This window comes from Streptomyces sp. DT190, assembly GCF_049846985.1.
GTDB lineage: Bacteria > Actinomycetota > Actinomycetes > Streptomycetales > Streptomycetaceae > Streptomyces.
This window is the reverse complement of record NZ_JBNCNM010000025.1, coordinates 1-115,343: the sequence shown is the minus strand read 5'-3', so window position 1 is coordinate 115,343 and position 115,343 is coordinate 1. Positions and strand designations below refer to the sequence as shown.

Below are 115,343 nucleotides of genomic sequence, written 5' to 3'. Positions count from 1 at the left end.
AGCGCCGCGAGGAGAGCCATGCCCAGCGCGATCGTCAACGGGGTCCGGATCCACTACGACGACACCGGCAGCGGCGAACCCGTGGTCCTGGTCATGGGCCAGGGCGCCCGCGGCCGCGCCTGGCACCTCCACCAGGTGCCGGCGCTGGTCGACGCCGGGTACCGCGTGGTCACCTTCGACAACCGGGGCGTCCCGCCGAGCGAGGAGTGCCCCGGCGGCTTCACCGTCGACGACCTCGTGGCCGACACCGCGGGCCTGATCGAGCACCTCGGCCTCGCACCCTGCCGCCTGGCCGGGGTGTCCCTGGGCGCCTATGTCGTCCAGGAACTGATGCTGCGCCGGCCCCGGCTGGTACGGCAGGGCGTGCTGATGGCCACCCGGGGCCGCACGGACACCCTGCGCGCCGCCATGGCCGCGGCCGAACGCGCCCTGCACGACGGTGCGGTGGCACTGCCCCCGGCCTACGCGGCGTGGGTGCGGGCCCTGACGAACCTCTCACCCGCCACCCTCGACGACGAACAGCGGGTGCGCGACTGGCTGGAGCTGTTCGAGCTGTCTCCCGAGCCGTCGGGTCCGGGCGTGCGCGCCCAGCTCGACCTGGAGGTGCCCGAGGGGCGGCTGCGGGCCTACCGGGGGATCGACGTGCCCTGCCTGGTGATCGGCTTCGCGGACGACGTCCTGCTGCCGCCGCACCTGGGACGCGAGGTCGCCGAGGCCGTACCGGGCGCGCTCTACCAGGAGATCAAGGGCTGCGGCCACTACGGCTACCTGGAGCGCCCGGACGAAGTGAACCGTGTGCTGCTGGACTTCTTTCGCAACTGTTCCGCGTAGCCGTTCTTCCGGACACGGCGATGTTGAATTAGGTTAGCCTCACCTAAGTGCTACTCCTCAGGGGGTCATGGTGCAGCGCACCTTGCTCAACGGCAAGATCCACCGAGCCACCGTCACCCAGGCCGATCTGCACTACGTGGGATCCCTGACGATCGATCAGGACCTCATGGACGCGGCCGACATCACCGAGGGCGAGCAGGTCCACGTGGTCGACATCGACAACGGCGCCCGGCTCACCACCTACGCCATCACCGGCGAACGCGGCACCGGCGTCATCGGCGTCAACGGGGCCGCCGCCCACCTCGTCCACCCCGGACACCTCGTGATCATCATGTCGTTCGCCGCGCTCGACGAGACCGAACGGGGCGCCCACCGGCCCCGCGTCGTCCACGTCGACAAGGGCAACCGGATCCTCGCCCTCGGCGCGGACCCGGCCGAGCCGGTGCCCGGGGCGCCGGACCAGTACTCGGGAGCCTTCACCCAGCAGGAGGGGAACTGAGCCATGGCCAACCCGTTCGACGACGACAGCGGCGTCTTCCGCGTCCTGGTGAACGACGAGGGCCAGTACTCGCTGTGGCCGGACTTCGCGCCCGTACCGGCCGGCTGGCAGAGCGTGCACGGCCCGGGCACCCGGGCCGCCTGCCTGGAGCACATCGAGCGGCACTGGACGGACATGCGTCCGCGCAGCCTGGCCGAGGCCATGCGCGGAGCCGGCCACTGATGGCGCCCCGCCCGGTCGTGGAGGACGTGCTCCCGCTGTCGCCGACACAGGAGGGCATGGTCTTCCACGCCCTGTACGACGAGCACGCCCCGGACGTCTACACCGGCCAACTCGTCATCCGGCTCGAAGGGCCCCTGGAACCGTGCCGGTTGCGCGCGGCCGCGGACGCCCTGCTGGCCCGGCACGCCAACCTCCGGGCCGCCTTCCGCACCCAGCGCTCGGGACGGCGGGTGCAGGTCGTCGCCGGCGGCATCCGCGCGCCCTGGCGTGAGACGGACCTGTCCGGCCTGCCCCCGGCCGAGCGGGAGAGGGCGTTCGAGGACCTGCTCGCCCGGGACCGCGAGATCCGCTTCGACCTGGCGCGCCCGCCGCTGCTGCGCGTGCGGCTGCTGGCGTTCGGGGACCGGGACCACCGGCTGCTGATCTCCTCCCACCACCTGCTCTGGGACGGCTGGTCCGCGCCCGTACTGGTCCGCGAGCTGTTCCGCCTCTACACCTGCGGCGGCGACCCGGCCGCCCTGCCCCCGGTCCGCCCCTACCGCGACTACCTCGCGTGGCTGTCCCGCCAGGACCGCGGGGCCGCCGAACAGGCCTGGCGCCACGCCTTGCGGGACCTCGGCGAACCGTGCCTGCTCGCCCCCGGCGCGCGGGACCTGCCCGCCGCCCCGCCCGGGCGGCACGTCGTGCGGCTGTCCGAGCGGGACACCACGGCCCTCACCGCGACCGCCCGGGCCCGCGGCGTCACCGTCAGCACCGTCCTGCAGGGGTTGTGGGCGGTGCTGCTCGCCCGGTACACCGGCCGGCTGGACGTGGTCCTCGGCGCCACGGTGTCCGGCCGGGACGCCGACGTGCCCGGCATCGAGTCGATGGTCGGCCTGTTCATCAACACCCTGCCCGTCCGGGTGCGGTTACGTCCCGCCGAGCCGCTCGCCGGCCTGCTCCGGCGGATCCAGACCGAGCGGTCGGCGCTGCTGGGCCACGAGCACCTCGGCCTCGCCGGCATCCAGCGGGCCGCCGGACACGACCTGCTCTTCGACACGCTGCTGGTCTTCGAGAGCTACCCGATCGACGACGGGGGCATCGCCGACGCCCTGGGCCCCGACGGCCCCCGCATGACCGGGGTGACCGTCCACGACGCCACGCACTACCCGCTGACCCTCACCGCGCTGCCCGGCGACCGGCTCACCCTGACCTTCGGCTACGGGCCCGCGGCGCTGGACGAGGCGACCGTGACCGCCCTGGCGACCCAACTGCACGGACTCGTACGGCAGTTCACGGAGGAACCCGATCAGCTCGTGGGGCGGCTGGGCACCGGCCCGGACGACGGGACGCGCGCCGCCGCGCAGGAACCGCCCGCCGCCGACGGCCGCACCACCGTCCGCGACCTCTTCGAGGCGCAGGCCGCCCGCACCCCGCTCGCCCCCGCCGTGCACCACGGGGACACCACCCTCACCTTCGCCCGGCTGGACGCGGCCGCCGACGCGCTGGCCGCGGCGCTCCTCGCCCGCGGCGCCGGACCCGAGACCGTCGTGGCCGTCGCCCTGCCACGCGGACGGGAACTCGTCACCGCGCTCCTCGCCGTCCTCAAGGCGGGGGCGGCCTGCATGCCCCTCGACCCGTCCTACCCGCCCGAGCGCATCGCCCTCATGCTCGGGGACGCCCGGCCGCGACTCGTGGTCAGCGACCGGGAGACGGCCCGCGCGCTCGCCCTCGACCCCGAGACGGTCTGCGACCCCGGCGAGACGGCCACGGCCGCAGCCCGCCCGCCGCTGTCCCCCGACCACCCCGCGTACGTCGTCTTCACCTCCGGCTCCACCGGCCGCCCCAAGGGCGTGCTCGGCACGCAGCGGGCCCTGGCCAACCGGCTCGCCTTGGGCAGGCAGCTGACGGACGGTCCGGGCGGCGCCCGCCTGGCCAAGAGCCCGATCAGCTTCATCGACGGCCTGACCGAACTGCTCGGCGCGCTGATCGCGGGCGAGGCCGTGGCCCTCGCCGACGACGCGGCGGCGGGCGACCCGGCCGCCCTGGCCGCGCTGGCCGACCGCCACGGGGTCACCCAGCTCACCGCTGTACCCAGCCTCCACACCACCCTGGTGGAGTCCGCCCCACCGGGCGGCTTCGGCTCGGTGCGCACCTGGATCTCCAGCGGCGAACCCCTCCCCACCGACCTGGCCCGCCGCATCACCGAACGCTGGCCCGACTCCCGCCTCGTCAACCTCTACGGCTGCTCGGAAGCGGCCGGCGACAGCCTCGCCCACGTGTACCTCCCGGAGGACACGCACCTGAGGGCCCGACCGCTGGGCGGGGCGACGGGGCCGGGCGGGGCGGAGGGCGGTGCCGGCCCGGCGGGTGGGGCGGGCACCGGTACTGTCCCGCCGGGCGGGCCGGCCGGAGCTTCCGTTCCGCCGGGCGAGGGGGGCGCGGACGGCGTCCCGCAAGATTCACGCGACGCCGCTCCGCAAGATCCGCGCGCCACCAACGCCGCTCCGCTCGGCGGCCCCGCCGCCGGTGCGGTCCCGCGGGGCGGGTCGGCCGCCGGTACCGCCCCTTCGGGTGGGCCGGGTGCCGACAGCATGGCGGCGGGCCGGTCGGCCGCCGGTGTCGTCCCGCGGGGCGGGTCGGCCGCCCCGTCGGGAGGGCCGGGCACCGGCGCCACCCCGCCGGGCGGGTCAGCAGCCGGCACGGTGCCGCCCGGTCGGCAGGCCCCCGGTGCCGTTCCGCTCGGTCGGCAGGCCTCCGGTGCCGTTCCGCTCGGTCGGCAGGCCTCCGGTGCCGTCCTGCCCGGGCGGCAGGCCTCCGGTGCCGTCCTGCCCGGGCGGCAGGCCTCCGGTACCGTTCCGCCCGGTCGGCAGGCCTCCGGTACCGTTCCGCCCGGTCGGCAGGCCTCCGGTACCGTTCCGCTCGGGCGGCCCGTCGCCGGTACCCGGGTGTACGTGCTGGATCCGTTCCTGCGGCCGGCCCCGGTCGGGGCGGCCGGGGAGTTGTACCTTGCCGGGGCCGGGCTCGCCCGGGGGTATCTGAACCAGCCCGGGCGTACCGCCGAACGGTTCGTCGCCGACCCCTTCGGGCCGCCCGGCGGCCGCCTCTACCGCACCGGTGACCTCGCCCGGCTCCTGCCCGACGGCACGGTCGAGTTCCTGGGCCGGGCCGACCAGCAGGTCAAGATCCGGGGTTTCCGGGTCGAGCCCGGGGAGATCGAGGCGGCGGCACGGGCCCTGCCGGGTGTGCGCCGGGCCGCGGTCGTGGCCCGGCAGGACGGCACGGCGCCCCGGCGGCTCGTGGCGTACGTCGAACCCGGGCTGGACGCCGCCACCGGACCGGACCCGGCCGCCCTGCGGCACGCGCTCGCCGAGCGGCTGCCCGCCCCTCTCGTCCCGGCCGCCGTGGTGGTCCTCCCGGCGCTGCCGCTGACCCCCAGCGGCAAACTCGACCGCCGTGCGCTGCCCGCCCCCGACTTCACCGGGTCGAGCACCTTCGCCCCGCCGCGCACCGAGCCGGAGAAGGTGCTCTGCGGCCTGTTCGCCGAGGTCCTCGACGTCGAACGGGTCGGCGTCCACGACGACTTCTTCGCCCTCGGCGGCGACAGCATCGTCTCGGTCCGGCTGGCCGACCGGGCCCGCAGGGCGGGGCTCGGGCTCTCGCCCCGGGACGTGTTCACGCACCGCACCCCGGCCGGTCTCGCCCGCTCCCTGCCGGACGGGCCCGCACCGCAGGGGGAGTTCACCGCGACCGCCGCGTCGCTGGTGTCGCTCAGCCCGTCGCAGCTCGACAACGTCAAGGCGAGGTGGAGGAGCCGATGAGCACAGAGCCCACCGGGGCCGCGGACGACGGATCCCCGGTCGACGACGGCTCACTGGTCGAGGACGTCCTGCCGCTGTCCCCGCTGCAACAGGGCCTGCTCTTCCACGCCTTGTTCGACGAGGCCGCCCAGGACGTCTACACCATGCAGTCCCTCGTGGAGATCGAGGGCCCGCTGCGCCCCGGCCCGCTGCGCGAGGCCGCCGAGGAGCTCGTCGCCCGGCACGCCGTGCTGCGCAGCGCCTTCCTGCACGAGGACGACATGGAAGAGCCGGTGCAGGTCGTCCTGAAGGAGGTCCCCGTCGACTGGCGGGAGGCCCACGCCGCCGACGAGGCCGAGGTGGAGAGACTCGTCGCCGCCGACGCCACCGCCCGCTTCGACCCGACCGACCCCCCGCTGCTGCGCCTGACGCTGATCGACCGCGGCGGGGACCGCCGGCTGCTCGTCCTCACCAACCACCATCTGCTCCTGGACGGCTGGTCCGTCCCGCTGCTCGTCCGCGAACTCCTCCAGTTGTACGCCCACCGGCTCGCCCCCGGCCGATGCGCCCCGCTGCCCGCCGTACGGCCGTACCGGGACTTCCTCGCCTGGCTGGCGAGCCGGGACCGGGAGGCGTCCGGCCGGGCCTGGCGCCGGGCCCTGGCCGGGGCGGCACCGACCCTGCTGGCCCCCGAAGCCGCCGGCCTCGTCCCCGTCCCGCCCGAACTGCACACCCTGCGGCTGTCCGAGGAACTCACCGCCGGCCTGCAGCGCACCGCCCGCGCCCGGGGCGTCACCGTCAACACCGTCGTCCAGGGGCTGTGGGCCCTGCTGCTGGCGCGCCTGACCGGCAGGGACGACGTGGTGTTCGGCGCGACCGTGGCGGGGCGGCCCGCCGAACTCGCCGGCGCCGAGTCGATGATCGGCCTGTTCATCAACACCGTGCCGGTGCGGGTGACCGTACCGCCGGGGGAGCCGGCCGCCGCCTACCTGCGCCGGTTGCAGGACGAGCAGTCCCGGCTGATGGACCACCAGTACCTCGGGCTCACCGAGATCCAGCGCCTCGCCGGGGCCGGTGACCTCTTCGACTCGCTGCTGGTCTTCGAGAACTACCCGATCGACCAGCAGGCGGTGGCCCGCGCGGAGGCGGAGGCCGGCCTGCGGATCCTCGACGTCAAGGGCTCCGGCGCCACCCACTACCCGCTGACCCTGGCCGTGCTCACCGAGCAACGCCTCGGCGTCGTCTTCGAGTTCCGGCCGGACTCCTACGACCGCCCGGCCGTGGAACGGCTCGCCGGGCGCTTCGGACAGCTGGTCCGCGCGGTCGTGGCGGCGCCCGACACGCCCCTGGCGGCACTGGACGTCCTCGCGCCCGAGGAGCGGGCCGCGCTGCTGGACCGCGGCAGGGCCGACCGGCTGCCCGTCCCGCACGCCACGCTCCCGGATATCTTCCAGGACCGGGCCGCCCGCACACCGGACGCCGTGGCCGTCGCCGGTGCCGGGCGGCGGCTCACCTTCGCCGAGGTCAACACCGAGGCCAACCGGCTGGCCCGGCTGCTGGCCGCCTCCGGTGCGGGGCCCGAGCGGATCGTCGCCCTGGCCCTGCCACCCACCCCCGACACGATCACCGCGCTGCTCGCCGTCCAGAAGGCGGGCGCCGCCTACCTGCCCCTCGACCCCGCCTGGCCCGAGGAGCGGATCGCCGGCATGCTCGCCGACGCCCGGCCCGTCGCGGTGATCGCCACCACCGGCACCGCCCCCGGCCCGGACACCCTCGGCGACGTCCCCGCCCTCCTGCTCGACGACCCCGGCACCCGGCGGCGCGTCGCCGACGCGGACGGCACCGACCTCACGGACGCCGACCGCGCCGGAGCGCTGCTGCCCGAGCATCCCGCGTACGTCATCTACACCTCCGGCTCCACCGGCCGCCCCAAGGCCGTCGTCGTACCGCAGCGGGCCATCGTCAACCTCTCCGCCGCGCACCACGCGGCGCTGCACGCACCGGCCTTCGCGGCGGCCGGCGGCCGACCGCTGCGCGTGGGCCACGCCTGGCCGACGGCGTTCGACGCCTCCTGGCAGCCCATGCTGTGGATGTTCGCCGGGCACGAACTGCACCTGGTGCCCGAGGACGTCCGCCGCGATCCCGACGCGCTGCGCGCCTTCCTCGCCGAGCACCGCATCGAGTTCATCGAGCTGTCCCCCTCCCTGCTCGCCGAGGTGGTCGCACGCGGCGGCGACTGGCGGGCGGACCTGAAGATGCTGGGCGTCGGCGGCGAGGCCGTACCGCCCGATCTGTGGCGCATCCTGCGGGAGACCGGCGGTCTGGCCGCGCACAACCTGTACGGGCCCACCGAGTGCACCGTCGACTCCGCCGACTGCGACCTCGCGCTCAGCGACCGGCCCGCCATCGGCCGGCCGGTGAGCGGCGCCACCCTGTACATCCTCGACGGGCACCTCAACCCCGTGCCCCCGGGCGTCGCCGGCGAGCTGTACATCGCCGGCGAAGGGCTGGCCCGCGGCTACCTGGGCCGCCCGGGCACCACCGCCGAGCGCTTCGTCGCCGACCCGTTCTCCGCCCGCCCCGGCGCCCGCATGTACCGCACCGGGGACATCGCCCGGTGGACCGGACAGGGCCTGGTGGAGTGCCTCGGCCGCGTCGACGACCAGGTCAAGATCAGGGGCTACCGCATCGAACCCGGCGAGATCGAGGCGGTCCTGCTCGACCACCCACTCGTCGAGCGCGCCGCGGTCGTCGTCCGCGAGGACACCCCGGGCGTACGCCGCCTCGTCGCCTACGTCGTCACCGCCCCGGCCGCCCCGCCCGCCGACGAGACGGCGCACCTGCTGCGCGGCGCGGCCGCCGCCGTCCTGCCCGACTACATGGTGCCGTCGGCGTTCGTCCCGGTCGACGCCTTCCCCCTCACCCTCAACGGCAAGCTCGACACCGCCGCGCTCCCGGCGCCCTCCCGCACCGCCGGACCCGCCGCGCAGCCGCCGCGCACCGCAGCCGAGAAACAGCTCGCCGACCTCTTCGCGCGGGTCCTCGGCCTCGACTCGGTGGGCGTGCACGACAGCTTCTTCGCGCTCGGCGGCGACAGCATCGTCTCCATGCGCCTGGTCGGCCGGGCCCGCGCCGCCGGGCTGGCGCTCTCGCCGCGCGACGTGTTCGAGCACCCGACCGTCGCGGGGCTCGCGGCGGCCGCCCGCACCGACCGGCGCCCGGCGGCCGACCCCGACGCGGGCATCGGCGACATCCCCCTCACCCCGGCGCTCGCCGCCCTCGTCGAACAGGGCGCCCCCGTCGCGGCGTTCGGCCAGGCCCGCTTCCTGCGCACCCCGCCCGGCATGGACCTCGACGGCCTGCACCGCACGGTCCAGACCGTCCTGGACCGGCACGACCTGCTGCGCGCCGTCCTCGCACCGGACGAGCGGGGCCGCTGGCGCCTGCGCACCACACCGCCGGGCACCGTCCGCGCCCCGGACCGCGTGGACCGCACCGACGCCGCCCGGCTGGACCACGCCACCATCGGCTCGCTCGTGCCCGGCGCCCTCAAGGAACTGGCCGCCCGGCTCGACCCCGCCGCCGGGGCGGTCGCACGGTTCCTGTGGTTCGACACCGGGCCGGAACGTGAGGGACGCCTGCTGGCCGTCCTGCACCACCTGGCGACCGACGCAGCCTCCTGGGGCGTCCTCACCGCCGATCTCGCGGCGGCCTGGCACCGCACCGAGCCGGCCCCGCCGGGCACCTCCTTCCGGGAGTGGGCCCGGGCCCTGCGGGCCGAGGCCGTCTCGGCCCACCGCACGGCCGAACTCGCCCACTGGACCGCGGTGTCGGGCCGATCCGAACCGGACCTGGGCGCCGGTCCGCTCGACCCGGCCCGGGACACCCTGGCCACCGTGCGCCGCCACCGCACGTCCCTCGGCCCGGACCTCACCGCACGCCTCCTCGCCCACCCCGTGCGGGACGTCCTGCTGACCGCGCTGGCCCTCGCCGTCCCGGCCTGGCGGCGCGAACTGGGCCGTCCCGCCCCGGACGAGTCCGTCCTGGTCGCCCTGGAGGGACACGGCCGGGAGGAGCACCTCCTGCCGGGCGCCGACCTGTCCGGCACGCTCGGCTGGTTCACCACCGTCCACCCCGTCCGCCTCGACCCCGGTGACGCGCCCCCCGCCGAGCAGCTACGGCGCGTGCGCGAGCAGGTGGCCGCAGCGCCCGACCAGGGCATCGGCCACGGCCTGCTGCGCCACCTCAACCCGGACACCGCCCCCGTCCTGGCCGGGCTTCCCCAGCCGTCGATCCAGGTCAACTACCTGGGCCGGATGACCCTGGGCGAGCAGTCCGGGGACACCGCGTTCACCGGCGCTCCCGAGACGGGCGCCGTCGGCGGATGGGCCGACCCCGCGACACCGGTCCGCTACCCGCTGGTCCTCGACGCCGTGATCGGCGAGGGCACGAACGGTGACGTCTCGGACGGCGACGGCCCTGAGGGCCACGGCATGGTCGGCGACGGCCCGGACGGCCACGGAACGAACGGCGACGGCCCTGAGGGCCACGGCATGGTCGGCGACGGCCCGGACGGCCACGGAACGAACGGCAGCGGCCCGGACGGTGACGGCACGAACGCCGCCGGCACGAACGGCGACGGCCCGGACCGCGACGGCCCGGACGGTGACGGCACGATCGGCGACGGCCCGGACGGCCACGGAACGAACGGCAACGGCCCGGACGGTGACGGCACGAACGCCGACCGCCCGGAGGGCCACGGCCCGGTCCTCACCGCCTGGTGGCACTGGCCGGAACGGCTCCTCACCCCGGCGCAGGCCGAACGGCTCGGCGACCTGTGGACCGCTTCCCTCGAACGGCTGCTGAAAGGCGGAGACCAGTGACCGACACCCAGGCGGCCCCGTCGGGCGACCTCGCGGCCCGCAAGCGGGAACTCCTGCGCCGCCGGCTGGAGAACGCCGGCCTGGCCGACGCCCCCGCCCGGGCCGAGCGGATCCCGCCCCGGCCCCCGGGCGCCGGCCCGCTGCCCCTGTCGTACGCCCAGTCCCGTATGTGGCTGCTGCAGCAGCTCGACCCGGCCAGCCCCGCCTACAACGTCTGCCTGGCCATCCGGCTGCGCGGGCCCCTCGACACCCACGCGCTGCGCACCGCCCTGGGAGGCCTGCTCGCCCGGCACGAGGTGCTGCGCACCCGGTATCCGGCGGCCGAGGACGGCGCGCCCCACCAAGTCGTCGACCCGGAAGCGGAGCTGCGCTTCGAGGCGGTCGACCTGCACGCCCTGCCCGAGACGGAACGGGACCGGCGCGCCGCCGCGCTGGCCCGCACCGCCTCCGCCACCCCGTTCGACCTCGCCGCCGACCACCCCCTGCGCGCCCTGCTCGTCCGGCGCGACGACGAGGACCACACGCTGGTGCTGACGGTGCACCACATCGCATGGGACGGCGGCACCTTCAACGCCCTCTCCCGCGACCTGAGCGCCCTCTACCGGGCCGCACTCGGGGACGAGGGCGACCGGCTCGACGAACTGCCCGCCCAGTACGCCGACTTCGCGCTGTGGCAGCGCACCACCTTCACCGACGAGCGGCTGGCCGATCACCTCGACCACTGGCGCACCGCCCTGGTCCCACCGCCCCGCCCCCTGGACCTGCCCACCGACGCACCCCGCACCCGGCGCCCCACCGCGCACGGAGACCGCCGTTTCCACACGTTCGCACCCGAGGTCACCGACCGCCTCACGGCCTTCGCCCGCACGGCCGGCGCCACCCCGTTCATGGTGCTGCTCGCGGGCCTGGCCGCCCTGCTCCACCGCCTCACCGGAGCCACCGACGTCCCGGTCGGCTCCGCCGTGATGAACCGCGACCTGCCCGGACTCGACCAGCTGATCGGCAACTTCGGCAACACCCTGGCCCTGCGCGCCGACCTCGACGGCGACCCCGGGACCGCCGAACTCGTCGAACGCGTCCGCCGCCTGTGCACCGAGGCCTACGCCCACCAGGACATGCCCTTCGACCTGCTGGTGGAGCGGCTGCGGCCGCGGCGGCACCCGGGCCGGGCCGTGTGGTTCGACGTCATGCTGCTCTTCCTCACCCAGGGACTGCAGGGACCCCGGCTGCCCGGGGTGAGCGCCCAGTGGGAGACCGTCCACAACGACACCACCCAGTTCGACCTGTCCCTGGAGGCCTTCCTCACCGACGGGCGGCTGCGCATCGAGGCCACCTACCGCAGCTCCCTGTTCACCCCTCAGACCGTCGACCGGCTGCTGCACCGGCTGGAGACACTCCTGGCCGCCGGGCTCGCCGACCCCGAACTGCCCGTATCACGCCTGCCGTTGATGCCCGCCACGGAGGAGCACCAGGTCCTGGGCGAGTGGAACGACACCGCCCGGCCCGTCCCGCGCACCACCCTCGCCGCCCTGCTCGCCGAGCAGGCCGCCCGCACCCCCGGCGCGCCGGCGCTCACCCACGAGGACGGCACCCTCGGCTACGCCGAGCTCCACGCCCGCGCCAACCGCCTCGCCCGCCTGCTGATCAGCCACGGCGTCGGCCCCGAACACCGCGTCGCCGTGGCCCTCGACCGGGGACCCGACCTGGTCGTGGCACTCCTGGCGACGCTCCAGGCGGGCGCCGCCTACGTCCCGCTGGACACCGGCTATCCCGCCGAACGCCTCGCCGTGATGATCGAGGACGCCGACCCGGCGCTCCTGCTCACGTCGAGCGGAGCCGCCGACCGGATCCCCGCCTGCGCGGCTCCCGTGCTCCTGCTCGACGACCCCGCTCTGCCCGGCCGCCTGGCCGCGTACGGCCCCGCCCCCGTCACCGACGTCGAGCGGCTCGCGCCGCTGCGGCCCGGACACCCCGCGTACGTCATCTTCACCTCCGGCTCCACCGGCCGCCCCAAGGGCGTCGTCGTACCGCACGCCGCCATCGTCAACCGGCTGCTGTGGATGCAGGACGCCTACCGCCTGGACCCCGAGGACCGGGTGCTGCAGAAGACCCCGGCGGGCTTCGACGTCTCCGTCTGGGAGTTCTTCTGGCCGCTGACCACCGGGGCGACACTGGTCCTCGTCCGTCCCGGCGGCCACCGCGACCCGGCCCACCTGGCCGCGCTGATCCGCGAACAGCGGGTCACCACCGCCCACTTCGTCCCCTCGATGCTGCGGGTCTTCCTCGACGACCCCGCCGCCGCACGGACGCGGGGCGTGCTGCGCCGGATCGTGTGCAGCGGCGAGGTCCTGCCCACCGACCTCGCCGAACGCTGCACCCGCCTGCTGCCCGGCACCGCCGTGCACAACCTCTACGGCCCCACCGAGGCGGCCGTCGACGTCACCGCCTGGTCCTGCGCCGACGGCACGCGCTTCGCCGCCGGCTCCGTGCCCATCGGACGCCCGGTCTGGAACACCCGCACCCTCGTCCTGGACGCCGCCCTGCGCCCGGTGCCGCCCGGCGTCGCCGGCGAGCTGTACCTCGCCGGGACCCAGCTCGCGCGGGGCTACCTCGGACGGCCCGCCCTGACCGCCGGACGGTTCGTCGCCGACCCCTACGGACCGCCCGGCGGCCGCCTGTACCGCACCGGCGACGTGGTCCGCTGGACCGCCCACGGCGCCCTGGAGTTCCTCGGCCGGGCCGACGACCAGGTGAAGATCCGCGGCTTCCGGGTCGAACCGGGCGAGACGGAGGCCGCCCTGGCCGCCCTGCCCGGGGTGTCCCAGGCCGCCGTCACGGTGGCCCGGGACGCGCACGGCGAACCCCGCCTGGTCGCCTACGCCGTCCCCCGGCCCGGGCGGCGGCCCGAACCACTGGAGGTCCGGAGGGACCTCGCGGGAATCCTCCCGGACCACCAGGTGCCCTCCGCGGTCGTCGTACTGGACGCCCTGCCGCTGACCCCCAACGGCAAACTCGACCGGGCCGCCCTGCCCGCCCCCGACCTGGCGGCGCTCACCACCGCCACCGCACCGCGCACCGAGGCCGAGGCGGCGCTGTGCCGGCTCTTCGCGGAACTGCTCGGGCTGCCCTCGGTCGGTGTCCACGACGAGTTCTTCGCCCTCGGCGGCCACTCCCTGCTCGCCACCCGCCTCGTCGCCCGGGTCCGCGCCGAGCGGGGCACCGACCTGCCGTTGCGGGCCGTCTTCGACACCCCCACCGCGGCCGCCCTGGCACCCCTGCTGGACGCGCCCGCGCGGCGGCGGCCCGGCTTGCGTCCCGCCGCCCGGCGACCCGATCCGGTACCGCTGTCCTTCGCGCAGTCCCGGCTGTGGTTCCTGTACCGGCTGGAGGGACCGGCCCCCACCTACAACATCCCCACCGCCGTCCGGCTCGGCGGCCCGCTCGACCCCGCGGCCCTGCGGGCGGCGCTCCAGGACGTCGTGGACCGCCACGAGGCCCTGCGCACGGTCTTCCCCGACGACGACGGCGTGCCCCGGCAGGAGATCCGCGCCGACGCGGCCGTGCCCTTCGAGACGCTGACCGCGCCCGCCGGCGACGTCGACGCGCTGCTCGCCCGGGCCGCCGCGTACTCCTTCGCCCTCGACCGGGAGATCCCGGTGCGCGCCACGCTCGTGGCCGTCGCCCCCGACGACCACGTGCTGCTCCTGCTCGTCCACCACATCGCCACCGACGGCTGGTCGGCCGAGCCGCTGCTGCGCGACCTGGAGACCGCCTACGCCGCCCGCCTGGACGGCGCACCCCCCGCCTGGCCGCCGCTCGCGGTGCAGTACGCCGACCACACCCTGTGGCAGCGCGACCTGCTCGACGAGGAGTACACCGCCCGCGAGGTGGACTCCTGGGCGCGGCGCCTGGACGGGCTCCCCGAGGAACTCCAGCTGCCCGTCGACCGGCCGCGCCCCGCCGTGCCCGGCCACCGGGCCGGAGCCGTCGACTTCACCCTCGACGCCGCGACCCACCGGGCGCTGCGCGAGCTGTCCGCCGAGGCCGGCGGCACCGTCTTCATGGCCCTCCAGGCGGCCCTCGCCGTCCTGCTCGCCCGGCTCGGCGCCGGGGACGACATCCCGCTGGGCACCCCGGTGGCCGGCCGCGCCGACCCCGCCCTCGACGACCTGGTCGGCCTGTTCGTCAACACCCTCGTGCTGCGCACCGACGTCTCGGGCGACCCGGCGTTCCGCACGCTGCTCGCCCGGGTGCGCGAGGCCGACCTGGACGCCTACGCCCACCAGGACCTGCCCTTCGAGCGGCTGGTGGACGCGCTCGCGCCGACCCGCTCGACGAGCCGCCACCCGCTGTTCCAGGTGATGCTCGCCCACCAGCAGGCCCCGCCCGCCACCCGGGACTTCGCCGGACTCACCCTGACCGAGCGGCGCGTGCCCTTCCACACCGCCAAGACCGACCTGGCCTTCCACGTGTTCGAACGGGCGGACGCCGGCGGCATCGACGGCTCCCTGGTCTACAGCGAGGACCTGTACGACCCGGACACCGCGCGGGAGATGACCGAGCGGTTCGTGCGCCTGGCCGGCGAACTGGCCCGGGACCCGGACCGCCCGGTGGGCGCCGCCGACGTCCTCACCCCGCGCGAGAGGCACCTGCTGCTGGGGGAGTGGAACGACACCGCGCGCCCCATGCCGGTCACCACCCTCACCGCGCTCGTGGAGGAGCAGGCGGCGAAGACCCCGCACCTGGTGGCCGTCGAGTACGGCGTGCCCGGCGGCCCCGCCCTGACCTACGCCGAACTCGACGCCCTCGCCGGCGGCCTGGCGCGGCGGCTCGTCTCCCTCGGCGTGGGCCCCGAGTGCCGCGTCGGCATCCACCTGGAACGCTCCGTCGAGATGGTCGTCGCACTGCTGGCCGTGCTGAAGGCGGGCGGCGCCTTCGTCCCGCTGGAGCCGTCCTGGCCGGCCCGCCGTATCGCCGAGGTGTGCCGCAGCGCGGACCTGACCGCCGTCCTGGGCCGGCCCGGCGACGACGGCGTCCTCGGGCGCGAAACGCCCGGCCGGGACGCCCCGCCCGTCGTCGAGGTCACCCTCGACGGGCCCACGGCCGACCACCCGGGCGTCCCCGTCGACCCCGAGGGCCTCGCCTACGTCATCCACACCTCCGGCTCGACCGGCGTGCCCAAGGGCGCGATGATCCGGCACCGGGCCATCGCGCACCGGCTGCTGTGGCAGCGTGGCCTGCTGGGCTTCGGCACCGATGACGCGGCCCTGTTCAAGGCGCCGCTCGGCTTCGACATCTCCATCAACGAGATCTTCCTGCCCCTGGTCAACGGCGGCCGCGTGGTGATCGCCGAACCCGGCGGCGAACGGGACGTCGACTACCTCCTCGACACCGTCGAACGGCACCGGGTGACCTTCACCTACCTGGTCTCCTCGATGCTCGACCTGCTCCTGGAACTGGACGGCTTCGCCCGCCGCGCCGCCTGCCTGAAACACGTGTGGTGCGGCGGCGAGGTGCTCACACCGGAACTCTTCGCCCGCTTCCGGGCCGCCGGTGACGCGGTGATGTACCACGGTTACGGCCCGGCCGAGGCCACCATCGGCGTCAGCCACGTCGTGTACCGCACCGGCGCCGTCCGCAGCGCCGTCTCCATCGGCCGGCCCAACTCCAACACCCGCCTGTACGTCCTGGACGAACGGCTGCAGCCCGTCCCGGTGGGCGTGCCGGGCGAGTTGTACGCGGGCGGCGTCTACCTGGGCCGGGGCTACGTCAACGACCCGCGCCGCACCGCCGGCCACTTCGTCGCCGACCCGTTCGGCCCGCCCGGCGAACGCCTCTACCGCACCGGCGACCTGGTCCGCTGGCAGCGCGACGGCACCCTGGAGTTCCTCGGCCGGGCCGACCACCAGGTGAAGATCCGCGGCATGCGCGTCGAACTGGAGGAGATCGAGGCGATCCTCGAACAGCACCCGGACGTCCGGCGCGCCGTGGTGGTCGTCCGCGAGGACGCCCCCGGCGTCACACAGCTCGCCGGATACTGTCTGGCCGCCCCCGGAGCCCTGCCCGGACTGCGCGACTGGCTCGGGCAACGGCTGCCCGAGCACATGGTGCCGCGCACCCTCACCGTCCTGGACGCCTTCCCGCTGCTGCCTTCCGGCAAGGTGAACCGGGCCGGCCTGCCCGCGCCCGAGTCCGCCGCCGTCACCGGCACGTCCCGGGAACCCGCCAACGCACGCGAACGGCGGCTGTGCACCCTGTTCGCCACCGTCCTCGGTCTCGAACAGGTCGGCGTCGACGACGACTTCTTCCAGCTGGGCGGCGACAGCATCGTCTCCATCCGGCTGGTGACCCTCGCACGCAAGGAAGGCCTGCCCCTCAGCCCCCGCCAGGTCTTCCGGTCGCCCACCCCGGCCGGACTGGCCGCGGCCGTCGCCGACGCCGGAAGCGATCGCGCGACCGGGGCCGGCACCCCCGACGACGACCCGGTGGGCGAGGTCGGGCTCACCCCCGTGATGCGCTGGACGGCCGGCCCCGACGGCTCCTCGGGCGGTCTGGCGCAGGCCGTGCTCCTGGTGACGCCGGCCGGACTGACCGACGACGACGCCACCACCCTCCTCCAGGCCCTCCTGGACCGGCACGACATGCTCCGCGCCCGGCTGGCGGACGACGGCAGCCATCTGACGGTCCCCGCCGAGGGCACCCTGCGCGCGAGCGAGCTGCTGAGCCGGACCGAGGACACCGACCCCGAACGACAGGTGAGGCACGCGGCGGCCCGTCTCGACCCCCGTGCCGGACGGATGCTCCAGGCGGTGCTGCTCGGCACGGACCGGCTGCTCCTGGTCGCCCACCACCTCGTCGTCGACGGCGTGTCCTGGCGGATCATCACCGCCGAACTCGCCGACGCCTGGCGGGCCCTGCGCTCCGGCACGCCCCCGCGCTCGCACCGGACCGGCACGTCGTTCCGCCGCTGGAGCGCGCTGCTGGCCGAGCAGGCCCGCACCACGGAACGGGCCCGTGAACTGCCCTGGTGGACCGGGACGCTGCAGCGCGGGCGGCCCCTGGTGGAGCGGGAACTCGACCCCGTCCGCGACACGGCGGCGACCGTGCGCGAGGAGAGGCTGGTGCTCCCCGCCGACCTCACCGTCCCGCTGCTGACGACGGTGCCCACCGCCTACCGGGCCGCCGTCCCGGACGTGCTGCTGAGCGCCTTCGCGGTGGCGGCGGCGGCCTGGCGCGAGCAGCGCGGGGACCTCGCCGGCCGGTCGCTCCTCGTCGGGCTCGAAGGCCACGGGCGCGAGGAGGGACTCGCCGAGGGCGTCGACCTGTCGGCCACGGTGGGCTGGTTCACCACGTTCCACCCCGTCGCCCTCGACCCGGGCCCGCTCGACCTCGACGAGGCCCTCTCCGGCGGCACGGCCGCGGGCACCGCCCTGAAACGGATCAAGGAGCAGCTGCGCGCCGTACCGGACCACGGCCTCGGCTACGGCCTGCTGCGCCACCTCGACCCGGACGCCGCAGCCGCGCTGGCCCCACACCCGGAACCCCAGGTGGTCTTCAACTACCTCGGCCGGTTCACCGCGTCCGCCTCCGGCGCCGAACCGTGGCAACTCGCCCCCGAGGCACCGATGCTGGCCGTGCCGCCGGACGGCGAGCGGCCCGCCGCCTGCGGGCTGGAGATCAACGCCGTCGCCGTCGAGGAGGCCGGCGGTCTGCGGCTGCACGTCTCCGCGGCCGCACCCCGGGCGTTCCTCGTCCCGTCCGCGACCCGCGACCTGCTGACGCTGTGGGAGCGGGCCCTGCGCGGCCTCGTACGGCACGCCGAGGACACCCCCGCGGGCGGACTCACCCCGTCGGACCTGCCCTTGGTGGCCCTGACCCAGGAGGACATCGAGGACTTCGAGAGCGCCTTCGACCACGACCGTGACGACTTCGACGACTTCGACGACCACGACGCCTTCTGAGGGACAGCGGAGGAACCGGTGACGCAGCACCCCCCGACCACGGACGAGCTGCTCCGTTCGGTCACCGACACATTGGGCCCGGACACCCCGCCGGGCGACGACGACAGCCTCATAGCCTGGGGCCTGGACTCCATCACCCTGATGAGGATCGCCGGCTCCTGGCGCAAGCAGGGCGTCAAGGTCGGCTTCGCGGAACTCGCGAGGGAACCCACCCTGCGCGCCTGGCGGGCCCTGCTCGCCTCCCGGGCCCCGGCACCCGCCCCGGCCGATCCGGCCCGGCCGGCCGAACCGGCCGTCGAGGCCCCGGCCGCCGAACCCGCCGAGCCCTTCCCGCTCGCCGTGATGCAGCACGCCTACTGGATCGGCCGCGGTGACGACACCACTCTCGGCTCCGTCGCCGCCCACCTGTACGTCGAGTTCGACGGCTCCGGTGTCGACCCGGAACGGCTCGACACCGCCGTGCGGGCCCTGGTGCGGCGGCACGGCATGCTCCGGGCCCGGTTCGGCGACGACGGCCGCCAGCGGATCCTGCCCGAGCTCACCCGCCCGGCGACGGCCGTCAACGACCTGCGGAGCCTCGACCCCGAGTCGGCCGCGGCCAAGGCGGAGGAGATCCGGCAGTCGTCCTCGCACGCCCGGCTCGACGTCGCCGCCGCAGAGGTGTTCTCCGTGCAGCTCACCCTGTTGCCCGACGGCCGCAGCCGGCTGCACGTGGACGTCGACATGCTCGCCGCCGATGCCCTCAGCTACCGCGTCCTGCTCTCCGACCTCGCCCGGCTCTACCGCGACCCCGGCGCCGCGCTGCCTCCGATCCGCACCAGCTACCCGGCCTATCTGGCGGAGCGCGCCGAGGTGCGGCGGCTGAGCCGGGAGCAGGCGCAGCAGTGGTGGCGCAGGCGGGTGCCGGAACTGCCCAGCGCGCCCGACCTGCCGCTGGTGCCCGAGGCGGAGCGTGCCGACCCGACGCGCGTGACGCGGCGCCACCACTGGCTGCCGCCCGAGGAGAAGCGGCGCCTGGCCGCCCGCGCCCACCAGCACGGGCTGACCCCGGCCATGGCCGTCGCGACCGCCTTCTCGGAGGTGCTGGCCGCGCACAGCGGTCAGCCCCGCTTCCTGCTGAACGTCCCCATGTTCGACCGCCGCGGCTCGCACCCCGACACGGACCTGCTCGTGGGTGACTTCACCAGCTCGGTCCTGCTCGACGTCGACCTGTCCGAGCCGGCGTCGTTCACCGAGCACGCCCGCCGGCTCCAGGACCGGATGCACACCGACGCGGCCCACGCCGACTACTCGGGCGTGGAGGTGCTGCGCGACCTGACCCGGCAGCGGGGCGAACAGGTGCTGGCGCCCGTGGTGTTCACCAGCGCCCTCAACCTCGGGGAGCTGTTCGACGCGGAGGTGCGCGACTCCTTCGGGCAGCCGGTGTGGATCATCTCGCAGGGCCCGCAGGTGCTGCTGGACGCCCAGGTCACCGAGGTCGACGGCGGACTGCTCGTCAACTGGGACGTCCGCGAGGACGCCTTCCCCGCCGGACTGGTCGACGCGATGTTCGCCGCGTTCCACGGCCTCGTCACCCGGCTGGGCACCGAGGACGGGGTGTGGGACCGGCCGGTGCCCGCGCTGCTGACCGAGGAACAGTCGGCCGTCCGCAGGGCGGTGAACGCCACCGACGCCCCCCGCAGCCACCGCCTGCTGCACGAGGGCTTCTTCGCCCACGCGGCCGAGCGGCCGGGGGCCCCCGCCCTGCTGTGGGGGACGGAAGGCGCCCTGTCGTACGGGGAGCTGGCCGACCGGGCGCTGCGCTGCGCCGCCGCCCTCGCGGACCGGGGGGTACGGCCGGGCGACACCGTCGCGGTGAGCCTGCCCAAGGGGCCCGACCAGATCACCGCCGTCCTCGGCGTCCTGGCCGCCGGGGCCGCGTACGTACCGGTCGGGGTCGAGCAGCCGCCCGCCCGCCGCGACCGCATCCGCGCCACCGCGGGTTTCCGCCTCACGCTCACCGACGGGCCCGCGGGCGACCCCGCCGACGGGTCCCGGGCCGACACCGCCGCCGGGACCGCGGGCGGCCCGGCGGACGGCGGCCACCTGCCCGTGCGGGACGCGCTCCGCCACGACCCGCTGCCCGCACCCGTCCCGGTGGACGAGGAACAGGTCGCCTACGTGCTGTTCACCTCCGGCTCCACCGGCGAACCCAAGGGCGTCGAGGTGCCGCACCGGGCGGCCATGAACACCGTCGACGACCTCGACGCGCGTTTCGCCGTGGGCCCCTCGGACCGCTGCCTGGCCCTGTCCGCGCTCGACTTCGACCTCTCCGTCTACGACGTGTTCGGGCTGCTGAGCGCGGGCGGCGCGGTGGTGCTGATCGACGAGGCCGACCGGCGCGAGGCCCGGCCGTGGGCCGAGCTGGTGCGCCGGCACGGGGTGACGGTCCTCAACTGCGTTCCGCCCTTGCTGGACATGCTGCTGCTCGCCACCGGTCCCGGCGAACTGGCGGGCCTGCGCGCGGTGCTGCTCGGCGGGGACTGGGTGGGCACCGACCTGCCCGGGCGGCTCGCCGAGCGAGCACCCGGCTGCCGCTTCACCGGCCTCGGCGGCACCACCGAGACCGCCATCCACTCCACCGTCTGCGAGGTCGTCGAGGCACATGTGCCCGCGCACTGGCGGGCCGTGCCCTACGGCACCCCGCTGCGCAACGTCCGCTGCCGGGTCGTGGACCCGCGCGGCCGGGACTGCCCCGACTGGGTGCCGGGGGAGCTGTGGATCGGTGGGGACGGTGTGGCGCTCGGCTACCGGGGTGATCCGCGGCGCACGGCCGAGAAGTTCACCGAGGCCGACGGTGTGCGCTGGTACCGCACCGGGGACCTCGCCCGCTACTGGCCCGACGGCACCCTGGAGTTCCTCGGCCGGCGCGACCACCAGGTGAAGCTGCGCGGCTTCCGCGTCGAACTCGGCGAGGTGGAGGCGGCACTGGCCGGGCATCCGGCGGTGCGGCGTGCCGTCGCCGGCCTGACGAGCGGCCCCGGCCTCCAGCTGGCGGCCGCGGTGGCCGCCGCTCCCGGCACGACCGAGGAGGAACTGCGGCAGTGGGCGCGTACGGTGCTGCCGCCGCACATGGTCCCGGCCCGGGTCGCCGTCGCCGCGGAGCTGCCGCTCACCGCCAACGGCAAACTCGACCGCCGTGCCGTCCGGGCGCTGTGGGAGGTGCCGGGGGCGGGGGAGGAGCGGCACCGGGAGCCCGGCAGCGCGCTGGAGACGGTCGTCTCGCGCGTCTGGGCCGAGGTCCTGGGAGCCGAACGGGTCGGCGTGGACGAGGGGTTCTTCGCGCTCGGCGGTGACTCGGTGCTCGCCACCGTCATCGTGAGCCGGCTGCGGGAGGCCCTGGACACCTCGGAGGTGACGGTGCGGTCCCTGTTCGCGACCCTCACCCCGGGCGGTATGGCCAAGCGGCTGGCCGCCGAGGAGCAGACCCCGGGGCGGCTCGAACAGGTCGCCGCGCTGCACCTGGAGATCGAGGACATGTCGGCGGAGGAGGTCGACTCGGCCCTGCGCGACATCTGACGGACGGCGGAGCGGCGGGGCACCTGACGTGTCCCGCCGCTCCGCCGCCGCTTCGGAGACCTGCCCGGACTACTCGTCCAGCTTGGCGAACCCGGGCTCCAGGTTGTCCAGCGCCCACGGGATGCCCAGCACGGACGGGCTGCGGAGCTGGCTGATGGTCGCCACGTCGGTCACGACGTAGCGGTTCTTCTTGACCGCGGTCATGTTCTTCACCAGGGCGCTGGACTCGAAGGCCTTCTTCAGCTCCGGTGTGGTGAAGGCGATGACGACCAGGTCGGCGTCGAGCTTGTCGAGCTGCTCGAAGGACAGCTCGCCGGTGGGGCTGCCGCTGACGGTCTTGATGTTCTTCACCGACGGGGTGAGGCTCAGCCCGACCTCGCTCATCAGCTTCGCCGCGAAGTCGTCCTCCGAGGCGATGGTGTAGATCTTGGCCGGGGTGTTGCCGATGGACAGGCTGTAGGTCCTGCCCTCCAGCCCGGGGTGCTTCGCCTTCACGGCGGCGATGCTGTCCTCGGTGTCCTCGATGGCCTTGGCGGCCTGCTCCTGCCTGCCGACGGCCTTCGCCACGACCTGGACGTGTTCCTGCCAGGTCTGCTTGCCCCACGCGGTCTCGTAGCCGATGGTCGGGGCCACCGCGGAGAGCTTCTTGTAGTTCTTCTCCAGGGTGAAGTCGGAGGTGGCGAGGATCAGGTCGGGCCGGAGCGCCGCCACCTCCTCGAAGTCCACCCCGTTCATGGTGTTCAGGAGCTTGGTCTTCTTGGTGTCGACCCGGTCCTTCAGCCAGGGGTGGACCCCGTCGGCGGCGAAGGCGTCCTTGGAGACGGCGATCGGTGTGACCCCGAGGGCGTAGAGCGCGTCGACGTCGTCGGTGCCGCCGTCGCCGATCACCACGATCCGCCGGGGTTCCTCGGCGATCTTCGTACTGCCGAACCTGTGCTTGATGGTGACGGGGAAGGCGGACGAGGAGTCCGCCTCGGCGTCACCGGAGGAGGGGGCGGAGTCGTCCTTGACGGACCCGCAGGCTGCCAACCCGGCGGCCAGGGTGACGGTGAGAAGGGTGGTGAGGAACTTTCTCGGCATGTGCGTCCCTTGTCGCCGGGTACAGGCAGGAGTCGTGCGGCCGTCAGTAAAGCAAGGTAAGGCTTACCTCAGCAACGGCTTCCGGGCAATCTCCGCCCGGCCGTTGGGATGTGACGGAGCGTCGGTTACCCACGCGCCGTCAGATAGCCGCCCATCGTGCGGAAGTAGTCGGTCGCTGCGTACTCCGTGCCGTCCTCCGTGCGCAGCCGCCTGACGACGAGCCCCGGGCAGCGGCCGGTGTGCGCCTCGGGTCCGGCCACGATCACCACGCCGTCGCCCTCGCGGATGAAGATCCGCCCGGGCGTGCCTCCGTAGCGCCCCTCTGACACGGCGGCCGAGGTGATGCGCAGCCGCTGCCCGCGGTGGAAGGTGTACGCGTTCGGGTAGGGGTCCGACTGGGCGCGCACCAGCCGTTCCAGCCGCTCGGCCGGCCAGGTCCAGTCGATGCGGCTGTCCACGTCGGAGCGCTTGTGGAAGAAGCTCGCCCGGCTGCGGTCCTGGGGCACCCACTGCCCGGCGTCCCGGCCCGTGGCGATGAGGTCGAGCGACTCGCGCACGATCGGGGCGATGAGGTCCACGGTGCGGTGGAACAGGTCGGTGGCGGTGTCGGACGGCCCGACGGGCACCGCGCGCTGCACCAGGATGTCCCCGGCGTCCAGTTCGCCGTTCATGCGGTGCGCGGTGACGCCGACGCGCTCCTCGCCGTTGAGGAGCGCCCAGATGATCGGCGAGAAGCCGGCGTACGACGGCAGCAGCGAGTCGTGGATGTTGAGGGTGCCGTGCGGCGGGAGGTCGAAGACCTCCGGGGGCAGCCAGGTGCGCCAGTTGTTGGCGACGATGAGGTCCGGGCCGGCCGCGCGCAGCGCGTCGAGGAGTTCGGGGTCGTCAGGGCGGTTGCGCAGGAGGACGGGGACGTCGTGCTTCGCGGCGAGTTCGGCGACGGAGTCGTCCCAGATCTTCTCGTAGGCGTGGTCGCTCTTGGGGTGGGTGACGACGAGGGTGACCTCGTGGTCGGAGTCCAGCAGGGCCTGGAGCGTGCGGTGACCCCAGGTCTGATAGCCGAACATGGCGACGCGCATGCGGTTCTCCCTCTCCGGCGGCTCCATTGCAAGGTAAGGCTAACCTTATCTAACATGTGGCTGCCTGAGGGAGGCGATGCCCACGTGAACTCACCGCTCACGGGATCGGACACCACGGACACCACCTATGACGTCCTCGGAATCGGCTTCGGACCGTCGAATCTCGCCCTGGCCATAGCGATCGAGGAACACAACGCGGGGGTCCCGCCGGAGCGGCGGCTCAACGCCCTCTTCCTGGAACGCCAGCCGCGTTTCGGCTGGCACCGGGGCATGCTCATCGACGACGCCACCATGCAGGTGTCCTTCCTCAAGGACCTCGTCACCCTGCGCGATCCGGCCAGCGACTACAGCTTCCTGTGCTTCCTGCGCGAACGCGGCCGGCTCGTCGACTTCCTGAACCAGAAGACGCTCTTCCCGCTGCGGGTGGAGTTCCACGAGTACTTCGAGTGGGCCGCCGCACGCGTGCCGCACCTGGTCGCCTACGACCGCGAGGTGACCGCCGTCGACCCGGTGCGTGACGCGTCGGGCGCCGTGACCGGCTTCGACGTGGTCTGCGGCGGCGCCGGGGCGACCTACCGCGCCGCGAACCTCAGCGTCGCCGTCGGCCTGGAGCCGCACGTGCCGCCCGGGGTCGAGCTGTCCGAACGGGTCTGGCACAACAGCCAGTTACTGCCCCGGGTCGCCGAACTGCTCGACCGGCGCACGCCGGTGCGCCGCGCCGTCGTCCTGGGCGCGGGGCAGAGCGCCGCCGAGACGGTCGACTACCTGCACCGCTCCTTCCCCGGGGCCGAGGTCTGCGCGGTATTCGCCAAGTACGGCTACACCCCGGCCGACGACAGCCCGTTCGCCAACCGCATCTTCGACCCGGACGCGGTGGACGTGTACTTCGGCGCACCCTCCGAGGTGAAACAGTCCCTCTTCGACTACCACCGCTCCACCAACTACTCCGTCGTCGACATGGACCTGATCGAGGCCCTGTACGCGACCTCCTACCAGGAGAAGGTCGCCGGCCGGGAGCGCCTGCGCTTCCTCAACGTCTCCCGGATCCGCGACGTGCGCACCCGGGGCGACGGATCCCTGGACGTCGTGGTGGAGTTCCTGCCGACCGGCGAGCAGCGGGTGCTGGAGGCCGACGTGCTCGTGCACGCGACCGGTTACCGCCCGAGGGACCTCACCACGCTGCTCGGCGAGGCGGCCAAGGTCTGCCTGCGCGACGACGAGGACGCGATCCGCGTCCGCCGCGACCACCGTGCCGAGACCGCCCCGGATGTCACAGCCGGCATCTACCTCCAGGGCGGCACGGAACACACCCACGGCCTGACCTCGACGCTGCTGTCGACCACGGCCATCCGCGCGGGCGAGATCCACCGCTCCCTGCTCGACCGGTGCGGCGGGCGCGTGGACGGATCTGCTGCACTGGGGGCATGACCGTCGAGCCCCACCGGGTCCTGCGCGCGCTCGGCCGTTTCCACGCGGCGCGCCCGTGGGACCACAACGCCCGCTTCCACCCCTGGATCCTGCGCAACCTCCCCACCCGGGTGGGCAGCGCCCTGGACGTGGGATGCGGCAGCGGAGACCTCGCCCGGCTGCTGGCCGGCCGGGCCGGGCGCGTGCACGGGATCGACGCAGATCCGGTGATCACGGCCCGGGCCCGGGAGCTGACCCCCGCGGCGGCCCCGGTGACTACACGGTGGCCGACGCCCCGGCCGGGCTTCCCGACGGGCCCCATGACGCCATCACCTGTGTCGCCGTGCTGCACCATCTGCCGCTCACCGAGGCCCTGGAGGCCTTCCGTGACCGGCTGGCCCCCGGCGGCACCCTGCTGGTCGTCGGTCTGCACCGGCCGCGGACGCCCGTCGACCACCTGCTGGGCCTCGTGTCGGTGCCGCTCAACGTCGTCATGGCGCTGGTCGTGAACCGGGGCCGCCGGGCTCCGCGCCCCGTATCGCTGTCCGCTCCCACCCGGCCGGCGCGGGCGACGTTCCCCGAGATCGCCCGCGCGGCGCGCGCCGTCCTGCCCGGCGCGCGCCTGCGCCGCCGCCTGTTCTGGCGGTACACCCTGCTCTGGCGCCGCCCCTGACCGGCCGCGATCTCAGCCGGCGGCCCGGAACGTGCGCAGCCGCAGGGAGTTGCCGACCACGAAGACCGAGGAGAAGGCCATCGCCGCCCCGGCGATCATCGGGGTGAGCAGACCGGCGGCGGCCAGCGGCAGGGCCGCCACGTTGTAGGCGAAGGCCCAGAACAGGTTCGAGCGGATGGTGCCGAGGGTGCGGCGGGCGAGCCGGATGGCGTCCGCGGCGGCCCGCAGGTCGCCCCGGACCAGGGTCAGGTCCCCGGCCTCGATCGCGGCGTCCGAGCCGGTGCCCATCGCCAGACCGAGATCGGCCTGGGCCAGCGCCGCCGCGTCGTTGACCCCGTCGCCGACCATGGCGACCGAACGGCCCTGCGCTTGCAGCTTCCTGACGACGTCGACCTTGTCCTGCGGGAGCACCTCGGCGACGACCTCCTCGATGCCCACCTCACGGGCGACGGACTCGGCCACGGCCCTGTTGTCACCGGTCAGCAGCAGGGGCGTGAGCCCCAGCGCCCGCAGCCGCCGGACCGCCTCCGCGCTCGTGTCCTTCACCGCGTCGGCGACCTCCAGCACCGCCCGCGGCTCGCCGTCCCAGGCGACCACGATCGCGGTGCGCCCGGCCTCCTCGGCCGCCGCGCGGGCCCGGGCCAGCCCCTCGGGCAGCTCCATCGCCCAGTCGGCCAGCAGCCGTTCCCGCCCGACGAGCACCGCGTGGCCCTCGACGACGCCCTGGACGCCCAGTCCGGGGACGTTGGCGAAGTCCTCGGGCACCGGCAGCGTGCCCAGCCTCTGCAGTGCCCCGTCGGCGACGGCCCGGGCGATCGGGTGCTCGGACGCGTGCTCCAGCGCCCCCGCCAGCCGCAGCACGCCGGCCTCGTCCGTGCCGTCGGCGGTGTGCACGGCCAGCAGCGTCATCCGGCCGGTGGTGACGGTGCCGGTCTTGTCGAGGACGACGGTGTCGACGCGGCGGGTGGACTCCAGCACCTCCGGCCCTTTGATGAGGATGCCGAGCTGGGCGCCCCGCCCGGTGCCGACCATCAGCGCGGTCGGTGTCGCGAGGCCCAGGGCGCACGGGCAGGCGATGACGAGGACGGCGACCGCGGCCGTGAAGGCGGCCGTGAGCCCGGCGCCGTTGCCGAGCCAGAAACCCAGGGTGCCCAGCGCGAGGGCGATCACGACCGGCACGAACACGGCCGAGATGCGGTCCGCCAGACGCTGCGCGGCGGCCTTGCCGTTCTGCGCGTCCTCCACCAGCCGGGCCATCCGGGCCAGTTGGGTGTCGGCCCCGACGCGCGTGGCGCGTACGACGAGCCGCCCGCCGACATTGATCGTGGCACCGGTCACCGGGTCCCCGGCGCCCACCTCCACCGGCACGGACTCGCCGGTGAGCATCGAGGCGTCCACGGCCGAGGACCCCTCGACCACCGTCCCGTCGGTGGCGATCTTCTCCCCGGGCCGGACCAGGAACCGGTCCCCGGCCCGCAACTCACCGACCGGCACGGTCCGTTCGCGGCCGTCGTCGCCCAACACGGTGACGTCCTTCGCGCCGAGCTCCAGCAGCGCCCGCAGCGCCGCTCCCGCCCTGCGCTTGGCCCGGGCCTCGAAGTACCGCCCCGCCAGGATGAAGGCGGTCACGCCCGCCGCGGCCTCCAGGTAGATGTTCCCCGCGCCGTCGGTGCGCTCGATGGTCAGCTCGAAGGGGTGCGTCATCCCCGGTGTGCCCGCGGTGCCGAGGAACAGCGCCCACAGCGACCACAGGAACGCGGCCGAGGTGCCCACCGAGATCAGCGTGTCCATGGTGGCCGCGCCGTGCCGGGCGTTGACGAAGGCCGCCTTGTGGAAGGGCCACGCCGCGTACGTCACGACCGGGGCGGCCAGCGTGAGCGACAGCCACTGCCAGTACGAGAACTGCAGGGCCGGGATCATGGCCATGGCCACCACGGGCACCGCCAGGACCACGGCCGTGACCAGCCGCTCGCGCAGCGGCCGGAGGTCGTCGGGTGCCGCGGCCGGTTCGCCGGGCGTCTCGGCGGGCGCGGGCTCCTCGGCCGTGTAACCGGTCGCCTCGACCGTGGCGATCAGATCGCCGACCGACACGTCACCGGAGTAGCTGACCTTCGCCTTCTCGGTCGCGTAATTGACGGTGGCGGTGACCCCTTCCATGCGGTTGAGCTTCTTCTCGACGCGCGCCGCGCAGGAGGCGCAGGTCATGCCGCCGATGGCGAGTTCCACCTCGGCGGCGGTCCCGGTCGTGCCGGTGGTCATCGCTCAGACCCTTCCGGTGAGCTCGTAGCCGGCCTCGTCGACCGCCTCGGCGATCGCGGCGTCGTCGGGCTCGCCGGCGCCGGTGACGGTGACGTGCCCGGTGCCGAGATCGACCTCGACGCCGCTGACGCCGTCCAGCGCGCCGATGGCCCCGGTGAGCGTGGCCTTGCAGTGACCGCAGGACATTCCGGCGACGGCGTAGGTGGTGGCGGGCATCGTGCCTCCTCTGATTGATCCCGAAATACGGGGGGGTATGCCCCGCTGGGTTCCTGTATACCCCCATGGGGTATACGATGCAAGCGGCGAAGCGACTTGACTTGGTACCCCCCGGGGGTATGGTGAAGTGCAAGAAGGCCCCGCATCGGAGCGGGAGGCCCGGTATCTGAAGGAGCCGAACGCCATGAACACCGGACTGAAGATCACCACCTTCGCCGCCGCCCTGGCCGCCACGTTCGGCACGGCCTACGGCGTCGGCCAGGGCATCGGCCCCGTCGTCGCCGACGAGCCGCCGAAGCACGGGAGCGAGCACACCCGGCCCGGGCCCCGGCCGGCCCGGGCCGAGCAGCACGCGGGCCACGACACACCCCCGGCGGGCGGGCTGCAGATCTCCGAGGGCGGCTACACCCTCGACCTCGCCACGCCGCGCGTCACCGCGGGGCAGCGCACCGACCTGCGCTTCACCGTCCGGGACGCCGAGGGCCGCGCCGTCACCGCCTACCAGCGCGAGCACGACAAGGAACTCCACCTCGTCGTGGCCTCACGCGACCTGCTCACCTACCGCCACCTGCACCCCACCCGCGCCGCCGACGGCACCTGGAGCATCCCCGTCGACCTGCCCCGCGCCGGCGGCTACCGCGTCTTCGCCGACTTCACCCCGGCGCGGCAGGGAGCGAGGAACCTCACCCTCGGCGCGGACCTCGCCGCCTCCGGCCCCTACCGGCCCAAGGACCTGCCCGCCCCGGGCACCAAGGCCGAGACCAACGGTTACGAGGTCGAACTGGCCGGTGCCCTGCACCCCGGCAAGGCCGGCGAACTGAAGCTGAAGGTCTCCCGCGACGGCAAGCCCGTCACCGACCTCCAGCCCTACCTCGGTGCCTACGGCCACCTGGTCGCCCTGCGCTCCGGCGACCTCGCCTACCTGCACGTCCACCCCAACGGCGAACCCGGCGACGGCACCACCAGGCCCGGCCCGGAGATCTCCTTCACGGCCACGGCGCCCAGCGCCGGCTCCTACCGCCTGTTCCTCGACTTCCGGCACGAGGGCACGGTCCACACGGCCGCCTTCACCGTCCGGGCCGGTTCGGCGGCGGCCGGTACCGCCACCCCCGAGGGGCACACCGGCGACGGCCACGGGCACTGAACTCAGCCGAGGACCCGGTCCAGGTTGAAAGCCGCGCTGATCAGCGCGAGGTGGGTGAACGCCTGCGGGAAGTTGCCCTGCTGCTCCCCGGTGTGGCTGATCTCCTCGGCGTACAGGCCGAGATGGTTGGCGTACGTGAGCATCTTCTCGAAGGCGAGGCGGGCCTCGTCGATCCGGCCGGCGTGCACCATGGCCTCGACGTACCAGAAGGAGCAGATGGAGAACGTGCCCTCGTCGCCGCGCAGCCCGTCCGGGCTGGACTGCGGGTCGTAGCGGTAGACCAGCGAGTCGGACACCAGCTCCTCGGTCAGGACGTCCAGCGTCGACAGCCACTTCGGGTCGGTCGGGGCGATGAACTTCGTCAGCGGCATCATCAGCACGGCCGCGTCCAGCACCTCGCCGTCCTCGTGCTGCACGAAGGCCCGGCGGGTGCCGGACCAGCCCCGGCTCATGATCCGCCGGTAGATGGTGTCGCGGCACTCCCGCCAGCGGAGCAGGTCGGCGGGCAGCCCGCGCCGGTTCGCCATCCGGATGGCCCGCTCGATCGCCACCCAGCACATCAGCCGCGAGTACAGGAAGCTCTTGCGGCCGCCCCGGGTCTCCCAGATGCCCTCGTCGGGCTGGTCCCAGTGCGCGCACACCCAGTCCACCAGGGCGCACACGTCGTCCCACTGGCCGCTGGAGATGGGCTGGGCCCACTTGTCGTAGAGGTAGATCGAGTCGATCAGCGCGCCGTAGATGTCGAGCTGCAACTGGTCGGCCGCGGCGTTGCCGACCCGGACCGGCGCCGAGCCGTGGTGGCCCTCCAGGTGGTCGAGCTCGCGCTCGGGCAGGTCGGTGCGCCCGTCGATGCCGTACATGATCTGCAGCGGACCGGAGTGCGTGCCGTCCCCGGGGCTGATGTGCCGCGTCACGAACCGCATGAACGCCTCGGCCTCGCCGGTGAAGCCCAGCCGGAGCAGGGCGTAGACGCAGAAGGCCGCGTCCCGCACCCAGACGTAGCGGTAGTCCCAGTTGCGCTCGCCGCCGAGCCGCTCCGGCAGGCTCGTCGTGGGCGCGGCCACGATCGCCCCGGTCGGCGCGTACGTCAGCAGCTTCAGCGTCAGCGCCGAGCGGTGCACCATCTCCCGCCAGCGGCCCTTGTACCGGGACGCCGACAGCCAGCGCCGCCAGTACGCCACGGTCGCCGCGAACTGCTCCTCGGCCTCCGTGTGCGCACACCGGCGCGGCGTCACCGCGCCGCCGACCTTGTCCAGCGCGAACACCGCCGACTCGCCCTCGGAGAGCTTGAAGTCCCCGCGCACGTCCGGCCCTTCGGCCTCCAGCGGCACGGTCGCGGTCAGCGCGAGCGAGAGGTCCCGGGCCTCGAAGACCGCCACCTCGCCGTTCAGCGTCAGAGTGTGCGGCCGGGTGCCGTAGCCGAACCGCGGCGCCACGCGCGTACGGAACGGGATCGAGCCGCGCACGCACACCACCCGCCGGATCAGCCGGTGCCGCTCGGTCTCGGCCGACTCACCGCCGACCGGCATGAAGTCCTGTACCTCGCCGACGCCGTCCTCGGTGAAGAACCGGGTGATCAGCACGTTCGTGTCGGGGAAGTAGAACTGCTTGGTCCGGGCCGGCACGGCCGCCGCCAGCTCGAAACAGCCACCGCGCTCGGCGTCCAGGATCGCGGCGAAGACGCTCGGTGCGTCGAAGGAGGGGCAGCAGTACCAGTCGATCGTGCCGTCGGTCCCCACGAGGGCGACACTGCGCAGATCGCCGATCAGGCCGTGCTCCGCGATCGGCACGTACCGCCGCGCGCCCGGCCCGCCCCGGTCCTCCGCCGCTCCGCCCATGACAGCCTCCCTGCCCCGGCACGCACCTCTTCCCCAGCCTAGGCCGCCCGCCCGGACCCCGCCGTCGCACCGCGGGCCCGGGGGGCCGGTCACTCCCCGGGGGCGGGGCGGGCGGGCGACCTGCCGGGCCCGCTCACTGCGTGGGGACCCGCGGGCGGCCCATCGGGACCCGCGGTCACCCCGTGCGTACCTGCGGATGGCCCGCTGGGTCCGTGGTGGCGCAGCGAGGGACCCGCGGGCGGCCCGCGGGCGGCCCATCGGGACCTGCGGTCACCCCGTGCGTACCTGCGGATGGCCCGCTGGGTCCGTGGTCGCGCCGCGAGGGACCCGCGGGCGGCCCGCCGGGGCCCGCTCACGCCGTGAGGGCCTGCGGGCGTCCTTCCGGGGCCGCGGCGGTCACACCGCGAGCACCGACGAACGGCCCACGGGCCCCCGGTCACACCGTGAGCACCCGCACCCCGGCCTCCTCGAAGGCCCGCACCGTCTCCGGGGCGGCATCCGTGTCCGTGACCAGCGTGTCCACCGCCTCCACCGCGCAGATGCGGGCAAAGGCCCGCTGCCCCAGCTTGCTGGAGTCGGCCGCCACCACCACCCGCTCCGCCCGCTCGCACAGCAGCCGGTTGATCGCCGCCTCCGCCTCGTCGTGCGCCGCGGCGCCGTGCGTGACGTCGAGGGCGACGACGCCGAGCACCGCCACATCGACGGTGATCTGCCCGAGCACCCCGTCCGCGAGCGGCCCGACCAGCTCGTAGGACTGGGCGCGCGCGACCCCGCCGGTCAGCACGATCTTGAACTGCGGGCGCACGGCCAGCTCGTTGGCGATGTTCAGCGCGTTCGTCACCACGGTCAGCGCCGGCGAGCCGGACGCCAGGTCCCCGCGCACGGCCAGGGCCCGCGCCACCTCCGTGGTGGTCGTGCCCCCGGTCAGCCCGACCGCCTCCCCGGGCGCGACCAGGTCCGCGACGGCCCGGGCGATGCGCTGCTTCTCGGAGACGTGCCGGGCCGTCTTGTAGCGCAGCGGCAACTCGTACGACACGCCGTGCACGACCGCACCGCCCCGGGTGCGCACCAGCATCTGCTGCTCGGCCAGCCGGTCGAAGTCGCGGCGGATCGTCGCCGCCGACACCCCGAGCTCCCCGGCCGCCTCCTCGACGTCCAGCCGGCCGCGCTCCACGAGCAGTTCCAGCAGCGCCTTCCAGCGGGCGTCGCGCGACATCCGCACCTCCACGTCTCGATCTTCGGGCGACCTTAACGCAACCGATGCCGCCGCATGCTTGATGATGCTCGAAATCTCGCTATATCTTGCAACAACGATCAGCTACAGGATCAACCGCAGGATCAGCTGGACGACCGGCCACACCGATACCACCGGCTCGAGATCACCGTGGAGGCGCGGTATGACGCATGTCGAGGACGAGCTGACCAGCCAGCCCGAGTGCTGGGCCCGGGCCGCCTCCGAGGCGGCGGACCACGCGGGGGCGCTGCCGGAACCGGGCGAGCGCGTGGCGATCGTCGGCTGCGGCACCTCGTACTTCATGGCGCAGGCGGCCGCCGCCCTGCGCGAGGGCGCGGGCCAGGGCGAGACCGACGCGTTCGCCGCCTCGGAGTTCCCGCACGGCCGTGCCTACGACCGGGTCGTCGCCCTCACCCGCTCCGGCACCACGACCGAAGTCCTCGACCTGCTCGACCGGCTGCGGGGCCGCACCCGCACGACCGCCGTCACCGCCGACCCGGACACCCCCGTGCGGGCGGCCGCCGACGCACTCGCCGTCCTCGCCTACGCGGACGAACGATCCGTCGTCCAGACCCGGTTCGCCACCACCGCCCTCACCCTCCTGCGCGCCCACTTCGGCCTCCACCCCGGCACCGCCGTCGCCGACGCGCGGACCGCCCTGGCGCAGCCCCTGCCCGAAGGGCTCGTCGACTGCGGGCAGTTCACGTTCCTGGGACGCGGCTGGACCGTCGGCCTGGCGAACGAGGCCGGCCTGAAGATGCGCGAGGCCGCCCTGGCCTGGGCGGAGGCCTATCCGGCGATGGAGTACCGGCACGGCCCGATCAGCGTCAGCACCACGGGCACGGCGACCTGGATGTTCGGGGACGCACCGGACGGACTCGCCGCACAGGTGCGCGGCACCGGCGCGACGTGGATCGCCGCAGGACTCGACCCGCTCGCCGAACTCGTCCGCGCCCAGCGGCTCGCGGTCGCCGTCGCCGCGTCCCGCGGTCTGGACCCCGACCGCCCGCGCCACCTCACGCGCTCGGTGATCCTCGCGCCCTGACCCTGGAGACCCCGTGCCCCTCACCACCACCGGCGAGCTCGTCACCCGCGCCGCCGCGGCCCGCGCCGCCGTCGCCTCCTTCAACGTCATCACGCTGGAACACGTCGAGGCGGTCATCGCGGGTGCCGAGTCCGCGCACACCCCCGTCGTCCTGCAGATCAGCGAGAACGCGGTCAGGTTCCGCGGCGGCCGGCTGCTGCCGCTCGCCCGGGCCGCCGGCACGGCCGCCGAACACGCCGCCGTACCCGTCGCCCTGCACCTCGACCACGTGCAGAGCGACGCCCTGCTGTACCAGGCGGTGGACGCCGGCTTCAGCTCCGTCATGTACGACGCGGCCCGCCTGCCCTACGAGGCGAACCTCGCCGCGACCCGGGCCGCGGTCGACTGGGCGCACGCCCACGGCCTGTGGATCGAGGCCGAGTTGGGCCAGATCGGCGGCAAGAACGGCAGACCCCCGCTGGACGCCCACGCCCCGGGTGCCCGCACCGACCCCGAGGAGGCCCGGGCCTTCGTCGCCGACTCGGGCGTGGACGCCCTGGCCGTCGCGGTCGGCAGCGCCCACGCCATGACCACCCGCACGGCGGCCCTCGACCACGCCCTCCTCAAGCGCCTGTCGGCCGCCCTGGACGTCCCGCTGGTCCTGCACGGCTCCTCCGGCGTCCCGGACGGTGAACTCACGGCCGCGATCGCGGGCGGCATCACCAAGGTCAACATCGGCACGGCCCTCAACATCGCGCTGACCGGCGCGGTCCGCGACTTCCTCGCCGAACGCCCGGAGGCCGTCGACCCGCGCGGCTACCTGGCGGTCGCCCGGGACGCCATGACCCGGACCGTGGCACGGACCCTGCGCACCCTCGCCGCGCCTACCGCTTGACGGCCTTCAGCACCACGAACTTCGGGTCACTCGCCACGACCCGGCTGTTGCCGAACAGCTTCCGCAGCTTCACGTGGTAGCCCAGGTGCCGGTTGCCGATCACCCACAGCTCCCCGCCGGGCCGCAGCGCGCGCCGCGCCCCGCTGAACATCCGCCAGGCCGTGGCGTCGGTCGTCGCCTGGTGGGAGTGGAACGGCGGGTTGTTGAGGACCAGGTCGACACTGCCGGACGGCACCCCCGCCAGCCCGTCGCCGACCCGGAACTCGGCATGCCCCGGCACGCCGTTCGCCCGGTACGTCGCCTCCGCCGACGCCACGGCCTGGAACGACTCGTCCACGAACAGGACCTCGGCGCCCGGGTCGGCCAGCGCCACCGCCGTCCCCACCACCCCGTTGCCGCACCCCAGGTCCACCACCCGGCCGCCCCCGCCCTGCGGGAGGTGCCCCAGGAAGAACCGGGTGCCGACGTCGAGCCGGTCCGCGCAGAAGACGCCCGCGTGGTTGACCACCGTGCGCCCCGAGGCGGCGCCGATGCCGTCCGGCAGCGTGTAGACGTACGGCCACGGGCTGGCGGGCCGCTCGCGCGCCGGCTCCGGCGAGCAGAAGATCAGCCGGGCCTTCTTCTCGGCGAGGGAGGTGCGGGTCGGGCCGAGGATCCGCTCGAACAGCCGGAGCGTGGAGGTGTGGATCTCCTTCACCATCCCCGTGCCCACGACGACCGTCCCCGCGTGCACCGCGGGCGCCAGCCGCAGCAGCTGGTCCTCCAGCAGCGCCAGGCTCTTGGGCACCCGCACCAGCAGCACGTCGATCCGTTCCGGCGGCGCGTCCTGCGTGGTGAGCAGCCGTACCGCGCCCGGTTCGGCCCCGGCCCGCGCCAGGTTCGCGCGCGTCGCCTCCTGCGTCAGGTACGAGTCGGTGATCTGCACCGGCCGGTGCGCCGCGAGCGCCGTGACCAGCGCGCCCCAGCGGTCGCCGACCACCACGACCGTGCCCGACAGCTCGGCCTCCTCCCCGGCCAGATGCCGCAGCAGGTACTCGTCGGAGGCGTCCCAGGCGCGCAGCGTCTCGCGCGGGTCCTCGGGGAAACGGGTCAGCGCGAGCGCGCCCCACGGCGTCGTCATACGGTCGTTCATCGTGCGTCCAGGCTAGCCGAGCCGCAGCTCAGCCCCGGTCGGGCAGGATGGAGGGCATGGACGGCGAGCTGTTCCCCCGAGCCCGTGCCGAGGTCGCGCCCGGCGCGGTGCACCTGCCGGACTGGCTGGACACCGATGAGCAGCGCGCCCTGCTCGACGCCTGCCGCGCCTGGGCCCGGCCGCCCGCCGGACTGCGCACGGTCCGCACCCCCGGCGGCGGCACCATGACCGCCCGCCAGGTGTGCCTCGGCTGGCACTGGTACCCCTACGGCTACGCCCGCACGGTCACCGACGGGGACGGCGCGCCGGTCAAGCCCTTCCCGGACTGGCTGGGCGACCTGGGCCGCCGGGCGGTCCGCGACACCCTGAGTGGACCGGAGCCCGCCTACGACATCGCGTTGATCAACTTCTACGGCGTCGACGCCCGCATGGGCATGCACCGCGACAGCGACGAGCAGTCGGACGCGCCGGTGGTGTCGCTGAGCCTCGGCGACACCTGCGTCTTCCGCTTCGGCAACACCGAGACCCGCACCCGGCCCTGGACCGACGTCGAGCTGCGCAGCGGCGACCTGTTCGTCTTCGGCGGCCCGTCCCGGCTCGCCCACCACGGCGTGCCCCGGGTGCACGCCGGCACGGCACCGCCCGAGCTGGGCCTGACCGGACGGCTCAACATCACGCTCCGGGTCAGCGGCCTGTAGGCCGCCGCTCCGGCGGATCATGGGAGACTCGCCCTCATGAGCGGGAAGGCGGACCCCCGGCCGGGGGATGGGAGCACCTCGAGGACACGGCTGGACCGGGGGCGCTCGGCCCTCGGACCCGCGCTGGAACTCGTGCACACCGGACGCGCCCCGACCCGGGCCGTGCTCACCGCCGAACTCGGCGTGACCCGGGCGACGGCCGGCGCGGTCGCCGCCGAACTGGAGGCGCTCGGGCTGATCCGGGTCGACGCCCGGCCCGGCGCGGCGGCCGGTTCGCAGGGCCGGCCCTCGCACCGGCTGGCCGTCGCCGAGGACGGGCCCGTCGCCCTCGCCGCGCAGGTCCACGCCGACGGGTTCCGGGCGGCGCTGGTCGGACTGGGCGGCCGGATCGTCGCCACCGCGCCCGGCTGCGAGACCGTCGACGCCGACCCGGCGAAGGTGCTCGCCTCCGTCGTCACGGCGGGCGCCGAACTGCTGCGGGAGACCGGACGCCGGTGCGTCGGCGCGGGCCTCGCCGTACCGTCCGCCGTCGCCGAGCCCGAGGGCCTGGCCCTCAACCCCCTGCACCTGGCCTGGCCCGCGGGCGCGCCCGTGCGGGACATCTTCGCCGAGCAGGTGCGCGCGGCCGGCATCGACGGACCCGCCTTCGCCGCGAACGACGTCAACCTCGCCGCGCTCGCCGAGCACCGGCACGGCGCCGGACGCGGCTCCCGCGACCTGCTGTGCGTGGCCACCGGACACCGGGGCGTCGGCGGCGCGCTCGTCCTCGACGGCCGTCTGCACCGGGGCAGTTCGGGCCTCGCGCTGGAGGTCGGCCACCTCACCGTGCACCCCGAGGGGCGTCCCTGCCACTGCGGCAGCCGCGGCTGCCTCGACGTGGAGACCGACCCGCTGGCCTTCCTCACGGAGGCCGGACGCGAACCGGGCCCCGAGGTGTCCCTGCTGCAGCAGTCCATCGACCTGGTCCGCCACCACTACGACGACCCGGACGTGCGCACCGCCACCGAGGCCCTCATCGACCGGCTCGGCCTCGGACTGGCCGGCCTGGTCAACATCCTCAACCCGGACCGGATCATCCTCGGCGGCCTGCACCGCACGCTCCTGGACGCCGATCCGGGCCGCCTCCGCGCCGTCGTCGCCGACCGCAGCCTGTGGGGCCAGAGCGGCGGCGTCCCGATCCTGGCGTGCACCCTCGACCACAACAGCCTGGTCGGCGCGGCCGAGCTGGCCTGGCAGCCGGTCCTGGACGATCCGCTGGGAGCCCTGACGGACCGCCACTGACCCGGCGTCACCGAGAGCCCGCAGCCGGCAGTTCGGAGCCCGGGTCCCGAACCTGACCCCACTGGTATCACGCTTGACCCCGCCGCTTCCGGGAAGGCGAGCCGCCGAGCGGGCAGGCTGGTGGGCGGACAGCACGCCCCCACCGCACCACCGAGGAAGTTGACGCAATGACCGACAAGCTCACCGTGAGCGTCCTGGGCACCGGCATCATGGGCGCCGCGATGGCCCGCAACCTCGCCCGCGCCGGGCACAGCGTCCGCGCCTGGAACCGCACCCGGGCCAAGGCCGAACCGCTGGCCGCCGAGGGGGCCCACATCGCCGGCACGCCCGCCGAGGCGGTCCGGGGTGCCGACGTCGTCCTGACCATGCTCCACGACGGCCCCGCCGCCCTGGACACCGTCCGCGAGGCGGCCCCCGGCCTGCGTCCCGGTACCGCGTGGGTGCAGTCGACCACCGCCGGCATCGAGGACGTCGCCGCCCTGGCCGCCTTCGCACGCGAGCACGAGCTGGTCTTCTACGACGCCCCCGTCCTGGGCACGCGGCAGCCCGCCGAGGCCGGGAAGCTGACCGTGCTCGCCGCCGGGCCCGCCGCGGGCAGGGACACGGTGACGCCGGTCTTCGACGCGGTCGGCGCGCGCACCGTGTGGACCGGCGAGGACGGGGCCGCGGCCGCCGCCACCCGGCTGAAGCTGGTCGCCAACAGCTGGGTCCTCGCCGTGACGGCCGCCGCCGGGGAGGCGCTCGCCCTGGCGAAGGCCCTCGACGTCGAGCCGAGCGGCTTCTTCGACATCGTCTCGGGCGGCCCGCTCGACATGGGCTACCTGCGCGCCAAGTCCGACCTGGTCCTGGAGGACCGGCTCACCCCGCCCCAGTTCGCGGTGAGCACCGCCGCCAAGGACGCCCGCCTGATCGTCCGGGCCGGCGCGGACCACGGCGTCCGCCTGGACGTCGCCGAGGCGGCCGCCGCCCGCATGGAGCGCGCCGCCGCCCGGGGCCACGGCGACGAGGACATGGTCGCCGCCTACTTCGCCAGCTTCGACGACACGCCGTCCGCCTGAACACCCAGGAGGTTCCCCCATGTCCAAGCCGCCGCTGCCGCCCGAGGCCGACGCCCTGCTCAGCCGCCCGAACCCGTGCGTCATGGCCACGGTGCGCTCCGACGGGGCGCCGGTCTCCACGGCCACCTGGTACCTGTGGAAGAACGGCCGGGTGCTGGTCAACCTCGACGCGGGCCGCGTCCGCCTGAAGCACCTGCGCCGCGACCCGCGCGTGACCCTCACCGTCCTCGCCGGCGACGACTGGTACACCCACGTCACCCTCATCGGCCGCGTCAGCGAGATGTACGACGACGAGGGCCTGGCCGACATCGACACGCTCGCCCGGCACTACACCGGGGACCCCTACCCGGAACGGGCCCGTCCCCGGGTCAGCGCCTGGGTCGAGGTCGAGCGCTGGCACGGCTGGGGTGCGATGAAGGACAGCGACCAGGCCTCCACCTGAGGTCAGCGCCGCCACTCGGCCGCGAACGCCCGGCCCGCGTTCTCGGTGAGGATCCGCCGCACCGGTTCCTCGCCCACGGCGTGGACCAGGCGGGGCCGCACCCGGCGCAGCAGGTACGGCATCCCGGGGCCGCCGCCCACCGAGCGGGCGGCGGCCGTGGTGGTGTCCGCGCCCAGCAGCAGCCGGTCGCCGAACCCGGCCTCGGCCAGGGCCCGTACGGCCTCCGGCATCCGCCAGTCCGTGGCGTGGTGCGCGAGGGACGGGCCGTCGAACGCCAGATAGCAGCCGCTCCGCGCGGCCAGCCGGTGCGTCACCAGGTCGGGGGAGCGGTTCAGGTGCCCGAGCACCACCCGGTGCGGCGGCACCCCCAGATCCCCGCACAGCACGTCCAGAACGTCGAGGGCGGCGGTCCCCAGCTCCAGGTGCACGGCGATCGGCGCGCCGGTGGCGTGATGCGCCTCGGCGGCCGCCGCCAGGGTCCAGCGGGCGTGCGCGTCCAGGGCGTGGAAACCGCCGGCGACCTTCACCAGGCCCGCCCGCACCCCCGACGTCCCGATGCCGTCGGTGAGTTCGCCGACGAAGACGTCGGCGAGCCGGCCCCGCAGCCGGGCCAGGGCGTCCTCGTCGTAGTGCGCGGCCTGGTGCAGCCCCGTCGCCGCCACCACGTGCACGCCGGTCTCCCGGGACAGCGGCGGCAGGTCCGCGGCCCGCCGCCCGAGCCCGTACGGCGTCCACTGCACCACGGCCCCGCCGCCCTGCTCGCGGAACGCGGCCAGTTCGGCCCGGGCCGCCGCCACGCTGCGCAGTTCCTGGCCGGGCATCCGGGGACTGCCGAAGAACAGGTGGTCGTGGGCGTCGCACACCCCCAGCTCCCCGGGGGCGACATCGCCCAGCACCGTGCGGACCGCGCTCACCACCGGCGTCCCCGCCGTATCCGGTCCCGGCCCGGGGCCGACAGGTGCAGCACCTCGAAGACGTCTCCCTCGGCGCCGGCCGGCTCCCGGTCCCAGAGGGAGAACGTCACCAGTTCCCAGCGGCTCGTGTCGACGGCGGCCGCCGCGAGCAGGACCCCGTCCCGCGCCGCCAGCCGCCCCGCTCCGGCCGCCGCGTCCCGGGCCGCGTCCCCCAACGGCCCGCCGTCCGGCAGGGGGTGGAGCCCGCGCACTGCGAACCGCGCCGGGCCGCCGTCCCCTTCCTCGTAGGCGAGGCCGGTCCACTGCCGCGCGCACGGCCGTCCGAAGTCGTCCGCGATGCCCTGGAAGGCGCCTCCCCAGAGGAAGGCGTTCATGCCGTCGACGGTGTTCCAGAGGTAGAACGGCGCGTAGGCGTTGACCGGCGAGCCGCGCAGGCCGCGTTCGCGCACGAGGTAGGCCTTGAGGCCGAGCCCGTCCCAGTCGTCGAGCAGGTGACCCCGGCGGGCCACCCGGTCGCGGATGACGCTCATGTCGTAGTCGGCGGGCAGGGTGATCTCGTACTGCAGGGCGTGCATCGGAGGTCTCCTCAGGGGGTCCGGGGCGCCAGCAGGCAGAGCAGTCCCCGTACGCCCGCGTCGAACGCGGCGGGGGAGCCGGAGGCACGGGCGAGGACGTAACCGCCCTGCACGGTCGCGACGACCGCCGCGGCGATCTCTTCGCCGTCCAGCGCGGGGGCGAACTGCCCCTGCGCACGCCCCTCTTCGACGAGGGCGGCGATCCGCCGGCGGAGCCAGTCGAGCGTCTCGTCGACCGGGGCGCGCAGTTCGGCGCTGGCCATCACGTCCGGGTCCATGGTGAGCCGGCCCACCGGGCAGCCCCGCATGACGTCCCGCTCGCGCCGCAGGTAGGCCTCGATGCGCTCGTACGGCGTGCCCGGGCCGTCCAGGACGCCGGCGGCGGTGGCGCGCATCTCCTCGGCGGTCCGCCGGATCGCCGCGAGCGCGAGATCGGGCTTGCCCTTGAAGTGGTGGTACATGCTGCCCTGCCCGGCGCCGGAGCGCTCCAGGATCGCCTTGGGGCTGGTGCCCACGTAGCCGCGCTCCCACAGCAGTTCGCGCGTCGACTCGATCAGCCGCTCCGAGGTGCTCATGGCCGCACTGTACATACCAGTAGTTACAGAAGTCGAGGCCGGCCGGAGCGCGAAGGGCCGGCCCGTGTACTCCCGGGGAGGTACGCGCACTGCCGCCGCCCGCACGACGACCGCAGGACCCCTGGGGAGCGACGCTCGAAGCGACCCGGATTCCGGCACGCGGACCCGAGGAGAGGGACGACATGCAGACTTTGGCGCACTTCGGCGACGGCGGGCCCGGCCCGTGGATCCTGTTCTTCCCGGTCATCTGGGCGCTGGTGATCGGCGGCGGCGTCGCACTGCTGCGCCGCGCCGCGGGGCGTGGCCGCCTCGGCGGGCCGGCGCGCAGGTCACCCGTGGACGAGCTCTCGCCCATCGCGGTGCTCGGTCACCGCTTCGCCTCCGGCGAGATCGACGAGGACGAGTACTGGCGCCGCCTGTCCGTGCTCACCGAGGAGTTCGGCCGCACGGCGGGCAGGCCCTGACCGCGGCACCCACCCCGCGCACCCGTCGGCGGCACCACTTCCCGCGCCCCGGCGCGCGACCGCGGACGGCCAGTGCGCGACCGCGGACGGCCGGCGCGCGACCGCGGACGGCCGGCGCTCGGGCGTGCGACGCCGCGCGCCGCCGACGGGGAGGGCCGCCACGGGCGACCCCCGCGCCACGATCGGCCGCTGCCGGCGGGGCGTGGGTGGGCGGGGATCGCATCCCGGGTGTCCGCCCGGAACGCGACCCGCCCCCACGGGGACGGTGGTCACCGCCCGGTCAACCGGCAACGGCGGACCGGGCGGGAGCATGTTCGGGCCGGAGCACGTCGGCGGGCCCGACCTCGGCGAACCGGCGCGTGGGTTTCTCCAGGACCGCGCGCCGCCGGCGCGTCGGCGCCGCCACCGCCGGAGCGGACGTCGGCAGGGTGAACCACACGACCTTGCCCGACTCACCGTCCGGGCGGACGCCCCAGCTCTCGCTCATGGCGGCCACCATCGCCAGTCCGCGACCACAGGTCGCGAGCGGCTCCGCGTCGTCGACCACGGGCATCCGCGGATCGCCGTCGCGCACGGAGACGGTGAGCCGGTCGAGCAGCAGCTCTATCTCCACGGTGCATGTCTTGTCGGGCTGGGCGTGCCGGTGGACGTTGGACAACAACTCCGTCACGCCGAGCGAGGCCCGGTCGATCAGGGCGTCCAGATGCCAGTAGCGCAATTGCGCAGATACGATTCTGCGGACCTGGCCGATCCGCGACGGCAGGGCTTGGAGCTCCACCGTGCAGTGCCTGCTTGGGTAGCTGATCACGGCTGCGACTCCCCGACGTGAGGTCCGGAAGAACACGGAGTTCGGATCCAGCAAGGCGTCTTCGTGACACTGTCGCCCGCTGTCGTGGCCGGCGGGCTGGTTCGCAGCGTTATCGCCGGTAAACCCAGAGTGACGTGAGACCAGAGTGACGCAGGGGGTGGGGGAGCGCAACTCACGGACATCTCAGTCGCCGCGCCCCGCCGCCCGGCGCACGGCCTCGATGAAGCGCCGCGCGGCCGGCGGGCCCGGCTCGCCCGGGGCGGGATCGTGCTCGCCCAGGGTGAGCAGGTACCGCTCGCCGTTGAGGTCGGCCGTGGCCCGGCCCTCGGAGCCGAACCAGGGCTTGGACGCCCGTACCGCCTGCACCGGGGCACTGTCGATCTCGCTGCCGTAGCTCGTCAGCAGTTCGAGCCGGCCGCCGCTGATCCGGACCTGGCCGGCCCGGGTGAGCGAGCGCAGCCGCTTGCCGATCCGCACGCCCGTGGCCGTGAACTCCGGCTCCGCCATGTCACCCGCCCCCTTGTGCGCGTCGGTGTACCGGCCCGCTCCCCGCGGCGCCCGGTACGGGCTCGTCTCCTGCCCCGGTGTGCCCCTCCGGCGCCCGCTCCTCGCGGGGCGGCGCCCTGCGTCTCGCGGTGGCGCGCCGCGCCCGGCCGTCGTCCGGCCCAGGCGGTGCACCGCCCCTGACGGGGCGTCGATCCGGTGGTGCCTCTGTCTGGTACCCGTGGTCCCCTCCGGAGCCTCGGTCCGGCCCGTGCGCCGTGCCGTGCCGGCCCGCCGCTCCGGTGCTGCGTCGTGCCCTGCCGGGAACCTCGGCCCGATTCGGTCGTGGACCTCGGCCCCGCGATGCAGTCTGCCCCCACCCGGCGCCGAGCACCAGTACACGCGAGCCCCCCGGCCGGGGCGCCCGCAGCACACGCGCCTCCGTGCCCCCGGGACCGCGCGCCCCCTTGCACCGCCCCCTGCCCCAGGGGGCGCTTTGGGGGGCTCAAAGGTGCGTTTATGCAGGTGAGAAGCGTGCGCCGGGTGCTTATGATGCGGGGTGCCGGCCGTGCGATCCGTCGTCGGCGCGCAGCGTTAGGAGCCCCCTTGTGAGCACTCCCCAGCAGACCCGGACCGGCGTGACCCTCGACGTCGACCACAGCGACGCCGGCTACCGCGCGTGGCTGAAAGAGGCCGTCCGCAGGGTCCAGGCCGACGCCAACCGCTCGGCCGACACGCACCTGCTGCAGTTCCCGCTGCCGGAGCAGTGGGGCATCGACCTGTACCTGAAGGACGAGTCGACCCACCCCACCGGCAGCCTCAAGCACCGGCTCGCCCGCTCGCTGTTCCTGTACGGGCTGTGCAACGGCTGGATCCGGCCGGGCAGACCGGTGATCGAGGCCTCCAGCGGCTCGACGGCCGTCTCCGAGGCGTACTTCGCGAAGCTGGTCGGCGTGCCCTTCATCGCCGTCATGCCGCGCACGACGAGCGCCGAGAAGATCCGCCTCATCGAATTCCACTCCGGGCGCTGCCACTTCGTGGACGACCCCCGCACCATGTACGAGGAGTCCGCCCGCCTCGCGGCCGAGACCGGCGGCCACTACATGGACCAGTTCACGTACGCCGAACGCGCCACGGACTGGCGCGGCAACAACAACATCGCCGAATCCATCTTCCGCCAGCTGCGCAGGGAACGGTTCCCCGAGCCGGCGTGGATCGTCGCCACGGCGGGCACCGGCGGCACCTCCGCGACCCTCGCGCGCTACGTCCACTACATGCAGTACGACACCCGCGTCTGCGTGGCCGACCCCGAGAACTCCTGCTTCTTCGACGGCTGGACCACCGGCGATCCGGACGTCACCTGCGACTGCGGCTCCCGCATCGAGGGCATCGGCCGGCCCCGGATGGAACCGAGCTTCGTGCCCGGCGCGATCGACCGCATGATGAAGGTGCCCGACGCGGCCAGCGTCGCCGCCGTTCGGGCCCTGGAACGCGCCATCGGCCGCAAGGCGGGCGGCTCGACGGGCACGGGCCTGTGGAGCGCGCTGAAGATCGTCGCGGAGATGGTGTCCGAGGGCCGCCAGGGGAGTGTCGTGACCCTGCTGTGCGACCCCGGGGACCGGTACCTCGACAAGTACTACTCGGACACCTGGCTGGCCGCGCAGGGACTGGACATCGCGCCCTACGGCGCCGCGATCGACTCGCTCCTGGAGACGGGCGTCTGGCCCTGCTGAGCCGGCTCCGCGACCTCGGCGGTCCCGTCGCTCACGTGCCGAGCCGCCGCTCCGGCGCCGGCACGGCGTCCCGGAACGCGCGTCCCCGGCCCGCCCTGAACGCCCTCACGGCCGGCCGGTACGCCCCCCTCCCGGCGGTCGCGAAGGTCCACCGCACCCGGGTGCCGCCGCCGGCCGGCGTGCGCTGCCACTCCTCGACGATCGCCCGCGCCCCGGGCGCGTTGGCGACGTCGACGCGGTAGGCGTACACCTCGGGCTCCCGTGCGGCGAGGACCGTCTCACGGAACCGCACGCTGCCGGTGAGGGTGATGTCGCGCCCCGCGCCGGAGCCGGTGGCCCCGGCGGCCTTCACCCGGGGAAAACCAGTGGGCCCAGCCGGGCACGTCCACCAGCGTGCGGAAGACCGCCTCCGGCGGGGCCGTCACGGCACGGGTGAAGACGTGCCGCACGGGTGCGGTCCCGGCGAAGTCGAGACCGACCGGGCGCAGACGGTGAGCCGTGGGCGAAGCCTCCTCGTACGGCCGGACGGCGGCGACCGAGGACGTCACCCCAGCCGGCGCCCCGTCAGATGTCCGCGCCCTCGTCGGGCTCCGGCTCTCCGGCCACGACCAGCCGCCGCAGATGCTCCGCGACCACGCCGCGTGCCTCCTCCGGCAGGCCGGCGTCGGTCACCAGCGTGTCGATCCGCTCCAGCGAGGCGAACGAACTCAGGCCCACCTTGCCCCACTTGGTGTGGTCGGCGACGACCACGACCCGCCGCGCGGACTGCACGAGCCGCCTGTTCGTCTCGGCCTCCGCGAGGTTCGGCGTCGACAGCCCGGCCTCGACCGATATGCCGTGCACCCCGAGGAACAGCAGATCGAAGTGGAGCGTCTCGATCGCCTGGTCGGCCACCGGCCCCACCAGGGAGTCGGACGGCGTGCGCACCCCGCCGGTCAGCACGACCGTGGCGGCGCCCTGCCGCGGGCCCGAGGTGCGCTGGGCTGCGTGGAAGACGTCCGCGACCCGCACCGAGTTGGTCACCACCGTGAGGTCGGGCACGTCCAGCAGCTGGTGCGCCAGCGCGTACGTCGTCGTGCCACCGGACAGGGCGATCGCCGCGCCGGGGGCGACCAGCTTGGCCGCGGCCCGGGCGATGTCCTCCTTGGCGGTCAGCTCCAGCCCCGACTTGGCCTCGAAGCCGGGCTCGTGCGTACTCGCCTCGACCACCGGGACCGCGCCGCCGTGCACCTTCTCCAGCACACCCTGGCGGGCGAGCGCGTCGAGGTCGCGCCGGACGGTCATGTCCGACACGCCGAGCTTGCGCGTCAGCTCGTTGACCCGGACCCCGCCCCGGCGGCGGACCTCGTCGAGGATCAGGGATCGCCGCTGCTCCGCGAGGAGGTTCTGATTCTCGCTCACGTACGCTCCGGTCCTTTCGCCTCATCGCCGTCCGACACGCCCGGCGCACCCTGCCCGACCGGGACATACTCCCCTGGCTCCGGTGCGCGGACGTCCCATCCTCGCACGGCGCACCGGCCGGGGCGCCACCACCCGCTCGTCGCGCACATGTCACCGAATGGCCATCCGGGACTCGGCTTCGTCACGGATCGGGGAGATTCCGTGACAGCAGGTGTGCGGCGCCCCGGAAGTGGAGATCCTTGTGCCCGCACAGGCGGAGCCGACGGCGTGTCACGGGGGAAGTGCGAAGCAGTGGAACGTGCGCAGGAACACGAGTCGACCGGCGGACCGGACGGGCCCGCCGCACGGGCGTCTAGGACCGCCCTGGAACTGCTGGTCCACGGCGTGGGCGGCACCACGCCCCAGGACATGCTGGGCGATCCGCGCACGGTCCGGATCACCGGGGACGACACCGCGGCCGTCTTCCGGCGCGCCGACGACGTCGACGCCGAGCACCGCACCGACGCCGCGCGCCGCGACGGACCGGTGCCCGAGGCCTACGTGTGGTGCAACCTCACCTCCGGCAACGGCACCCGGGCCCTGTGGTTGCTGCTGTTGCCGTTCATGGTCGTCAACCTCGCCCACTGGATGCGCCCCAGCGCCCGCGACCGCCGCCGCACCGTGCGCCTGTACGGCCTGCTGGTACGGCTCACCGGGCTCACCCTGACCGTGCTGCTCGTCGCCGCCGCCTGCGAGGTCGCCCTCGACCTGACCGCCTGGCAGTGCGCCGGCACGCCCGCGTGCGCCGACCGCCACTCCTGGCTCGGCTTCCTCTCGCCCGCCGTCTCCGACGGCGGCTGGTGGAGCCTCCCGGGCCGCAGGCTCGCCCTCGCGGCCCTCGTCCCCACCGCCCTGACCGGCCTGCTGTGGTACCTGTCCCGGCGCACCTGGAGCGACTACGAGTCCCAGCAGCCCCTCGCCCGCGCCCCCGAGCCCGACGAGGACCCCGGGCCGACCGCGCTCGGCCGCCCCGGGTTCTGGTACGGGCGGCGGCTGGTGGCCCGGCTGCGCGCCGCGCACACCGCCGCCGGACTGCTGACGGTCGCCGCCGCCGTCGCCAGCGCCGCCGCCCGCCGGGACGGCGCACCCGGCGGGCCCGCCGTGCTGGACACCCTCGGCCTGCTCCTGGAGGCGGCCCTGGCGGCCTGCGGGGTCGCCGTCGTCTGGGTGGTGTGCCGCAGGGGCCGCAGCGAGAACCGCCTCGACCGGGAACTCGACGAGCGCTCCGTACGGCGCCTGCCGCTGGTCGCGCTCGCCCTGCTCGCCCTTTCCCTGCTGTACGCCGGGTGGGACCGCCCCGGATGGGAGTCGGACGGCCGCCTCCCCGGCGACGCCGCCTTCGGGGGGATCACGCTCGTCCAGGGCTCGCTGGTGGTGGCCCTCGCGATCGTCGCCCACACCCTGCACCGCACCGACCCCGACCGGCGGGCCGTGCTGCGGGGCCTGGGCGGACCGGCCGTCGCCATGCTGGCCTGCGCGCTCGGCGGGGTGATGTCCGGCGGCGTCTCGCAGCGGGTCTCCGACTGGCTGGACGGCACGGGCGCGTCGATCGACGGCCCCCCGGTCCTGCTGACCTGGCAGGCGTCGGTGATCCCGCCGCTGCTCGTGGTGGTGCTGGGGCTGTTCGGCTGGCTGGCGCATCGCGCCTGGACCCTCGCCCGCGCCGAGCGGGAAGCGGTGGCCCGCGACTACCCGGAGGAGAACCTGGACCGCGCCCGCACCCGCCGCATCGCCTCCACCCGGGCGATGGCCTCCCTCACCGACCGGGGCCCCCGGATCATCGCCGTCACCTCAGGCGTCACCCTGCTGCTCGGCGCCGGCGCCCTGGTGGGCGCCCTCGCCACCGACGAGACACCGGGCGAGGCCGCCCGGGGCACCACCCCCGTCGTGCACGGCGCGGCGGAGACCGCCCAGGCGCTCGGCTCCTGGCTGATCGGCCTCGGCTTCATACTCTTCGTCACCTGGGGCCGCCGCGCCTACAAGGACGCCGCCGCCCGCCGCACCATCGGCATCCTGTGGGACGTCGGCACCTTCTGGCCCCGCGCCGCCCACCCCTTCGCCCCGCCCTGCTACGCCGAGCGCGCCGTGCCCGACCTGACCTGGCGCATGGCGACCTGGACCCGCGCCACCGGCGGACGGCTGGTCATCTCCGGGCACTCCCAGGGCAGCGTCCTCGCCGCCGCGGCGGCCTGGCAACTCGCCCCGTCCGATCGCAGACGCGTCGCCCTGCTCACCTACGGCTCCCCGCTGGAACGCCTCTACGGCCGCTGGTTCCCGGCCCACTTCGGACCCGCCGCCCTCAGCTCGCTGCACCGGGACGTCGACTGCTGGCGCAACCTGTACCGGCTCACCGACCCCATCGGCGGTCCGATGCGCCTGCCCGGCGACCGCGGCCCCCAGGTCGACCACCCGCCCCTGAAGGACCCCCTCGCCTACGGCCGCACCGACCTGCTGCCGCTGCCCGCGCCGATCCTCGGCCACTCCGACTACCAGGCGGACCCGGTGTTCGCCGAGGAACGGCGCATGCTGCTGGCCCGGCTGCGGCCCGGCGTGCCCGCCCCGCGCGACACACCGGAGCCGCCCGCCGCGTAGCCGGCCGTCAGAGCAGCTCGGGGAGGTCCTCGGCGTAGAGCAGCGTCAGGTCGTCCGTGCTCGGCTCCGCGAGCTGGGCCACCCGGCTCGCGTGCCGCTCCACCATCGCCTCGAACGTCTGCCGCGCGGTGCGGCCGTTGCCGAACGCCGGGCCCTTGGGCAGCTGCGTGAAGTACGTGCCCAGCGCCTCGGCCGCGCCCGGCGCCAGCCGGTACTCGTGCTCCTCGGCCTGCTGCTCCACGATCCGCAGCAGGTCCTCGGGGCCGTAGTCGCTGAAGGTGATGGTCCGTGAGAAGCGGGACGCCACGCCGGGGTTGACCGACAGGAAGCGCTCCATCTCCGCGGTGTACCCCGCGACGATCACCACGACCGCGTCCCGGTGGTCCTCCATCAGCTTCACCAGCGTGTCGATGGCCTCCTTGCCGAAGTCGCGGCCCGCGTCCTCCGGGGACAGCGTGTACGCCTCGTCGATGAACAGCACACCGCCGCGCGCCTTCTCGAACGCCTCCTGCGTGCGGATCGCGGTCGAGCCGATGTGCTCGCCGACCAGGTCGACCCGGGACACCTCCACCAGGTGGCCCTTCTCCAGGACCCCGAGGGAGGCGAGGATCTCGCCGTACAGCCGGGCCACCGTGGTCTTGCCGGTGCCGGGAGAGCCGGTGAAGACCAGGTGCCGCTTGACCGACGCCGCCTTCAGGCCCGCCTGCCGGCGCCGCCGGCCCACCTCGATCATGTCGGTGAGGGCGCGCACCTCCCGCTTGACGCTCTCCAGGCCCACCAGCGCGTCCAGTTCACCGAGGACGTCCTTGGAGCTGCGGACCGGCGGCCCGGGTTCCGCTGCCGGGGGCTCCGGTTCGGCGCGCTGCCCCGGGACCGCGCCCAGCAGCCCGGGGGAGTGGTGCGCCGTCTGCACGGCCGTCTCCGGCGCCGCCGCGGGCGTCCGCAGCCCCGTGCTCTCGTCGCTGGTGCAGTCCTCGACGACGGGCCCGGTCCCGGACGCCGCGTCGGCGCCGCCGTCCGCGAACTCGTAGCCCCCGCGCGCGCACCGCTCCGTACGGCACTTGCGCAGCGTGGTGCGGCTGCCGTCGATGACGTGGAAGCCGTAGCCGCCGCTGCCCGTCACACGGCAGTTCAGGAAGCTGCCGCGGCCCCCGGCCGAGACGTACACACCGGCCTCCGCCGGGGAGTCGACCGTGCAGCGCTCCACCGTGGGGTCGGCGCCCTTGGTGACGATCACGCCCGTCTGCGTGCCGTCCAGCGTGCAGTTGCTGAGCGTGCCGCCGCTGCCGTGGTCGCGGAACCAGGCGCCTGTCGCCGCGTCCCGGATCCGGCAGTCGTCGAGCTGCGCGGTGGCGCCGTCACTCACCGAGACGGCCGTGTTGCGCACCTGCGACAGGTCGCTGTCCACGACGTCCGCCCGCGAACCGCGGTCCAGCACGAACAGGGCGTCCGGCACGTCGTGCACCCGGCAGGAGTCCAGGACGGCGGTGGCGCCGTCGCTGACCCACACCGCCGGGTAGTCGCCCGTGCTGTCGAAGATCTCGCACTGGTTGGCGTCCACGCGCGTGCCCGGGTCCCACACCGACAGGCCGTTGCGCCCGAACTGCCGCACCGTGGTGCGCGTCAGGGTGAGGACCGAGCGGGAGCGCAGGTCGACCGCGTTCTCCGGGATGTCGTGGATCCGGCAGTCGGCGAGCGTGAGCACCGCGTCCGTGTCGAGCGTGACCCCGTCGGCCGCCGTGCGGTGCACATCGCAGTCGGTCAGGTGCGCGGTGGCCCGGCCGGTGATGTGCACGCCGCTGCCGCGCACCTCGTAGATCTCGCAACCCACCGCCTCCAGCGCCGAGTTCTCCCCGGTCGCCGACAGGCCCGAGCCCGACGCGTGGTGCACCTTGCAGCGCTCCAGGCGCGGGTGGGCGCCGCCGCGCACCGCCACGCCCGCCTGGCCGGCCGCGACGACCTCGCACTCCTCGAACACCCCACCCGCGCCGTCCAGTACGGCGATGCCGACGCCCGCCGGGTTGTCGACCGCGCAGCGCCGGACCGTGGGCCGGGCACTGCCGCGCACCTCGATGCCGGCCGCCGACCGCGTGACCACCCGCAGGTCCCGCAGCTCCGGGGTGCCCTCCTCCACCAGCACGGCCGGGGAGGCCGCGTCCTGGCCCTCCACGTGCAGGTCGTGGACCACCGCCGAGGCGCGCACGGTCAGCGGCACCCCGTCCAGGGGGGCGATCCGCACCGAGCCGGGCGCGTTCTCCGGGCCGCGCAGGGTCACCGCCCGCTCCACGACGAGGTTCTCCCGGTAGGTGCCGGGGGCGACGGTGAGGACGTCGCCGTCGGCCGCGGCCTCCAGGGCGGCGGCGAGCGATGCGTACTCACCCGTGCGGCGCCGCCACCGCGACGTGCCGGTGTGCGTCACCTGGACCGTGCCCTGTGCCATGGTGTAGCTGTGCCCCCACCTCGGTCGTACTGATGGCTCGTTCGCCCTCGGGACGTGCCGGACGGTGCCTGACGGCGGCGGTGTGCCCGGCCCGGCGGGGCCCGGTCGCGCGCGGCGTCGACACCCGGCGCGCCCCTCCTGCTCGCTCGCACGCGGGTTGTGCCGAACGGTTCGGCCGGACCACCGTAGCGTGCGCGCGGGTGGTGGGTTGACCAGAGCCGGAAGGCTGTCAGCTGCCGGCGCCCGTCCTGCCCCAGTCCGGGCCCGCCCGGTCCCATGCCTGGTCCCAACGGGCGTACCGGCGGCGGACCATGCGCCAGACGATCAGGCGTCTGCCGCCCTCGACGAGGCCGCCGGCCACCAGGGCCGCGCCGAAACCGGCGAGGACCGCGTGCGTCGACGCCGTCGCGGAGTCCAGCGGGCGGGCCACCATCCGGCCGTTCCGGTCGGTCCACAGGTGGAAGGCGTCGCCCTGCCGCGGGTCCTTCAGGCCCGCCAGGACCGGGCCGCGGCGGGCGGTGCCGTCGGGGGCGGTCCAGTCGGCGAGGACGCGGGTGCGCAGGTCCCGGCCGGTCGACGTCTCGGGGTCGGCGTCCAGCGGGGAGCGGTCCAGCGCGCGGACCACGGTGGCCGTCACCAGGTGCCGCGCCCGGTGCTGCTCGCGGACGGAGCGCTGCAGGGCGTCCTGCGCGGCGCCGCCGACCAGAAGCCCGGTCAGCGGGGCGGCCAGGAGGACGAGCAGCAGGGCGGTCAGCGCCACCCAGGCCTCGGCCAGGTCGGTCGCGCGGCACAGCGGATTGCGCCGCCAGCGCCAGAGTCCACTGATCGCTCGCACCGCCCGCACCCCCTTCCCGCTCCGTGATAACCCCCGGCGGAGGCGTCCACGCGCGAAATCGACGGAGAGAGAGCGACATCACCTCTCCCCAGGGCCTCGCACGAACGTCCCCCTCACGCCAACGCCCGGTCCCGCGGCCCGGTTCCCACGGCCCGCGCCGGTGGCGCCCGCGTCATCCGAGGATCGTGACCGGGTCCCCGAGCCGGATCGTGCCCCGCGACAGCGGCACCAGGTTCTGCCCGAACACCAGCTTCCCGTCCAGCCGCCGGTGCCGCCCGAGGCTGTGCAGGGGCTCCCGGCCGCGCTCGCTCGTGCCCTGGTCGGTGGTGGTCACCACGCACCGCCCGCACGGCTTGGCGACACGGAAGGTCACCTCCCCGACGGCGATGCGTGTCCAGTCGTCCTCGGCCCAGGGGCCGGTGCCCGCCACGACCACGTTGGGCCGGAAGCGGTCCATGGGCAGCGGGCCCTCGTCCGCGTGATCTCCTTGCGCGATCAGGGAGTTGAGGGCGTCGAGGGAGGCCGTCGTGGTGAGCAGCAGAGGAAAGCCGTCGGCGAAGGAGACCGTCTCACCGGGCCGCGCGTAGCGAGGGTCGAGCGGCCGGCGCGTGGCCGGTTCGTCCAGGTACGCCAGCCGCACCCCGATGCCCAGGTAGCTGCTCCACCAGGCGTGCGCCGCCGGGTCCTCGGCCGGGACGGCCTCGACCTTGTCGCGGAAGATCTGCACCGGCACCGTGCCGATCGGCCGGGGCACGGGCACCGTCAGCGGCTCCCTGCCGGGCGCGGACAGGCGGACGCCGCCGTCCGGCAGGAGCTCGGCGGCGGCGAGCGCGAGGCGCGGCTGCTGGCGTTGCGTGACGACCTTTCCCCCGTCGTCGACCAGCAGCCAGCGCCGGTCTCCGGCCAGCCCCCAGGGCTCCACGGCGGCCTCCCGGGGCGCGAGGCCCCGGACCGCCTTGACCGGATGGACGTGAATCGCGTGCAGGTGTGCGTTCCCCATGGGGCCATCGTGCCAGCCGGCGCCGACAGCCCCCGGGTGCGGCTCAGTACCCGCGGTACTGCTGGTTGTTGTACGGGTCCTGGTAGGGAGCCGGGGCCGGGCGGGGGGCCGCGGGACGCATCGCCTCGTAGCCGGCGGGTGCCGCCGGGCGGGGCTGCTGCGGCTGGGGGCCGGGGTAGCCGCGCGGAGCGGTGGCCTGCTGCGGGATGTACGCCGCGGGCGCCTGCTGGAGCGGGGCCGGCTGCTGGGCCTGCGGATAGCCGTAGACGGGCTGGGAGGGGGCGGCCGGCAGCGCGGGCAGCGCCGACGGGAGGGCGGGCAGGCTGCTGCCCGGCATGTCGTACTGCGCGGGGACCCGGATCGGGGCGATCTGCGGGGTGCCCCGCTCGGCGACGAGCCTGTCGTAGATCGGGGTGTCCGGGAAGGAGGCGGAGTAGTAGCCGCCGCCATAGGTGGAGCGGGGGGAGGTCATGGCACATAAGTTAAGCCCACGATGTGCTGGTTGGGGAGACCGATAAGAGGGTTGTTTTCCGTGTCCGCCGTGACCTGGGATCCCCAATGCGAGCGAACTCGGCAAAAAAGGGCAGCGAACCGGTTGCAGATCGTGTAAAGCCCGAGTTCCGGGCGGGTTACCGGCGGTTGGCCGGCGATCTTCCGGCGGCGGGTGCATGGGCGTTCGCCGCCGGGAGGAATAGGTTGTGCCGACGGAACCCGAAGGAACGTGACGGAAACCCGACGGACGGCCGGGGCGGCCCGGCGCGGCGCCAGGCGATGGGGGCGGACATGCACATGCTGAAAGGGTCGAACACTCCGGTGCCCACCGCGGCACTGCGCGTGGAACTGGGCTGGCGTAGCGGACCGGGCGTGCCCGACGCCGACGCCTCCGCCCTGCTGCTCGTGGCGGGAAAGGTCCGCTCGGACGCCGACTTCGTCTTCTACAACCAGCCCGCCCACTCCTCCGGGGCGATCCGGCACGAGGGCAAGCGCGACGCCGGCGGCCAGGTCACCGACACACTCCTGGTCGACCTCGCGCGCGTGGAGCCCGCCATCGAGACGGTCGTCCTCGCCGCCTCCGCCGACGGCGGCACCTTCGGCCAGGTCCCCGGCCTGTACATCCAGGTGCGGGACGCCGCCCAGGGCGCGCCGGTGGCCCGCTTCGAGAACCCGGGCGCCACCACCGAAACCGCTTTCGTGCTCGGCGAGTTCTACCGCCGCCAGGGTGCCTGGAAGTTCCGCGCCGTCGGCCAGGGCTACAGCAGCGGCCTCGAAGGACTGGCCACGGACTACGGCATCACGGTCGACGAACCGCAGCAGGCGGCCCCCGCCGCGGCCCCGGCGCCCCCGCCCGCGGCGCCGGTGTACGCGCGTCCGCCGGCGACACAGCCGGTGGCCCCGCCCCCGCCCGCCGCACCCCCGGCCCCCGAACCCGTCCGTCTCACGAAGGTGACGCTGACCAAGGCGGCCCCTTCCGTGTCCCTCACCAAGCAGGGCGGCACCTCCGGCGCGCTGCACGTGAACCTCAACTGGGAGGTGCGCAAGCAGTTCTCGGGCTGGAGCAGCAAGTTCGGGCGGCCGACCGCGATGCACTCCGACCTCGACCTCGACCTGTGCGCGCTGTACGAACTCACCGACGGCAGCAAGGGTGTCGTCCAGGCCCTCGGCAACAGCTTCGGAGCGCTGCACCAGCCCCCGTACATCCACCTCGACGGCGACGACCGCACCGGCGCCGTGGCGAGCGGCGAGAACCTCACCGTCAACCTCGACCACAAGCACCTCTTCCGGCGCATCCTCGTCTTCGTCACCATCTACGAGGGCGCCCGCTCCTTCGCGGAGCTGAACGCGACGGTCACCCTGCGGCCCCAGCACGGGGCGCCGATCGATTTCTCCCTCGACGAGTGCACGGTCCCCTCACTGGTGTGCGCCCTGGCCCTGATCACCAACACGGGCGGCGACCTGGTCGTCCAGCGCGAGGCGCGGTACCTGGTGCCCGAGCGCGGGGTGAGCCCGCAGCGCACCGTCGACCACGCCTACGGGTGGGGCATGAACTGGACCCCCGGCAGGAAGTGAGCCGCGCGGCCGTCAGCCCTCGTCGGGCACGGCCTGCGGGCGCGCGTAGGTGCGGCCCTTCCAGGCCGCGCCGCGTCCCCGGTAGTGCTGCACGGCCGAGTCGACCGTCATCAGCAGGTACAGGAACGCGGTGAACGGCAGCAGGGGGGCCGGCCACGGCGGCTGCCGGTAGTAGCGGAGCATCGGCAGGTACGTGCCCGCCATCACCAGCCACGCGAGCCCGCCGGTGACCGCTGCCGGCGCACTGCCCGTGGCCAGGCCGGCGACCACGGCCACGGGCGGCACCAGGTACACCAGCACCAGCCCGGCCACCGTCCCGGCCAGCAGCAGCGGGTGGTGCCGCAGCTGGGCGTAGGCGCTGCGCGAGACCATCCGCCACAGATCGCCCAGCCGCGGGTACGGCCGCACGCTGTCGACCCGGTCCGCGAGCCCCAGCCAGACCCGCCCGCCGGCGCGCTTCACGGCCCGCGCGAGCGCCACGTCGTCGATCACGGCCTGCCGGATGGCGTCCGGGATCCGCGCCCGCTCGGCGGTGTCGGCCCGCAGCAGGACGCAGCCCCCGGCGGCGGCCGCCGTCCGCGTCCCGTCCCGGCCGATCCGCCGGAAGGGGTAGAGCTGCGCGAAGAAGTAGACGAAGGCCGGCACCACGAGCCGCTCCCACACGCTCTCCACCCGCAGCCGGGCCATCTGCGAGACGACGTCGAACCCGCCCGTACGGGCCGCCGCCACCAGGTCCCGCAGACTGTCCGGCGCGTGCGCGATGTCGGCGTCCGTGAGCAGCAGGTACTCCGGGCCACGCGCGCGTGCCAGGCCGATGCCGTGGCGCACCGCCCACAGCTTGCCGGTCCAGCCCACCGGAGGCTCGCCCGGCGAGGACACGGTCAGCGGCAGCCCGCCGTGCCGGTTCGCCAGCTCCCGCGCGAGGTCACCGGTGCCGTCCGTGCTGCCGTCGTCGACGAGGAACACCTCCGCCCGCCCGGGATAGTCCTGCAGCAGCAGCGACGGCAGCGCGGCGGGCAGCATCGCCGCCTCGTCGCGGGCCGGGACGACCACGCACACCGCCGGCCAGGCGTCCGGCTCCCGGCGGGGCGGCAGCCGCACGTCCGTGCGCCAGAAGAAGCCCTGGCAGAGCAGCAGCCACAGCCAGGCGAGAAGCGATCCAGCGGCAGTCCATACAAGGGCGCTCACGCGCGCAGTCTGCCCCACGGAACCGGCCCCGCACCGCTCATCGTCTATCGTGATCGGGTGAAGATCGCGCTCATGGACTCCGGTATCGGCCTGCTGGCGGCCACCGCCGCGGTACGGCGGCTGCGCCCCGACGCCGATCTCGTGCTCTCCCTCGACCCCGACGGCATGCCGTGGGGCCCGCGCACCCCGCAGGACCTGACCGAGCGCGCCCTGGCCGTCGCCGAGGCGGCCGCCGCGCGCCGCCCCGACGCCCTGATCGTCGGCTGCAACACCGCGACCGTGCACGCCCTCACCGCCCTGCGCGCCCGCCTCGAACCGGAGCTGCCGGTCATCGGTACCGTACCGGCGATCAAGCCGGCCGCGGCCGGCGGCGGCCACCTCGCCATCTGGGCGACCCCCGCCACCACCGGCAGCCCGTACCAGCGGACCCTGATCCGGGACTTCGCCGGCGGCGTGCCCGTCACCGAAGTGCCCTGCTGGGGTCTGGCCGAGGCCGTGGAGCACGCCGACGAGGCGGCGATCGACGCCGCCGTGGCCGCGGCCGCCGCGCTGACCCCGGAGGACGTGACCACCGTCGTCCTCGGCTGCACCCACTACGAGCTGGTCGGCGAGCGCATCCGGACCGCCGTGCAGCGTCCCGGCCGCCCGCCCCTCGTGCTGCACGGCTCAGCGGGCGCCGTGGCCGCCCAGGCCCTGCGCCGGCTGGGCGAGCAGCCCCTGCCGGGAGCCGCGCCCCAGGGCTCGCTGACCGTGCTCCTCAGCGGACGCGAGGGCGCGCTGCCCGCCCCGGCCCTGGCCTACGAGGAAGGGCGGCTGCTGCAGGCCGTCACCCCCGCGGGCTGACCCACGCCGCTGCCGTTCGCCGTCACGCGGCCGACCGGGCCGCCCGGCCGGATCGGCGGCCCCCCACCCGGCCCAGCCACGCTCCGCCACGAGGTACCGGCGGAGCGAAAGCTGAGTACTCTCAAAGGCATGAGGGACCACCGCCACGGCGAGATCGCCCCCCACGTGCCTGCCGAGGTCTGGACCGGCCGGGCCACCAACCGGGTCCAGTGGCTGCTGGCGCTCGCGGGTGCCGCCTGCATGGCGCTCGGCATCGAGCTGGCCGTGGACTCGGCGTGGACATCCGGCGCGGCCCCGCTGGTCATGGCCGTCGTCGGCTGCATCGCCGCCGGGCTGCTGGTCCTGTTCGGAACCCTCGCCTTCGTCCACGTCGCCCTGCGGGTCGACGAGGACCACCTGGAGGTGCGCTGCGGTCACATCGGCGTGCCCCGCCGCCGCATCCCCCTCTCGCACGTGGCGGGCGCCACGTACATCTCCCACGTCACGCCGCGCCACTGGGGCGGCTGGGGCTACCGGTGGCGGCCCGAGAAGGGCACCGCGGTGGTCGTGCGCCGGGGCGAGGGCGTCGTGCTGGAGCTGTCCGACGGACACACCTTCACGATCACGGTGGACGACGCGGAGGCGGCCGTGCAGGTGATCAAGGAGCGGCTGCGGCCCCGGAAGCCCGGGGCTCCCGCCCACTAGACGTCCTCCCGGTCACCCCGTGGACGCCCTCCCGGTCACCACGCGGGGGTGCGTCCGGCGTCCCGCGCGTGCGGATCGGCGGAGCGGTGCGCCGGTTCGTCGGCGAGCGGGCGTGCCGTGGCCAGGCCCGCCAGCAGTCCGGCCCCCACCGACACCGCGGTGAAGCTGAGCGCGTTGCCGACCGCGGCGATGGCGGCGAGCGCCGTCAGGGCCGCGCCCGCGGTCAGCGCCACCGGGGTCGGACGCGGACCGCGCCACAGCGCGTACATCATCCAGCCGAACGCCGCCACCAGCAGGGCCAGCCCGACGAGGCCCTGCTCGGCCGCCTGCTGCAGGGGCGCCGAGTGGGGCTTGCCGTCGGACAGCAGGGACGGCGCGGAGGCCGGGCTCAGCTCACCGAAGCGGCCCGGCCCGGCGCCCAGGAGGCTGCTCTCGCGCAGCAGGTGCCAGGCGTCCTGCCACAGCCGGACCCGGTGCTGCGTCAGCCGCCCCTCGACGGCGGCGGTGAACCCGCCGGGCAGGGCCCCCGAGGCGATTGCCCAGATCAGGCCCGTCACCACCGCCGCCGCCCCGGCCAGCGCCGCGAGGCCGGCGCCGCGGTGCCGGGTGCGGCCGGCGGCCAGCGAGCACAGCAGCACCGCGACACAGGCGACGCAGCCCGTGGCCGAGCCGAGCAGGGCCGCCAGCACGGCGGTCCCGGCGGCCAGCAGACGCAGCGCGAACCGCACGGCCGGAGCCGACGCCGCCCAGGCCGCGCAGCAGGCGGCACCCGCGGACAGCGTCAGCACGGCCGCCGTGGCACCGGCGTGACCCAGCGGTGCGGAGATCTGCGGGCCCGGGGCCAGCTGCGGTATCGCCAGCAGCCCGACACCGGCCAGCGCACCGGCGCACGGCGCCCCGACCGGCAGCAGCGCCCCGCCGATCCGGCCCGTGGCGTACCCGGCCGCCACGGCAAGCACCGCGAGGAGCACACCCTCCGGGCGGCCGTCGTGCACCGCCGCCGTGATCAGGGACCAGCCCGCGCAGGCCCCCAGCACCACGACACCCGTCGCGTCGGAAACGATTCTTCTCTCGCTGTCCGCGTCCGGCCCGGACGCGGACGACAGCTCGCCTCGACCCACCCCGCCCGCCCCCCGCACCGTCGCCCCCGACCTGTGAAGACCCCGGCCGCCGGGCCGTACCGGCCACGCGACTGAGGCTTCGGCACACCGTAACGGCTGGTGGACGTTTTGGGGATGTGCCGTGACGAAATGAGGAGGAACCGTGCGGCGGGGGCAGTTCCCCGGTCCGGCGCCGGAGGGCGGGCCGCGGGCTCGGGCTCACCTCACCGACGCCGGCCGCCGGTGCCGCCGACCGCGCTGTCGGCGCCCGGACCACTCGACTTACACTCCGGGAGTGACCGTCACCGCAACCTCCGTCGACGAGTCGGACCAGCTGGAGCCGCGCACCGTGCCCCGGGCACGGACCTGGGCCCGGCGGCTCGTCCCGGCCGCCGCAGCAGCGCTCTCCGGCCTGCTCCTCTACGTCAGCTTCCCGCCCCGCACCCTGTGGTGGCTGGCCCCGCCGGCCTTCGCCGTCCTCGGCTGGGCGCTGCGCGGCCGCGGCTGGAAGGCGGCGTTCGGTCTCGGCTACCTGTTCGGCCTCGGCTTCCTGCTGCCGCTGCTGGTGTGGACCGGAGTGGAGGTGGGGCCGGGGCCGTGGCTCGCCCTGGTCGCCATCGAGGCGGTCTTCGTCGCGCTGGTCGGCGCGGGGATCGCGGCGGTGTCGAAGCTGCCCGGCGCGCCCGTCTGGGCCGCCGCCGTGTGGATCGCCGGCGAGGCGGCACGCGCGCGTGCGCCCTTCAACGGCTTCCCCTGGGGCAAGATCGCGTTCGGGCAGGCGGACGGCGTGTTCCTGCCGCTCGCCGCGGTGGGCGGCACCCCGGTCCTCGGTTTCGCCGTCGTCCTGTGCGGCTTCGGGTTGTACGAGGTCGTGCGGCTCGCTGTCGAGAGGCGCTCCGCCGGGGTCGTCCGGCCCGCGGCGGCCGTCGTCGCCGCGCTGAGCGTCGCGGTCCCGGTCCTCGGGGCGTTCGCCGCCCGGCCCCTGGTCAGCGACAAGGCCGAGGACGGCAGCGTCACCGTCGCGGTGATCCAGGGCAACGTGCCGCGCGCGGGCCTGGACTTCAACGCCCAGCGGCGTGCCGTGCTCGACTACCACGCGCGCGAGACCGAGCGCCTGGCCGCCGAGATCGAGGCCGGCGAGGTCGCCCGGCCCGACTTCGTGCTCTGGCCGGAGAACTCCTCCGACATCGACCCCTTCGCCAACCCCGACGCCCGCGACGTGATCGACGCGGCGGCCCGGGCCGTCGGCGTGCCCGTCTCGGTCGGCGGCGTCGTGGAGCGGGACGGCAAGCTGTACAACGAGCAGATCCTGTGGGACCCCGCCAAGGGCCCGGTCGACACCTACGACAAGCGCCAGATCCAGCCGTTCGGCGAGTACCTGCCGCTGCGCTCGCTCATCGGCGCGATCAACCCGGACTGGACGGCCATGGTCCGCCAGGACTTCAGCCGCGGCACCGAGCCGGGCGTGTTCACCATGGACGGCGCCAAGGTCGGTCTCGTCACCTGCTACGAGGCCGCCTTCGACTGGGCCGTGCGCTCCGAGGTCACCGACGGCGCCCAGATGATCTCCGTGCCGAGCAACAACGCCACCTTCGACCGCAGCGAAATGACCTACCAGCAGCTCGCCATGTCCCGGGTCCGCGCGGTCGAGCACAGCCGGACCGTGGCCGTGCCGGTGACCAGCGGCGTCAGCGCCTTCATCATGCCGGACGGCAGGATCACGCAGCGCACCGGCATGTTCGTGGCCGACTCGCTGGTGCAGAAGGTGCCGCTGCGCTCCTCGCAGACGCCCGCCACCCGGCTCGGCGTCCTGCCGGAGATCGCGCTGGTGCTCGTCGCGGCCGGCGGACTGGGCTGGGCGGTCGGCGCCGGTCTGCGCGGGCGACGCGCCGGTGACGCCTAGCCGTACGGCGGCCGCACCCCGCCCGAAACCGGCGGGGGCGTCCCGACCGGCCCTTTAGGGTCGTGGTCATGGCCACTCCTGACTTCATCCGCACGCTCCGCGCCTCCGCGGGGCACCAGCTGCTCTGGCTCCCGGGTGTCACCGCCCTCGTCTTCGACGACGACGGCAGGGTGCTGCTGAACCGCCGGGCCGACACCCGCCGGTGGTCGGTGCTCGGCGGCATCCCGGATCCGGGGGAGCAGCCGGCGGCCTGTGCCGTGCGCGAGGTCCACGAGGAGACGGGCGTACGCTGCGCCGTCGAGCGGGTCGTGCTCGTCCAGGCCATGGAGCCCGTGACGTACGAGAACGGTGACGTCTGCCAGTACATGGACATCACCTTCCGCTGCCGGGCCGTCGGCGGGCGGGCCCGGGTCAACGACGACGAGTCGCTGGACGTGGCCTGGTTCGACGTCGACGCCCTGCCCGAGCTGAACGAGTTCGGCCTGCTGCGGATCAAGCAGGCCCTGTCAGACGCCCCCACATGGTTCGACCCCACTGGATCCGGCTGAACTGTGGGGTGTGACCACATGGGTCGGGGGCGTGGTCCTGCCTAGGGTCGAGACATGACCGCGCCCCCTGTCCTCCCGGCCCCCCACGCCAGTCCGCTCGACCTCGGCGGACGCACCGCGCTCGTCACCGGCGCCGCCGGCGGCATCGGCCGCGCCTGCGCGCTGCGGCTCGCCGCGGCCGGCGCCAAGGTGAGAGCCGTCGACCGGGACGCCGCGGGCCTGGAGGCACTCGCCGCCCAGGGCACCGGTCTCGCGGGCACCGTGGAACCCCACGTCCTGGACCTCACCGACCTGGACGCCGCCGAGCTCGCCGCAGCGGGCACCGACGTCCTCGTCAACAACGCCGGACTGCAGCTCGTGCGCCCCATCGAGGAGTTCCCGCCCGACGTCTTCCACACGGTGCTCACCGTCATGCTGGAGGCGCCGTTCCGGCTCATCCGCGGCGCCCTGCCCCACATGTACGGGCAGCAGTGGGGCCGCATCGTGAACGTCTCGTCCGTCCACGGACTGCGCGCCTCGGCCTACAAGTCCGCCTATGTGGCCGCCAAGCACGGCCTGGAAGGCCTGTCCAAGACCACCGCCCTCGAAGGCGCGCCCCACGGTGTCACCTCGAACTGTGTGAACCCCGCCTATGTGCGCACCCCACTGGTCGAGACGCAGATCGCCGACCAGGCGCGGGCCCACGGCATCCCCGAGGAGCGTGTGCTGTCCGAGGTGCTGCTCCAGGACAGCGCCGTCAAGCGGCTCATCGAACCGGAGGAGGTCGCCGAGGCCGTGGCGTACCTGTGCGCCCCCCAGGCCTCCTTCGTGACCGGCACCTCGCTCGTGCTCGACGGCGGCTGGACCGCGCACTGAGGGCCGGACCCGTCGGCAGTTGTCCACAGGGCTGACGGGACGGCCGGGTCATGGTGAATCCTGTGAGCATGTCCAGCGATCACGTGCAGCAAGCCGAGCGCTCCGCCGGCACCGGGGAACGGCCGGCGAGCGCCGAGACGCCCTACCTGGAGCTTCTGGCCCGGGGCGCGTCCGCCGACGCCTACGAGCAGCCGGTGCTGCTCGCGCGGGCCGAAGGGCGGCCGGCGGAGTGGATCGCGGCCCTCCAGCACGCCAAGCCGCTCGCCCTGCGCGTCCGCGCCGAGCTGGAGGGACGGCGCCGCCGCGAGGCCGAGCTGTCCGCGCTGTTCGCGACCGCCCACGACCTCGCGGGGCTGCGCGACCTCGACGCCGTCCTGCAGGCGATCGTCCAGCGCGCCCGCTCCCTGCTGGGCACGGACGTCGCCTACCTCAGCCTGAACGACCCGGCGCGGGGCGACACCTACATGCGCGTCACCGAGGGCTCGGTCGCGGCCCGGTTCCAGCAGCTGCGGCTCGGCATGGGGGAGGGGCTCGGCGGCCTGGTCGCCCAGACCGCACGCCCCTACGTCACCGACGACTACTTCAAGGACGACCGCTTCCAGCACACCCGCACCATCGACGCGGGCGTGCGCGACGAAGGGCTCGTGGCGATCCTGGGCGTGCCCCTGACGCTGGGGCACCACGTCATCGGCGTGCTGTTCGCGGCGGACCGCCGGGCCCGGGTCTTCGAACGGGAGCAGATCGCCCTGCTCGGCTCCTTCGCCGCCCTGGCCGCGGCCGCCATCGACACCGCCAACCTGCTCGCCGAGACCCGTTCCGCCCTGGCCGGTCTCGAGCGGGCCAACGAGATCATCCGGGACCGCTCCGGCGTCATCGAGCGCGCCTCCGACGTGCACGACCGGCTCGCCGAACTGGTCCTGCGCGGCGGCGGGGTGCACGACGTGGCCGCCGCGGTCTCGCAGGTCCTCGACGGCACGGTCGAGTTCGCCGAGGCCGCCGCGGCACCGGCCGGGGCTCTGGAGGCCTCCCGCGCCGAGGGCCACGCGGTGCGCCACGAGGACGACTGGATCGCGGCCGTCGCCGCCGGCGGCGAACTGCTCGGCGCGCTGGTGCTGCGTGGCCACCCGGGCCTCGACCCCGTGGACCAGCGCACGCTGGAGCGGGCCGCCATGGTCACGTCCCTGCTGCTCCTGGCCCGCCGCTCCGCCGCCGAGGCCGAACAGCGCGTGCGCGGGGAGCTGCTGGACGACCTGCTGGACGCACGTGACCACGACCCGCGCGTGCTGCGGGAGCGCGCGGCCCGGCTGCACGCCGACCTCGACGCCGTCCACGTGGTGCTGGCCGCCCGGCTGGAGGGCGGCGCCGCCGACGCCGACGAGGAGGCCGACGTCCGCAGACGCCTGGCCGCCGCGGCCTCCCACCTGGCAGCGACCCGGCACGGCCTCGCCGCCGCCCGCGACGGCGGCACGGTCCTGCTGCTGCCCCTGGGCCCCGGCGGCACCGCCACCGAGCTGGCCCGCAGCGCCGCCCGGCAGCTGGGCACGGCGGTCCACGCCCCGGTCACCGTGGGCGCCTCCGCGCCCGCCGACGGACTCGCCACCCGCCCCGACGCCGTGTCCACGGCCTACGGTGAGGCCCGCCGCTGCCTCGACGCGCTGCGCCTCCTCGGGCGCTCCGGGGAAGGGGCCGCCGCGGAGGACTTCGGCTTCCTGGGGCTGCTGCTCGCTGGCGACCGGGACATCCCGGGCTTCGTCGAGCGCACCATCGGGGAGGTCGTGGCGTACGACCGGCGCCGCGGCACCGAACTGCTGCGCACCCTGGACGCGTACTTCGACTGCGGGATGAGCCCGGCGCGCACCAAGGACGCACTGCACGTGCACGTGAACACGGTCGCCCAGCGCCTGGAGCGGATCGGCCGCCTTCTCGGCGACGACTGGCAGAGTCCGGCCCGCGCCCTGGAGATCCAGCTGGCGCTCCGGCTGCACCGGTTGTCGGCACCGGCGCGGCACTGACGCCTGCCGGCACGGACCTGTGCACGGCACGGGGCCTGGGTGCGGCCCGGGTCCCGGTGCGACAGGGGACCCGGGTGCGGTCCGGGCCCCGGTGCGGCTCGGGCCTGGGGTGTGGCACGGCCGGCACGCCACCGGGTTCCGAGGCGAACCGGCCCTGGTAGCGAACCGGCCCTTGAGGTGAACAGGCCCTCGTGGCTAACCGGCCCCGGGGTGAACCGGTTCCGGGGTGAACCGGCCCCTGGGACGTACCGGCCCCCGGGACGCGCTGGTCCCCGGGACGCGCCGGCCCCCGTACACCTGGGGTGTGCGGGGGCCGGGGAGCGGGGCCGGGGAAGCGGGACGGGTCTCAGAGCGCGCGGACGTCCTTCGGTGCGGTCGCCGCCGTCGGCTGCTCCGCGTCGGCCGGCGGGAGCACGTCGGCCAGGTCCCGGTGGCGGGTCTCCTCGGCCGCCGCCACCGCGATGACCGTGAGCACGGCGGCGGCGATGACGTACAGGGCGATCGGCGTGGAGCTGCCGTAGTCGGACAGCAGCGCTGTGGCGATCAGCGGCGCCGGGGCGCCCGCCGCGACGGAGGCGAACTGGGCACCGATGGACGCCCCGGAGTACCGCATCCGCGTCGCGAACATCTCGGAGAAGAACGCGGCCTGCGGCGCGTACATCGCCCCGTGCAGCACCAGCCCCACGGTCACCGCGAGCAGCAGGTTGCCGAAGCCGCCGGTGTCGATCAGCGCGAAGAAGGGGAACATCCACAGCCCGACGCCCACCGCGCCCATCAGGTACACGGGCCGGCGGCCGATCCGGTCGGACAGCGCGCCCCACGCCGGGATGACCGCGAAGTGCACGGCCGAGGCGATCAGCACCGCGTTGAGCGCGGTCTGCTTGGAGACGCCGGCCGACGTCGTCGCGTAGACGAGGATGAACGCGGTGATCACGTAGTAGCTGATGTTCTCGGCCATGCGCGCGCCCATCGCGACGAGCACGTCACGCCAGTGGTGACGCAGCACGGCGACGAGCGGCAGCTTCTCCGCCTCCGCGTCCCGGTCCGCGCTGCGGGCCTCGGCCTGGGCGAGCGCCTGCTTGAACACGGGCGATTCATCGACGGACAGACGAATCCACAAACCGACGATGACCAGCACCCCGGACAGCAGGAACGGGATCCGCCAGCCCCAGCTCGTGAAAGCGGCGTCCGACAGCAGGGCGGTCAGCAGGGACAGCACACCGGTGGCCAGGAGCTGCCCGGCCGGTGCGCCGGTCTGCGGCCAGGAGGCCCAGAAACCGCGCCGCCGCGCGTCCCCGTGCTCCGACACGAGCAGGACCGCGCCGCCCCATTCGCCGCCCAGCGCGAAGCCCTGCACCAGCCGCAGCACGGTGAGCAGGACCGGCGCGGCGGAGCCGATGGTGGCGTGTGTCGGCAGCAGACCGATCGCGAAAGTCGCCCCGCCCATCAGCAGCAGACTGAGCACCAGCAGCTTCTTGCGCCCGAGCCGGTCACCGTAGTGCCCGAACACCAGGGCGCCGAGCGGCCGGGCCGCGAAACCGACGGCGTAGGTGAGGAACGACAGCAGCGTGCCGACGAGCGGGTCGGAGTCGGGGAAGAACAGCTTGTTGAAGACGAGCGCGGCGGCGGAGCCGTAGAGGAAGAAGTCGTACCACTCGATGGTGGTGCCGATGAGGGACGCGGCGACGATGCGCTTGAGGTTGTTCGGGGCCGGTGGAGCGGTTGCGGGCGACGACATCGGCACCACTTCCTGGGGTGTGACGGGGACGTTTTGCGTGTCGCCACACCGTAGGAATCCGCAGGTCAAGCGCACATGTGGCGAGACAACATAGTTCGAGGGTCGGCTATGCGTGCGGCCACCATGCCAGCTCATGCAAAGGCGGTTCAGGGGATCGATGGTGGCCGAAACGAGTGCCGTTCGGGACGCGTAGTTCAGGGTGATTTGACGGTGCGGTGCTGACTCCCGTGCTGGTTTGGTGCTGACTACGCTTCGTTGAACTCGGGCATCTGGAATTGATCGATTCAGAGTCGTTGCGTGGCAGGTGACCGGACTGAGAAACCGAGTCGGCCTTGCCGCTCAGCCGCCGTCGGCACTGGCCAAGGCGCTGTGCCTGGGCGCGGTGCACGTTGATGCCAGGAGGTTCTTCGTCTGCTGGTGGTACACGGCTCAGATGCAGTTTGACCAGCGCGTTGAGAATTCGTCCCGTGGGGGCTCGGTTGGCCGAGGCGTCGCGGCGGCGGGTTGATCAGTGCCTACCAGTGCCTCCCGGCCCTGTGACGCCCCCGGGTCCTGGTCGCAGAACCACGGTTCGACGGGGCGGCGCCGGCGCACTATGGCTGTGAGTGCGCTTCCGCTGCTTTTCGCCATTGGGCCTTGACCCCGGTTCCTGGACACGGGTTCTGCGGTGACCGAGGCGGGAGTGACGGCGGCGGACGTTGTAGCGGTGCAGCCATCGGAACGCGTCGAGCCGGGCCTCGCGCTCGCCGGCCCAGTGCTTGCGGCCCTGGAGGGTCTCGCGCTTGAACGTCGCGTCGAAGGACTCGGCGAGTGCGTTGTCCGCGCTGGAGCCGATCGCGCTCATGGACTGGCGGACACCCACCTGGTGACAGGCGTCGGCGAAGGCACGGCTGGTGTACTGGGCGCCATGATCGGTGTGCAGGACCGCTCCGGCGAGGCTGCCGCGGGTGCGTTCGGCGGCGTCCGTGGCGTCGACGACGAGATCGGTGCGCATGTGGTCCGCCTGTGGTTGACGCGTTCGCCCTCCTCGCGGAGCTCGGCGGTGATCCTCGGGACGCCGTAGGTGCCGTCCGACTCGCGGTGCACGGCCCGTATCCGTGCGGCGAGAGCGGCGTCGGCCGCCTGCCGGGCGGCCCGGTCGGCGGCGGTGCGGCGCCAGTAGTAGAAGCTGGAGCGGGCGATGCCCAGGATGGTGCACAGCCGCTTCACGCCGTAGCGGCGCTGGTGGTCGGCGACGAACTGGAAGCGGTTCACCAGCGCGTCTCCCCGGCGAAATACTTCGCAGCTTTCCTCAGGATCTCGCGCTCTTCCTCCAGCTAGCGGACCTTCTTGCGCAGGGCGGCGTTCTCCGCCTCCAGCGCAGTGGGCGGCTCGACGGACGCCTCGGCCCGGCGGCCCCGCGGCCGACTCGCACCGGCCGCCCTGACCCAGTTCCGCAACGTCTCCGGGTTGATCCCCAAGTCAGCGGCGACCGACCTGATCGTCGCTTCGACCACGAGATGTCCGTTCTCAGATCCTCAGGATCCAGTGTCTCGTGTGTCCAAGATCCGGGGTCAAGGCCCTTCGCATGGGGGCCGGCAAGGTGGCAGTTGAGCCAAGACATCGCAGGTCTACCTACCGCACGGTTCTGGCATAGCCACCTGCGCTCATGCCGAATTCCCGTCGGAAGTGCCGATTGAGCTGGCTCTGGTCACAGTAACCAAGCTCGGCGGCGGTCTCTGCCACGGATCGTCCCGCTGCCAGCATGGACTTGGCGCGTGCCAAGCGCAACAGGGTCCGGTAATGGTGCGGTGGAACCCCGTAAGCCTGTCGGAAACTCCTGATCAAGTGGCGTTTGCTGCAACCGGCGACTGCCGCGAGGTCGTCGAGCTTGATGTTGGAGTTCAGTTGGCTGTGGAGCATCTCCCGTACTTGACGAAGCGCTTGAGGACGAAGTGTCGGACTCGCTGCGCCGGGAGCATCCGCATGCCTGGCGAGCAGGACGGTCAGCAAGCTGATCAGCGACGACTCGAGATCCAACTCGTCCTCGCCGTGCGCCAAACCCCTGTGCAGCGCAGCAATGCCGTTGAAGAGGCTGCGGTCTGGATAGGTCACCTCATGAAAGCGCGGCCGGCCTGTGCCGACTGGCATGAGATCGGCGTCAAGGAACATCAGTTGCACAATGGCCTGGCCGTCAGCGGCGGCTTTGTCCTGATCGAGGCAGCTCACGACCTCATGGGGCTCGATCACCGTCACCGCGCCAGGAACAGGGGGACCCTGGGTTCGCCCGAGGTACTGAAAAGGGGGTGCAGAGCCGCCATGCGTGATCTTGACAGTGTACCCACTGTTCACAACGGTCGGGAAATCACCATCGGCAACGCGCACAACCAAGCTCTCGACTCCGAACCGTGCTCTTGTGTGACGCCCATCGATTGCGGACTCAGTCATGTCACTTTCGCCCTAGTTCGGTTTGTTCGGTTGATCTTACAGTTCCCGGCAAGACAAGTGCATCCGTCGATCTAGGGAGGCATGACAGTCGATGGCTGAGCCAGTCGCCCTCCCCCTGCCGTCAGACCGCGGGACGAACACCTGACGAGATCTGTGCACCGCTGCGGAGATCACCGTCCACCCAGATCCAGGTGCCGGGCGGCCGTTCCTGGCCCATCAGGCTCGCGGCCACGACCGTCAGTTCCATGCCTACCGCCAGTTACGACAGGCGCTATGTCAACACCGATCTCGAAAGGGCTCCGATGAGCAAGCCGTACAGCGACGCCGCCAACATCCCGGTCAACGCGTCGCAACCCGTCCTCACCTACCATCCGGTCACCCTCGACGTTCCCGGCCGGCCCGTGCCGCTGGAGGTCAAGGTGTCGATCCCCGCGACCGGCACCGACCTGCCGCTCATCCTCCTGTCTCACGGGCACGGGCTGGCGAACTTCCTGTCCTCCTACAACGGCTACGGGCCGCTGGCGAACTTCTTCGCCGCCCACGGGTTCGCGGTCATCCAGCCGACCCACCTGGACTCGACGGCCCTCGGTCTGCGCGACACCGACCTCAAGGACGCGCCCCTGTTCTGGCGTGACCGCGCCACCGACATGCACAACATCCTCGACCGCCTCGACGACATCGAGGCCGCCGTCCCCGGTCTTGCCGAACGGCGGATCGACAGGGACCGTGTCGGCGCCGTAGGACACTCCCTGGGCGGCAACACCGTTTCCCTCCTCCTCGGAGCCCAGATGCTGGACCCGGACGACGACCGGCCGAAGGACCTCTCCGACTCTCGTGTCAAGGCGGGAGTGCTCATCGGAGCTCCAGGCATCGGCAACGACGAGCACTTCGCCGAGTGGGCCAAGACGAACTACCCGGTGCTGTATTACACCGACTTCGAGCAGATGACAGGCACCAGCCTGATCATTGTGGGCGATCAGGACCTCAACCCCAACTTCTCCAATCGGCTCAGCTACCGTGCTGACGCTTACTCGGCCAGCCCCGGCGGCAACAAAACCATGGTGACCATGTACGGCGCTGGTCACATCTTCGGTGGCATATCCGGATACGACGCGGCAGAGACGGACGACGAAAATCCCGAGCGCGTGGCGACTCTGCGGGCTCTCGTGTGGGCCTACTTGCGCAGCCAGCTCTACTCGGCCGACCCGTCCTGGAAGAACGCGGTGAACGCCCTGGAGAACGGTGAAGACCCGATGGCCAAGGTCGAAACGAGGTAGTTCCGCGAGGTGGGCGGCGGCGCGACGGCCGTCGCCCACCGCACTTCATCGCACCGAGACCTTCCACCCCAGCACGGATCGCACAGGAGCAACCGCCATGTGGACCACGTTCGCTGCAACCGTCGGCGGAAGCGCCGCCGGCCTCACCGGCCTCACCTTCATCGTTGTCGCCTTCCGCTTCGACGTCGTCGCCACCTCCCAGGAATACCGCAACCGCGCCGCGCAAACCGTCTCCCTGTTCCTGACAACCACAGTCACCGCATCGCTGGTCACCCTGCCGCAACCGACCTGGGCGCTCGGGGTCGAACTGTTGGTCGCCGCAGCAGCAAGCGCAAGTCTGCTCTCGGTGCTCGACCACGCAGCTCGCCGTGGCACGTCCCAGCATGCGCGGCCCATCCTCGTCGTCGCGCTCGTCGTGTTCGCGGCAGGTATCGCCGTCGCCGGACTGTTCGCCACCGTCGGCTCCACCAGCGGAATGGGCTTCTACGCCGCGAGTTCGCTGCTCGGCCTCATGTGGGGCGTCTACGGGACGTGGGTCTTCCTCACCCAGGCGGGCACAGATCAGATCAACGCGGTAGCAAACGTGCATGACCAGCCCGGCACCGTGTCGGCCGCCTGACCGGCCCCACACAGTGAGGCGGTGTGGGACTGTGACGGAGTGCGGGTCTGTACGGTGAGTGGTGTAACTCCCAGGCAGGAAGAGCCAGTTAAGTGTGGTGTCTTGGGATCTTGGTTACACGAGGTCCTCGAAGATGAGCTGCTGCGGGATGTCCGAGAGTGGTTCGGGCGGCTGGTCAAAGACGATCCGGTAGTCGCTCCCGGCGGTCCGGCTGATGGGCGGTCGGCCGCCTTGCGCGGCGTGCGGTCGCTCGTGGTTGTAGTAGTTCACGAACTCCACGAGTGCGACGCTTCGTTCACGCTCGGTTGTGTAGTCGCGGACGTACGCCCACTCGCGGGAGAGCGTCCCGTTACACCTCTCCACCTTCCCGTTCGTGCGCGGCGTGTACGGCCTGGTCCGCTTGTGCTTCGTACCGGTCGCGGCGAGCGCGTCAGCCCAGGTCGTAGACCGGTAGCACGCACCGTTGTCGGTGAGGCAGCGGCGAATCGGTGTGATGCCGTGGGCGGCGAAGGAGGCAACGGCACGGTGCCAGAAGGCGACCGCGGTGACGGCCTTCTCATCGTCGAGGGCCTCGGTGTAGGCGAGCCGGGAGTGGTCGTCGAGCGCCGAATGCAGATACGTGTATCCGGCCTTGCCGGTGCCGGGACCGGTGCGTTTGGAAGCGCGGGCGGACTCGGTGCCGACGCCGTGCATCCGCCAGCTGCCGCCGGTCGGGATACGTCCGAGTTTCTTGACGTCGACGTGGACCAGGTCGCCGAGCCGGTCGTGTGCTCGTAGCGGATGACCTCCCGCAGCTGCTCGCCGGTCGGTCGATCGAGGTCCCGGAGCCGGTTGAGTCCTCGCCTCACCAGGATGCGGTGGGCGGTCGCCGGCGCGAGTGTGACGCCGTGCAGCCGCTGTAGGTCGGCGGCGAGCCGGGCTGGCCCGTGCTTGGTCCGCCGCCGCAGCGCCTCCACCAGGTCGGCGATGTCCTCGGGGGTGCGGGCGGGGCTGGTAGCGGGGCGGGAGGAGTGGTCGAGCAGGCCGCGATCGGACGTCCGGCGTCGATCCGCAGGCACAAGCGCAGACGTCCTTCGGGGGGCAGCGGTGCGTTCCGGTGCCCGCTGCTGGTGGCGCTCCTGGACTCGGCGGACGCGTTCATCGGGAGCCCTGGGCTCTTAGGGCTCCCGCGTGAGCGGCTGTGCGTGGCGTCAGCGTGAGAACTTTTCGATAGCCGCCGGGGTGACGGGGGTGAAGAAGTTGACGAGGTTGCCGTCGGGGTCACGGAACAGCAGCGACCGGTTGCCCCAGGGCATCGTGGTGGGCTCGGTGACGAAGTCGGTGACGAAGCCGGTCAGGTTCTGGCGAACGCGGTCCACGTCGTCGACGAGGAACTCGGTGATCACGCTGTGGTTGTCCGCCGGGCGGGCGGAGCCCGGGGCGAACAGCGGGACGGTACGGGTGCCGGCGATCGCGAGGGTGGCGCCCGGGGTCTTGAGCTCGGCGAAGTCCTCGGTGGCCCACGTCGCCCGCGCTCCTGTGGCTCGCTCGTAGAACTCGACGAGACGCGCTACGTCGCTGGTGATGATGCGGATCGAGACGAAGTCCATGGGGATCTCCTTGGCTGTGTGGAGTCGTGCACGTCGCAGGCTAGGAGAAATAGTGGACAGAATCGGTCCTGTATTCGCGTTAGGTTGTGCACATGCCTCGACCCACTGGCCGCGTGCTGACACTCCTGGAGCTGCTGCAGTCGGGCGGCACCCGGACGGTGGCCGAACTCGCCGACCGGCTCGGCGTCGAAGGGCGCACCGTGCGGCGGTACGTGGACCAGCTGATCGACCTCGACGTGCCCGTGGAATCGGTGCGCGGCCGCTACGGCGGATACCGGCTCGCTCCCGGGTACCGCTTGCCTCCGCTCATGCTCAGCGACGACGAGGCGCTGGCCGTGCTGCTCGGCCTGGTCGCCGGCCGCCGGGCAGGACTGACGACGACGCAGCACACGGCAAGCGAGACGGCATCGGCCAAGATCCGGAGGGTGCTGCCCAAGCACATCGCCCGCCGGCTCGACACACTCCTGGAATCCCTCGCCTTCACGGACCAGCCCGGAGAGTTCGACACCCCGGACGCCGGGGTCCTGCTCACCATCGCCGATGCGGTGCGCCACCGCCGACCGGTCTCGATCCGCTACACCGACCGCGACGAACGGCACAGCGAACGCACGCTGCACGCGTACGGGATTGTCGCCCATGCGGGCCGGTGGTACGTCACGGGCAAGGACGCCCGGATCGGCGAGGACCGAACCTTCCGGCTCGATCGCATCGCGGACGCGCGGACCCTGCCCGGCTCATTCGAAGCGCCGGCGGGCCCCGATCCGGCACAGCGCGTGTTGTCAGGCTTCGCCACGGCCGACTACCGGCATGAGGTGACCTTGCGGATCCACGGGACGGTCGAGCAGATCCGCGCCCACCTTCCCGCCAGCGTCGCGAGCCTGGAGGAGCACGAGCCCGCGGTGGGCGAGGACCGGGCAACCGAGCGCTGGCTACGCGTCGAGCTGCGGGCGGAGCGGCTCGACTGGGTGCCTCCGGTACTCGCCTCACTCGACCGGCCGTTCGTCATCGAGCGCCCCGATGAACTTCGCGACCTCGTCATCGAGCTCGCCGATCGCCTCGCGTCCTACGCCCGCCGAGCCTGACAGCGAGGAACCAATGTCATGAGATGGCACAGTTAAGGCTGGTGAATCTCCCCGGTGAAGGCGGCCTGCTGGCGCAGTTGACGAAGCTCGTGGTCGAGGGAGCTCTGGAGGGTGAGTTCACCGATCACCTTGGGCGGGAGAGCGGGGAGCGGGCCGACGAGGGCCGCAGCGGGAACTACCGCAACGGGCATCGCGCGAAGACGGTGACGACCGAGGTCGGGCCGGTGGAGATCAAGGGCCTGACCCACGCGGAGATCTCCGCCCATCTCCAGGATTCCGTTATGCGGGCAGGGCAGGACTGGCAGAAGATGGCCAAGGCTCCCAAGCCGGTCTACACGGCGCCGACCGAGGCTGCGGCGGTCGAGCGGTTCGCCGAATTCCGGAAGGAATGAGGGCTGAAGTATCCCGCGGCCATCCGGCTGTGGGGAGAACGCGTGGGCCGAGAGCGTGAACGCGCGCATCCCTGAAATCCAACAATCGAGTTACACCACGCAGGTCGGCCAGCACCGAGTCAGCATGCCACGGACCCGTGCTGGTTCCGTGCTGACTTCGAAGGCCGGAATCATGGAAAACCGCAGGTCCTAGCCCCGATCGGATGAGTTGTCGTACCACTCGATGGTGGTGCTGATGAGGGACGCGGCGACGATGCGCTTGAGGTTGTTCGGCGTTGGGGGAGCGGATGCTGCGGAGGCCATGTGCGCCACTTCCTCGTGTGCGGTGGGGACGGGTACGTGTCGGCACACCGTAGAAACACGCAGGTCAGGCGCACATGTGGTGAGACTACATAGTTCAGGCCATGGCTATGCGTCAGACCACCATGCCCGCCCACCGCGTACCTGGTCAGCGTTCCGCCGAGCCGCCGAGCCGCCGAGCCACGGCCCGGTCCGTTCAGACCGGGTAGGCGTGGGTCTGGGTCGCCTTCACCGTCGCCCAGATCTCCATGCCCGGGTGCAGGTCGAGTTCGGCGGCGGCGACCGTCGTGAGGTCGGCGGTGAGGGGGAGTTCGCCGGTGAGGTCGGCGCGGATCTGGTCGCCGTGGGTCTCCAGGCCGGCGACCTCGCAGCGCCACAGGTTGCGGGCGCTGGACGTGGGGCGGCCGCGGTGGAGGGTCACCGCGGCGGGCGGGAACGCCACGAAGACCGGGCCGGACAGCAGCTCCGTGGTGGTGAGGGACGGGCCGTCGGTGAGCCGGACGGTGTGGCCGTCGGCCTCGCCGCGGTACAGGTTGAGGCCGACCAGGTGCGCGATGTAGTCCGTGCGCGGATGGCGGGCGATGTGGGACGGGGTGCCCTCCTGGACGACCCGGCCGTGTTCGACGACGACCAGACGGTCGGCCAGCACCATCGCGTCCAGCGGGTCGTGCGTGACGAGGACGGCGACGGCCTCGAAGTCGGCCAGGTGGCGCCGCAGCTGCGCCCGTACCTCCAGGCGCGTACGGGCGTCGAGGGCGGCCAGCGGCTCGTCGAGGAGCAGCAGGCGTGGCCGGGTCGCCAGGGCGCGGGCGAGGGCGACGCGCTGGGCCTGACCGCCGGAGAGCCTGCGCGGTTTGGCACCGGCGTGGCCGGCGAGGCCCAGCCGGTCGAGCCAGGCGGTGGCCTGCGCGCGGGCCTCGGCCTTCGTCGCCCCCCGGCAGCGGGGGCCGAACGCCACGTTGTCGAGGGCCGTGAGGTGCGGGAAGAGCAGGTAGTCCTGGAAGACGACGCCGACCGGGCGGGACTCCGGCGGGACACGGTCCAGGTCCGTGCCGTCCAGGCGCAGGTGGCCGCCGGTGAGCGGGGTCAGGCCGGCGAGAGCGCGCAGGGCGGTGGTCTTGCCGGCGCCGTTCGGGCCGAGCAGGGCGACCACCTCGCCGGGTGCGACGGCCAGGGCGACGTCGAGGCGGAAGCCACCGCGCCCCACGACGAGACGGGCGTCCAGTCCGCCCAGTCCCTCCGGGCACGGGCCGTCGGGTCCCTCCGGGCACGGGCCGTCGGGTCCCTTCGGGCCGTCGGGTCCCTTCGGGCCGTCGGGTCCCTTCGGGCCGTCCGGGCCCTTCGGGCCGCCCGGTCCCTCCGGGCCGTCCGGGCCGTCGCGTCCCTCCGGGCCGTCCGGGCCGTCCGAGCCGGATGCGGCCCGGAGGCCGGGGCCGTGACTCCCGGGCAGGCGGCCCTCGTTCGCACGACCGCGTCCTCCACCCATGCGGCTCCCACCCATGCGGCTCCCACCCATGCGGCTCCCACTCATGCGGCTCCCTCTCATGCCGGTCACCCCGCACTCATCCAGCGGTCCCGCAGCCCGGCCAGCACCGCGATCGACACCGCCAGCAGCACCAGGCTCAGGGCGATCGCGGCCTCCGGGTCGTTCTGCAGGGCCAGGTAGACGGCCAGGGGCATGGTCTGGGTGCGGCCGGGGAAGTTGCCGGCGAAGGTGATGGTCGCCCCGAACTCGCCCAGCGCCCGGGCCCACGCCAGCACCGCGCCGGCCGCGACGCCCGGCGCGATCAGCGGCAGCGTGACCCGGCGGAACGCGGTGAAGCGGGACGCGCCCAGGGTCGTGGCCGCCTCCTCGTAGCGCGGGTCGGCGGCCCGCAGGGTGCCCTCCACGCTGATCACGAGGAACGGCATCGCCACGAACGCCTCCGCAACGACCACCCCCGCCGTCGTGAAGGGCAGGGTGATCCCGAACCACGCGTCCAGCCACTGCCCGACGATGCCGTTGCGCCCGAGGGCCATAAGCAGGGCCACACCCCCGACCACCGGCGGCAGGACCAGGGGCAGCGTGACGAGGGCCCGTACGACGCCCCGGCCGGGGAAGTCGACGCGGGCCAGCAGCCAGGCCAGCGGCACACCGATCACCAGGCTCACCGCGGTCGCCGCCGTCGCGCACACCAGGGACAGCCGGAGCGCCTGCCACACAGCGGCACTGGTCAGCTGGTCGGGCAGGCTCTGCCACGGGGTCCGCACGAGCAGCGCGACCAGCGGGACGGTCAGGAAGGCCACGCCGATCAGCGCCGGCAGGAGCAGCGGCAGCGGAACCCCGGGCCGTGCTCCGGTCCGCGCGCGCCGCCGCCGCGGCCCGTCCGGGCCGGGGCCGGCCGGGCGGGTGCCGGCCGTGGTGCCGGGCCCGTCGGTCGGGGCGGTCACGGCGTGAGGAACCCGGCCTCGCCCAGGACCCGCCGGCCCTCGGCGGACCGCACCAACGCGATGAACGCCTTGGCGGCCTCGGCGTTCGGGGCGTCCTTGAGCAGGGCGATCGGGTAGTCGTTGACGGCGTCGGCGGACTCGGGGAACTCCACGCCCTCCACCTTGTCACCCGCCGCGCGGACATCCGTCTTGTAGACGACGGCCGCGTCGGCCTCCTTCAGCTCGACCTTCGTCAGGGCGGCCTTCACGTCCTGCTCGTAGGAGACCGGGGTGAGCTTCAGCCCGCCCGCGTCCAGGGCCTTCCGGGCGGCGGCACCGCACGGCACCTCCTGGGCGCAGAGCACGACCTTCAGGCCCTTCGCCGTGAGGTCGTCGAGGGAGGAGATCTTGTTCGGGTTGCCCGGCAGGGTGGCGATCTCCAGTTCGTTGCGGACGAAGGTCGTGGGCGTGCCGGAGGCGGCACCGGCGTCCGTGACGATCTTCATCGTCCTCGGGCTCGCGGAGGCGAACACGTCCGCCGGTGCGCCGCCGGTGATGCTCGCGGCGAGCGAGTCGCTGCCGCCGAAGCTGAAGGTGACCTTCGTGCCGGGGTGCTCCTTCTCGAACCGCTTCCCGAGCGTCGTGAAGCTGTCCTGCAGCGACGCTGCGGCGAAGACGGTCACCGCGCCGGAGACACCGCCCGGCGAGGAGCCGGACTCGGCGGATCCCGAGGTGTCCGACCCCGAGGACGAGCAGGCGCTCAGGGCCAGCAGGGCGGCGACTCCCGGTACGGCCGTCCGCAGCAGACGGCGGGCCCGGGGCGCGGTACGGGTCATCACGCAGGTACTCCCTCGACGGACTCTCGGTGACGCGGCCGCACTCCCGGTGCGGCGGGCGTGCATACGTCGATGATAGTGCCGCAGATGCGAGGGAAAGTCTGCTGTCGGTTCGCATGAGCGGGGGTGCTGTCTCGTGGAGCTTGCATGTGCGTTCGTACGGGTGAGGGGGTGGTCGGCCTGGGGTGTCGGTTTCTCCCCGGGCTGGTCCGACTGCCCGTCCGTCTCACGCCCGGTCGATGTGCACGTTCGTGGACTTCACCCGGGCGGTGGCCTCCATGCCGACCTCCAGGCCGAGTTCCTCCACGGCCTCCCGGGTCAGCAGGGACACCAGCCGGTGCGGCCCGGCCTGGATCTCCACCTGGGCGGCGACGTCCCCGAGCTTCACGGCGGTGACGATGCCGGGGAAGGCGTTGCGGGCGGAGGTGTACGGGGCCGCGTCCTCGTCGGCGCCGCCGCTCCGGGCCAGTTCGACGGAGAAGGCCGCCAGGTCCCTGCCGTCGATCAGGCGCCGCCCGCCCTCGTCCCGGTGGGTCGCCACGCGTCCGGCGTCCGCCCAGCGACGCGCGGTGTCGGGGCTCACGCCGAGGAGCCGTGCGGCCTGGCCGATCGTGTAGGACTGCATGGGCGCCAAGATAGGCGATCGTGCAGGACCGCACCCTGATCGGCCCCGCGCCCGTGGGTGCCTGCGCGCCCCTGGGCAGGAGGCCGGCCCCGGCCCCCACCCGCCGCCTCAGTCCTCGCTCACGCTCCCGCGCCCCTGCCCCCGCCCGTACCCGGGCCCTGCCTGTACCCGGACCCGCGCCCGTGCCCGAACCCGTGGTGTTCCGAGAGCCAGCGCCCCAGCAGAGCCCCGCCGTAGACGACGTAACCCACGCCGATGAGCCAGGACTCCACGACGAGGACGACGCCGACCGCGCCGTAACTGATCGCGTTGGTGACGATGAGCGGCGTGAAGACGAAGTAGGAGAACGTGCGCAGGCCGACCAGGCCCGCCATGGTGGCCACCGCCCCGGGGAGCAGTTCGCTCCAGCGGACCTGCCCGCCCAGCAGGAAGCGCTGCCCCCACCAGAAGAACAGCACACCGGACGCCGAGGTCAGCACGATCCGCTCCGGCCCCGACACCAGGCTGCGCGTCTGCGCCTCCTGGTAGAGGTACACCGTCATGGCGATCATCCACACCGCCTGGCGCCAGACCCGGTGCCACGGACCGGCCGCCAGGCCCCAGATGCGCTCGTAGCCGTTCTGCACGCTCCCCGCGAACGCCACGCCGAAGACGGCGAGCGCCACACCGCCGAGCACACTGGTGGTGCCGATGACCTCGCGCGGAGGGCTGATGATGTCCGTCAGCACCCGCGAGGACCGCCCGGACAGCCCCATGCCGTCGGCCAGCCACGTGGCGAAGCCGCCGCGCCCGAGCGGGTCGGCGGCGGCCACCACGATCAGCAGCGGTGCCAGTGTGACCAGCGCGAGCGTGGCGAACCCCATGGCCCGGTGCATCAACTCCACGTCCCGGCCGCGCCGGACGAGGGCGTGCGCCCCCGTCCGGTGCCACGTGCCGCGCCACCTGCCGTGCAGCCCGCGCCCCACCCGCCTCACGGCGTGCCGGCGCGCACGGGCGGGCGCACCCGCGGGACGCACGGTGCGGTCCGCCGGTCCGCGCGGGTGCCGGTCGTCCGCGATGATCTGGTGACGGTCATCCCGCGTCCGCCTCCCGGTGCGCCCGCTCTCCGTCCGGTCCCCGACATCGTTGACCGTCACGAAGCGTCGCAAACACCGCGAAGCGGACCACGCCTGCGTGCCCGGTCCGGGGTCAGCGGTCCTCGGTCAGTGCGACGAGTTCCGCGAACAGGCCGCCCGCGGCGACCAGCTCCTCGTACGTCCCGTGCTCGACGACCCGGCCCCGGTCCATGACGAGGACGCGGTCGGCGAGGCGGGTGTTCTCCAGCTGGTGGGTGACGACGACCGTCATGCGTTCGGCGGCGATCCTCCTGATCTCCATGAAGATGGCGTGCTCACCCCGGGCGTCCATCTGCGAGGTCGGTTCGTCCAGGATCAGCAGCGGCGTCCGGCGGTACAGGGCGCGTCCGCACACCAGACGCTGCCACTGGCCACCGGAGAGTTCGGCGCCGCCCCACAGTTCCTTGGCGAGCAGGGTGTCCAGCTGCCGGGGCAGCTTCTCGATCGCCTCGCGCATGCCCACGGCGTCGACGACCTCCCACACCGGTCCGTCGTCGAAGGTCTTCGGCTGCCCGAGGGTGATGTTCTCGCGGGCGCGCAGCGGCCAGCACGCGAAGTTCTGCGGGACGAGCGCGGTGCGCTTCCACACCGCGTCGGGGTCGGCCCCGGCCAGGTCGACGTCGTCCCAGAGCACGCGGCCCTTGTCGGCGAGCAGGATGCCGCTGAGGAGCTTGGCGAGGGTGGACTTGCCGGAGCCGTTCTCGCCGACGACCGCCAGGATCTCGCCCCGGCGCAGGGTGACCGAGACGCCCGCGACCGCAGGCTCCTCCTTGCCCGGGTACTGGTACACGACCTCGTCGAGGCGGATCGCGTCGACGCGTTCGGGGATGGTCAGCTCGCCGCGTCGCGGGGCGCGTTCGGCGGCCATGTCGAGGAAGGACCGCATGTCGGCCAGGTAGAGCGAGGTGTGGAACAGCGCGGCGCCGTGGATGACGAACTGGCTCAGTGCGGCGAGCGTGGTCTGCACGGCGACGACCGCGGTGGCGGCGACGGGCAGGGCGACCCTGCCGCCGGCGGCCAGCCAGGCCAGGGTGGCCCAGGTGCACAGCAGGAAGACGCCGCCGAGGGCGCTGGTGGCCAGGGTGATGCGCAGCAGCCGCGGTGCCGCGGTGCGGGTGCGCCGGTCGATGCGGTCGGACAGGGCGCGGTACCAGTGGACGAGGTAGCCGGTCATGCCGTTGGCGCGGACCTCGTCACCGAACCGGGAGTAGGTGGCCCACCAGCGCATCATGGAGCGCACGTTGCGGTCGCCGACGTTGAGGTAGTGGGTCTCGTAGTCGACGCGCGCCGACAGCACGGCCCCGGCGCCGGCCGGCAGGACGGCCAGCAGGAGCAGGGGCAGCATCAGCGGGTGCAGTGCCGTGACGACTCCGCTCGCGGCGGCCATCCGGATCAGCGCGGACAGGAACCGCTGGGCGTCCTGGACCATCAGGCGGGTGCGCGTGACGCCGACCTCGGCGGCCTCCTGCCGGTCGGCGAAACCGTCCTCGCCGTAGGCGGAGGTCTCCACCCGGCACACGGCGGCGACCAGGGCGATGTCCGCCTCGGTCGTCAGCAGCGGGGTGATCCGGCCGTCGGCGTAGGAGGACAGGGCGCTGCTGATCCGCCCGGCGGCCGCGGCGGCCGTCACCACGATCAGGGCGGGCAGCGCGCCGTGCAGGCGTTCGGACACCGGGCCGTCGCCGAGGACGTGCGTCATGGCCCGCGCGGTGAACGTGAGGACGGCGGCGGCCGCGAGACCGGTGAGCAACTGGCAGACGAGAAGCAGGACGACTCCGGTCCTGTCGACCGCCCACGCCATGCGCGCGGTATGGGCGAGGACCGACGGCAGGCGGCGGCACATCGCGCCGAAACCGGCGTCGGCCAGCGGGTTCCTGCCGTGTTCGCCGCTGAAGGCCAGGGTCGCGGGGGGAGGGTAGGGCGGTGTCTTCCCGTCGGTGGTCGAGGCGTCGGGCACGGTCATCCGCGCTCCTTCACAGGTCGGTGCCGCGCCGGGGCGGCTCGGCGGTGCACGGCCTAACGACCCCCGGCCCGAATCGAACGCGTCCGATTCAGGACGTGCCGCGTCCCTTGCCGCGCAAGGGGCCGTCCGGCGCGGCTCGTTGCTGGAGCCGGTCGCGTGGCGGTCGGGGATGGCCGAATCGCCGACGACTGAGACGCCTGGGGCGCACGGGTTCGACGACGGCGGCCGGACGTCGGGCGGAGGCGTCCACCGTCACCCCTCCGTCACGCCCTCCACCACACCGGTGTTCACCATCATGAACATTGCTCACGTGGGTGTACAGCAATGCACGGCTCGTGCGACGCTCGGTCAACTCCGTTCTCCCGCCCACCTGTTGGAGGCATCAGCATGAGTGTTTCCCGGCGTACCGTGCTGGCGACGGCGGCCGGTGCCGCGGCGATCGGAACGGCGGCGGCACCCGCCGCTGCCGCCGCCGCGGCTCCGGCGCCCACCTCGCGGACGCTGCGCGCCGCCGCCGACTACGCCGTCGAGAAACTGCGCGCCGTCGCACCGGCCGTGACGGCTTTCCCCGTCGGCACGAAGTTCGAGAAGTGGGTCTACTCGCAGAACGGCGACTGGGTCGGCGGCTTCTGGCCGGGCACGCTGTGGATGGCGTGGCTGCACAGCGGGGACGACACCTTCCGCACCCAGGCCCTGGCCGCCGCGCGGAAGCTGGCCCCCCGTCAGTACGACACGGGCACGCACGACCTCGGCTTCCTCTTCTACCCGTCCTGGGTCACCGCCTGGCGGCTGACGGGCGACGAGGCGTGGCGGGCGGGTGCCCTCCGGGCGGCCGACTCGCTGATCCAGCGGTACAACCCGCGCGGCCGGTTCATCAGGGCCTGGGGTGCGCTCGGCGATCCAGGGAACGCCGGCCGCGTCATCGTCGACACGATGATGAACCTCGACCTGCTGGCGTTCGCGAGCACCCAGACCGGCGACCCCACGTACCTGGACATCGCGGTGGAGCACGCGCGGACCACCCAGCGGTACTTCCCGCGCGCGGACGGGTCGACCCCGCACGTCTACGACTTCGACCCCGGCACCGGCGCGCCGATCGGCCCGAACACCGTGCAGGGGTACAGCCCTTCGTCGTGCTGGTCGCGCGGGCAGGCCTGGGGGCTGTACGGGTTCACCACCATGTACCGCAGGACCGGCGACCGCGCGTTCCTCGCCACGGCCCGCAGCCTCGCCGACTTCGCCGTCGGGGCGCTCACCCCGGACCACGTGCCGGTGTGGGACTACCGCGCGCCGCAGCAGCCGCACGACATCAAGGACGCGTCGGCCGGGGCGATCACGGCGTGCGGCCTGCTCGACCTGGCCGCGGCCACCGGCAGACCCGCCTACCGCGAGGTGGCGCTGAGGTTGCTCACCGCCCTGGCGGAGACGTGCCTGACGAGGAACTCGGCCCGCGCCGAGGCGGTGGTGGCCCGCTGCACCCGCAACCGCCCGGCCGAGGACGGTGTGGAGATCTCCCTCCCGTACGCCGACTACTACCTGCTGGAAGGCATCCTGCGCGTGCTGCGGCCGCGTGAGGTCGACCGGGCGATCGACCTCTCCTCGGTCTGAGCGCGGGTGCGGTCAGCCCGCGATGGAGTCCAGTTGTTCCGCCGCCGGGCGCAGCGCCCACAGGTCGCCGCCCGGCGGCTCCTCCAACAGCGGCACGGTCCGCCGGGCCCGTACGCCACCGGCGTCGGCGGCGGCATGGACGACGTCGGTCGCCGCGAACCGCCGGAAGTCGAGCTCCGGATGCGGCCAGGCGCTCGCTCCCGTCGCGGCGGGCAGCAGGTAGTCCACCGCCTTGAACAGGCTCTGCCCGGCGGGACCCGCGTAGGCCCACAGGTCGACCCCGACCTTGCGGCCGAGGGCGGCCAGTCGCGTGTGGGCGACCAGCGTGAAGGCGGAGTAGTGCCAGCTCCTGGTGCGGGCCAGTTCCTGGGGCTGGCTGCCGTCGGGCGCGATCTGCGTCGCGACGCGCCTGCTGCGGGCCTCCAGGACCGTCCGGCGGGCCAGTTCCCGGTCGCCGGTCGCGTAGGCGAGCCCGGCGACCTGCAGGTCGTGGAAGGTCCCGTGGTTGTTGGTCGCGGCGGCCTCCTGCCTGCCGAAGTCGCTGGTGCGCAGCCAGTCCAGGAACGCGGCGTTCCAGGCCGTCATCCCGGCGCGGTCCCGCGCGGTCCAGCCCGGGGCGCCGGTCCGCAGCAGGGCGAGCGCGTCCAGGACGGCGGTGTACGACTGCGAGAAGTCGATGATCCCGATGGCCCGGCCGTCGTACTTGCACGGGATGAACTGCGCGTGCCTCAGATGCGGGTTCATCCTGGTGTCCGGGTCGAGGAACCAGGTCCGCAGCACCTGCCCGGCCTTGCGGGCGTACCGCGCCTCGCCCGTGTAGTACCAGGCGAGGGAGAGGTCGTAGGCCGAGTCGAAGGTCTTCTCGACGTCCTGGCGGTCGGTGCCGGTGTCGACCTCGGGGTTGCGCTCGCCGTCGCGCTGCACGTACGGGCAGCCCCAGGGGTTCTCCGCCGACGGGACCGTGGTGGGCCACCAGTAGGGGGCCTGGCTGAGATAGTCGTGGACGTCGCCGCCGGGCGCGGGCCGGGGCTTGTCCACCACCGTCCAGGGGCCCTGGTCCAGCCACCGGTCGGCACGCACCCGCAACGCCCGGACGGCGCGCCGCAGCCCCGGGTCGCCCTGCTCCAGGCGGAGTTTCGTCCGCTGGAGCCGGGTGCCGTCCAGGACGACGGTGTCGGGGACGCGCGGGGCGTGCCGTGCCTCGCCGTGCGCCGAGGAGACGGGGAGCACCCCGGCGACGAGCGCGGTGAGGCTCAGCAGCAGGACGACCGGACGGGACCGTGCGTTCATGGGCCGGACACCCCTCTCGGGTCATGTAAATGAACTAAGTTCAGTGACGTGGGAGCTGGCGTGAGCATGCCACGGGTCGCCCGAAGGCGGAAGGGCCTGGCGCCGCCGGCATCACCCACAGCTGTCACAGATCCGGGCCCCGCCCTGTCTCTGTGGTGAGTCGGTAACACCAGTGAAGGAGACAGCAATGAAGATCGTGGTCGTCGGCGGTACGGGACTCATCGGCTCGCAGGTGGTCGCCCTCCTGCGCGACCGGGGGCACGAGGCGGTGGCCGCCGCCCCCTCCACGGGCGTCGACACCCTCACCGGCGAGGGCGTCGACGAGGCCCTGCGCGGCGCCGACGTCGTCGTGGACGTGTCGAACTCGCCGTCCTTCGACACCGAGCCGGCCCTGGACTTCTTCACCCGGTCGGCCCGCACCCTGTTCGCCGCGGAGCGCACGGCGGGCGTCCGCCACCACGTGGCCCTGTCCATCGTGGGCGTCGACCGGGTGCCGGGCTACGGCTACTACGAGGCCAAGGTCGCCCAGGAGAACGCCGTGCGCGACAGCGGTGTGCCGTTCAGCATCGTGCGCGCCACCCAGTTCTTCGAGTTCATCGCCCCGGTGATGAACATGTCCACGGAGGGCACCGAGGTGCGGCTGCCGTCCACGCGGCTGCGGCCCATCGCCTCCGCCGACGTCGCCGCTGCCGTCGCCGAGGCCGCGCAGGGCGAGCCGTCGAACGGTGTCCGCGACATCGCGGGCCCGGAGGTGCACGGGCTCGACCGGCTCGGTGAGATCACCCTGGCGGCGAAGCCGGACGGCCGCACGGTCGTCACCGACGACACCGCCGGCCTCTTCGCGGGCATGCCCGACGTGCTCACCGGTGACGGCGCCGCGCACCTGTCCGCCCTCCGCTACGAGGAGTGGCTGAAGCAGAACTGACCCGCCGGCTACGGGCGGCCGGCGCCCCGGCGCGCCGACCGCTCGTACGCCCGCAGCTTCTCCGGAGCCAGCACCCAGTAGAGCCCGTCGATCCCACCGGGTCCCACGGTGACGCTCACCAGGGCGACGGCTGCCCCGTCCCGCACGAGCAGCAGACAGGGCCGCCCGTTCGCCTCGACGACGCCGTAGCCGGCCCCGGGGAAGAACTTCTGCGCGAACGCGGTGACCCGGGCCACCCGGTCGACGCCCGTGATCTCCAGGCGGGCCACGCCGCGCATGCCGTTGCCGTCGGCGTAGGCGACGACATCGGCCGACAGCACCTCCTCCAGCGCGGCCACGTCACCGTAGCGCGCGGCGGCGACGAAGGCCTCCAGCAGGCGCCGGTGCTGGGCCGCGTCGACCGCCTCCCGGCGTTCGGCGGACAGCCGTCTGCGCGCCCGGCTGACGATCTGCCGCGTGTTGGCCTGGGTCAGCTGCAGCATGTCGGCGATCTCGTCGTAGGGGTAGTCGAACGCCTCCCGCAGCACGTAGGCCGCCCGTTCCACCGGATTGAGCCGCTCCAGGACCAGCAGCACGGCCAGCTCCAGCGCCTCGCCGCGCTCCGCGCCGACCTGCGGGTCGACACTCGTGTCCACCGGCTCCGGCAGCCAGGGCCCCACGTAGGCCTCCCGGCGTACGCGCGCCGATCCGGCCACGTTGATCGCCAGCCGGGTGGTGATCTTCGCGAGGAACGCCCCGGGGTCCCGGACCTCGCTCCGGTCGGTGCCCTGCCACCGCACCCACACGTCCTGCACCACGTCCTCGGCCTCGGACACGCTGCCCAGGACGCGGTACGCGATGCCGAACAGCCGCGGCCGCAGCCGCTCGAACGCGTCCGCGGACGCCTCCAGCGCGCCGTCGGGGTGTCGCCGCTCCATGCCGCCGTTGCCTCCGCGGGTCGACCGTCGTGCTCAGACAGTACGTCCCCGGGGGCACGCGCGTGGCGCGGCGCTCAGTCCGCGTAGCGGGGTGTCCACTGCGCCCGCGCGATCGCCGCGCGCAGATCCTCCTCGGTCGCCCGCGGCGCCACCCCGTCCTCGACGGCGGCGAGGGCCGCGGCCAGGGCGATCTCCCGGGCGGAGTCCCGCATCCCGGCCAGCGGCGGCAGCAGCGGCACGGGGCCCTCGACGCCGTCGGCCGCCCGCACCGCACAGCGCGCCACGGCCCGCGCGGCGGCCACCAGCATCCGGTCGGTGACCCGGGTGGCCCGGCTCGCCGTCACCGCGAGCCCCATGGCCGGGAAGACGTACACGTTGTTCGACTGCGCCACCGGCACCCGGTGCCCGTCCACCGTGAGCGGCGGGAAGGGCGAACCGGTCGCGATCAGCGCACGGCCGTCCGTCCAGCGGGTGAGGTCGGCGGGCTCGGCCTCGGAATGGGACGTGGGGTTGGACAGCGGGAAGATCACGGGCCGTTCGCAGGTGCGGGCCATCTGCCGCACGACCTCCTCGGTGAAGGCGCCGTGGGCCGTGGACAGACCGATCAGGGCGGTCGGCGCGACACGGCGCACCACCTCGGCGAGGCCGGTGCCGTCCCAGCCCTCGACCTCGCTGTCGTCCCGCGCGAACGCCCGCTGCTGCGGCGACAGTCCGGAGCGCGACGACACCAGCAGGCCGTCGACGTCGAGGATCCAGAACCGCGCCGTCGCCTCCTCCTCGCCGAGTCCCTCGTCGACCATGGCCGTCCGGATCATCTCGGCGACGCCGATGGCGGCCGACCCCGCCCCGAGGATCACCAGCCGCTGCTCGGGCAGGGGCGTGCCCGCCACGTCCGCGGCGGTGGACAGGGCGCCGAGCGTGACGGCCGCCGTGCCCTGGATGTCGTCGTTGAACGTCAGCAGCCGGTCCCGGTAGCGCTCCAGGATCGGGTACGCGTGGGCCGTGGCGAAGTCCTCCCACTGCAGCAGCGTCCCGGGCAGCTCCGCCTCGACCGCCGACACGAACGCCTCGATCATCTCGTCATACTCGGCGCCGGTCAGCCGGTGGGCCCGGCGGCCCAGGTAGCGGGGGTTGCCGAGCAGGTCCTCGTTGTCCGTCCCGACGTCGAGCAGGATCGGCAGGGTCCGGGCGGGGTGGATGCCGCCGATCGCCGTGTAGAGGCTGAGCTTGCCGATCGGGATGCCCATGCCGCCGACGCCCTGGTCGCCGAGCCCGAGGATGCGCTGTCCGTCGGTGACGACGATGACGTCCACGTCCTGGTCGCCGTGCGGGCGGTTGCGCAGGATGTCGCGGAAGCGGTGCCGGTCCTCCCAGCTCAGGAACAGCCCACGCGGCCGGCGGTAGATCTCGCTGAACCGCCGGCAGGCCTCACCCACCGTCGGCGTGTAGACGACGGGCAGCAGCTCCTCCAGGCGCTCGGTGACCAGACGGTAGAAGAGCACCTCGTTGGTGTCCTGCAACTGCCGCAGGTAGATGTGCCGGTTGAGGGGCTTGTCGTAGCTGCGGAACGCCTCGTAGGCACGGGCGACCTGCTCGTCCAGGGTCTCGACGGCCGGCGGGAGCAGCCCGTCGAGACCCAGGGCCTCACGCTCGGCGCGGGTGAAGGCGGTGCCCTTGTTGACCAGCGGGTCGGCCAGGGTCGTGACGGCGGGGCTCGTGGTGGGGCGGGGGTGGTTCGTCGGCTGGTCCATGGGGTGACGCCTTCCCGCGCCGGGCCGTTTCGTGCGGGTGACGTGTGCCATCCGGACGAACAGCGGTCCGTCGCGGAAAGTCCCCGGGCCACCGATGAGTTCCGCCGGGCGGCGCCGTCTACTTCCCCGAAGGGCGCTTGCGGCGCCACCGACTCCCCTCAGGAGACAGCGACATGAGTGCGACGACCCCGCAGACCCGGACCGCCCCGACCACCTCCGCGGGCGGTTTTCTCCAGGCACGTCCCGTATGGCTCGTCGGCGTCCTGGCGACCCTGGCCGGCGCCGTGGTGACGGAGGCGTTCGCGCTCGTCACCCGGGCGGCCGGCGTCCCCATGGAAGCGGCGAGCCCCGGCGCCGGCGAGGCCGCCGAGATCCCGGTCGGCGGCTTCTTCGGCGGGGTGGTGTTCTGGTCCGTCGCCGGCATCGTCCTCGCGGTCGCGCTCGCCCGCTGGGCCCGCAGGCCCGCCCGCACCTTCACGGTGACCACCGTCGCCCTCACGGTGCTGTCCCTCGCCGGCCCCGCCGTCGCCCCGCACACGGCCGTGTCCACCCAAGTGGTCCTGGCCGTCTCCCACCTGGTGGCCGCCGCGGTGATCGTCCCGCTGCTGGCCCGCCGGCTCTCCGCCGTCCGGCGGTGACGCCCCCGCCCCCGTCGCTCCGCACCGTCCCGGCACCGGCCCGTCGCGCTCCGCCGCCGACGGGCCGTCGTCGTGTGCCCGAACGGCCCAACACCGCTGCTCCGCAGGAGGCGACCAGGGGCGGGCGGTGTGACGGTGGTGGCAGGGACGCGCGAACGCGCACGGACGAGGAGGCGCGATGGCGCAGGCACGGGACGAGAGCGGCACGGCCTGCGCGGCCGCACCCGACGGCGCCCCGCCGCCGGACCGGCTCCCGGGCGACTTCGACCGGCTGAGCGCCGTCGCCGACGCCGTGCTCTACGAGGGCTACCTCCTCTACCCCTACCGCCGCTCCTCCGCCAAGAACCGCGTCCGCTGGCAGTTCGGGGTGCTGTTCCCGCGCGACTGGGTGGAGGCGGACGGACCCGTCGTCCCCACCGTCTCCGGCTCCGCCGACTCCTGGTACCAGCAGACCGAGTGCCTGCTGCGGGTCCGGCGGCCCGCGGACGCCTCCGTCCACGTCCGGGTGCGCTACCTGCAGATGCAGCGCAAACAGGTCGAGGACGCGGGCGGGCGGCCCGTCGAGTCGCTGCGCACCGACGACGGCACCGTGCATCTGACCTTCGACGAGGCCGTGCCGCGCGAAGCCGGCCTCCGGGCCCCGCTCGACGCACTCCTGCGGGGCGGACGCACCGTCACCGTCGGCGCCGCGCCCGGCGAGGACACCGAGCCCCTGCCGGACGGAGCCGGGCGGGTGGTGCGGCGCCGTGAGGAGGTACGGGCCGAGACCACCGTCACGGCCGAGCGGCTCCCGGACGGCCTGTGCCGGCTGCGGATCCGCACCACCCACACCGGCCCCGCACCGCAGCCGCGTGCCGGGCGCGAGGAGGCGCTGCGCCGGGCGCTGATCGCCGCGCACACCCTGGTCGGCGGCGAGGGCGTCGAATTCGTGTCGCTGACCGACCCACCGGCGGAACTGGCCGGGCAGGCCCGCGCCTGCCGCAACGCGTTCACGTTCCCCGTCCTCGGCGGCGAGGCCGCGGACCTGCTGCTCTCCGCCCCGATCATCCTCCCGGACCACCCTCGGGTGGCCCCCGAGAGCCCGGGCGACCTGCACGACGCCGCCGAGATCGACGAGATCCTCACGCTGCGCACGATGCTGCTGACCGACGAGGAGAAACGCGAGGCGCGGGCCACCGACCCCAGGGCTGCGGCCATCCTCGACCGCGTCGACACCATGCCCCGGGAAGCCTTCGAACGACTGCACGGCGCCGTGCGCTCCCTCACCCCGGTGGCCCCCGCGGACTCCTCCGCCGCACGCCCCGCCTGGTGGCAGGAGGGCGCCGACGACGGCCTCTCCCCGGCCACCGACACCGTCCTCGTCGACGGCGTCCCGCTCGGCGGCGGCAGCCGCGTACGGCTGCGCCCCCGCAGACACGGTGCCGACGCCCAGGACATGTTCCTGGCCGGCCGGACCGCCGAGGTCGCCGCCGTCTTCCACGACGTCGACGGCAGCGTGCACCTCGCCGTCACCCTCGACGACGACCCCGCCGCCGAACTGCACACCTGGTACGGCCGCTTCCACTACTTCCGGCCCGACGAGCTCGAACCCCTCGGGCCCGCCGCCACCCCGGACGAGCCGTCGGCACCGGCTCCCGCCGCACCCCCCTCGCGGCACACGACCGACTCCGAGACCCCCGCAGCGGAGGCCGAGTGATGACCACGCACAGCAGTACCACCGAAGTCAGCAAGGAACCCGAACGGGCCGGGGAGCGAAAGGGCCTGGACGAGATCCACATCCTCTGGATCTCCGAAGGCATGAGCTGCGACGGCGACACCGTCTCGCTCACCGCCGCCGACCAGCCCTCCATCGAGGACCTGGTGCTCGGACTGATCCCGGGCCTGCCGAAGGTGAACCTCGTCAACAAAGTGCTGTCGCCCAGCCTGGGCGGCGAGGACTTCCTCGCCCCCTACCGGGCCGCCGTACGCGGTGAACTCGGCCCGTTCATCCTCGTCATCGAGGGCTCGGTGCCCAACCAGAACATCATCGAGGGCGACGGCTACTGGACGTCCTTCGGCAACGACCCGGAGACCGGCGAACCGCAGACCCTGAACTGGTGGATCGACCAACTCGCCCCCAAAGCCTGGGCGGTGGTCGCCGCCGGCACCTGCGCCACCTTCGGCGGCATCCACGCCATGTCCGGCAACCCCACCGGCTGCATGGGCCTCGCCGACTATCTGGGCTGGGACTACACCTCCCAGGCCGGGCTGCCGGTCGTCAACGTCCCGGGCTGCCCGATCCAGCCCGAGAACTTCATGGAGACCCTGATCTGGGTCCTCTACCACGCGGCCGGCTCCGCGCCCCCGCCGCCGCTCGACCACATGCTGCGCCCGCAGTGGCTGTTCGGGAAGACGGTCCACGAGGGCTGCGACCGCGGCTCGTACTACGAGCAGGCCAGCTTCGCCACGGACTACAACTCGCCCAAGTGCCTGGTGAAAACGGGCTGCTGGGGCCCGGTGGTCAACTGCAACGTGCCCAAGCGCGGCTGGATGGGCGGCCTCGGCGGCTGCCCGAACGTCGGCGGCATCTGCATCGGCTGCACGATGCCCGGCTTCCCCGACGCGTTCATGCCGTTCATGGACGAACCCCCCGGCAGCACCCTGTCGTCCCTGGCCATCAAGCCGTACGGCGCCGTCATCCGCCGGCTGCGCGGCATGACGAACGAACTGGTCAACCACGAGCCCCGATGGCGCCACAACAAGCGCAAGCTGACCAGCGGTTACGACCCGCACTGGCGTCCCTGAGACAACCCGCCACCCCCACCCCACCACCGACAGCGAGGGGCAGTACCGCAGATGACCACCACCGAGGCCCGGCCCACGGACCGCAAACCGCCACAACTCGTGGACATGTCCTGGGATCCGATCACCCGGATCATCGGGAACCTGGGCATCTACACGAAGATCGACTTCGCCAACCGGGAAGTCGTCGAATGCCACAGCACCTCGTCGCTCTTCCGCGGCTACTCGGTGTTCATGAAGGGCAAGGACCCGCGCGACGCGGGCTTCATCACGTCCCGGATCTGCGGCATCTGCGGCGACAACCACACCACCTGCTCCGACTACGCCCAGCAGATGGCCTACGGCGTCAAGCCGCCCCCGCTGGCCGAGCACATCGTCAACCTCGGCGAGGCCGCCGAGTACATGTTCGACCACACGATCTTCCAGGACAACCTGGTCTTCGTGGACTTCTGCGAGGCCATGGTCAAGGCCACCAACCCCGGTGTGCTGGCCCGCGCCGAACGCACCGCCGCGCCCCGCGGCGACATCCACGGCTACCGCACGATCGCCGACATCATGAAGGCCTTCAACCCCTTCGAGGGCGAGGTCTACAAGGAGGCCCTGAAGGTCAGCCGGGTCACCCGCGAGATGTTCTGCCTGATGGAGGGCCGGCACGTCCACCCGTCCACGCTGTACCCGGGCGGTGTCGGCACGATGCCGCAGCCGACCGTCTTCACCGACTACCTCAGCCGCCTCATGCGGGTCATCGACTTCGTGAAGAAGGCCGTCGCCATGAACGACGACGTCTTCGACTTCTTCTACGAGGCCCTGCCCGGCTACGAGGAGGTCGGCCGCCGCCGCGTCCTGCTGGGCTGCTGGGGCGCCTTCCAGGACCCCAAGGTCGTCGACTACCGCTACGAGTCGATGAACACCTGGGGCAAGGCGATGTACGTCACCCCGGGCATCGTCGTCGACGGCGAACTGGTCACCAACAACCTCGTCGACATCAACCTCGGCCTGCGCATCATGCTCGGCAGCTCGTACTACGAGGACTGGGTCAACGAGGACCCCTTCGTCACCCACGACCCGCTCGGCAACCCCGTCGACATGCGCCACCCGTGGAACCAGACCACCGTCCCGGTGCCGCAGAAGCGCGACTTCGACGACAAGTACAGCTGGGTGATGAGCCCCCGCTGGTTCGACGGGCGCACCGGCGACCACCTCGCCCTCGACACCGGCGGCGGCCCGCTCGCCCGCCTGTGGTCCACCGCCCTGAGCGGCCTGGTCGACACCCCGTACGTGAAGTCCACCGGACACAGCGTGCGCATCTCCCTGCCCAAGGGCGAGTCGCTGCCGGAGACCACCCTGGAGTGGCGCATCCCGCAGTGGAGCAACACCATCGAACGCGACCGGGCCCGGCCCTACTTCGTCGCCTACGCGGCCGCCATGGCCCTGCAGTTCCTCGAAGAGGCCATGGGCATGGTCCGCGCGGGCGAGACCAAGGTGTTCGAGAACTACGAGGTGCCCGACGAGGCGATCGGCTGCGGCTTCCACGAGGCGGTGCGCGGCGTCCTCTCCCACCACCTGGTGATCAAGGACAAGAAGATCGCCAACTACCACCCGTACCCGCCCACCCCGTGGAACGCCAGCCCTCGCGACATGTACGGCACACCGGGCCCCTACGAGGACGCCGTCCAGGGCCAGCCCGTCTTCGAGGAGAACGGGCCGGACGACTTCAAGGGCGTCGACATCATGCGCACGGTCCGCAGCTTCGACCCCTGCCTGCCGTGCGGGGTCCACATGTACGTGGGCAAGGGCAAGACGCTCACCACCCTGCACTCGCCGACCTACGGGGCCAACCATGGCTGAGGCCACCGTCGTACGGCTGTCCGACCAGGACGTCGAGGCCCGGCTCGCCCGGCTCGACCGGGCCCTGGAGACCCTGGAGTCCCTCCCCGGCCCCGCCACCGAGGCGGTGCGGCTGCTGACCGAGGTCTACGGCGAGGCCCTGGCCCGCGTCCTGGACCACGTGACCGGCCCGCCGGTGGAACGCCTGGCCGACGACGAACTGCTGGGGCACCTGCTGGTACTGCACGGCATCCACCCCGAGCCCGCCGAGCGCCGGGCGGCCCGCGCGGTGGAACGGCTGCGGCCCGCCGTACGCGAGCGCGGCGGCGACGTGGAGTGGGCCGGAGTGGAGGGCGAGGTCGCCCGGGTGCGGCTGACGGCGGGCGGCGGCTGCGGTTCCGGCTGCGGGGGCGGGACCTCCGAGGTCACCGACGCGGTCCGGGAGGCGGTGCTCGCCGTCGCTCCCGAGCTGACGGCGGTCGAGCCGCTGCCGAGCGCCCCGGCCCCCGCGTTCGTCCCGCTGACCACCCTGACCCGCCGCGAGGCACCGTGACCCCCGACGGGGCTCTGGCCCGCCTCATCCGCACCGCGGCCGACCGCACGGCCGCGGCCGCTGAGGAGGCGTGCGACCTGTGCGCCGCGCCGGTCGCCGAGGAGCACGCCCACCTGTACGACACCGGGCAGCAGGAGGTGCGCTGCGCCTGCGGCCCCTGCTCGGTGCTGTTCGCCGGGGCGGCGGCGGGCGGCGGCCCGTACCGGCTCGTGCCCCGGCGCCGGGTCCGGCTGCCCCGGGTCGACACGGCCGTGCTCGGCGTCCCGGTGGGCCTGGTGTTCTTCGTGCCCCGGGTGGACGGCACCGTCACCGCCCAGGGCCCGAGCCCGGCCGGGGCCATGCGCTGGGAGGTGGACGCGGCGGCCTGGCGGGAGCTGGCCCGGACGTGTCCGCAGCTCGCGACCGTGGAACCCGACGTGGAGGCCCTGCTGGTGAACACCGTCCACGGACTCGACCACCACTGGATCGTGCCGGTCGACGACTGCTACCGGATGGTCGCCGTCGTCCGCCGCGAGTGGCGCGGCCTGTCCGGCGGCGGCCGCATCTGGCCGGCGGTCGAGCGGTTCTTCGAGGACCTCACCGAGCGGTCGTGAGCACGTCCTCCGCAGGTCGGAGGCGAGGAAGGAGCACATCCCATGGGCAGCATCAGAGTGGGCCGGGCGCAGGCGAAGCCCGACACGCCCCGGCACGTCGCCGGCATGCACCAGGGCAACAGGGGCCCGTACGAGGAGCAGAAGGGCCACCACGAGGACGGCACCGCCGACGCGCGCCGCTCCACGGGGATCCACTGGAAGCGCCACGACGCCCTCGCCGAGACCATGCCGAACATCCCGCCGGGATGACAGCCGAGACCGAGGAGCAGGGAGTCGCCGCGATGAAGGTCCAACGAGCACGCAGACCCGTCACACGCGGGCGGGGCGGAGTGAGCGGACAGCGCGTCCTCAAGGCCGAGGCCGTCCTGGTGGGCGGCGCCGTCCTGGCGCTGCTGGCCTGGGAGCTGCCCAGCCTCAGGCGGGAGGCGCGGATCTGGCGGATGGCCGGCGGTTTCCGCGCCGGCCACCGCTACCCGTGAGCCGGCCGTGCACGAACTGTCGATCGCGACCGCGATCGTCGAGCGGGCCGGTGAGCTGGCCCGGGCGGACGGCACCGACGCCGTCTCGGCGGTGACCGTGCGGGTCGGGGAACTGGCGGGCGTCGTCCCCGACGCCCTCGGGTTCGCCTTCGAGGTGGCCCGCGACGGCACCGCCCTGGCCGGGGCCCGGCTCGTCGTCGAGCAGATCCCCGCGCAGGCCTGGTGCGGACCGTGCGCCGAGGAGTTCGCGGTGGGCATGCCCCCGTTCTTCTGGTGCCCGCGCTGCGACCAGCCCTCCAGCGACCTGCGCAGCGGAAGGGAACTGGAGATCACCGGGATCGAACCCGTCCCCGCCTAGCGTAGGGGCCCCGCCGGTCCGCCGGCGGGGCCCCACGGGTCAGCAGATGCGCGGCAGCTGCTCGCCTAGCGGCAGGTCGACCACCCGGGTCCCGCCCAGACCGGTGGCGGCCACCACCATCCCGGGGTGCTCGGCGACGCACTCGCCGATCAGCGTGGCCCCGGCGCCCTGCGGGTGGGCGCGCATCGCCGCCAGCACCTCCTCCGCCGCCGACGGCGGCACGAAGGCGACCAGCCGCCCCTCGTTGGCGACGTACAGGGGATCGAGACCCAGGAACCCGCAGGCGTTCGCCACCGCGTCCGGCACCGGAACGGCCCGTTCCCGCAGGCGCACACCGGTTCCGGAGGCCCGGGCGATCTCGTTGAGCGACGCCGCCAGACCACCCCGGGTCGGGTCGCGCAGCACATGGATGTCGGGGGTGACGGCCAGCATCGCCGCCACCAGGTCCGCCAACGGCGCCGTGTCGCTGGCGATCTCCACACCGAACTCCAGCCCTTCCCTGACGCTCATGATCGCCACCCCGTGCAGCCCGATCGGGCCGCTCACGATGACGGCGTCCCCGGGCCGCGCCCGCTGGGGCCGGATGTCCACGCCGTCCGGCACGAGTCCCACCCCCGCGGTGGTGACGTACACCCCGTCGCCGTGCCCGGACTCCACGACCTTGGTGTCGCCGGTGGCGATCACCACCCCGGCGGTCCCGGCCGCCGCTCCCATGGCACGGGCGATCCGCTCGACCACCGTGAGCTCCACGCCCTCCTCCAGCACGAAGGCGGCCGAGAGGTACGCGGGCCGCGCACCGCTCATCGCGAGGTCGTTGACCGTGCCGTTGACCGCGAGGTCCCCCAGGCTGCCGCCCGGGAAGAACAGCGGCCGCACCACGTAGGAGTCGGTGGAGAAGGCGAGCCGTGCCCCGCCCAGTTCGAGGACGGCGGAGTCGGTGAGACCGGCGAGGGTGGCGTTGCCGTAGGCGGGGGCGAAGACGTGCTCCACCAGCTCCGCCGACAGGGCGCCGCCCCCGCCGTGGCCCATCACCACGACCCCCTGGTCGCGCAGCGGGGCGGGACAGCTCCAGCCGGCCGGGTCGACCACGTCGGCGAGTCGTTCAGGCAACGGGAGCCACCTCCTCGCGCGCCGCGGCGGCGGTCTGCGGCGTCGGGGCGTGCATCCTGCGGTACAGGTAGTAGGCCGCGCAGGCGCCTTCGCTGGAGACCATGGTGGCGCCGAGCGGGGTGCGCGGGGTGCAGCCGGTGCCGAACGCGGCGCACTCGGTCGGCTTGATGAGCCCCTGGAGAACCTCGCCGCTGCGGCACTCGGCCGGTTCCTCGGTCCGGATGCCGGTCACGTCGAAGCGGTGCTCGGCGTCATGGGCCCGGAAGGCCTCGGTCAGCCGCCAGCCGCTCGACGGGATGCGCCCGATGCCGCGCCAGTTGCGGTCGGTGACCTCGAAGACCTCCTCGATCATGCGCACCGCCGCCGGGTTGCCCTCCGCGCGCACCGCCCTGGGGTAGGCGTTCTCCACCCGGTGCTCGCCGCGTTCCAGCTGGCGGACCGCCCGGCGGATGCCCTCCAGGATGTCCAGCGGCTCGAACCCGGTCACCACCATCGGCACGCCGAACCGCTCGGCGAGCCGCGGGTACTCGGCCGTGCCCATCACACTGCACACGTGCCCGGCGGCCAGGAAGCCCTGCACCCTGCACTCGGGCGCTGTCATGATCGCCTCGATGGCCGGGGGCACCCGCACATGGGACACCAGCAGGCTGAAGTTGCCCAGGCCCTCGCGGCGCGCCCGGTGCACGGCCATGGCGTTGGCCGGGGCGGTGGTCTCGAAGCCGATCGCGAAGAACACCACCTCCCGGTCCGGGTGGCGGCGGGCCAGCTCCAGGGCGTCGAGCGGCGAGTAGACCACCCGCACGTCACCGCCCTCGCCCTTGACCCGGAACAGGTCGCGGTCGGTGCCCGGCACCCGCAGCATGTCGCCGAAGGAGCAGAAGATCACCCCGGGCCGCGAGGCGATCTCCAGCGCCTTGTCGATGACCTCCAGCGGTGTCACGCACACCGGGCAGCCCGGGCCGTGGATCAACTCCACCTGCTCGGGCAGCAGCTGGTCGATGCCGTGCCGGATGATCGAGTGGGTCTGGCCGCCGCACACCTCCATCAGGGCCCAGGGCCGGGTCGCGGTGGCACGGATGTCGTCCAGCAGCCGCCGGGCCAGATCCGGGTCGTTGAACTCGTCGAGGTACTTCACGCCGTTCCCGCCTCCTTCGCGGCCTGCTCCCAGGCGTCGCCGAACTCCTCCTCCAAAAGCCCCAGTTCCTCGAACAGCTTCAGCGAGGCCAGGGCCGACTCCTCGTCCAGGCGCTGCAGCGCGAAACCGACGTGCACGATGACGTACTCACCCACCTGAACCTCCGGCACGTACGCCAGGCACGCCTGTTTCCGCACGCCGCCGAAGTCGATCAGCCCCGTGAGCGGATCCGCGCCGTCGTCGATGGCCACGACCTTGCCGGGCACTGCCAAACACATGGGTCACTCCTCCTGTCGTAGGTGCGCCGCGACCACCAGCTGGCCGAGGGCCAGCCCGCCGTCGTTCGGCGGGACTTCGCCGTGGCGGAGCACCGCGAAGCCGTCCCCGGTCAGCAGCCGCGCGCACTCCTCCTCCAGCAGCGCGTTGGCGAACACCCCGCCGGTGAGGGCGACGGTGGCCAGACCGGTGTCCCGGCGCGCCCGCCGGCAGATCCCCGCCACCGCCCGGGCCACCGCGCGGTGGAAGCGGGCGGCGAGCACGGGCGCCGGGGTGCCCCGCCGCAGGTCGGAGACGAGCGCGCCCAGCACGGGCGCCGGGTCCAGCTCCGCGGTGAAGGCGTACGCCGCGGTGTCGGCGTCCCACGCCGTGGCGGCCACCGCCTGCAGCTCCACGGCGGCCTGGGCCTCGTAGCCGGCGCGGTGGCAGACGCCGACGAGCGACGCCACGGCGTCGAACAGCCGGCCCATGCTGGAGGTCGGCACACAGGCCAGGCCGGCGGCCAACTGGCGGTCGAGCAGCGCCCGTTCCCCCTCGACGCAGGCGGCCACGCAGGGCAGGTCCGCGTCCCACGGCAGGCCCGCCGCCCACAGCCGGGCCAGTGCCAGCCGGTACGGGTTGGCCACGCCCGCGTCGCCGCCGGGCAGCGGTGCGGGGGACAGGTGGGCGTAGCGGCGGAAGCCCGTGTAGCCGGCGAGCAGGATCTCGCCGCCCCAGACGGTGCCGTCGTCGCCGTAGCCCGTGCCGTCGAAGGCGACACCGATCACGGGGACCGTGCCGTCGAGACCGTGCTCGGCCATCGCCGAGGCGATGTGCGCGTGGTGGTGCTGGACCAGCGTGGGCGCGTGCCCGGCCAGCCGAGCGGCCCAGCGTGCCGAGTGGTAGCCCGGGTGCCGGTCGGCCGCGACGACCTCGGGGCTGACGCCGGTCAGGCAGCGCAGCCGGGTGTCCGCCCGCCGGGCGGCCTCCAGGGTGGCCAGGTCACCCATGTCGCCGATGTGCGGGCCGAACCAGGCCCGGTCGCCCTCGCCCAGGCACAGGGCGTTCTTCAGGTCTCCGCCCACGGCGAGCGCGGGCCGCACCGGGACCGGCAGCCGCAGCGGCCGGGGCACGTACCCGCGGGAGCGGCGCAGCACCTGCTCGGTGCCGTCCGGCCGCACCCGCAGCAGGGAGTCGTCGCAGGGCGAGGCGATGGGCCGGTCGTGGGCGAGCCAGGCGTCGGCGAGCCCGGCCAGCCGGGTCAGGGCCTCGGCGTCGTCCGTGACGATGGGTTCCCCCGAGCGGTTGCCGCTCGTCATGACCAGGATCCGCGGGCCGGGCGGGTCGCCGGGCAGGCCGAACAGCAGGGTGTGCACGGGGCTGTAGGGCAGCATCACGCCGAGGTGCGGGCTGCCGGGGCGGACACCGGACGCCGGCCCGGCAGGACCCCCACGCGGGCGCAGCAGGACGATGGGGCGCCGGGCACCGGTGAGGGCCGCCTCCTCGGGCGGGGACAGCAGGGCGATCCGCCGTACGGTGTCCAGGTCCGCGCACATCACCGCGAAGGGCTTGGCCCCGCGGGCCTTGCGGGTGCGCAGCGTCCGGACGGCCCGTTCGTCGGTGGCGTCGCACGCCAGGTGGTAGCCGCCGAGTCCCTTGACGGCGACGATCCGCCCGGCGGCCAGCAGCGCCCGGGCCGTCGCGAGGGCCTCGGCGTCCCGGGCGGGACGCACCTCGCTGCCGGCGGCGGGCAGCAGACGCAGCCGCGGACCGCAGCCGGGGCAGGCGACCGGCTGGGCGTGGAAGCGCCGGTCGGCCGGATCGCCGTACTCGCGGGCGCAGGACGCGCACATGGGGAAGCCCGCCATGGTCGTGACCGCCCGGTCGTACGGCAGTCCGGTGGCGATGGTGAAGCGGGGGCCGCAGTGGGTGCACGTGACGAAGGGGTGCCGGTGCCGCCGGTCGGCCGGGTCCGCCAGCTCCCGCAGGCAGTCGGCACAGGTCGCCGTGTCGGGCGGGAGGTCGGTGCGGCCCAGGGAGCGGACGGTGGGGCGGATGGTGAAGGCACCGTCCGTGCCGGTGGGGGACAGGTCCTCGACCCCGACTCCGGTGACGGTCGCGAGGGGCGGGGGCTCGCTCGCCAGCCGGCCGCAGAAGCGGTCGACGTCCTCCGGCGGGCCCTCCACCTCGATGAGGACGCCGTTCGCGGTGTTGCCCACGAACCCGGCGAGCGCGAGCTCGGCGGCCAGGCGGTGCACGAACGGGCGGAAGCCCACGCCTTGCACCGTGCCGCTGACCAGGACGCGGCGCCGTACGGCCCCGGCGGCGGGCGCCGTCACGGGACGAGGCCGGTCGCGGCGCCCTCGGGGGTGTGGGTGTGCGGGCGGGGCGCCAGGGGCGGCCGGTGCACCGGCGCCCCGTCGTGGGCGGCGAGGACGCGCTGGAGGAGGGCGTCCACCCCGGCGCCGGTGCGGGCGCAGGAACGCAGCACCTCCACGCCCGGGTTGACCCGCCGCACATGCGCGTCGAAGGCGGACTCGTCGAACCCGGCGGGCCCGGTCAGGTCGGTCTTGGTCAGCACCACGAGATGGGCCGATCCGAAGGCCGTCGGGTACTTCAGCGGCTTGTCCTCGCCCTCCGTCACCGCCATCAGCACGATGCGCAGGCGCTCGCCCAGGTCGTAGGAGGCCGGGCACACGAGGTTGCCGACGTTCTCCACGAACAGCAGTGAGGTGTCCCCGGGCAGCCAGCCGTCCACGTGGCCGCGCAGTTGGCGCGCCTCCAGATGGCACAGGCCGTCGGTGAGCAGCTGCTTCACCGGAGCCCCGGAGCGGGCCAGCCGTTCGGCGTCGTTCTCGGTGGCCAGGTCTGCGGTGAGCGCGGCCACCGAAAGGCCCCGCTCCACGGCTCGGGCCAGCACTCTGCCGAGCAGTTCCGTCTTGCCGCTGCCCGGGCTGGACAGCAGGTTGACCACGCTCACTCCGCGCCGCGCCAGCTCGTCGCGCAGTCCCGCGGCCAGACCGTCGTTCCTCGCCAGGACGGCCCGGGTGACCTCGTCCACGGAATCGCACATGGCGCCACTCCTCGCGGTCGGTAGGGAAATCGTTCCGCTACCGACCCTCGGCGCCCTGGCTCACCGAGCCCGGCAACCCGGCCGACGGCAGGGCGCCGGATTCGTCCGGGCGGCTCAACGGGGCCGGTGCGGCCGGGTCCGCGAGCAGCACCGGGACCAGGCTGTGCAGCGCCTCGACGGCCCGCCCGACCGCCTCGCGCACCGTCGCGCTGACGCCCGGCGCGATGTCCTCGCCGGCCGGGGCCCGCAGCTCGGGCTCGCAGGCCAGGACGAGGACCCGGGGCAGCGGCTCGTCGCCCAGGTGGGCGGCGAGGGCGAGGACCTTCGCCGGGTCCATGCCGTGCGCCTCGGGAGGAGCGGCCGGGGCGGGGGCGGCCGGTGCCTCCGGCTCGATCAGCGACAGGGTGCCCGGCCGGTGCCCCCGGACGGCCGCGTCGACCAGGACGGCCGTGTCGTAGCCGTCGAGCAGCGCGTACGCCAGGTCCATGCCGCGGATGCCGAAGTCCCTCACCCGCACCTCGGGCGGCAGCGGACGTGCCTCCAGGGCGCGGATCACCTCCGGGCCGAAGGCGTCGTCGGCGAGGAAGATGTTGCCCACGCCCGCCACGAGCAGCCGCGCGCTCATCGGGTGCCCCCCGCGGCCAGGGGCCGGGCGGAGCCGCCCGGGAGCCTGCGGACGAAGGCCGACCGCAGCGCGTGGTACGGGGCCTGCGGGTCGAAGAACACCGCGCGCATACGGGCCAGTTCGGTCCGCCGGTACTCGGCCAGGGGCTGCTGGAGCTCGTCGGCGTGGCGTGCGGTGGTCTTGGTGGTGAGCCGGCGCGGGAGGTCGGGGTCGGCGGCCACCTCGGCGGCCAGGCGCTCCACCTCGGCGGTGAACTCCCCGGGAGCCGCCGGGACCAGGCGGTCCACCAGGCCGATCCGTTCCGCGGCCGCCGCGCTCACCGGCAGCGCCTCGCCCGTCAGCCGCCCGGCCGCCTCGGCGCCCACCCGGCGCGGCAGCGAGTACGTCCAGAACTCCGAGCCGTACAGGCCCAGGTTCCGGTAGTGCGGGTTGAGGACGCTGCCGGTGCGGCACCAGACCTCGTCCGCGGCCAGGGCGAGCATGACGCCGCCCGCCGCCGCGTTGCCGCCCAGGGCGGCCACCACCACCCGGTCGGTGGTGCGCAGCACGGCCTCGACCAGGTCGTTCATGGCGAGCAGGTTCGACCAGGACTCGCCCGCCGGATCGCCGGAGGCCTCGATCACGTGCAGGTGGATGCCGTTGGAGAAGAAGTCGCGGGCACCGCCGAGCACCAGCACCGAGGTGGGGCGGGTGAGCGCGTACCGGTAGGCGGCGAGCAGCCTGCGGCAGTGCGTGGTGCTCATCGCCCCGCCCGGGAAGGAGAACGACAGGAAGCCGACGGCACCGCGCTGCCGGTAGCGGATGTCGGCCCACGTGGTGCGGCCGGGGGGCAGTTCGAGCGGTACGGCGATCTCCGGCAGCCAGTAGGGGCGGTCGTTCGAGCCCGGCATGCCCGGGCCGCTGTCGGGCGGCGCCGGGAACCGGGCGAGCACCGAGGCCGCCGGGCGGCGGAACGGCGCCGGGTCGCCCGAGCTCTTGCGGGGGCGCAGCTCCGGGATCCACACCGCGCCGTCCCGGGTGGCCCGGCAGAGCGCGCCGGACCGGGTCGCGAGCAGTTCCCCGGGCTCGCCGCGCAGCCGGTCCTCCGGGTGCCCGCCGTGCAGGAACACCTCCCGGCCGCAGAGCTCGTCCAGGACGCCCGGCTGCGAGTCGCCCCCGCGCAGCTTGCGCAGCACCGTCTCCGTGCCGTCGTTCTCCCAGTCGATCCGCCGCTGCTCCTGGCGGAAGAAGTCGCGCCACACCACGCGGATCTCCGGATCGCTCTGCGGCCGGGGCTTGAAGGCGCCTTCGGCGAAACGCCGCACCGCCCGCAGCACCGCGGCCGCGGCGGCGTCGGACAGCTCGTTGCGGTACACGTCGCTCTTGCCGGCGGCCGGCACCGCGAAGGTCTCGTCCGCCCAGACGTCGCCCGCGTCCATCGCCGCCTCGGCCTGGAGCACCGTGACGCCCCACTCGGTCGCGCCCTCCGCGATCGCCCAGTCCAGGGACGACGGGCCCCGGTCGCCGGGCGGCCCCGGATGCACGATCAGACAGGTGTGCTCCCGCCACACGTCCTCCGGCAGGGCCGACTTCAGCATCGGCGCGACGATCAGTTCCGGACGCACCTCGCTCACGGCGGCCCGGACCGCGTCGGCGCCGTGCGAGGCGAGGACGACGTCCACCCGGTGCCCCTCATCCGACAGTTCGGCGTGCACACGCTGGGACAGGCTGTTGAACGCGCTGGCGACGAGCAAGATGTCCATGACACGGCATGGTCGCCGCTCGGAGGAGGGCCGCGAAGGACCACGTCGGCGTTTCGTCCCTCTTGGCCGCTTACGGCCGGTAGGTCATGACATGTGCGCCCCCGGCGCCGGGGCGGTCACCGGGACTCCGCAGGCCGCGGCAGCCGCCTTGCCTGCGCCGCGGGGCGGGGGCACGCTGGTCCCATGGGTGCGCGAGACGGCCCCACGCTCATCGGCTCCGTGCAGCGGGCCATGCGTCTGCTGGAGGCGGTGAGCGCGCACGAGAACGGCGCACCGGCCAAACAGCTGGCGCGGGAGACGGGCCTGCCCCTGGCCACGGCCTACCACCTGCTGCGGACCCTCGTGCACGACGGCTACGTGCGCAAGCTCGACGACGGCGGCTTCGTCCTCGGCGACAAGCTCCAGACCCTGCGGACCACGGGCCGTGCCCAGGCACTGCTCAGCCGCGTCCGGCCCGCCCTCGCCGCGCTGCGCGACGAACTCGCGACCGCCGCCTACCTCACCTTCTACGAGGAGGGCGAGATCCGGGTCGCCGAGATCGTCGACGGCCCCGGGACCCCCCGGGTCGACCTGTGGGTCGGCTTCGAGGACGCCGGGCACGCGACCGCGCTCGGCAAGTCCGTGCTGCGCGAACTGGACGACGAGGCCCGCCGGGACTACCTCTCCCGCCACCACCTCGCCGACCTCACCCCGCGCACCATCACCAGCCCTCCGGAGCTGCTGCGGCGCCTGGACACCGCGCCCCTGGCCCCGGCCGTGACGGACCGGGAGGAGTACGCCCTCGGCACGGTCTGCGTGGCCGTGCCCGTCTACAGCGGCGACACCCTCGGCTCCCTCGGCGTCTCCCTGCCCAAGAGCCGGCTCTCCCGGCTGCCGGAGATCCGCGAACGGCTGCTCCCCGCCGCCGACCGGGTGACCCGGGGGCTGTCGCTCACTATCTGAAAACCCGATTCTTGCGGCTGCCCGGGCCCACCCCGTTCCCTGGAGGAAACGGACATTTCAGTGATGTGCCCGGCGCACAGGTGAGGACTGCGGATCCAGACATGAGCCAAGCGCGACACCGTGGTGGCGACCACCGGCCGGTACGGCCGTTCCTCGACCGAGTGGCCGGTCCCCGGGCCTCGGCCTGCCGGCGTGCCGTCGCGCAGCTGGCCGTCGGGGCGCCCGTCCTGCCGGTCGTGCTGGTCTCCCTGGTCGCGTGCGCCGACCTCGTCGACGGGGCGGGGCTGATCTGGCTGCCGCTGCTCGCGGCCGGGCCGGCCCTGGCCGCCACCACCAACGGACCGCGCGGCGTCCTGTGCGTCGGCCTCCTCGCCGCGGCGCTCGGGGCGGTGCTCGGCCGCGTCGACCAGGTGCCCGGCCGGGAACTCGCGGCGGTCCTGGCGGCCCTGGTGGCCGTGACCCTCGCGAGTGTGCTGGCCGCCGCGCTGCGCGGGCGCCGGGAGCGGGTGCTCGCGGCCGTCCGCTCGGTCGCGGAGACCGCCCAGCACGCCCTGCTGCGGCCGGTGCCCACCGTCGTCGGGCCGTTCCAGGTCGCCGTCCGCTACAGCGCCGCGGCGGCCGAGGCACGGATCGGCGGGGACCTCTACGCGCTCATCCCCACCCCGCACGGGGTGCGGCTGATCGTCGGCGACGTGCGCGGCAAGGGCCTGCCCGCCGTGGGGACGGCCGCGCTGGTGCTCGGTGTGTTCCGCGAGGCCGCCCACGACGAGCCCGACCTGCTGGCCGTGGTCGACCGGATCGAGCGCAGCCTGGCCCGCAACCTCGGCCGCGACGACTTCGTCACCGCCGTGGTCGCCGGCTACCCGCGGCCCGGGCACCTGGAGATGGTGAACTGCGGGCACACCCCACCGCTGCTGGTGAGCGCCTCCGGGGCCGTGACACCCGTGGAGCCCGCCCATCCGGCCCCGCCGCTCGGGCTGCGCGCCCTCACCGGGCACGCGCCGGGCCTGCACACGCTGCGCTTCGCCGACGGCGACCAGCTGCTCCTCTACACCGACGGGGTCACCGAGGCCCGCGACGGCGGCCGCGCCTTCTACCCGCTGGCCGACGGGCTGGAGCGGCACGTCACGCACGAGCCGGCCCGCACTCTCGACGCGCTCCACGAGGAACTGCTGGCCCACGTGGGCGGGCGGCTGCACGACGACGCGGCCCTGCTGCTCATCCGCAAGCCGACCGCCTCCGAGCCGCCCGTGGCCAGGGCGGACGCCCCGGGCGCGCCCGCCGTTCCCGCGCGGTGCCGCACGTGACGGCCGGCCCCGCGTGTCCGGGTCAGTCCTCGCGCAGGTCCTTCACCCGGCGGAGTTTGCCCAGGGAGCGCTCCAGCGTCTCCGGTTCGACGATCGTCACCTCGGCGGAGACGCCGACCCCGTCCTTGACCGCCTGCGCGATCGCCCGGGCCGCGGCCTGGCGCTGGTCGGGGCCGGTGCCGGGACGGGACTCGACCCGCACGGTCATGTGGTCCAGGCGGCCCCGCCGGGTCAGCTGGATCTGGAAGTGCGGCGCGACCGCGGGAGTGCGCAGCACGATCTCCTCGATCTGGCTGGGGAAGACGTTCACCCCGCGCAGGATGATCATGTCGTCGCAGCGCCCGGTGATCTTCCGGATGCGGCGGAACGCGGGCCGGGCCGTGCCGGGCAGCAGCCGGGTCAGATCGCGGGTGCGGTAGCGGACGACCGGCAGGGCCTCCTTGGTGAGGGACGTGAAGACCAGCTCGCCCTCCTCGCCCTCGGGCAGCACCTCGCCCGTGATCGGGTCGACGACCTCGGGGTAGAAGTGGTCCTCCCACACGTGCAGACCGTCCTTGGTCTCCACGCACTCCTGCGCGACGCCCGGGCCGATCACCTCCGAAAGGCCGTATATGTCGACGGCGTGCAGGTCCATCCGCTCCTCGATCTCGCGGCGCATCTCCTCCGTCCACGGCTCGGCCCCGAAGATGCCCACCCGCAGGCTGCTGGTGCGCGGGTCGACGCCCTGCCTCTCGAACTCGTCGAGCAGCGTGAGCATGTAGGACGGGGTGACCATGATGATCTCGGGCCGGAAGTCCTGGATGATCTGCACCTGGCGGGCCGTCATGCCGCCGGAGGCGGGGATCACCGTGCACCCGGCCCGTTCGGCGCCGTAGTGCGCCCCGAGCCCGCCGGTGAACAGTCCGTAGCCGTAGGAGACGTGCACCTTGTGGCCCGGGCGCCCGCCGGCCGCGCGGATCGAGCGGGCCACCAGGTCCGACCACGTCGACAGGTCGTTCTCGGTGTAGCCGACCACCGTGGGGCGACCGGTGGTGCCGCTGGAGGCGTGCACGCGCCGCACCTGGTCCATGGGCACCGCGAACATGCCGAACGGGTACGTGTCCCGCAGGTCGGCCTTGGTGGTGAAGGGGAAGCGGGCCAGGTCCTCCAGGGAACGGCAGTCCTCGGGCGTGACCCCGGCCGCGTCGAACTTCCTGCGGTACGTCTCCACGTTCTCGTAGGCGTGCCGCAGGCTCCGGCGCAGCCGGTCGAGCTGGAGCTCGCGCAGCTGCTCGCGGGTCAGGCGCTCGGCGTCGTCCAGCAGGTCGTGGGGGAGGGGCTCGCCCCGCCGCCGGCCGGCCCCGCTCGCGCTGTCCGTCGTGGTCCCCGTCTGGCTGGTCATGCCGGCTCCTTCGGCCTCGTGCTCCTGATGCTGCGGCTGCGGCCCCGGAACTCCGCTATCACCTCGTCGCCGCGCAGGACGCTCACGTCGTAGAGGCCGCTGCGGCCGTACCGGGTGCGCTCCTCGGCCCGGGCCACGAGCACGTCGCCCTCGTGCGCCGGGCTCACGAAGGTGATGTCGGCGCCGGCCGCGACCGTCACGGGGCCGTGGCTGTTGCAGGCGCAGGCGAAGGCGCTGTCGGCGAGCAGGAAGACGTACCCGCCGTGGGCGATGCCGTGCCCGTTCACCATCGACCGGGTCACCGTCATGCGCAGCACGGCCGTCCCCTCGCCCTGCTCCAGCAGCTCGATGCCGAGCCCGCGGGAGGCCTCGTCCGCGGCGAACATCGCCTCCGCGGCCGGTGTCGCGTCAGCGGTATGACTCACGTCTCGCACCACCTTGTAGCCCGACCGAACATTCGGTTAGCTTCGGTGCCGCCAAGTAATCAATTCGCCTCGGTGCCTGTCAAGGGCCGGGGTCTTACCAAGGCGCGGCGCCTTGCCATACCATGGACCGAACGAATGGTCGGTTGGGAAGTGGGACGGATGGACACGACACACTCCAGCCCCCCGGGGGCGGACGGCACCGAGCCGGTTCTCCAGCAGCACTTCGACGCGACGATCGCGCGCGACCAGCGGATCGAGCCGCGCGACTGGATGCCCGAGGGCTACCGGAAGACACTGATCCGCCAGATCGCGCAGCACGCGCACTCGGAGATCATCGGCATGCAGCCGGAGGGCGAGTGGATCACGCGCGCCCCGTCGCTGCGCCGCAAGGCCATCCTCTTCGCGAAGGTCCAGGACGAGGCCGGACACGGCCTGTACCTGTACTCGGCGGCGGAGACGCTGGGCGCCGACCGCGCCGACCTGACCGAGCGGCTCATCGAGGGCCGCCAGAAGTACTCCTCGATCTTCAACTACCCGACGCTGAGCTTCGCGGACGTCGGCGTGATCGGCTGGTTCGTGGACGGCGCCGCGATCTGCAACCAGGTGCCGCTGTGCCGCTCGTCCTACGGGCCCTACGCGCGCGCCATGGTGCGGATCTGCAAGGAGGAGTCCTTCCACCAGCGGCAGGGCTACGAGCTGCTGATGACGATGATGCGCGGCACCCCGGAGCAGCGCGAGATGGTGCAGGACGCGGTGAACCGCTGGTGGTGGCCGTCGCTGATGATGTTCGGCCCGCCCGACGACGCCTCGCCCAACTCCGCGCAGTCCATGGCCTGGAAGATCAAGCGCCACAGCAACGACGAACTGCGTCAGCGCTTCGTCGACATGACCGTCCCGCAGGCCGGGAAGCTCGGCGTGACGCTCCCCGACCCGGAGCTGCGCTGGAACGAGGAGCGGGGCCACCACGACTTCGGCACGCCCGACTGGGACGAGCTGATGCGGGTCATCAAGGGCGACGGCCCGTGCAACGACCAGCGCGTGGCGCGGCGCCGCACGGCCCACGAGGAGGGCGCCTGGGTGCGCGAGGCGGCCACCGCCCACGCCGCCAAGCAGGCGCGTCGCGAGCGGAAGGGAGCGGTGGCATGACCGCCGGCAAGCAGGACTGGCCGCTGTACGAGGTGTTCGTGCGCGGCAAGCGCGGCCTGAACCACGTCCACGTGGGCTCGCTGCACGCGGCCGACGACCGCATGGCGCTCACCCACGCCCGCGACCTCTACACCCGCCGCAACGAGGGCGTGTCCATCTGGGTCGTGCGCTCCGAGCACATCGCCGCCTCCACGCGCGACGAGAAGGACCCCTTCTTCGAGCCCAGCGCCGACAAGGTCTACCGGCACCCCACCTTCTACGACATCCCCGACGACGTCCCGCACATCTGAAGGAGAGGGCATGAGCGACGACCACGTCTACCTGACCCTCGCCGAGGGACACGAGGACGACACCCGGTGGGCCTACGGCACCGGCTTCGAGGACCCGCTGCACGGCGTCGACACCACCGTGCCGGACGGCGTCGACGCCGGTGAACTGGCGGACCTCTGCGTCACCCTGGCCGACGACGCCCTGGTCTCGGCCCAGCGGCTCGCCGAGTGGACCACCCGCGCCCCCGAGCTGGAGGAGGAGGTGGCGCTGGCCAACATCGGGCTCGACCTGCTCGGCCAGGCCCGCCTGCTGTACTCCCGCGCGGGCCAGGTCGACGGCACCGGCCGCGACGAGGACGCCTACGCCTACTTCCGCGACGCCGGCGACTTCCGCAACGTGCGCCTGGCCGAACTGCCCAACGGCGACTTCGCGTTCTCGACCGTGCGGCTGCTGGTGCTCTCCACCTGGCGCCTCGCGCACTTCGAGCGGCTCACCGCGCACCGCGACCCGGTGCTGTCGGCCATCGCCGCCAAGGGCGTGAAGGAACTGGCGTACCACCGCCAGTACGCCGCGGAATGGGCCGTGCGGCTCGGCGACGGCACCGAGGAGTCGCACCGCCGGATGCGCAAGGCACAGGAACAGGTCGCCCCCTACCTGGGCGAGCTGTTCACGGCGTACGACGTGCGCGAGGAGGTCGTCGCCGTCCTGCGCCAGGTCACCGAGGCGGCCGGACTGCCCATGCCGGTCTACCGGCCGCTGCCCGGGTCGGGCCGCGCCGGTGAGCACACCGGACATCTCGCGCCCCTGCTGGCCGAGTTGCAGGGCGTGGCCCGGGCCCATCCGGAGGCGACATGGTGACGACGCTCCTGGACGCGCGGCGGGCCCGGCGGATCGCCGAGCAGGTCCCCGACCCCGAACTGCCCATGCTCACCCTGGCCGACCTCGGAGTGCTGCGCGAGGTGTCCCTGACCGGGGACGGCACGGTGGTCGCCGACCTGACCCCCACCTACTCGGGCTGCCCCGCCATGGCGGAGATGCGCGCCGGCGTGGCCGCCCGGCTGCGCGAGGCCGGGTACGCGCGCGTGGAGATCCGTACCGTCCTCGACCCGCCGTGGACCAGCGACTGGATCACCGCGGACGGCCGGCGCAAGCTCGCCGAGCACGGCATCGCCCCGCCCGGCGCCGCCCCGGTGCGCGCCGCGGGCCCGGTGCCGCTCGTGCTGTCGCCGCTCCGCCGCTCGGTGCCCTGCCCGCGCTGCGGCAGCGCGGACACCGAGGAGACCTCCCGCTTCGCCGCCACGTCCTGCAAGGCCCTGTGGCGCTGCCTCGCCTGCCGCGAGCCGTTCGAGTACGTCAAGGAGATCTGATGGAGGACCTGATGGAGCCGGCCCCCGCCCCGGCGGCACGCGCGCGTGCCCGCCGCCGCCCGGTCTTCCACCCCCTGCGGGTCGCCGCCGTGCAGCCACTGTGCGAGGACGCCGCGGCCGTCAGCTTCGACATCCCGGACGGGCTGGCCGAGGAGTTCGCCTTCGCTCCCGGCCAGTCGCTCACCCTGCGGCGCGAGGTCGGCGGCCGCGACGAGCGCCGCTCCTACTCCATCTGCTCACCCGCCGGCACGGCGCCGCGCATCGGCGTCCGGGTCGTCCCGGGCGGTCTGTTCTCCTCCTGGCTGGTGCACGAGGTGCGCCCCGGCGACACCGTCGAGGTGATGGCCCCCACCGGAGCCTTCACCCCCGACCTGACCGTCCCCGGCCACCACGTGCTCGTCGCCGCCGGTTCCGGCATCACGCCCATGGTCTCCATCGCCGAGTCCGTCCTGGCCGCCGACTCCCGCTCGCGCGTCACCCTCCTCTACGGCAACCGCCGCACCGGCACGGTGATGTTCGCCGACGAGCTGGCCGACCTCAAGGACCTCCACCCCACGCGCTTCCAGCTCGCCCACGTCCTCTCCCGCGAGCCCCGCGAGGCCGAGGTGCTCTCCGGCCGCCTCGACGCCGAACGCCTTTCGGCGCTGGTCGACGCGCTGGTCGACGTGGAGTCCGCCGACCACTGGTGGCTCTGCGGCCCGCACGGCATGGTCCGCTCCGCCCAGCAGGTCCTGTCCGGCCTCGGCGTCCCCGCCGACCGGGTCCACCAGGAGCTGTTCTACGCCGACGACGAGCCGGTGCGCGAGGTCCGCCACACCGAGACCGGCCCCTCCGGCCCGGTCAGCCAGGTCACCGTCACCCTGGACGGCCGCTCCACCACCTCCGCCCTGCCCCGGGACCGCTCCCTCCTGGAAGGCGCCCAGCAGACCCGGCCCGACCTGCCCTTCGCCTGCAAGGGCGGGGTGTGCGGCACCTGCCGGGCGCTGGTCACCGACGGCAAGGCCGACATGCGCCGCAACTTCGCCCTGGAACCGTCCGAGGTGGACGCGGGCTACGTCCTCACGTGCCAGACGTACCCGGTGTCCGAGACGCTGACGGTGGACTTCGACACCTGAGCGGCGCCGCAGCCGTACGCCTCGCCCGCCGGTGGTCAGCCGGACCGCAGCACGCGCAACGCCGTGAGGGCGACGTGCAGTTCGGTGCGGCGCTCGCCCGATGCGAGGTCGGTGCCGAGGAAGCGCTCGACGGTGCGCAGGCGCTGGTACACGGTCTCCCGGGACAGGCCGCCGCGCCGGGCCACGCCGGTCTTGCTGCCGGCGGCGTCGAGGTAGCGGCCGAGCGTCGACAGCAGGTCGGTGCCGTGCCGGGCGTCGTGGTCGACGAGCCGGCCCAGGCGCCGCTCGGTGTACTCCTGGATCCGGGGGTCCTCGCGCAGCGCGTACAGCAACCGGCCCAGGTCGACGTCCGCCGGCTCGTGGAAGGACCGGTCCGCGGGCAGGGGCCGGCCGGGCGGGGTGGCCTCCATGACGCGCGCCGCCTCCCGGAAAGAGCGGGCCACGCCGGCGAGGTCCGCCACCTCCGCTCCGACGCCGACGGTCGCCCCCGGCGCCAGTTCCCGCGCCGTACGGCTCAGGCGCTCGGCCGCCGGGCGCCAGGGCCGGCCCGGGCGCAGGGCCAGCAGGACGCCGAGACGGCCCGGGGAGAGCTCGCCGACGAGGGCCGCGATCCCCGCCGACCGCAGCTCCCGGTGCAGCCTCGCCCGCAGCTCCGCGTCCTCGCCGCCGGGTCCCGGCTCCACGAGGACCGCCACGAAGACACCGTCCTGCGCGGGCAGGCCCAGCGCGGCGCAGCGGGCCCGGGGCCGCGCCAAGGTCGAGGAACTGGTCGCCGACGCGGTGGAGCGCGGCGCGCGCGTCCTGGTCGGCGGCCGCACGCCCGAGGGCCCGGGCTGCTTCCACCCGCCCACCGTGCTCACCGACGTCGCCCCCGGCAGCCGCCTGCTGGAGACCGAGATCTTCGGCCCCGTCGCCGCGATCCTCACCTTCGACGACGAGGACGAGGTCCTGCGCCGGGCCAACGACACGCCCTGGGGCCTGGTCGGCTACGTCTTCACCCAAGGCCTGGACCGCGGCCTGCGCGTCGGTGAGGGCCTGGAGGTGGGCATGGTGGGGCTCAACACCGGGCTCGTCTCCCACCCGGCCGCGCCCTTCGGCGGCGTCAAGCAGTCCGGGCTCGGCCGGGAGGGCGGGCGTGTCGGGATCGAGGAGTTCCTGGAGTACCAGTACGTGGCCGTGCCGGTGCGGTGACGCGTGACGGACGGCGCCGGGGACGCCATATGAAGGCATGAATGAGTCTTCATGTGTTCCTGTATGGTGAGGGGCGCCATCGCGCCCCCGCCAGAAGGACCCCCGATGACCTCCACCCTCACGCCGCAGCCGGTCGACCGGGCCGAGCCCGTCCGCGCCGGGGCCGTCCCCCGGCGCCGCACCCGGGTCCTCGCGCTCCCCGAGGTGCGCTGGGCCGCCGCGGCCACCGCCTTCTTCCTGCTCGCGCTGCCCCTGCAGCTGACCGGCGCCCCCGCCTGGACCTGGGGCCCGCTGTACGCGCTGGCGTACGCCGCGGGAGGCTGGGAGCCGGGCTGGGAAGGGCTGAAGGCGCTGCGGGAACGCACCCTCGACGTCGACCTGCTGATGGTCGTCGCCGCCCTGGGAGCGGCCGCGATCGGGCAGGTGATGGACGGCGCGCTGCTCATCGTCATCTTCGCGACCTCCGGCGCGCTGGAAGCCCTGGCCACCGCCCGCACCGCCGACTCCGTCCGCGGCCTGCTCGACCTGGCCCCCGCCACGGCCACCCGCCTGGCCCTGGACGGCGGGGAACGCGCGGTTCCCGTCGAGGAGTTGGCGGTCGGCGACACGGTGCTCGTACGCCCCGGCGAACGGATCGGCGCCGACGGCCGCGTCCTGGACGGGACCAGCGAGGTCGACCAGGCCACCATCACCGGCGAGCCGCTGCCCGTGCCCAAGGAACGCGGCGACGAGGTCTTCGCCGGCACCCTCAACGGCACCGGCGCCCTGCGCGTCCGGGTCGAGCGCGACGCCGCCGACTCGGTGATCGCCCGGATCGTGCGCATGGTGCAGGAGGCGTCCGAGACGAAGGCGCCCACCCAGCTGTTCATCGAGAAGGTCGAACAGCGCTACTCGCTGGGCATGGTGGGCGCGACCCTCGCCGTGTTCCTGGTGCCGCTCGCCTTCGGCGCGCAGCTCACCGACGCGCTGCTGCGCGCCATGACCTTCATGATCGTGGCCTCGCCGTGCGCGGTCGTGCTCGCCACCATGCCGCCCCTGCTCTCCGCCATCGCCAACGCCGGGCGGCACGGCGTGCTGGTCAAGTCGGCCGTGGTGATGGAGCGGATCGGCCATGTGGACGCCGTCGCGCTGGACAAGACGGGCACGCTGACCGAGGGCAGCCCGCGCGTCACCGACGTCCGGCCCCTGCCCGGATCCGGCCTGTCCGAGAACGAGCTGCTCACCCTCGCGGCGGCCGCCGAGCGGCCCAGCGAGCACCCGCTGGCCCGGGCCGTCGTGGACGCCGCCCGCGAGCGCGGCCTCGACCTGCCCGACGCGGCGGACTTCTCCTCCACGCCCGGCGTCGGCGTGAGCGCCGTCGTCACCGGCCGGACGGTCGCGGTGGGCGCGCCGTCCCGGCTGCTCCACGACACCGCGGTTCCCGCCGCCGCACTGGAGGAGTCCGGCCGCACCGCCGTCCTGGTCGTCGTCGACGGCACCCCCGCCGGGCTCCTCGGCGTCGCCGACCGGCTGCGCCCGGACGCGGCCGGGACGGTCGCCTCCCTCGCCCGGCTCACCGGCAGCGCCCCCGTGCTGCTCACCGGCGACAACCCGCGCGCCGCCGCGCACCTCGCCGCCGAGGCCGGCATCGGCGACGTGCGCGCCGGACTGCTGCCGCAGGACAAGCTGGCCGCCGTGCAGGAGATGACGGCCGCGGGCCGCAGGGTGCTGGTCGTCGGGGACGGCGTCAACGACGCCCCGGCCCTGGCCGCCGCCCACACCGGCGTCGCCATGGGCCGGGCGGGTTCGGACCTCGCCCTGGAGACCGCCGACGCCGTGATCGTCCGCGACGAACTGGCCGCGGTGCCCGCCACCGTCGCCCTCTCGCGTCGCGCCCGCAGGCTGGTCGTGCAGAACCTCGTCATCGCCGGGGTCTTCATCGCCGGGCTCGTCGCCTGGGACCTGGCGGGGGAACTGCCGCTGCCACTGGGCGTCGCGGGCCACGAGGGCTCCACGGTCCTCGTCGGTCTGAACGGCCTGCGGCTGCTGCGGGAGGGCGCCTGGCAGCGGGCCGTCGAGGAGGGCGGCCGGGCCTGACCGGCGACCGCCGTCGGCCCACCGTCGGCGGGCCGACGCCGTCCCGGTGACCCGGGCCACGGCCGTCGACGCTTCAGCGGCAGGCGCAGGCCGCCTCGACGCCGCCCCCCCGGCGGCCGACCCGGCAGGGCAGGCCCTCCCGTTGGTCCGATGCGCCCGTGGAGATCTCGCCGAACACCGTGCCGCACTCCGCCGACCCGTGGCCCGGGTGCTTCGCCGGGCGCGGACACCCCAGGGCCCGGCGTGTCGGCGCCGGCACGGAAGGGGTCGTCTACGCACTCGGCGCGGGGCGGATCGCCAAGGTGCGGACCGGCCGGCCGCCCGACGGGTCGCTACGCCGGGTGTACGCGGACATCGCACGGCACGACCCGCCGTTCGCCACCCCGGAGATCCTCGGGAGCGAGGAGCGCCGGGGCGTCACGGTGACGTACGAGCGCGCCCTGCCCGGTGCCCCGATGCGGGCCGACTCCGCGCACGGGGAGTACGGGCGTGAACTGCCCGCCCCCCCCAGCGGGACGCACTGCTGGCGGTCCTGCGCGGCCTCGCCTCGGTGCCCGGCACGGACGCGATGGGCCGGCTGACCGTCCAGGGCGACGACCGTCCGCTGTGGCAGGGCCAGGGACCACCGGCACCGCCGGGTAGGGCGGACGCCCGCCGGCCCGGCTGATTCCCTCGCCGTTTCTGCACCGCCGGCCCGCGAGCCCTCCTCCGAACCTCCGGGACCGACGAGGATTGCCCCGGGTGGGTTCGGGTACGCGAGCAGGACCGCACCCGGGGCGGATCATGTCCCGGGTGGGCCGCACGACCGCCGCTACCAGGGAATCTGCCATGGAGACACCCGCAAACGACCCCACGCCCACGCCCGCCCAGCGGGCTCTGGACGTCCTCGCCGAGAACACGGAGGACACGGCGGCTCTGGACGCGCTCGCCAACAGCGACGTGCTCATCCCCGTGCCCGACGACGCGAACGACGCCGACGCCGCCAACCCCTCGGCCGTGGCGCTGCCGGTGCTGGAGCAGCCGGGCGGCGAGCCGGTGGTGCCGGTGTTCACCTCGGAGATGGAGATGGCCGGGCTGCTGCCGTTCGTCTCCCGCTACCGTCTGGTGCCCCTCGGCGCCCTCGCCGCCCAGTGGCCGGCCGACGACCTGTCGCTCACCATCGACGGCAGTTCGGACCACCGCCTGACCCTCACCTCGGAGGGAGTCCGCACCCTGCTGGCACGCCCGTAGGACCACCGGCCCCGTCCGGGCCCGGGGCGGTCTACTCGCCCAGGGTCCGGGCCAACGCGGCCCGCTGCAGGGGCAGGACCTCGGCGTGCAGGTCACGGCCCTTGGCGGTGAGGGAGACCCAGACGCCGCGCCGGTCCTCCTCGCACACCGAGCGCGTCACCAGCCCGTCCTTCTCCAGCCGGGCGATCAGCCGCGACAGCGCGCTCTGGCTGAGATGCACCCGGCCGACCAGGTTCTGCACCCGGCACTGCTCGCCCTCCTCGGGGGCGGCCGTCGCCAGCATGTCGAGGACCTCGAAGTCGGAGGCGCCCAGACCGTGCGGATGCAGTGCCCGGTCGATCTCGCACATCGTGCGCGCGTGCGCCGACAGGATGTCCCGCCACCGTTCCTCGAGCCGCGCACCAGCCGTTTTCGCTGCCATAGGGGAACGGTAACACCGGCCGGACGTTCCATGACCGTGCATGGAGCGGGCTGCCCGTCCCACGGCCCGGACCGCGCGTCCGCGGCGTGACCCCCCACGACAGGCCCTAGGTGTATTGACCCGGAGCGTTGTTCACGCGGCTGATCGGTGGCTTGCCGCCGAGTGCGGTGTGGCAGCGGTGGTGGTTG

Annotated in this window: 90 protein-coding genes and 7 pseudogenes; 52 read left to right on the top strand and 45 right to left on the bottom strand. The window is 73.9% G+C overall.

Features of this window, described 5'->3' with window-relative positions:
- Positions 1-18 precede the first annotated feature (18 nt).
- The 7 genes from ACPXCS_RS32780 (at position 19) to ACPXCS_RS32750 (ending at position 21,733) form a co-directional block, all read left to right on the top strand.
- Positions 19-831 (top strand): alpha/beta fold hydrolase, encoded by an 813-nt coding sequence (locus ACPXCS_RS32780; RefSeq protein WP_425949040.1) that lies wholly within the window; start codon positions 19-21, stop codon positions 829-831.
- A 67-nt stretch (positions 832-898) separates the two neighbouring features.
- The gene (gene panD, locus ACPXCS_RS32775; protein ID WP_425949038.1) at positions 899-1,330 is read left to right on the top strand and encodes an aspartate 1-decarboxylase; all 432 of its coding nucleotides are present in this window, start codon (positions 899-901) and stop codon (positions 1,328-1,330) included.
- 3 nt (positions 1,331-1,333) lie between these two features.
- Complete coding sequence (locus tag ACPXCS_RS32770) at positions 1,334-1,552, top strand: MbtH family protein (protein ID WP_425949036.1); 219 nt, start codon at positions 1,334-1,336, stop codon at positions 1,550-1,552.
- Positions 1,552-5,352: a condensation domain-containing protein gene (locus ACPXCS_RS32765; RefSeq protein WP_425949034.1), complete on the top strand. Its 3,801-nt coding sequence runs from the start codon at positions 1,552-1,554 to the stop codon at positions 5,350-5,352. Before ACPXCS_RS32770 ends, ACPXCS_RS32765 begins: the two co-directional genes overlap by 1 nt.
- Positions 5,349-10,214: an amino acid adenylation domain-containing protein gene (locus tag ACPXCS_RS32760; protein ID WP_425949032.1), complete on the top strand. Its 4,866-nt coding sequence runs from the start codon at positions 5,349-5,351 to the stop codon at positions 10,212-10,214. Before ACPXCS_RS32765 ends, ACPXCS_RS32760 begins: the two co-directional genes overlap by 4 nt.
- On the top strand, positions 10,211-18,175 hold the full coding sequence (locus ACPXCS_RS32755; RefSeq protein ID WP_425949031.1) for an amino acid adenylation domain-containing protein: 7,965 nt from the start codon (positions 10,211-10,213) through the stop codon (positions 18,173-18,175). The genes ACPXCS_RS32760 and ACPXCS_RS32755 overlap by 4 nt, the downstream gene beginning before the upstream one ends.
- A gap of 18 nt (positions 18,176-18,193) precedes the next feature.
- Entirely contained in the window at positions 18,194-21,733 is a 3,540-nt protein-coding gene (locus ACPXCS_RS32750) for an amino acid adenylation domain-containing protein (RefSeq protein WP_425949029.1), read from the top strand.
- 69 nt (positions 21,734-21,802) lie between these two features.
- Here the strand turns inward: ACPXCS_RS32750 and ACPXCS_RS32745 are convergent, their stop codons facing one another.
- Together ACPXCS_RS32745 and ACPXCS_RS32740 are read right to left on the bottom strand one after the other, a co-directional pair.
- Positions 21,803-22,813, bottom strand: a complete 1,011-nt coding sequence (locus ACPXCS_RS32745; protein WP_425949028.1) for an iron-siderophore ABC transporter substrate-binding protein — start codon at positions 22,811-22,813, stop codon at positions 21,803-21,805.
- Positions 22,814-22,938: 125 nt separating this feature from the next.
- Complete coding sequence (locus ACPXCS_RS32740) at positions 22,939-23,892, bottom strand: methionyl-tRNA formyltransferase (RefSeq protein ID WP_425949026.1); 954 nt, start codon at positions 23,890-23,892, stop codon at positions 22,939-22,941.
- Between the two features lie 84 nt (positions 23,893-23,976).
- On the opposite strand from ACPXCS_RS32740, the gene ACPXCS_RS32735 reads away from it, so the two are divergent.
- Positions 23,977-25,320, top strand: coding sequence for a lysine N(6)-hydroxylase/L-ornithine N(5)-oxygenase family protein (locus ACPXCS_RS32735; protein ID WP_425949024.1), 1,344 nt, complete (start codon positions 23,977-23,979; stop codon positions 25,318-25,320).
- Positions 25,317-25,972 (top strand): annotated as a pseudogene (locus tag ACPXCS_RS32730) (class I SAM-dependent methyltransferase). The gene ACPXCS_RS32735 and the pseudogene ACPXCS_RS32730 overlap by 4 nt, the downstream one beginning before the upstream one ends.
- Positions 25,973-25,984: 12 nt before the next feature.
- Here ACPXCS_RS32730 and ACPXCS_RS32725 read toward each other — a convergent pair.
- Positions 25,985-28,231 (bottom strand): heavy metal translocating P-type ATPase, encoded by a 2,247-nt coding sequence (locus ACPXCS_RS32725; RefSeq protein ID WP_425949022.1) that lies wholly within the window; start codon positions 28,229-28,231, stop codon positions 25,985-25,987.
- Positions 28,232-28,234: 3 nt separating this feature from the next.
- Complete coding sequence (locus ACPXCS_RS32720; RefSeq protein WP_425949021.1) at positions 28,235-28,447, bottom strand: heavy-metal-associated domain-containing protein; 213 nt, start codon at positions 28,445-28,447, stop codon at positions 28,235-28,237.
- A 184-nt stretch (positions 28,448-28,631) separates the two neighbouring features.
- On the opposite strand from ACPXCS_RS32720, the gene ACPXCS_RS32715 reads away from it, so the two are divergent.
- A complete protein-coding gene (locus tag ACPXCS_RS32715) occupies positions 28,632-29,591 on the top strand; it encodes a hypothetical protein (RefSeq protein ID WP_425949020.1) in 960 nt (319 codons plus the stop codon).
- A 2-nt stretch (positions 29,592-29,593) separates the two neighbouring features.
- Here ACPXCS_RS32715 and ACPXCS_RS32710 read toward each other — a convergent pair whose 3' ends face one another.
- Both ACPXCS_RS32710 and ACPXCS_RS32705 read right to left on the bottom strand, forming a co-directional pair.
- Positions 29,594-31,429, bottom strand: coding sequence for a glycoside hydrolase family 15 protein (locus tag ACPXCS_RS32710; protein WP_425949018.1), 1,836 nt, complete (start codon positions 31,427-31,429; stop codon positions 29,594-29,596).
- 436 nt (positions 31,430-31,865) lie between these two features.
- Complete coding sequence (locus ACPXCS_RS32705) at positions 31,866-32,645, bottom strand: DeoR/GlpR family DNA-binding transcription regulator (protein ID WP_425949017.1); 780 nt, start codon at positions 32,643-32,645, stop codon at positions 31,866-31,868.
- 181 nt (positions 32,646-32,826) lie between these two features.
- Between ACPXCS_RS32705 and ACPXCS_RS32700 the strand changes: the two genes are divergently transcribed.
- On the top strand, positions 32,827-33,708 hold the full coding sequence (locus ACPXCS_RS32700; RefSeq protein WP_425949016.1) for an SIS domain-containing protein: 882 nt from the start codon (positions 32,827-32,829) through the stop codon (positions 33,706-33,708).
- A gap of 13 nt (positions 33,709-33,721) precedes the next feature.
- A complete protein-coding gene (locus ACPXCS_RS32695; RefSeq protein ID WP_425949014.1) occupies positions 33,722-34,582 on the top strand; it encodes a class II fructose-bisphosphate aldolase in 861 nt (286 codons plus the stop codon).
- Here ACPXCS_RS32695 and ACPXCS_RS32690 read toward each other — a convergent pair.
- Positions 34,572-35,702 (bottom strand): methyltransferase, encoded by a 1,131-nt coding sequence (locus ACPXCS_RS32690; protein ID WP_425949266.1) that lies wholly within the window; start codon positions 35,700-35,702, stop codon positions 34,572-34,574. The two genes, ACPXCS_RS32695 and ACPXCS_RS32690, sit on opposite strands and share 11 nt — an antisense overlap.
- Before the next feature lie 68 nt (positions 35,703-35,770).
- On the opposite strand from ACPXCS_RS32690, the gene ACPXCS_RS32685 reads away from it, so the two are divergent.
- From ACPXCS_RS32685 to ACPXCS_RS32670, 4 genes are all read left to right on the top strand, one after another.
- Positions 35,771-36,412 carry an alpha-ketoglutarate-dependent dioxygenase AlkB family protein gene (locus ACPXCS_RS32685; RefSeq protein ID WP_425949012.1) on the top strand — a complete coding sequence of 214 codons (642 nt, stop codon included), beginning with the start codon at positions 35,771-35,773 and terminating at the stop codon, positions 36,410-36,412.
- A gap of 36 nt (positions 36,413-36,448) precedes the next feature.
- The gene (locus ACPXCS_RS32680) at positions 36,449-37,693 is read left to right on the top strand and encodes an ROK family protein (protein ID WP_425949010.1); all 1,245 of its coding nucleotides are present in this window, start codon (positions 36,449-36,451) and stop codon (positions 37,691-37,693) included.
- Positions 37,694-37,860: 167 nt separating this feature from the next.
- The gene (locus ACPXCS_RS32675) at positions 37,861-38,751 is read left to right on the top strand and encodes an NAD(P)-dependent oxidoreductase (RefSeq protein WP_425949008.1); all 891 of its coding nucleotides are present in this window, start codon (positions 37,861-37,863) and stop codon (positions 38,749-38,751) included.
- Between the two features lie 19 nt (positions 38,752-38,770).
- Positions 38,771-39,193 carry a PPOX class F420-dependent oxidoreductase gene (locus ACPXCS_RS32670; RefSeq protein ID WP_425949006.1) on the top strand — a complete coding sequence of 141 codons (423 nt, stop codon included), beginning with the start codon at positions 38,771-38,773 and terminating at the stop codon, positions 39,191-39,193.
- 2 nt (positions 39,194-39,195) lie between these two features.
- Here the strand turns inward: ACPXCS_RS32670 and ACPXCS_RS32665 are convergent, their stop codons facing one another.
- The 3 genes from ACPXCS_RS32665 to ACPXCS_RS32655 are packed head-to-tail and all read right to left on the bottom strand — an operon-like array spanning position 39,196 to position 41,257.
- Entirely contained in the window at positions 39,196-40,107 is a 912-nt protein-coding gene (locus ACPXCS_RS32665) for a phosphotriesterase family protein (protein ID WP_425949004.1), read from the bottom strand.
- A complete protein-coding gene (locus ACPXCS_RS32660; protein WP_425949003.1) occupies positions 40,104-40,682 on the bottom strand; it encodes a DUF4865 family protein in 579 nt (192 codons plus the stop codon). Before ACPXCS_RS32660 ends, ACPXCS_RS32665 begins: the two co-directional genes overlap by 4 nt.
- An 11-nt stretch (positions 40,683-40,693) precedes the next feature.
- Positions 40,694-41,257 (bottom strand): TetR/AcrR family transcriptional regulator, encoded by a 564-nt coding sequence (locus ACPXCS_RS32655; RefSeq protein WP_425949002.1) that lies wholly within the window; start codon positions 41,255-41,257, stop codon positions 40,694-40,696.
- 182 nt (positions 41,258-41,439) lie between these two features.
- Here ACPXCS_RS32655 and ACPXCS_RS32650 point away from each other — a divergent pair, with 182 nt between their 5' ends.
- Positions 41,440-41,721 (top strand): SHOCT domain-containing protein, encoded by a 282-nt coding sequence (locus ACPXCS_RS32650; protein WP_425949001.1) that lies wholly within the window; start codon positions 41,440-41,442, stop codon positions 41,719-41,721.
- A 280-nt stretch (positions 41,722-42,001) separates the two neighbouring features.
- Here the strand turns inward: ACPXCS_RS32650 and ACPXCS_RS32645 are convergent, their stop codons facing one another.
- Together ACPXCS_RS32645 and ACPXCS_RS32640 are read right to left on the bottom strand one after the other, a co-directional pair.
- Positions 42,002-42,529 carry an ATP-binding protein gene (locus ACPXCS_RS32645; RefSeq protein WP_425948999.1) on the bottom strand — a complete coding sequence of 176 codons (528 nt, stop codon included), beginning with the start codon at positions 42,527-42,529 and terminating at the stop codon, positions 42,002-42,004.
- 183 nt (positions 42,530-42,712) lie between these two features.
- The gene (locus ACPXCS_RS32640) at positions 42,713-43,036 is read right to left on the bottom strand and encodes a hypothetical protein (protein WP_425948998.1); all 324 of its coding nucleotides are present in this window, start codon (positions 43,034-43,036) and stop codon (positions 42,713-42,715) included.
- Positions 43,037-43,620: 584 nt separating this feature from the next.
- On the opposite strand from ACPXCS_RS32640, the gene ACPXCS_RS32635 reads away from it, so the two are divergent.
- Complete coding sequence (locus ACPXCS_RS32635; RefSeq protein ID WP_425948996.1) at positions 43,621-44,745, top strand: PLP-dependent cysteine synthase family protein; 1,125 nt, start codon at positions 43,621-43,623, stop codon at positions 44,743-44,745.
- Between the two features lie 31 nt (positions 44,746-44,776).
- Here ACPXCS_RS32635 and ACPXCS_RS32630 read toward each other — a convergent pair.
- Together ACPXCS_RS32630 and ACPXCS_RS32625 are read right to left on the bottom strand one after the other, a co-directional pair.
- Positions 44,777-45,233: pseudogene (locus ACPXCS_RS32630) on the bottom strand (SRPBCC family protein).
- A 76-nt stretch (positions 45,234-45,309) separates the two neighbouring features.
- On the bottom strand, positions 45,310-46,146 hold the full coding sequence (locus ACPXCS_RS32625) for a DeoR/GlpR family DNA-binding transcription regulator (RefSeq protein ID WP_425948994.1): 837 nt from the start codon (positions 46,144-46,146) through the stop codon (positions 45,310-45,312).
- Between the two features lie 291 nt (positions 46,147-46,437).
- On the opposite strand from ACPXCS_RS32625, the gene ACPXCS_RS32620 reads away from it, so the two are divergent.
- Positions 46,438-48,777 carry a hypothetical protein gene (locus ACPXCS_RS32620; RefSeq protein WP_425948993.1) on the top strand — a complete coding sequence of 780 codons (2,340 nt, stop codon included), beginning with the start codon at positions 46,438-46,440 and terminating at the stop codon, positions 48,775-48,777.
- Positions 48,778-48,784: 7 nt separating this feature from the next.
- Here the strand turns inward: ACPXCS_RS32620 and ACPXCS_RS32615 are convergent, their stop codons facing one another.
- From ACPXCS_RS32615 to ACPXCS_RS32600, 4 genes are all read right to left on the bottom strand, one after another.
- Positions 48,785-51,217 carry a right-handed parallel beta-helix repeat-containing protein gene (locus tag ACPXCS_RS32615; protein WP_425948992.1) on the bottom strand — a complete coding sequence of 811 codons (2,433 nt, stop codon included), beginning with the start codon at positions 51,215-51,217 and terminating at the stop codon, positions 48,785-48,787.
- A gap of 229 nt (positions 51,218-51,446) precedes the next feature.
- The gene (locus ACPXCS_RS32610) at positions 51,447-52,052 is read right to left on the bottom strand and encodes an Rv1733c family protein (RefSeq protein WP_425948991.1); all 606 of its coding nucleotides are present in this window, start codon (positions 52,050-52,052) and stop codon (positions 51,447-51,449) included.
- A gap of 172 nt (positions 52,053-52,224) precedes the next feature.
- Positions 52,225-53,052: an MOSC domain-containing protein gene (locus ACPXCS_RS32605; RefSeq protein WP_425948990.1), complete on the bottom strand. Its 828-nt coding sequence runs from the start codon at positions 53,050-53,052 to the stop codon at positions 52,225-52,227.
- A gap of 43 nt (positions 53,053-53,095) precedes the next feature.
- The gene (locus tag ACPXCS_RS32600) at positions 53,096-53,524 is read right to left on the bottom strand and encodes a DUF6643 family protein (protein WP_425948988.1); all 429 of its coding nucleotides are present in this window, start codon (positions 53,522-53,524) and stop codon (positions 53,096-53,098) included.
- A 317-nt stretch (positions 53,525-53,841) separates the two neighbouring features.
- On the opposite strand from ACPXCS_RS32600, the gene ACPXCS_RS32595 reads away from it, so the two are divergent.
- Positions 53,842-55,119 carry a TerD family protein gene (locus ACPXCS_RS32595; protein ID WP_425949264.1) on the top strand — a complete coding sequence of 426 codons (1,278 nt, stop codon included), beginning with the start codon at positions 53,842-53,844 and terminating at the stop codon, positions 55,117-55,119.
- A gap of 12 nt (positions 55,120-55,131) precedes the next feature.
- On the opposite strand, the gene ACPXCS_RS32590 is transcribed toward ACPXCS_RS32595, so the two are convergent.
- Entirely contained in the window at positions 55,132-56,325 is a 1,194-nt protein-coding gene (locus ACPXCS_RS32590) for a glycosyltransferase (protein ID WP_425948987.1), read from the bottom strand.
- Positions 56,326-56,364: 39 nt separating this feature from the next.
- Between ACPXCS_RS32590 and ACPXCS_RS32585 the strand changes: the two genes are divergently transcribed.
- Both ACPXCS_RS32585 and ACPXCS_RS32580 read left to right on the top strand, forming a co-directional pair.
- Positions 56,365-57,150, top strand: coding sequence for a glutamate racemase (locus ACPXCS_RS32585; protein ID WP_425948985.1), 786 nt, complete (start codon positions 56,365-56,367; stop codon positions 57,148-57,150).
- Between the two features lie 129 nt (positions 57,151-57,279).
- Positions 57,280-57,834, top strand: coding sequence for a hypothetical protein (locus ACPXCS_RS32580; RefSeq protein ID WP_425948984.1), 555 nt, complete (start codon positions 57,280-57,282; stop codon positions 57,832-57,834).
- 35 nt (positions 57,835-57,869) lie between these two features.
- Here ACPXCS_RS32580 and ACPXCS_RS32575 read toward each other — a convergent pair whose 3' ends face one another.
- The gene (locus ACPXCS_RS32575) at positions 57,870-58,955 is read right to left on the bottom strand and encodes an O-antigen ligase family protein (protein WP_425948982.1); all 1,086 of its coding nucleotides are present in this window, start codon (positions 58,953-58,955) and stop codon (positions 57,870-57,872) included.
- A 274-nt stretch (positions 58,956-59,229) separates the two neighbouring features.
- Between ACPXCS_RS32575 and lnt the strand changes: the two genes are divergently transcribed.
- The 4 genes from lnt (at position 59,230) to ACPXCS_RS32555 (ending at position 64,252) form a co-directional block, all read left to right on the top strand.
- Positions 59,230-60,837: an apolipoprotein N-acyltransferase gene (gene lnt / locus ACPXCS_RS32570; RefSeq protein ID WP_425948981.1), complete on the top strand. Its 1,608-nt coding sequence runs from the start codon at positions 59,230-59,232 to the stop codon at positions 60,835-60,837.
- Between the two features lie 68 nt (positions 60,838-60,905).
- Positions 60,906-61,385, top strand: coding sequence for an NUDIX hydrolase (locus ACPXCS_RS32565; protein ID WP_425948979.1), 480 nt, complete (start codon positions 60,906-60,908; stop codon positions 61,383-61,385).
- Positions 61,386-61,439: 54 nt separating this feature from the next.
- Entirely contained in the window at positions 61,440-62,240 is an 801-nt protein-coding gene (locus ACPXCS_RS32560) for a 3-hydroxybutyrate dehydrogenase (RefSeq protein ID WP_425948977.1), read from the top strand.
- A 68-nt stretch (positions 62,241-62,308) separates the two neighbouring features.
- A complete protein-coding gene (locus ACPXCS_RS32555; RefSeq protein WP_425948975.1) occupies positions 62,309-64,252 on the top strand; it encodes a helix-turn-helix domain-containing protein in 1,944 nt (647 codons plus the stop codon).
- A gap of 346 nt (positions 64,253-64,598) precedes the next feature.
- On the opposite strand, the gene ACPXCS_RS32550 is transcribed toward ACPXCS_RS32555, so the two are convergent.
- From ACPXCS_RS32550 to ACPXCS_RS32540, 3 genes and pseudogenes are all read right to left on the bottom strand, one after another.
- Complete coding sequence (locus ACPXCS_RS32550) at positions 64,599-65,990, bottom strand: MFS transporter (protein WP_425948973.1); 1,392 nt, start codon at positions 65,988-65,990, stop codon at positions 64,599-64,601.
- Between the two features lie 670 nt (positions 65,991-66,660).
- Positions 66,661-67,474 (bottom strand): annotated as a pseudogene (locus tag ACPXCS_RS32545) (transposase); the annotation flags it as partial.
- Positions 67,475-67,604: 130 nt separating this feature from the next.
- Entirely contained in the window at positions 67,605-68,225 is a 621-nt protein-coding gene (locus ACPXCS_RS32540) for a helix-turn-helix domain-containing protein (protein ID WP_425948972.1), read from the bottom strand.
- A 494-nt stretch (positions 68,226-68,719) separates the two neighbouring features.
- Between ACPXCS_RS32540 and ACPXCS_RS32535 the strand changes: the two genes are divergently transcribed.
- Positions 68,720-69,694: an alpha/beta hydrolase family protein gene (locus ACPXCS_RS32535; protein ID WP_225656270.1), complete on the top strand. Its 975-nt coding sequence runs from the start codon at positions 68,720-68,722 to the stop codon at positions 69,692-69,694.
- A gap of 97 nt (positions 69,695-69,791) precedes the next feature.
- A complete protein-coding gene (locus ACPXCS_RS32530) occupies positions 69,792-70,313 on the top strand; it encodes a hypothetical protein (RefSeq protein ID WP_425948971.1) in 522 nt (173 codons plus the stop codon).
- A 207-nt stretch (positions 70,314-70,520) separates the two neighbouring features.
- Here ACPXCS_RS32530 and ACPXCS_RS32525 read toward each other — a convergent pair.
- Positions 70,521-71,467: pseudogene (locus ACPXCS_RS32525) on the bottom strand (IS481 family transposase); the annotation flags it as partial.
- A gap of 36 nt (positions 71,468-71,503) precedes the next feature.
- On the bottom strand, positions 71,504-71,902 hold the full coding sequence (locus ACPXCS_RS32520; protein ID WP_425948969.1) for a VOC family protein: 399 nt from the start codon (positions 71,900-71,902) through the stop codon (positions 71,504-71,506).
- A gap of 92 nt (positions 71,903-71,994) precedes the next feature.
- Here ACPXCS_RS32520 and ACPXCS_RS32515 point away from each other — a divergent pair, with 92 nt between their 5' ends.
- A complete protein-coding gene (locus tag ACPXCS_RS32515; RefSeq protein WP_425948968.1) occupies positions 71,995-72,984 on the top strand; it encodes a helix-turn-helix transcriptional regulator in 990 nt (329 codons plus the stop codon).
- Between the two features lie 26 nt (positions 72,985-73,010).
- Positions 73,011-73,434: pseudogene (locus ACPXCS_RS32510) on the top strand (transposase); the annotation flags it as partial.
- Between the two features lie 438 nt (positions 73,435-73,872).
- On the opposite strand, the gene ACPXCS_RS32505 reads toward ACPXCS_RS32510, so the two are convergent.
- The 6 genes from ACPXCS_RS32505 to ACPXCS_RS32480 form a co-directional block, all read right to left on the bottom strand.
- The gene (locus tag ACPXCS_RS32505) at positions 73,873-75,162 is read right to left on the bottom strand and encodes an ABC transporter ATP-binding protein (RefSeq protein WP_425948966.1); all 1,290 of its coding nucleotides are present in this window, start codon (positions 75,160-75,162) and stop codon (positions 73,873-73,875) included.
- 65 nt (positions 75,163-75,227) lie between these two features.
- A complete protein-coding gene (modB, locus tag ACPXCS_RS32500) occupies positions 75,228-76,106 on the bottom strand; it encodes a molybdate ABC transporter permease subunit (RefSeq protein ID WP_425948965.1) in 879 nt (292 codons plus the stop codon).
- The gene (modA, locus tag ACPXCS_RS32495) at positions 76,103-76,921 is read right to left on the bottom strand and encodes a molybdate ABC transporter substrate-binding protein (RefSeq protein ID WP_425948964.1); all 819 of its coding nucleotides are present in this window, start codon (positions 76,919-76,921) and stop codon (positions 76,103-76,105) included. The genes modB and modA overlap by 4 nt, the downstream gene beginning before the upstream one ends.
- A gap of 226 nt (positions 76,922-77,147) precedes the next feature.
- Positions 77,148-77,546: a TOBE domain-containing protein gene (locus ACPXCS_RS32490; protein WP_365094888.1), complete on the bottom strand. Its 399-nt coding sequence runs from the start codon at positions 77,544-77,546 to the stop codon at positions 77,148-77,150.
- Positions 77,547-77,665: 119 nt separating this feature from the next.
- Positions 77,666-78,499 carry a ribonuclease BN gene (locus ACPXCS_RS32485; RefSeq protein WP_425949262.1) on the bottom strand — a complete coding sequence of 278 codons (834 nt, stop codon included), beginning with the start codon at positions 78,497-78,499 and terminating at the stop codon, positions 77,666-77,668.
- A 235-nt stretch (positions 78,500-78,734) separates the two neighbouring features.
- Entirely contained in the window at positions 78,735-80,624 is a 1,890-nt protein-coding gene (locus ACPXCS_RS32480) for an ATP-binding cassette domain-containing protein (protein ID WP_425948961.1), read from the bottom strand.
- 387 nt (positions 80,625-81,011) lie between these two features.
- On the opposite strand from ACPXCS_RS32480, the gene ACPXCS_RS32475 reads away from it, so the two are divergent.
- Entirely contained in the window at positions 81,012-82,232 is a 1,221-nt protein-coding gene (locus tag ACPXCS_RS32475) for a glycoside hydrolase family 88 protein (protein WP_425948960.1), read from the top strand.
- 12 nt (positions 82,233-82,244) lie between these two features.
- Here the strand turns inward: ACPXCS_RS32475 and ACPXCS_RS32470 are convergent, their stop codons facing one another.
- On the bottom strand, positions 82,245-83,522 hold the full coding sequence (locus tag ACPXCS_RS32470; RefSeq protein WP_425948958.1) for an alginate lyase family protein: 1,278 nt from the start codon (positions 83,520-83,522) through the stop codon (positions 82,245-82,247).
- 187 nt (positions 83,523-83,709) lie between these two features.
- On the opposite strand from ACPXCS_RS32470, the gene ACPXCS_RS32465 reads away from it, so the two are divergent.
- A complete protein-coding gene (locus ACPXCS_RS32465) occupies positions 83,710-84,447 on the top strand; it encodes an SDR family oxidoreductase (RefSeq protein ID WP_425948956.1) in 738 nt (245 codons plus the stop codon).
- An 8-nt stretch (positions 84,448-84,455) separates the two neighbouring features.
- Here ACPXCS_RS32465 and ACPXCS_RS32460 read toward each other — a convergent pair whose 3' ends face one another.
- Positions 84,456-85,364 (bottom strand): RNA polymerase sigma-70 factor, encoded by a 909-nt coding sequence (locus tag ACPXCS_RS32460; protein ID WP_425948954.1) that lies wholly within the window; start codon positions 85,362-85,364, stop codon positions 84,456-84,458.
- Positions 85,365-85,438: 74 nt separating this feature from the next.
- Complete coding sequence (locus ACPXCS_RS32455) at positions 85,439-87,115, bottom strand: NAD-dependent malic enzyme (RefSeq protein WP_425948952.1); 1,677 nt, start codon at positions 87,113-87,115, stop codon at positions 85,439-85,441.
- Between the two features lie 173 nt (positions 87,116-87,288).
- On the opposite strand from ACPXCS_RS32455, the gene ACPXCS_RS32450 reads away from it, so the two are divergent.
- From ACPXCS_RS32450 to hypA, 9 genes are all read left to right on the top strand, one after another.
- Positions 87,289-87,753, top strand: coding sequence for a DUF6069 family protein (locus ACPXCS_RS32450; protein WP_425948950.1), 465 nt, complete (start codon positions 87,289-87,291; stop codon positions 87,751-87,753).
- A 178-nt stretch (positions 87,754-87,931) separates the two neighbouring features.
- Complete coding sequence (locus ACPXCS_RS32445; RefSeq protein WP_425948948.1) at positions 87,932-89,449, top strand: hypothetical protein; 1,518 nt, start codon at positions 87,932-87,934, stop codon at positions 89,447-89,449.
- Positions 89,449-90,537, top strand: coding sequence for a hydrogenase expression protein HypE (locus tag ACPXCS_RS32440; protein WP_425948946.1), 1,089 nt, complete (start codon positions 89,449-89,451; stop codon positions 90,535-90,537). Before ACPXCS_RS32445 ends, ACPXCS_RS32440 begins: the two co-directional genes overlap by 1 nt.
- Positions 90,538-90,588: 51 nt before the next feature.
- Positions 90,589-92,382 (top strand): nickel-dependent hydrogenase large subunit, encoded by a 1,794-nt coding sequence (locus tag ACPXCS_RS32435; RefSeq protein ID WP_425948945.1) that lies wholly within the window; start codon positions 90,589-90,591, stop codon positions 92,380-92,382.
- A complete protein-coding gene (locus ACPXCS_RS32430; RefSeq protein ID WP_425948943.1) occupies positions 92,375-92,914 on the top strand; it encodes a NifU family protein in 540 nt (179 codons plus the stop codon). The genes ACPXCS_RS32435 and ACPXCS_RS32430 overlap by 8 nt, the downstream gene beginning before the upstream one ends.
- On the top strand, positions 92,911-93,507 hold the full coding sequence (locus ACPXCS_RS32425; RefSeq protein ID WP_425948942.1) for a DUF5947 family protein: 597 nt from the start codon (positions 92,911-92,913) through the stop codon (positions 93,505-93,507). The genes ACPXCS_RS32430 and ACPXCS_RS32425 overlap by 4 nt, the downstream gene beginning before the upstream one ends.
- A 42-nt stretch (positions 93,508-93,549) precedes the next feature.
- The gene (locus tag ACPXCS_RS32420) at positions 93,550-93,756 is read left to right on the top strand and encodes a hypothetical protein (protein ID WP_425948940.1); all 207 of its coding nucleotides are present in this window, start codon (positions 93,550-93,552) and stop codon (positions 93,754-93,756) included.
- Positions 93,753-93,986: a hypothetical protein gene (locus ACPXCS_RS32415; protein ID WP_425948939.1), complete on the top strand. Its 234-nt coding sequence runs from the start codon at positions 93,753-93,755 to the stop codon at positions 93,984-93,986. The genes ACPXCS_RS32420 and ACPXCS_RS32415 overlap by 4 nt, the downstream gene beginning before the upstream one ends.
- Before the next feature lie 7 nt (positions 93,987-93,993).
- Positions 93,994-94,344 (top strand): hydrogenase maturation nickel metallochaperone HypA, encoded by a 351-nt coding sequence (gene hypA, locus ACPXCS_RS32410; protein WP_425948938.1) that lies wholly within the window; start codon positions 93,994-93,996, stop codon positions 94,342-94,344.
- 39 nt (positions 94,345-94,383) lie between these two features.
- Here hypA and hypE read toward each other — a convergent pair whose 3' ends face one another.
- Genes hypE through ACPXCS_RS32375 form a run of 7 tightly spaced genes read right to left on the bottom strand, consistent with a single transcriptional unit; the run spans position 94,384 to position 102,284 of the window.
- A complete protein-coding gene (gene hypE, locus ACPXCS_RS32405; RefSeq protein WP_425948936.1) occupies positions 94,384-95,454 on the bottom strand; it encodes a hydrogenase expression/formation protein HypE in 1,071 nt (356 codons plus the stop codon).
- Entirely contained in the window at positions 95,447-96,589 is a 1,143-nt protein-coding gene (gene hypD, locus ACPXCS_RS32400) for a hydrogenase formation protein HypD (protein WP_425948935.1), read from the bottom strand. Before hypD ends, hypE begins: the two co-directional genes overlap by 8 nt.
- Positions 96,586-96,867: a HypC/HybG/HupF family hydrogenase formation chaperone gene (locus tag ACPXCS_RS32395; RefSeq protein WP_425948933.1), complete on the bottom strand. Its 282-nt coding sequence runs from the start codon at positions 96,865-96,867 to the stop codon at positions 96,586-96,588. The genes hypD and ACPXCS_RS32395 overlap by 4 nt, the downstream gene beginning before the upstream one ends.
- Before the next feature lie 3 nt (positions 96,868-96,870).
- The gene (gene hypF, locus ACPXCS_RS32390) at positions 96,871-99,183 is read right to left on the bottom strand and encodes a carbamoyltransferase HypF (protein ID WP_425948931.1); all 2,313 of its coding nucleotides are present in this window, start codon (positions 99,181-99,183) and stop codon (positions 96,871-96,873) included.
- On the bottom strand, positions 99,180-99,917 hold the full coding sequence (hypB, locus tag ACPXCS_RS32385; RefSeq protein WP_425948929.1) for a hydrogenase nickel incorporation protein HypB: 738 nt from the start codon (positions 99,915-99,917) through the stop codon (positions 99,180-99,182). Before hypB ends, hypF begins: the two co-directional genes overlap by 4 nt.
- Positions 99,918-99,954: 37 nt before the next feature.
- Positions 99,955-100,542, bottom strand: coding sequence for a hydrogenase maturation protease (locus ACPXCS_RS32380; protein WP_425948927.1), 588 nt, complete (start codon positions 100,540-100,542; stop codon positions 99,955-99,957).
- Positions 100,539-102,284, bottom strand: a complete 1,746-nt coding sequence (locus ACPXCS_RS32375; RefSeq protein WP_425948926.1) for an enoyl-CoA hydratase-related protein — start codon at positions 102,282-102,284, stop codon at positions 100,539-100,541. Before ACPXCS_RS32375 ends, ACPXCS_RS32380 begins: the two co-directional genes overlap by 4 nt.
- Before the next feature lie 183 nt (positions 102,285-102,467).
- Between ACPXCS_RS32375 and ACPXCS_RS32370 the strand changes: the two genes are divergently transcribed.
- A complete protein-coding gene (locus ACPXCS_RS32370; protein WP_425948924.1) occupies positions 102,468-103,226 on the top strand; it encodes an IclR family transcriptional regulator in 759 nt (252 codons plus the stop codon).
- A gap of 101 nt (positions 103,227-103,327) precedes the next feature.
- Positions 103,328-104,533, top strand: a complete 1,206-nt coding sequence (locus ACPXCS_RS32365) for a PP2C family protein-serine/threonine phosphatase (RefSeq protein ID WP_425948923.1) — start codon at positions 103,328-103,330, stop codon at positions 104,531-104,533.
- A gap of 22 nt (positions 104,534-104,555) precedes the next feature.
- Here the strand turns inward: ACPXCS_RS32365 and paaK are convergent, their stop codons facing one another.
- Both paaK and paaI read right to left on the bottom strand, forming a co-directional pair.
- On the bottom strand, positions 104,556-105,914 hold the full coding sequence (gene paaK / locus ACPXCS_RS32360) for a phenylacetate--CoA ligase PaaK (protein WP_425948921.1): 1,359 nt from the start codon (positions 105,912-105,914) through the stop codon (positions 104,556-104,558).
- Entirely contained in the window at positions 105,911-106,300 is a 390-nt protein-coding gene (gene paaI, locus ACPXCS_RS32355; RefSeq protein ID WP_425949260.1) for a hydroxyphenylacetyl-CoA thioesterase PaaI, read from the bottom strand. Before paaI ends, paaK begins: the two co-directional genes overlap by 4 nt.
- 198 nt (positions 106,301-106,498) lie before the next feature.
- On the opposite strand from paaI, the gene paaA reads away from it, so the two are divergent.
- The 5 genes from paaA to paaE are packed head-to-tail and all read left to right on the top strand — an operon-like array spanning position 106,499 to position 110,237.
- Positions 106,499-107,485, top strand: a complete 987-nt coding sequence (gene paaA / locus ACPXCS_RS32350) for a 1,2-phenylacetyl-CoA epoxidase subunit PaaA (RefSeq protein WP_425948919.1) — start codon at positions 106,499-106,501, stop codon at positions 107,483-107,485.
- The gene (paaB, locus tag ACPXCS_RS32345; protein WP_094051976.1) at positions 107,482-107,775 is read left to right on the top strand and encodes a 1,2-phenylacetyl-CoA epoxidase subunit PaaB; all 294 of its coding nucleotides are present in this window, start codon (positions 107,482-107,484) and stop codon (positions 107,773-107,775) included. Before paaA ends, paaB begins: the two co-directional genes overlap by 4 nt.
- 10 nt (positions 107,776-107,785) lie before the next feature.
- Positions 107,786-108,613: a 1,2-phenylacetyl-CoA epoxidase subunit PaaC gene (gene paaC, locus ACPXCS_RS32340; protein WP_425948918.1), complete on the top strand. Its 828-nt coding sequence runs from the start codon at positions 107,786-107,788 to the stop codon at positions 108,611-108,613.
- A complete protein-coding gene (gene paaD / locus ACPXCS_RS32335; protein WP_425948917.1) occupies positions 108,607-109,122 on the top strand; it encodes a 1,2-phenylacetyl-CoA epoxidase subunit PaaD in 516 nt (171 codons plus the stop codon). Before paaC ends, paaD begins: the two co-directional genes overlap by 7 nt.
- A complete protein-coding gene (gene paaE, locus ACPXCS_RS32330; protein WP_425948916.1) occupies positions 109,122-110,237 on the top strand; it encodes a 1,2-phenylacetyl-CoA epoxidase subunit PaaE in 1,116 nt (371 codons plus the stop codon). The genes paaD and paaE overlap by 1 nt, the downstream gene beginning before the upstream one ends.
- Positions 110,238-110,272: 35 nt before the next feature.
- Here the strand turns inward: paaE and ACPXCS_RS32325 are convergent.
- Positions 110,273-110,980, bottom strand: a pseudogene (locus tag ACPXCS_RS32325) (PucR family transcriptional regulator); the annotation flags it as partial.
- Between ACPXCS_RS32325 and ACPXCS_RS32320 the strand changes: the two are divergent.
- The 4 genes and pseudogenes from ACPXCS_RS32320 to ACPXCS_RS32305 form a co-directional block, all read left to right on the top strand.
- Positions 110,976-111,428, top strand: a pseudogene (locus ACPXCS_RS32320) (aldehyde dehydrogenase family protein); the annotation flags it as partial. The pseudogenes ACPXCS_RS32325 and ACPXCS_RS32320 sit on opposite strands and share 5 nt — an antisense overlap.
- Before the next feature lie 105 nt (positions 111,429-111,533).
- On the top strand, positions 111,534-113,504 hold the full coding sequence (locus ACPXCS_RS32315; protein ID WP_425948914.1) for a heavy metal translocating P-type ATPase: 1,971 nt from the start codon (positions 111,534-111,536) through the stop codon (positions 113,502-113,504).
- A gap of 158 nt (positions 113,505-113,662) precedes the next feature.
- Entirely contained in the window at positions 113,663-114,085 is a 423-nt protein-coding gene (locus tag ACPXCS_RS32310; protein ID WP_425948912.1) for a hypothetical protein, read from the top strand.
- A gap of 247 nt (positions 114,086-114,332) precedes the next feature.
- On the top strand, positions 114,333-114,734 hold the full coding sequence (locus ACPXCS_RS32305; protein WP_425948911.1) for an SseB family protein: 402 nt from the start codon (positions 114,333-114,335) through the stop codon (positions 114,732-114,734).
- 31 nt (positions 114,735-114,765) lie between these two features.
- Here ACPXCS_RS32305 and ACPXCS_RS32300 read toward each other — a convergent pair whose 3' ends face one another.
- The gene (locus tag ACPXCS_RS32300) at positions 114,766-115,155 is read right to left on the bottom strand and encodes a MarR family winged helix-turn-helix transcriptional regulator (protein WP_425948909.1); all 390 of its coding nucleotides are present in this window, start codon (positions 115,153-115,155) and stop codon (positions 114,766-114,768) included.
- Between the last annotated feature and the right edge of the window lie 188 nt (positions 115,156-115,343).

Coding starts and splice junctions, on each gene's coding strand:
- ACPXCS_RS32780 (WP_425949040.1), top strand. CDS start 19: ATGCCCAGCGCGATCGTCAACGGGGTCCGGATCCACTACGACGACACC.
- panD (WP_425949038.1), top strand. CDS start 899: ATGGTGCAGCGCACCTTGCTCAACGGCAAGATCCACCGAGCCACCGTC.
- ACPXCS_RS32770 (WP_425949036.1), top strand. CDS start 1,334: ATGGCCAACCCGTTCGACGACGACAGCGGCGTCTTCCGCGTCCTGGTG.
- ACPXCS_RS32765 (WP_425949034.1), top strand. CDS start 1,552: ATGGCGCCCCGCCCGGTCGTGGAGGACGTGCTCCCGCTGTCGCCGACA.
- ACPXCS_RS32760 (WP_425949032.1), top strand. CDS start 5,349: ATGAGCACAGAGCCCACCGGGGCCGCGGACGACGGATCCCCGGTCGAC.
- ACPXCS_RS32745 (WP_425949028.1), bottom strand. CDS start 22,813: ATGCCGAGAAAGTTCCTCACCACCCTTCTCACCGTCACCCTGGCCGCC.
- ACPXCS_RS32740 (WP_425949026.1), bottom strand. CDS start 23,892: ATGCGCGTCGCCATGTTCGGCTATCAGACCTGGGGTCACCGCACGCTC.
- ACPXCS_RS32725 (WP_425949022.1), bottom strand. CDS start 28,231: ATGACCACCGGCACGACCGGGACCGCCGCCGAGGTGGAACTCGCCATC.
- ACPXCS_RS32720 (WP_425949021.1), bottom strand. CDS start 28,447: ATGCCCGCCACCACCTACGCCGTCGCCGGAATGTCCTGCGGTCACTGC.
- ACPXCS_RS32715 (WP_425949020.1), top strand. CDS start 28,632: ATGAACACCGGACTGAAGATCACCACCTTCGCCGCCGCCCTGGCCGCC.
- ACPXCS_RS32710 (WP_425949018.1), bottom strand. CDS start 31,429: ATGGGCGGAGCGGCGGAGGACCGGGGCGGGCCGGGCGCGCGGCGGTAC.
- ACPXCS_RS32705 (WP_425949017.1), bottom strand. CDS start 32,645: ATGTCGCGCGACGCCCGCTGGAAGGCGCTGCTGGAACTGCTCGTGGAG.
- ACPXCS_RS32700 (WP_425949016.1), top strand. CDS start 32,827: ATGACGCATGTCGAGGACGAGCTGACCAGCCAGCCCGAGTGCTGGGCC.
- ACPXCS_RS32690 (WP_425949266.1), bottom strand. CDS start 35,702: ATGACGACGCCGTGGGGCGCGCTCGCGCTGACCCGTTTCCCCGAGGAC.
- ACPXCS_RS32685 (WP_425949012.1), top strand. CDS start 35,771: ATGGACGGCGAGCTGTTCCCCCGAGCCCGTGCCGAGGTCGCGCCCGGC.
- ACPXCS_RS32680 (WP_425949010.1), top strand. CDS start 36,449: ATGAGCGGGAAGGCGGACCCCCGGCCGGGGGATGGGAGCACCTCGAGG.
- ACPXCS_RS32675 (WP_425949008.1), top strand. CDS start 37,861: ATGACCGACAAGCTCACCGTGAGCGTCCTGGGCACCGGCATCATGGGC.
- ACPXCS_RS32670 (WP_425949006.1), top strand. CDS start 38,771: ATGTCCAAGCCGCCGCTGCCGCCCGAGGCCGACGCCCTGCTCAGCCGC.
- ACPXCS_RS32660 (WP_425949003.1), bottom strand. CDS start 40,682: ATGCACGCCCTGCAGTACGAGATCACCCTGCCCGCCGACTACGACATG.
- ACPXCS_RS32655 (WP_425949002.1), bottom strand. CDS start 41,257: ATGAGCACCTCGGAGCGGCTGATCGAGTCGACGCGCGAACTGCTGTGG.
- ACPXCS_RS32650 (WP_425949001.1), top strand. CDS start 41,440: ATGCAGACTTTGGCGCACTTCGGCGACGGCGGGCCCGGCCCGTGGATC.
- ACPXCS_RS32640 (WP_425948998.1), bottom strand. CDS start 43,036: ATGGCGGAGCCGGAGTTCACGGCCACGGGCGTGCGGATCGGCAAGCGG.
- ACPXCS_RS32615 (WP_425948992.1), bottom strand. CDS start 51,217: ATGGCACAGGGCACGGTCCAGGTGACGCACACCGGCACGTCGCGGTGG.
- ACPXCS_RS32605 (WP_425948990.1), bottom strand. CDS start 53,052: ATGGGGAACGCACACCTGCACGCGATTCACGTCCATCCGGTCAAGGCG.
- ACPXCS_RS32600 (WP_425948988.1), bottom strand. CDS start 53,524: ATGACCTCCCCCCGCTCCACCTATGGCGGCGGCTACTACTCCGCCTCC.
- ACPXCS_RS32595 (WP_425949264.1), top strand. CDS start 53,842: ATGCTGAAAGGGTCGAACACTCCGGTGCCCACCGCGGCACTGCGCGTG.
- ACPXCS_RS32580 (WP_425948984.1), top strand. CDS start 57,280: ATGAGGGACCACCGCCACGGCGAGATCGCCCCCCACGTGCCTGCCGAG.
- ACPXCS_RS32565 (WP_425948979.1), top strand. CDS start 60,906: ATGGCCACTCCTGACTTCATCCGCACGCTCCGCGCCTCCGCGGGGCAC.
- ACPXCS_RS32560 (WP_425948977.1), top strand. CDS start 61,440: ATGACCGCGCCCCCTGTCCTCCCGGCCCCCCACGCCAGTCCGCTCGAC.
- ACPXCS_RS32555 (WP_425948975.1), top strand. CDS start 62,309: ATGTCCAGCGATCACGTGCAGCAAGCCGAGCGCTCCGCCGGCACCGGG.
- ACPXCS_RS32550 (WP_425948973.1), bottom strand. CDS start 65,990: ATGTCGTCGCCCGCAACCGCTCCACCGGCCCCGAACAACCTCAAGCGC.
- ACPXCS_RS32535 (WP_225656270.1), top strand. CDS start 68,720: ATGAGCAAGCCGTACAGCGACGCCGCCAACATCCCGGTCAACGCGTCG.
- ACPXCS_RS32530 (WP_425948971.1), top strand. CDS start 69,792: ATGTGGACCACGTTCGCTGCAACCGTCGGCGGAAGCGCCGCCGGCCTC.
- ACPXCS_RS32520 (WP_425948969.1), bottom strand. CDS start 71,902: ATGGACTTCGTCTCGATCCGCATCATCACCAGCGACGTAGCGCGTCTC.
- ACPXCS_RS32515 (WP_425948968.1), top strand. CDS start 71,995: ATGCCTCGACCCACTGGCCGCGTGCTGACACTCCTGGAGCTGCTGCAG.
- ACPXCS_RS32505 (WP_425948966.1), bottom strand. CDS start 75,162: ATGGGTGGAGGACGCGGTCGTGCGAACGAGGGCCGCCTGCCCGGGAGT.
- modA (WP_425948964.1), bottom strand. CDS start 76,921: ATGACCCGTACCGCGCCCCGGGCCCGCCGTCTGCTGCGGACGGCCGTA.
- ACPXCS_RS32490 (WP_365094888.1), bottom strand. CDS start 77,546: ATGCAGTCCTACACGATCGGCCAGGCCGCACGGCTCCTCGGCGTGAGC.
- ACPXCS_RS32480 (WP_425948961.1), bottom strand. CDS start 80,624: ATGACCGTGCCCGACGCCTCGACCACCGACGGGAAGACACCGCCCTAC.
- ACPXCS_RS32475 (WP_425948960.1), top strand. CDS start 81,012: ATGAGTGTTTCCCGGCGTACCGTGCTGGCGACGGCGGCCGGTGCCGCG.
- ACPXCS_RS32470 (WP_425948958.1), bottom strand. CDS start 83,522: ATGAACGCACGGTCCCGTCCGGTCGTCCTGCTGCTGAGCCTCACCGCG.
- ACPXCS_RS32465 (WP_425948956.1), top strand. CDS start 83,710: ATGAAGATCGTGGTCGTCGGCGGTACGGGACTCATCGGCTCGCAGGTG.
- ACPXCS_RS32460 (WP_425948954.1), bottom strand. CDS start 85,364: ATGGAGCGGCGACACCCCGACGGCGCGCTGGAGGCGTCCGCGGACGCG.
- ACPXCS_RS32455 (WP_425948952.1), bottom strand. CDS start 87,115: ATGGACCAGCCGACGAACCACCCCCGCCCCACCACGAGCCCCGCCGTC.
- ACPXCS_RS32450 (WP_425948950.1), top strand. CDS start 87,289: ATGAGTGCGACGACCCCGCAGACCCGGACCGCCCCGACCACCTCCGCG.
- ACPXCS_RS32445 (WP_425948948.1), top strand. CDS start 87,932: ATGGCGCAGGCACGGGACGAGAGCGGCACGGCCTGCGCGGCCGCACCC.
- ACPXCS_RS32440 (WP_425948946.1), top strand. CDS start 89,449: ATGACCACGCACAGCAGTACCACCGAAGTCAGCAAGGAACCCGAACGG.
- ACPXCS_RS32435 (WP_425948945.1), top strand. CDS start 90,589: ATGACCACCACCGAGGCCCGGCCCACGGACCGCAAACCGCCACAACTC.
- ACPXCS_RS32430 (WP_425948943.1), top strand. CDS start 92,375: ATGGCTGAGGCCACCGTCGTACGGCTGTCCGACCAGGACGTCGAGGCC.
- ACPXCS_RS32420 (WP_425948940.1), top strand. CDS start 93,550: ATGGGCAGCATCAGAGTGGGCCGGGCGCAGGCGAAGCCCGACACGCCC.
- ACPXCS_RS32415 (WP_425948939.1), top strand. CDS start 93,753: ATGACAGCCGAGACCGAGGAGCAGGGAGTCGCCGCGATGAAGGTCCAA.
- ACPXCS_RS32395 (WP_425948933.1), bottom strand. CDS start 96,867: ATGTGTTTGGCAGTGCCCGGCAAGGTCGTGGCCATCGACGACGGCGCG.
- hypB (WP_425948929.1), bottom strand. CDS start 99,917: ATGTGCGATTCCGTGGACGAGGTCACCCGGGCCGTCCTGGCGAGGAAC.
- ACPXCS_RS32380 (WP_425948927.1), bottom strand. CDS start 100,542: ATGAGCGCGCGGCTGCTCGTGGCGGGCGTGGGCAACATCTTCCTCGCC.
- ACPXCS_RS32375 (WP_425948926.1), bottom strand. CDS start 102,284: ATGGACATCTTGCTCGTCGCCAGCGCGTTCAACAGCCTGTCCCAGCGT.
- ACPXCS_RS32370 (WP_425948924.1), top strand. CDS start 102,468: ATGGGTGCGCGAGACGGCCCCACGCTCATCGGCTCCGTGCAGCGGGCC.
- ACPXCS_RS32365 (WP_425948923.1), top strand. CDS start 103,328: ATGAGCCAAGCGCGACACCGTGGTGGCGACCACCGGCCGGTACGGCCG.
- paaK (WP_425948921.1), bottom strand. CDS start 105,914: ATGACCAGCCAGACGGGGACCACGACGGACAGCGCGAGCGGGGCCGGC.
- paaI (WP_425949260.1), bottom strand. CDS start 106,300: ATGTTCGCCGCGGACGAGGCCTCCCGCGGGCTCGGCATCGAGCTGCTG.
- paaA (WP_425948919.1), top strand. CDS start 106,499: ATGGACACGACACACTCCAGCCCCCCGGGGGCGGACGGCACCGAGCCG.
- paaB (WP_094051976.1), top strand. CDS start 107,482: ATGACCGCCGGCAAGCAGGACTGGCCGCTGTACGAGGTGTTCGTGCGC.
- paaC (WP_425948918.1), top strand. CDS start 107,786: ATGAGCGACGACCACGTCTACCTGACCCTCGCCGAGGGACACGAGGAC.
- paaD (WP_425948917.1), top strand. CDS start 108,607: ATGGTGACGACGCTCCTGGACGCGCGGCGGGCCCGGCGGATCGCCGAG.
- paaE (WP_425948916.1), top strand. CDS start 109,122: ATGGAGGACCTGATGGAGCCGGCCCCCGCCCCGGCGGCACGCGCGCGT.
- ACPXCS_RS32315 (WP_425948914.1), top strand. CDS start 111,534: ATGACCTCCACCCTCACGCCGCAGCCGGTCGACCGGGCCGAGCCCGTC.
- ACPXCS_RS32305 (WP_425948911.1), top strand. CDS start 114,333: ATGGAGACACCCGCAAACGACCCCACGCCCACGCCCGCCCAGCGGGCT.
- ACPXCS_RS32300 (WP_425948909.1), bottom strand. CDS start 115,155: ATGGCAGCGAAAACGGCTGGTGCGCGGCTCGAGGAACGGTGGCGGGAC.